Source organism: Arthrobacter sp. TJ-254 (assembly GCF_058269175.1).
Genome location: NZ_JBZCNF010000005.1, coordinates 338071 through 423693 on the forward strand (window position 1 = coordinate 338071; position 85623 = coordinate 423693).

Here is an 85623-nt window from a genome sequence, read left to right on the forward strand (position 1 = left end):
GCCGGGCCGGCCATCGACCTACACCTGGAGAAGCATGGCCAAGGACATCGAGAAGAAGAAGCTCGGCAAGAAGCTGCCCGCCACCGTCATTGGTGTCGATATCGGCGGAACCGGCATCAAGGGCGGCATCGTTGACCTGGTGAAGGGGGAGATCGTCGGCGAGCGGTACCGCATTCCGACCCCCCAGCCCGCAACTCCCGAGGCGGTTGCGGCGGTGGTGGCGGAGATCGTCGCCGAGCTCTCCTCACGTCCCGAAGGGCCCGGCCCCGAGGTGCCGGTGGGCGTGACCTTCCCGGCCATCATCCAGCACGGCGTCGCCCGCTCCGCGGCCAACGTCGACAAGAGCTGGGTCGACACCGATGTCGATGCCCTGTTCACCCGGGTCCTTGGCCGCAACGTGCATGTCATCAACGACGCCGACGCCGCCGGCCTCGCCGAGGTCCGCTACGGCGCCGGAAAGGGCGTTGCCGGCACCGTCTTGGTGATCACCCTGGGCACGGGGATCGGCTCGGCCTTCATCTTCGACGGACAGCTGGTTCCCAACGCTGAACTGGGCCACCTCGAGATTGACGGGTTCGACGCCGAATCGAAGGCGTCAGCCGTGGCCCGGGAGCGCGACGGCATCGGCTGGGACGAGTACGCGGTGCGCCTGCAGCGGTACTTCTCCCACGTCGAGTTCCTCTTCTCCCCCGAACTGTTCATCGTCGGCGGCGGAATCTCCAAGCGCAGCTCCGAGTACCTTCCGGCGCTGAAGCTGCGCACCCCCATCATTCCGGCTCAGCTGAAGAACCAGGCCGGGATCATCGGCGGTGCGCTCCAGGCGGCGCTGCTGCTGGCTCCGGCGACCACCAAGAAGTAGGAGTGGAACCGGTGGTGGCGTCGGCTTCCCCTCCGCAGCCACCACCGGGGTTGATGGGCCGCCTCAGTGGGCGGTCAGCGGCCGTTGCGCCCCACTGGGCACCGCCGCCGTTTCCTGCTGCTGCTCGCGCAGGGTGCTGATCGCCTCTTCGAAGTCCTCAAGCGACTCGAAGCCCTGGTAGACGCTGGCGAAGCGCAGGTAGGCGATCTGGTCGAGCTTGCGAAGCGGTCCGAGGATCGCCAGGCCCACCTCGTGGGCGTCGATTTCGGCAACGCCGCTTGCCCGGACGGATTCTTCGACTTCCTGGGCAAGCAGGGCGAGGTCGTCTTCGGTAACCGGACGGCCCTGGCAGGCCTTGCGCACCCCGTTGATCACCTTGCCGCGGCTGAAGGGCTCACCTGCCCCGGAGCGCTTGATGACGCTGAGGCTTGTCGTTTCGACGGTGCTGAACCGGCGCCCGCATCCCGGACACTGGCGGCGGCGGCGGATCGCCGAGCCGTCGTCGGCCAGGCGGCTGTCCACAACCCGCGAATCGGCGTTGCGGCAATAGGGGCAGTGCATAATATGCTCCAATCTCCGCTCTTGGCCCGCAGGTTCCGGCGAGCCGCTGTGCGGACCGGATACAGCAAGTTTAGAAGCAGATATGGGTAAACTACAAGCGTGTTACTACCACATCTAGTAGCTGCGGCCCGGGAAGCGGGCCCTGACCGCGTCGCCGTGGGCGGGCAGGTCTTCGGCGGCGGAGAGCGCAACGATTGAGGCGCTGACCTCCTCCAGGGCCGTCCTGTCGTAGTCCACGAGCTGGAGCGACTTGAGGAAAGTGGTGGTGTTGAGGCCGGAGGCGAACGCCGCGGTTCCCCCGGTGGGCAGGACGTGGTTCGAGCCGGCGCAGTAGTCACCGAGGCTCACGGGGCTGTAACTGCCGAGGAAGACGGCCCCCGCGTTGCGGATCCGGGCCGCCGCAGCGGCAGGATCGGCGGTGTGGATCTCCAGGTGTTCGGCGGCATAGGCGTTGCAGACGTCGATTCCGGCGTCGACGGTGTCAACGAGGATCACCCCGGACTGGGGTCCGCCGAGCGCGGTCCGCACCCGGTCCGCGTGCTTCGTGGCCGCCGCCTGCACGCCGAGCTCCCGGCGCACCGCAGCGGCGAGCTCCGGGTCGTCGGTGATCAGCACCGATGCGGCCTGGGGGTCGTGCTCGGCCTGGCTCACCAGGTCTGCCGCAACCAGCACCGGATCGGCGGAGGAGTCGGCGAGGATCGCGATCTCGGTGGTTCCCGCTTCGGAGTCGATGCCGACCACGCCGCGGACGAGGCGCTTGGCCGTTGCCACGAAGACGTTGCCCGGTCCGGTGATCATCTGCACCGGCTCGATGGCTTCCTGGCCCGAAGCTCCCCCGATGCCGTACGCGAACGCCGCAACCGCCTGCGCACCGCCGATGGCGTAGACCTCCTCGATGCCGAGCATTGCCGCAGCGGCCAGGATCACCGGATGCGGCAGGCCTCCCCACTCCTTCTGGGGCGGAGAGGCGAGGGCGATCGACGGCACGCCGGCGGCCTGGGCGGGGACGACGTTCATGACCACCGACGACGGATACACGGCGAGCCCCCCGGGCACGTAGAGCCCAACACGGTCCACCGGCACCCAGCGGGAGGTCAGGGTCGCCCCCGGGGCGATGCCGACAGTGACATCGGCGGGGACCTGGGCCGCGGCGAACACGCGCGCCCTGGCGATCGCCTCGTAGAGGGCATCGCGCACCGAAGGGTCGAGGGAGGCCAGCGCGTCACGGAGGGCCGCCTGCGGAACGCGCGGGTGATCCTGCTCGACGCCGTCGAACCTCTGGGCGAGTTCGCGCAGCGCCGGCAGGCCCCGGGTGCGGACGTCATCAAGGATCCGGCTCACGGCCGCCTCGGAGGAGTGTTCGCTGGCTGCGGCGCGCGGCAGAATCCTGCGAAGCTCACCTGCGCTCAGCGGCCTGCCCCGGAGGTCGAGGGTCCGGAAGGCATCAAAGGCGGGGGCGGTTGAGGATTCCACCTTTGAAGTCTACCGGCGCCCGCCGGCACGCCCGAAAGCCGGGCTCCCCCGCTGCGGGCTAGCTGCGGCTGCTGCGCCCCACAAGGCTGAAGAGCACGGCGAAGAAGACGATGCCGGCGACGGTGGCCGGCCAGATGGCGGCCACTCCGGGCGAGCGCAGCAGGAACGAGGATCCGGGCAGCGCGCTGTTGCCGTGCGGGCCGGCCAGGACGGCGAGGGACTGCCCCGTGAACACCGCGGCGGCCGAGCCGAGGACCGACCCTCCCACCGCGGCGGCGATGCGCGCGGCAACTCCGGGCAGCTCAAGGCGGGCGGCGAGGAGCATTCCCACAACCACACCGGCCGCGGCTTCGAGGCCTGCGAGGGTGAGGTCGCGCAGCAGCCATGAGTCGGGGCTCAGCGGATCGCCGAAGAGGAACCCGCCCGGAGCGCCGAGCCACCACACCACGCCGAGGAGCACGCCCAGCACCACGGCCGACCCGGCCCACCAGAGCAGCGTCGCGGGCGGCACGGCGGTCCGGTCCTCGGCAAGCGCATACACTGCGGGCGGATAGGTGCCGGAACGGGAAGCGGGCTGACGGGCGGGGCGCATGACTTCTACATTAACAAAGAGCGGAGCCTCCGCCTGACCCGCCTAGGGTGGACAGGGTGCGCCCGGCAGCGGGCGCAGCCATATTGAATCGGGTCGCAACAAGCGGAGGACCAACGTGAACGATCAGACCGCTCTTGAAAACCCTGCGCAGTACGGGCAGGCGTTCCGCCAGGTGTTTCGGCGCCACGCGGCGGGGGTTGCCGTCGTGACCGCCTCGTATAACGGAATGCCGTTCGGCTTCACCGCGACCTCGCTCGCGTCGCTGTCGGCGGACCCGCCGCGCTTCACCTTCAACATGGCACGCACGTCGTCGTCGTGGCCGGCGGTGGCGAACACGAACTTCGTGGGTGTCCACATGCTGGCCCAGGACCACGAGGGGCTGGCCGAGCGGTTCGCCCGCACGTCCGACCGGTTCAGCGGGGACCACTGGAGCCCGGGCCCGGAGGGGGTCCCGCTGCTGCATGGGGTGTCGGGCTGGCTTGTGGGCCGGATCTCGCTGCGGCTGTCCTTCGAGAACAACGCGGTGGTTGTGGCAGAGGTCGTTGCCGGCGCGGTCGGCGTCGACGGCGTTCCCCTCCTGTACTCGGGCGGGAGCTACGCCACCCCCGCAGCCACCGAGTACACCATCTGAAGCAGCCTCAGGCGTCGAGGCAGGCCGGCCCGAGCAGCACCTTGAGGTCACCGAACAGTGACGGTGTCGGGTTCACCCGCAGGTCGACGCCGAGCTTCATCACCTCGATCTTCCGTGAGCCGTTGAGCCGGATCAGCACCTCGCTGGTCCCGGGGTGGGTCCGCAGGACCTCGCCCAGGGCGGTGACCGCGGCTTCGGTGGCCTTGTGCTGGGCCATTGAGATCACGACCGGGCCGGAGTGGCCCTCGCTGAGGTCGGGCACCGTGAGTTCCTGCGCGTTGAGCATCACCGCGCCGTCGTCCCTGCGCTGGAGGCGTCCGCGCACGACGACGATGAGGTCCTCCGCGAGCACCGCCGAGATCGGCCCGTACACCTGGCCGAAGAACATGACCTCCATCGAGCCGGCGAGGTCCTCAACCTCCGCCCGGGCGTAGGCGTTGCCGCTGTTCTTGGCGATCCGGCGCTGCAGGGAGGTGATCATTCCCGCGATTGTTACGATCGCGCCGTCGGCCGGCCCCTCGTCGCTGAGGATCGAGGGGATGGAGGAGTCGGCGTGCTGGCTGAGGATCCCCTCGAGGCCCTGCAGCGGGTGGTCCGACACGTAGAGGCCGAGCATGTCGCGCTCGAAGGAGAGCTTGTCCTTCTTGTCCCACTCGGGCAGGTCGGGCACCTCGACGGACAGGCTGCTGCCGGCGCCGGGGTCGTCGAAGGCGCTGAACAGGTCGAACTGGTTGGCCGCTTCGTTGCGCTTGAGCACGATGACCGAGTCGACGGCCTCCTCGTGGATCATCGCAAGCGCCCGGCGGGGGTGCTTGAGGGAGTCGAAGGCACCGGCCTTGATGAGCGATTCGATGGTGCGCTTGTTGCAGACGACGGCGGGGACCTTCTGCAGGAAGTCGCTGAAGGAGGTGAAGGCGCCCTTCTCGGTGCGGGCGGCGACCATCGCGCCGACCACGTTCGCGCCGACGTTGCGGATGGCGCCCATGCCGAAGCGGATGTCGGTGCCGACGGGGGTGAAGTTGACGCTCGACTCGTTGACGTCCGGGGGCAGGACGGTGATGCCCATCCTGCGGCACTCGTTGAGGTAGATCGCCAGCTTGTCCTTGTCGTCGCCGACGCTGGTGAGCAGGGCCGCCATGTACTCGGCCGGGTGGTGGGCCTTGAGGTAGGCGGTCCAGTAGGAGATCAGCCCGTAGGCGGCGGTGTGGGCCTTGTTGAACGCATAGTCGGAGAAGGACTCAAGGACGGTCCACAGCTTGTCCATTGCGGCCTGGGAGTAGCCGTTCTCCTTCATGCCCGCGAAGAAGTCGGCCTGCTGCTTGTCCAGCTCGGACTTCTTCTTCTTGCCCATGGCGCGCCGGAGCATGTCCGCCTGGCCGAGGGTGAAGTTCGCCAGCTTCTGGGCCGCGGACATCACCTGCTCCTGGTAGACGATCAGGCCGTAGGTGCCGCCGAGGATCTCTTCGAGCGGGCCTTCGAGCTCGGGGTGGATCGGCTCGATCTCCTGCAGCCCGTTCTTGCGCAGCGCGTAGTTGGTGTGCGAGTTAACGCCCATGGGGCCGGGGCGGTAGAGCGCGAGCACCGCGGAGATGTCTTCGAAGTTGTCGGGGCGCATGAGCTTGAGCAGGGAGCGCATCGGCCCGCCGTCGAGCTGGAACACCCCAAGGGTGTCACCGCGCGCCAGCAGCTCGTAGGACGCCTTGTCGTCGAGCTCGAGGTCCTCGAGCACCAGGTCGATGTCCTTGTTCGCCTTGATGTTCTCAACGGCGTCGGTGATGATCGTGAGGTTTCTCAGCCCCAGGAAGTCCATCTTGATCAGTCCGAGCCCCTCGCAGGTGGGGTAGTCGAACTGGGTGATGATCTGGCCGTCCTGGTCACGGCGCATGATCGGGATGATGTCGATCAGCGGGTCCGAGGACATGATGACGCCGGCGGCGTGGACGCCCCACTGGCGCTTCAGGCCTTCAAGGCCCAGCGCCGTCTCGAACACCTTTGACGAATCGGGGTCGGCCTTGAGCAGCTCGCGCAGCTCCTCCGCCTCCGAGTAGCGCTTGGCGTTCTTGTTGTGCACATCGGCAAGGGCAAGGCCCTTGCCCATGACGTCCGGCGGCATGGCCTTGGTCAGGCGCTCCCCGGTCGAGAACGGGTAGCCCATCACGCGGGAGGAGTCCTTCAGGGCCTGCTTGGCCTTGATCGTCCCGTAGGTCACGATCATTGCGACACGCTCGTCGCCGTACTTCTCGGTGACGTAGCGGATCACCTCGGAGCGGCGACGATCATCGAAGTCGACGTCGAAGTCGGGCATGGAGACGCGCTCGGGGTTGAGGAATCGCTCGAAGATCAGCCCGTGCTTGAGCGGGTCGAGGTCGGTGATGCGCATGGCGTACGCCACCATTGAACCGGCGCCGGAGCCGCGGCCGGGGCCCACCCGGATGCCGTTGTTCTTGGCCCAGTTGATGAAGTCGGCAACGACAAGGAAGTAGCCGGGGAATCCCATCTGGGTGATGACGCCCACCTCGAACTCGGCCTGCTTGCGCACGTCGTCCGGGATGCCCGCCGGGTACCTGTACGCGAGGCCCGTCTCGACCTCCTTGACGAACCAGGACTGCTCGTTTTCCCCCTCGGGCACGGGGAACCGGGGCATGTAGTTGGCCTTGGTGTTGAATTCGACGTCGCAGCGCTCGGCGATGAGCAGCGTGTTGTCGCAGGCCTCGGGGTAGTCGCGGAAGATGGCCCGCATCTCGGCGGGCGACTTGAGGTAGAACTCGTCGGCGTCGAACTTGAACCGCTTGGGATCGGCGAGCGTGGAGCCGGACTGGACGCACAGGAGCGCAGCGTGCGCCTTGGAATCCTCCGCGTGGGTGTAGTGGAGGTCGTTCGTTGCGACAAGCGGCAGGCCCAGTTCGCGGGCGAGCTTGATGAGGTCGGCCTGGACGTTGCGCTCGATGTCGAGCCCGTGGTCCATCAGCTCGCAGAAGTAGTTCTCGGCGCCGAAGATGTCGCGGAAGTCCGAGGCGGCCTGCATGGCCTCCCGGTACAGGCCGAGGCGCAGCTTCGTCTGGACCTCACCCGAGGGGCAGCCCGTGCTGGCGATGAGGCCCTTGCCGTAGGTCTGCAGCAGGTCGCGGTCCATGCGGGGCTTGTAGAGGTAGCCCTCGAGGGAGGCCAGCGACGACATCCGGAACAGGTTGTGCATTCCCTCGGTCGACTCCGACCACAGGGTCATGTGCGTGTAGGCACCGGCGCCGGAGACGTCGTCGCGCCCTCCCCCGCCCCACTGCACGCGGGTGCGGTCGGTGCGGGCGGTGCCCGGGGTGAGGTACGCCTCGACGCCGATGATGGGCTTGATGCCGGCGCTGCGCGCCTTGCTCCAGAAGTCGAACGCCCCGAACACGAAACCGTGGTCGGTGGTGGCCAGCGCGCTCATGCCGAGCTCTTCGGTGTGGCTGAAAAGGTCGGTCAGCCTCGCCGCTCCGTCGAGCATCGAGTACTCGGTGTGATTGTGAAGGTGGACGAAGGACGGATCTGCTGCAGCTGTTGAACCCACCGTTCCATTCTAGGCCAGCCGGGTTCCCCGGAGCCCCACGGCCGTCCCTGGCGTGTTAGTCGCGGCCGCCGGAAAGCGCCCCGAGCGCATAGGCGAGGTCGAGCGGATAAGGGCTCTCACACACCACGGGCTCCCCGGTGCGCGGGTGCTCGAAGCTGAGCCGGTGGGCGTGCAGCCACTGCCGGGTCAGCCCGAGTTCCGCGGCGAGGCGCGGGTCGGCGCCGTAGGTGAGATCGCCCACGCAGGGGTGGCGCAGGGCGGAGAAGTGGACGCGGATCTGGTGGGTCCTGCCGGTTTCGAGGTGGACCTCGACAAGGCTCGCCCGGCCGAACGCCTCAAGCACCTGGTAGTGGGTGATCGAGGGACGCCCGTCCTCCAGAACGGCGAAGCGCCAGTCGTGCGCCGGGTGCCGTCCGATGGGGGCGTCGATCGTGCCTTCGAGCGGGTCGGGCAGGCCCTGCACGACGGCGTGGTAGACCTTGCCCACAGTGCGCTCCTTGAAGGCGCGCTTCAGGGCGGTGTAGGCGGGTTCGGTCTTCGCGACGACCATTGCGCCGGAGGTGCCGACGTCGAGCCGGTGGACGATGCCCGCGCGCTCCGGTGCGCCGGAGGTTGAGATCCGGAAGCCTGCAGCGGCCAGTGCGCCGACGACGGTGGGGCCCACCCAGCCCGGAGAGGGATGGGCGGCAACACCTACGGGCTTGTCGACGACAACGAAGTCGTCGTCGTCAAGGAGGATGCCCATGCCTTCGACCGCTTCCGGAATCACCCGCAGCGGGTCGGTCGGGTCGGGGACGACGACGGAGAGTTCGGCGCCGGCGCTCACGCGGTCGGCCTTGGCCAGGGTTTCACCGCTGCGGCTCACCCTCCCGTCGGCGGCCCAAGCGGCGGCCACGGACCGGGACACGCCGGCGAGCCGGGCAAGCGCGGCGTCGGTGCGGGAACCGGCGAGATCGTCGGGGACGGTGAACACTGCCGGCTTGCCCTGTTTGGCGTCAGCGCTCATCCGGGCCCTCCGTTGTGCCCGTCCCGGGGCCGGTGGCTGTGCCCGTCGCGGTGCCGTCGGCCGCTTCGGCCTGGTCGTTGCTGCGCCGGCCGTCCATGCCGATGCCGCGGAGGGTCAGCAGGCAGATCAGGATTACGCCGCTGACGACGGCGGAGTCGGCGATGTTGAAGATGGCGAAGTTGGGCAGGGCGATGAAGTCGACAACGTGACCCTGCCCGAAGGACGGTTCGCGGAAGATCCTGTCGGTCAGGTTGCCCAGCGCTCCCCCGAGGACAAGGCCGAGCGCGACGGCCCAGCCCCAGGAGGCGACCTTGCGGATCTGCGAGATGATCGCGGCCGAGACAAGCACCATGACGATCGTGAACAGCCAGGTGACGTTGGTGCCGATGGAGAACGCGGCGCCGGGGTTGCGGATGAAGTGCCAGTTGAGCAGCGGCGGCAGCACCTCCGTCACCTGACCCTCGGTCATCGATGCGACAACCCATGCCTTGGTCAGCTGGTCGAAGATGTATGCGGTGAGGGTGCACAGGCACAGCAGGACCGCGTAGCGGGCCCTGAGCCGCTTGCTGTGCGTGGCTGCGCTGCGGTCTGACCGCTTCTGCCCCGCCTGGGTTCCGTCTGCCGGGATGTGCTCGCTCATAGTGCTTTCGTGCCTGGTGCATATGCTTCCGCACGGCGGCGGCATGTACGCGGTGGATGTTGATTTATCGTTTCCAACGTTACGGCAAAGGCCGGCCGCCGGGTTCCCCCGTCGGCCGGCCTTCATCCGGTACCGTTTCCGCTCCGCCGTCGGGGAACCCCGCCGGCGGGCCAGTCAGATCCGCTTAGGCGTCGGCGGTTTCGGAAGCCACCGAACCGCGCGAATCGAGGTCGCGCAGCTGGCCCTCGATGTAGGCCTTAAGGCGTGAGCGGTAGTCCCGCTCGAAGCTGCGGAGCTGCTCAACCTTGCGCTCGAGCACTGTCTTCTGCTGCTCCAGGGCGCCGAGGACCTTGCGGCTCTTGTTCTGGGCGTCGTTGACGAGGCTGCTTGCCTCGATCTGCGCTTCGGCAATGATCTTGTCGCGCTGCTCCACGCCCGCGTTGACGTATTCGTCGTGAAGGCGCTGCGCCATGGCGAGGACACCCGCTGCGGATTCCGCGGATCCGGCGCCGGCCGGTGCCGGGGAGACGACAGTTGCAGGCACTGAAGCGGCGTCGTCGGCCTTGGCCTCGACCTTGACGGGCTCGGGCTTCTCTTCTTCCCGGACCTCTTCGGTCTTGGTGCTGGCCGCGACAGGGGCGGGAACCGCAGTGTTCTGCGACATGCCCGAGGGTGCCTCGGCGAGCTTGCGGCGCAGTTCCTCGTTTTCCTGGTTCAGACGGCGCAGTTCGACGACGATCTCGTCGAGGAAATCATCTACCTCGTCCTGGTCGTAGCCTTCACGAAACTTAGTGGGCTGAAACCTTTTGTTGACAACATCTTCTGGCGTCAGGGCCATCTGGTCACCTCATAGTGGATAAAGGACTGGCCTGCCGTGAGGCAGCCAAGCCTGCGGTACCGAATTGGGAAATGAACCACGTGATTCACATCAATATGTGATTCAGCGTATATCTTTTAGGACTCGAAGACTAAACGGTGTCGGGCTACGGTGTTGCGAGGCCCTGGGAGACCGCCATGAGGATCACGACGGCGATGAACAAAACGAGGAAGGCCAGGTCAAGCGACACCCCGCCGATGCGCAGCGGCGGGATGAACCGGCGCAGGGCACGAATGGGCGGGTCGGTGACGGCGTAGACGCCGGTGGCCGCAACGAGGGCGAGCTTCCGCGGGCGCCACTCCCTGGCGAAAATCTGGACGGCGTCGTACACAATCCTGATGATCAATGCCACCTGAAACAGCATTAACACCAGGTAAATCAAGGCAAATACCAAACTCACGTTCCAGTCCTTAGGGCCTTATATCGATGCGGCAGGCTCGGACGGGCAGACAGTGTCAGCTTTGGTTGAAGAAACTTGTCTGCGCCTCGCTGGCCTTCTGGTCTTCGCCCAGGACTTCAATATACGACGGCGACAGCAGGAACACCTTATTGGTGACCCTTTCGATGCTGCCGTGGAGCCCGAACACGAGGCCGGCGGAGAAATCAACGAGGCGCTTGGCGTCGGACTCCCCCATGTCGGTGACGTTCATGATCACCGGGATGCCGTCGCGGAAGCTCTCACCGATCACCTTGGCGTCGTTGTACGAGCGGGGGTGGACCGTGGTGATCTGGCGCAGGACTGCGGCGTCCTCTCGTGGAGACTGTACCCGCTTGATCGGGGTGACCGGGGCGCGGTATTCCTCGCTGGGTACGCTCTTGGCGGCCGGTGCGGGATCGGGGCGGCGCTCGTCACGGTCATAATCCACTGAGTAATCCTCGTTCCTGTTCAAGCTTTTCGGCTCTGGCTCGTAGTGCTCGTCACCATCGGCGAGCCCAAGGTAAATCATTGTCTTGCGCAGTGCGCCAGCCATGGTAACTCCTGTCATTGAGAGAGTGGACAACTGTGGTCAGACCTGGAGCCGAAACCCGCCTCCGCGGCGCGGGTCGCACTACCGTTCCAGCTGAGACGCTACCGCAACGCCGGACGTGGACCGAGTACATCAGAACCAATCCGCAGGTGTGTCGCGCCGGCCGCAACGGCCGCCTCGAGGTCGCCGCTCATCCCCGCGGAAACCGCCGCAGCCGAGGGGTGGGCTGCACGTACCCGTTCCGAAATGAGCGCGAGCCGGGCGAAGGCCTCGTGCGGGTCCCCGCAGAGGGGAGCCACGGCCATCACCCCTTTCAGTTCAAGGCCCTCGGCGGCGTCGACGGCCGCGGCCAGGCCCGGGACGTCCGCGGGTGCCGCGCCGCCCCTGCCGGAGGTTCCAGCCGCCGGGGAATCGAGGTCCACCTGGAGGAAACAGCCAAGCGGCGCTCGGGGAGGCTCCCCGGCGCCGGCCCGCCGGGCCGCGTCGGCTGCCACAGCGTTGGCCAGCGCCGTAATGAGCTGTTCCCTGTCCACCGAGTGGACCGCCGCGGCGTAACGGATGACCGACTTGGCCTTGTTCTTCTGGAGCTGGCCGATGAAATGCCAATTGAGGGGAAGGTCGGCGGTTTCAGCTGCCTTTGCCGCCGCCTCCTGGTCGCGGTTCTCCCCGACGTCCCGGATCCCGAGCTCATAGAGGGCACGGACGTCGGAAGCCGGGAAGAACTTGGTGACAACGATCAGCTCGGGCTGCGTCCGCCGTCCGGCGGCGGCGCACGCCTCCGTGATCCGCCTGCGCACCGCTGCAAGGCGCTCGGCGAGGACGGCGGCCCGGGCGCCCGGGTCGGCTGCGGGATCGGCACCGCTCACGAGCGCCACACCAGCCCTGCGATGCGGCCGGCGCCGGGCTCGCGCCGGTGCGAGTAGAGCTTGGCGTTCTCGAAGGTGCAGCCTGCGGCGGTCGGGATCGGGCTCTCCACGACGACGCCCTCCGCCTGCAGCTGCGCCCGCACCGCGGCGGGAAGGTCGAGGCCCGCGGTTCCCCTCCGGGTCGTGGAGCGTGCCGCCGGCACAAGGGCCGAAACTTCGTCGGCCATGTCCTGGGGCACCTCATAGCAGGCTCCGCAGACGGCGGGGCCGATCCACGCCGCGAGGTCCCCGGCCCCGCGGGCACGGAGGCGTCCCACGGCGTTGGCGACAATCCCGAGCTGGACGCCCTTTCGTCCGGCATGGACGACGGCGGTAGCCCGCCCGTCCGGATCGGCAAGGACCACCGGCACGCAGTCGGCGACGAGCACGGCAAGGGGTTCTGTTCCGTCCGGGCTCACCAGGGCGTCCGCTTCAGGAGGCCCACCGGCACGGCCGGGTCCGGCGGAGCCGCCGGTTTCGGCAACGATATTCGAATGGATCTGGCTCATGAACCTCAGGCCGCCCTCGGGCACGCCGATGAAGCGCTCAAGCCGCTCGCGGCTGGCCGCGGCACTCGCCCGGTCGCCCACGGAGAGTGAGAGGTTTCCCGCCCCGACATCAGTGAAGGCGACGTGCAGCCCGGGCCGCACGTCGCCGCGCCACAAGAACATTCTTCGCGCCGGCGGTTCCGCTACTTCAGGAAGTCCGGCACATCGAGGTCGTCCGAGCGCCCGCTTGAGAGATCGGGCTCGACCACCGCGGGGAGGTCGACGTCGAATCCGGCGTCGGCGGGCACAGCGTTCGACTGCTGGTAGCGCTGCTGCGACCAGGTGCCGAGCCCGGCGGAGGCCGGCGCCGACTGTACCGGGCGTCCGGAGTCGCTTCCGACAGTCGGCGCCGCGGCGGGCTTGACCGCGGGAACCGCCGGCTGGCTTGTTGCATCGACCTGATCGAAGCCGGCGGCGATGACCGTGACCCGCGCCTCGTCGCCGAGGGCGTCGTCGATCACCGCACCGAAGATGATGTTCGCTTCGGGGTGTGCCACTTCCTGGACCAGGCGCGCGGCTTCGTTGATCTCGAAGAGGCCGAGGTCAGATCCGCCCTGGATGGAGAGCAGAACGCCGTGGGCGCCGTCGATCGAGGCTTCAAGCAGCGGCGAGGCAATGGCGAGTTCGGCGGCCTTGACGGCGCGGTCTTCGCCGCGTGCCGAACCGATGCCCATGAGGGCCGAGCCCGCACCCTGCATGACGGACTTGACGTCGGCGAAGTCGAGGTTGATCAGGCCGGGGGTGGTGATCAGGTCGGTGATGCCCTGGACACCCGAGAGCAGCACCTGGTCGGCCGAGCGGAACGCGTCGAGCATCGACACGTTGCGGTCGCTGATCGACAGCAGCCGGTCGTTGGGGATCACGATGAGGGTGTCGACTTCGTCACGCAGCGTATCGATGCCGGATTCGGCCTGGTTGGACCTGCGGCGGCCTTCGAAGGTGAACGGCCTGGTGACGACGCCGATGGTCAGCGCGCCGAGGGACCGCGCGATGCGGGCAACGACGGGCGCGCCGCCGGTGCCGGTGCCGCCGCCCTCGCCTGCGGTCACGAAGACCATGTCAGCGCCGCGCAGCACCTCTTCGATCTCCTCGGAGTGGTCCTCTGCGGCCCGGCGGCCGACCTCCGGATCGGCGCCGGCGCCAAGACCGCGGGTAAGTTCCCGGCCGACGTCGAGCTTCACATCGGCGTCGCTCATCAGCAGCGCCTGCGCGTCGGTGTTGATAGCGATGAACTCCACGCCGCGGAGTCCCACCTCGATCATCCGGTTGATGGCGTTTACGCCGCCCCCGCCGATGCCGACGACCTTGATGACGGCCAAGTAATTCTGCGGTGCTGCCACGTCCTGTGTCCCTTGTTCGAATCTGTGCACTGTCTTGGGTCCATCCGGCCGAAACCGGTGTCAACCTTCACCCGGCAAACGTTAACCCTCTGGTTGAGAGTTAATGTTATGTCAAGTAACTCCTACTTGAGACGCTATGGGCACCGGAAGCCAACTGCAATGACCGGTGCCGCGTGTCGCCTTGTTTCTTTCGTTAAAGCCTTATTGGTGCTTCGCCGTGCCCCGCTCACCGCGTGACCGGACGGTCCGGCGCGCTCACGTCGAACTCCTTGACCGGCGGGGTGGTGGCCGGCGCCCGGAGCAGCGCCTCGAGCACCCGGGCCTTCGCGGCATTGCTGTCCGCGCTCCCCCAGAAAATCTTCTGGTTCCCGGTCAGCGAGAGCCTGACCGAGTCGACGCTCTTGGCGGAGGCGTGGTTGAGCCGTGCAAGGATGCTGGGCGGCAGGTCCCCCAGAACCGCCGTGATCGATGAGAAGACCTCGGAGTTGACCGCTTCGGACCCGCCGTCGATGAGGGGAAGCTTGACGGTCTTGCGGTCCTTGACCTTCTTCAGCGCGCGCCCTTCGGAGTCGATGAGCACAAACCCCTTGCCGTTCTGCAGGACCGCCACGGGCACCCGCTCCTTGACTGTCACAACAAGCGTCGACGGCGGCTCGGCTGCAACCGATACGTCCTCCACGGCCGTCTGCCCGGAGAGGAGTTGCCGCGCGTCGTCGTCGGAGATCGAGGTCAGGGACTGGCCATGCAGGGGCTCCAGCGCGCCGGTGACGGTAGCGGTGGACACGAGTGAGTTCCCCTGGACCCTCAGTTCCTTCAGCGCCAGGGCCGGCGAGAAGACGAGGTAGGCAAGGAGCCCGCCGACAAGCAGCAGCAGGCCCGCTGCCGTCAGCAGGAAAATCCGGCGCCTGCGCCTGCGCGGCGGCTCGGGGAACTCGAGGACCGTTGCGGATGCGGTGTCGTGGGCCGGGCCCGCCAGCAGGGTGACCTTCTCCGAGGTGGCCCGGATGCCCGGGACCGGACCGCCCCCGTGCCCGCCGGGAGTCTTAGCTGTCACGGCCGTCCCGTTCCTCCCCGGCGCGGGCCGAAAGCAGGTTGACCAGGTCGGTGGCGAGCGCGGTGACGTCGCCGGCACCAACGGTCAGGATGATGTCACCGGGCCGGGCACGCCCGGCCACCGAGCGCACGGCGGCCTCCCGGTCCTCGACGTAGCCGCCGGGACGGTTCAGCCGGTCAGTGATCAGCGCGCTCGTCACGCCCGGAACCGGATCTTCGCGGGCGGCGTAGATCGGCAGGACGGTCGCCGAGTCGGCGAGGTCGAGCGCCGCGGCAAAGCCCTCAGCGAACTCGCGGGTGCGGGAGAAGAGGTGGGGCTGGAAAAGCACGTGGACCGCGTTCCCGCCTGCGACAGTCCGGGCAGCGGTCAGCGCCGCGTGGACTTCGGTGGGATGGTGCGCGTAGTCATCGAAGACCCTCACGCCGTCTCCGGTTCCCCGGGTCTCGAAGCGGCGCGCCGCACCGGAGAATGAGGCAAGCCCTTCGGCGGCAACGGCGGGGTCGACGCCGAGTTCGAGGCCGACGGCGAATGCCGCAGCGGCGTTGAGGATGTTGTACCGGCCCGGAACACTGAGCTGCAGTTCCTGCTGGGCGTCAAGCCCGTCGACGGCGAAGGACAGGACGCTGTTCGAGGTGCTGCCCACGGCGCGGGTTGAGCCGATGTGGATGTCGGCTGTTTCCGAATACCCGTAGGTGCGCACCCGCCGGCCTTCGCCGGCGGCGGCAACGAGCGCGGCGGCGCCCGGGTCGTCGGCGCAGGCGACGAGGACGCCGTCGTCGGGAAGGAGCCCGGCGAACTGCTCGAAGACGGCGGTGACCGCCGCGGCCGTCCCGTAGTGGTCGAGGTGGTCGGCTTCGACGTTGGTGACGACCGCGATCTGCGGGCTGTAGTTCAGGAACGAGCCGTCCGACTCGTCGGCCTCGGCAACGAACACGTCTCCTCCGGACCAGCGGGCGTTCACGCCGAGGGCTGCGACATCCCCGCCGATGGCGAAGGACGGGTCGCGCCCGGCAGCCGAGAGCATCACGGTGATCATCGCGGTCGTGGTGGTCTTGCCGTGGGTGCCCGCCACAGCGATGACGGTCTGGCCGGCCATCGCCGCCGCAAGCGCCTCGGACCGGTGCGAGATCGTCAGTGAACGCCGGCGTGCCTCGAGGAGCTCCGGGTTCTCGGGACGGATTGCCGAGGAGATCACCACCGTGCCGGCACCCTCGACATTGCTGGCGCTGTGCCCCACGGAGACGGTGGCTCCGAGCGCGGCCAGGGCGCGGAGCGCCTTGGAGTCGGCGGCGTCGGAACCGGACACGGGGATGCCCTGGCCGAGAAGGATCCGCGCCACGGCCGACATTCCCGCCCCGCCGAGTCCGATGAAGTGCACCCGTCCGGCGCCACCCGCCGAGGGTGCCCCAGTGCCGCCCGGTGCTTCGTTCTGTGCCGTCATGCTGTGCGTCCCGCCGCCTCGATCACCAGTGCCGCCATGCGCTGATCCGCATCGCGCACGCCCTGCTGCGCCGCGGCGCGGCCCATTGCCTCAAGGGCCTCGGGGGCGAGCAGCAGGCGCGGCACCTCGGTGCTGAGCCATTGCCCGTTCAGCGCCGTGTCGTCGACGAGCAGCGCTCCCCCGGCCGCCACGAGGCCTTCGGCGTTGAGCCGCTGCTCGCCGTTGCCGTGGGGCAGGGGCACCAGGATTGACGGAAGGCCAACGGCGCTGACCTCGCAGACGGTGGCCGCGCCCGCGCGTGCGAGCAGCAGGTCGGCCGCCGCGTAGACGTTTTCCATACCGTCAACGAATTCCACCTGGTGGTATCCGGGAACACTCAGGCTCGCGCCGTCGTCGTCCTTGACGGACTTCCCGCGCCCGGTGATGTGGAGGATCTGGACGCCGGCGGCGCAGAGGCCGGGGGCGGCGTCGGCGGTCGCACGGTTGATGCTTGCCGCGCCGGAGGATCCGCCGGTGACGATGAGCGTGGGGCGCTCCGGGTGAAGTCCCAGGGCGCGCCGGGCCGCCTCGCGCGCCGCAGCCCGGTCGAGGCCGGAGATCTCCCGCCGCATCGGCATGCCGACCCACTGGGCCTTGCGCAGGGGGGTTCCCTGGAAGGCGACGGCCACGGTGTGGGCGATCCGCGCGCCGAGTCTGTTGGCCAGCCCGGGGCGGGCGTTTGCCTCGTGGATCACGACGGGCACCCGGCGCAGCCACGCTGCGAGGTAGAGCGGCGTCGAGACGTAGCCGCCAACGCCGACCACGACGTCGGGCCGTGCCGATGCAAGGATCCCGAGGGCCTGGCGGACGGCCCGCAGGAGCCTGTAGGGCAGCTTGATGGCGTCGGTTGAGGGCCGGCGGGGCATGGGGACCCTGTCGATTGTCGCAAGTTTGTACCCGGCCGCCGGGACGAGGCGGGTCTCCATTCCCGCTTCGGTGCCCACCGCGAGGATGGTTGCGGAGGGGTCCCGCTCGGTGATGGCGTTGGCGATGGCCAGCAGCGGACTGATGTGTCCGGCCGTGCCTCCGCCGGCCAGGACGGCGGAAAGCGGTGAGGGCGATTTCATGGAGCTGCTGGGTCTCTTTCGGGCTTGTCGGGGATCATTGGCGTTTTGCGGGCGAAGGACAGGAGGACGCCGATGGCCCCGAGGGTGAACGTCAGCGCCGAACCTCCGTAGGAGATGAACGGCAGCGGAACCCCGATGACGGGGAGCAGTCCGGTGACCATGCCGATGTTCACGAACGCCTGCCCGATGATCCAGACAAGGATCGAGCCCATCAGGATGCGTACGAAGGGATCGCTGTAGCGCATCGCGACCTGGATGGTTGCCACGGCGAGGATGCCGAACAGTGCGACGACGACGCCGGCCCCGATGAGGCCGAACTCCTCGCCGATGATCGCGAAGATGAAGTCGTTGTGCGCTTCGGGGATCCAGTTCCATTTCTGGCGGCTCTGGCCGATCCCGACGCCGAACAGGCCGCCGGAGGCCATCGCGAACAGGCCGTTGTCGGACTGGAGGCACAGGTCGGCGCCGTCGTTGCAGTTCAGCCGCAGCCAGGCGCTGATGCGCCCGCCGCGGTTGGAGCTGGTGAAGACCATCAGGACGGCGACAAGGGTTCCGACAACACCGGCGAGCGTGAACATCTTCAGCGGCGCCCCGGCGAAGAACAGGGCCGCGGCCATCACCATCATCAGGATCATGCCGGTGCCGAGGTCGCCTCCAAGGAGCACGAGCAGGATGGGAAGGCCGCCCAGCGGCACCACCGGAATGAGCGCGTGCTTCCAGTTCCGGATCAGGCCCTTCTTGCGCTCGAGGACTGTGGCGAACCACAGCGCCAGTGCGAGCTTCGCCGGCTCCGAGGGCTGGAACGACTGGTTGCCGATCATGATCCAGTTCTGGTTGCCGTTGATGTTCACGCCGATCACCAGCACGAGCACCAGGAGCACGACAGCAGTGGCAAGTCCCGGCCAGGCAAGCATCTTGTAGACGCGGGGGCCAAGCCTTGAAAGGAGGAACATCAGGACCAGCCCGCCGGCGGCCCAGACCGACTGCTTGAGGAAGAGGTCGAATTCCTCCTTGCCCTCGGAGATCGCCTCGACTGAAGAGGCGGAGAGCACCATGAGCAGGCCGATGGCGGTCAGGGCAAGCGCGGAACCGAGAATCAGGTAGTAGGTGGCACCGGTTGGCATGCGCCCGGTGCCCTCGAGGAACTTCCAGCCGCGCCGGGCCGTGCCGAGCAGTCCGTGGTGCTCCGGTTCGCGGCGGTCGGCTCCGTTTGTGCCGCCGGCCGGCGCCGGGACTGCTTCACCGTCGAGGACGGCCTGCCCGCCGGCCGGCGATGGCCTTCCGCCGCCGGCTGCCCGCGGCCGGGCCGGCTTCCGCCCGGTGGGGCGGGTTGGCGTTGTCGCCATCTAGAACTCCTTCGCGGTCTTCGCCTGCCCCTCCACGACCGCGCGGACTGCCTCGATGAAGGAGTCACCCCGGTGGGCGTATGAGGAAAACTGATCCATTGAGGCGGCCGCCGGTGCCATGAGGACGGTGTCTCCGTCGCTGGCCAGCCGCGCCGCTTCGGCGACGGCACGTGCCATGACGGCGTCACCGCTGGGATCGGCGGAGCCGCCTGCTGGCTGCCCTGTTCCAGTGTGACCGGTGGCCGGAAGGATCACCGGCACATTGGGAGCGTGTCGGCGCAGCGCGTCGGCGAGGGGCGCTGTGTCCTCGCCGAGGAGCACCACCGCCTTCAGCCGGCCGGCGTGCCCGCGCACGAGTTCGTCGTAGCTGACGCCCTTTGACAGCCCTCCGGCAATCCAGATGACTGACTTGAAGGCGGACAGCGAGGCGGCAGCGGCGTGCGGGTTCGTTGCCTTGGAGTCGTTGACCCAGAGGACGCCGCCGCGCGAGGTGACGGCCTGGATGCGGTGCGCGCCGGGCTGGTAGGTGCGGATCCCCTCGCGGACGGCCGACGCGGGAATCCCGGCGGCACGCACGAGGGCCGCGGCCGCCAGGGCGTTCGCCACGAGGTGGCGGGGAACGACGTCGCCCAGTTCGCGCACCGATGCGAGCTCGGCTGCCGAGTCCTTGCGCTGCTCGATGAACGCGCGGTCGACAAGGAGGTCCTCGACGACGCCCATCATGCTCACCGCGGGTGTTCCGGTGGTGAATCCGATGGCCCTGCACCCTTCGACGACGTCGGCTTCTTCGACCATCCGCTCCGTCTCGGGCTGCTCGGCGTTATAGACGCAGGCGATCTTCGTTCCCTCGTACACCTTGGCCTTCGCCGCTGCATACGCCTCGTAGCTGCCGTGCCAGTCGACGTGGTCTTCGGCGATGTTGAGGCACACGCTTGCCAGGGGTGAGAGCGATTCGGTCCAGTGCAGCTGGAAGCTGGAGAGCTCCACCGCGAGGAAGTCGAAGCCCTGCGGGTCGCGGATCACGTCGAGGATCGGGGTGCCGACGTTCCCGGCGGCCACTGCACGCTTGCCCGCCGCAAGCAGCATCGATTCGGTCAGGCCGACGGTTGTTGTCTTGCCGTTGGTGCCGGTGATCGTCAGCCATTCCGCGGTGGGGCGGCCCTCACGGATCCGCACCCGCCAGGCCAGTTCGACGTCGCCCCAGATGGGGATGTCCGCCGCGGCGGCGGCCGCCAGCAGCGGCTGGGCGGGGCTCCAGCCCGGGGAGGCGATGATCAGTTCCGGCCGGGCTCCGCCGATGTGGGGCACCTCGGCCGCGGCTGCTTCGCCGAGCAGCACATCGCGGACGCCCACGATCCGCAGCGTGTCGGCCTTCGCGCGGTTCGCTTCGGAGTCGGAGGCGTCGACGACGACGACGTCGGCGCCGAGCTCCACGAGGGTGTCGGCCGCGGAGAAGCCGGTGGAGCCAAGGCCCGCAACGGCGACGCGCAGCCCGCTCCAGTCGGCGTCCCAGGTGGTGAGGGTGTCGAGCCGGGACGGTGCCCGGTGCATGCCGGCCATCAGCCCACCACCCATTCCGCGTAGAAGATTCCAAGGGCCACGGCCACGAAGAGCCCGCCGAGGATCCAGAAGCGCACCACGACCGTGACCTCCGCCCAACCTGTGAGTTCGAAGTGGTGCTGCAGCGGGGCCATCTTGAAGACCCGCTTGCCGCCGGTCGCCTTGAAGTACCCCACCTGGATGATGACCGAGAGGGTGATCAGCACGAACAGGCCCGCCATGATGACCAGCAGCAGCTGGGTCCGGGAGAGGATGGCGAACCCGGCGATGGCGCCGCCGATGGCCAGGGAGCCGGTGTCGCCCATGAAGATCTTCGCCGGGGAGGTGTTCCACCAGAGGAACCCGACCAGGGCCCCGCACATGGCCCCCGCAATCAGGGCGAGGTCCAGGGGATCCCGGACCTCGTAGCAGACGTTCCCGGGCACCGCGAGCGACCCGCAGCTCTGGTTCGACTGCCAGATGCCCATGAGCATGTAGGCGGCGAAGATGAGAATCGACGCACCGGCGGCAAGGCCGTCGAGCCCGTCGGTGAGGTTCACCCCGTTGGTTGCGGCGGTGATGATCAGGTTCGACCACAGGACAAAGAGGATCGCGCCGACGAGAGTGCCCGCGAAGGCGAAGTCGAGGGAGGTGTCGCGGATGAACGAAATGGCTGTCGACGCCGGCGTGCGCCCCTGGCTGTTCGGGAACTGCAGGGCGAGCACGGCGAAGAGGATGCCGACAAGGGACTGCCCGGTGATCTTGGCGGCGGCGCTCAGGCCGAGGCTGCGCTGCTTGGAGATCTTGATGTAGTCGTCGAAGAACCCAACAAGGCCCATTCCCGCCATCAGGAGCAGCAGGAGAAGACCCGAGACGGTCGGCCCGCCGGTGCCGTCGAGCATCCCCATGATCAGGTGGGTCAGGAAGTAGGAGAGCAGGACCGAGCCCACGATGACCGCGCCGCCCATGGTGGGGGTGCCGCGCTTGGTGTGGTGCGCCGTGGGACCGTCGTCGCGGATGAACTGGCCGTAGCCCTTGTGCACGAGGAACTTAATGAAGACCGGAGTGCCCACCAGCGCGAAAAACAGCGCGGAGGCAGAACCGATCAGGAGAGCGATCACAGCTGCGGGCCCCTTCGGAGAGTTGAATCGCCCTGGCTGGGTGCCGCAGGCTGAGCTTGGTCCGCTGGCTGCGGGGGCGTTCCGCCCGGTGACGGGTGGGCGTCAGGGAGCAATGCTATCCGATCCCCCAGGTGGCGCAGCCCCGCCCCGTTCGAGGACTTGAACAGCACGATGTCCCCCGGAGCGAGCTCCGCCCGCAGGATGCGCTCGGCAGCCTCGGCGTCGGGCACGTGCACGACTTCGTCGCCCCACGAGCCCTCGAGCACGGCGCCGTTGTAGAGGGCGCGGGTGTTGTCGCCGACCACGATCAGTTTGGAGATGTTCAGCCGGACGACGACGCGGCCCAGGCGGTCGTGCTCGTCGATCGAGGACTCCCCCAGTTCGAGCATTTCGCCGAGCACCGCCCAGGTCCTGCGGTGTCCAGCCCCCAGCTCGGCGAGGGTCCGCAGCGCTGCGCGCATGGACTCCGGGTTCGCGTTGTAGGCATCGTTGATGACGGTGACCCCGTCGGGGCGCTCGGTGCGTTCCATGCGCCACCGGCTCTGGGCCTTCTGGCTGCGCAGGGCCTCGGCGATGCGCTCCCCCGGAACCCCGACCGCCCAGCCCACCGCGGCGGCGGCGAGCAGGTTCGTGATGTGGTGGAGCCCGATCAGCGGCGAGAGAACCGGATGCTGGCTGCCGTCGGGCAGTTCGAGGGTGAACTCAGGGTGTCCCTCCGCCGTTGTGGTGCCGTTGCGTGCCGCGAGGGCGGCCCCGTCCGATGCGGAAAAGTCAGTGGAGGAGGTGAAGTAGAGCTTCCGTGCGCCGGTGCGGGCGCGCATCGCAAGCACCCGTTCGTCGTCGGCGTTGATGACCGCCGTGCCCTCGGGGGCGAGGGCTTCGAGCAGTTCGCCCTTGGCTTTGGCGATGTTTTCGACGCCGCCGAATTCGCCGGCGTGGGCCGATCCGACGCCGAGCACCACCCCGATGTCCGGTCTTACCATGTCCGCCAGGTAGCGGATGTGGCCCGGTTTTGTGGCGCCCATTTCGATGACGAGGTAGCGGGTTCCGTAGCCGGCCTTGAAGACGGTGAGCGGAACACCCACTTCGCCGTTGTAGGAGCCGGTGGGCGCGACGGTTGGTCCAAACGGACCGAGCAGTCCGGCGAGCAGGTCCTTGGTTGTTGTCTTTCCGGCCGACCCGGTGATCCCGATGACCGTCAGCGGGGCGTTGGCGCGCAGGCGCCGCACGGCCTCCGCGGCGAGCAGGCCCATGGCCAGCACGGCGTCGGGGACGATGACGGCCGGGAAGTCCTTCCCGGGACCGCCGGAGCCGGAGTCATCGACGGGGCGTTCGGTGAGGGCGAGGACGGCCCCGTTGGCGAAGGCCTGGCCGACGAAGAGGTGCCCGTCCGAGACCTCGCCGGGCTTGGCGATGAACAGACCCCCTGGAACCGACTCCCGGGAATCCGTGGCGGCCGAGGTGACGGTCAGGTCCGGAGTGTCCCGGGCACCGCTCGAAAGCTGGCCACCCGTTATTGCCGCGATTTCGGCTGCGCTGAATTCAATCATGACGGTCTAGGACTCTATCGCGGCAACGCCGGGCACAGAGAATCCGTGCCTTGTCAAAGCGGCGGCGAGCTCCACGCGGTCATCCAGGGCAAGGTTGACCCCCTTGACCTCCTGCCATACCTCATGGCCGCGCCCGGCCACGAGCACGGTGTCCTGGGGCGCGGCGATGGCGACGGCGTTGTCGATCGCTTCGGCGCGGGGATGGACCTCGAGGATCTCGCTTTTCAGGTTCTCGGCACGCACGGCGGCCAGGGCGCCATCCAGGACGCCGCGGCGGATCACAGCCTCGTCCTCGTCGTGCGGATCGTCATCGGTGACAATGACGACGTCGGCGAGCCGGGCGGCCACGGCCCCCATGATCGGGCGCTTTGTCTCATCGCGCTGGCCCGTCGCCCCGAACACCACGATCACCCGCGAGCCCGGCTCCGGGCGGCGGACCGCCTGCAGGGTGCGGATAAGGGCATCGGGGTTGTGGGCGAAATCGACGATCGAGGTCGGGCGCTCGCTGATCAGCTGCATCCTGCCGGGCACGCTGACGGTGAACGGATTCGAGGCGTCGGCTGCGCGCTGCACGGCTTCGACGGAAACTCCCGAAGCCAGGACCATCACCGCGGCAAGCGCGGCATTGGACACGTTGAAGGTTCCCGGAAGTCCAGTGGAAAGGAAAAGCTCCTGCCCGTTCGGCCCGGACAGCGCGAACCGGTGGCCGAGGCCTTCGGCCTGCACGCGGCTGACCTGCCAGTCGGCGGCAGGCTGCCCGCCGGCTGCCTCCGTTTCGGTGCTCAGGGTCAGGACGCGCCCGGTCGCGGCGGCCGCCATGCGCTGGCCCCACGCGTCGTCGACGGTGACGACACTGGTGCCGGTCCGGTCGCCGGAGAACAGCCCTGCCTTGACCGCGAAGTAGGAGTCCATGTCGCCGTGAAGGTCGAGATGGTCCTGGGTGAGGTTGGTGAATCCCGCGACGTCGAAACGGACCCCGTCCACCCTGCCGAACTCAAGTGCGTGGGAGGAGACCTCCATTGCGGCGGCGGATAGCCCCCGTTCGCGCATCAGGGCGAGCAGGGAGTGGACCTGCGGGGATTCGGGGGTGGTCAGCGTGCTGGGAATCGCCTCGGCGCCGGCGAGGATCTCGATGGTGCCAATCAGCCCGGTCGAGCGGTCGAGGGCGCGCAGGAGGGAGTTGATGAAGTAGGTGGTCGTGGTCTTGCCGTTAGTGCCGGTCACCCCGAACAGCACGGGCCGCTCCGACTGCACCGGCTGGCTGTCGAAGACGGCCGCCGACAGCGGGCCGACGAGGCGCCGGGCCGAGTGCGCCTGGAACACCGGAACGTTGACGGCGGCCCGCGCCCCTTCCAGCCGGGCCGCACCCTCGGCGTCGGTCAGCACCGCGACCGCACCGCGGGCAACGGCCTGCGCTGCGAAGTCGGCTCCGTGGCGCTGGGCGCCGGGGACGGCGATGTAGAGGTCACCGGGCAGCACCGTGCGCGAGTCGACGGCAACCCCGGTGAGGGCGATGCCGGCCTCCGCCGCGGTTGCCGCGGGGGCCCCGTCGAGGGTGATGTCCTGCAGGTCCGCGCCGAGGCAGAGGATGGCATCGCGGAGGGAGACCGGCGCAACGCGCGTGGGCCTCATCTCAAGGCCGGCGGCGCTTGAGGCCATGTTGATTGACACTTCGGTTTTCTCCCGGATTCAGTACTCAACCGGGTAAGTTTCTGGCTTACCTGTAGAGGGTGGAACGTTGTTGGAGTTCAGGACCTGCTTCATGACTTTCTGGAACGACTCCCCCGGAATCAGGTAGTAGAGGTCCCCCTTCGGACGCTGCAGCGTCACGACCACAACGTATTCGGGATCCTCGATCGGCGCGATTCCGGCGTAGGACAGAGTGTATCCGTCGTAGCCGCCGTTCGCGCCGGGCGCCTCGGCCGTGCCGGTCTTCGATCCGACGCGGTACTGCTCGAGGGCGCCGGACTTGCCGGAGCCCTCCACGGCGGTCGTCTCAAGCAATTTCTGGAGCTTCTTGGCCGTCGGCTCGGAGACCACCTTGGTGGCCTTGCCGGCCGGAACCTTGTGCTCGGTGCCGTCGGGGTCGATGAACGCGTCGATAAGCCGCGGCTGCAGGCGCACCCCGTTGTTGGCGACGGTCTGGTAGACCATCGCCGTGTGGAGGGCGGTCTGGGCCAGGCCCTGCCCGAAGAGCACCGTGTACTGCTGCCGCTCGTCCCAGGTTTCGGGTTTGGCGAGGATGCCCGGTGACTCCCCGCTGATCCCGGTCCCCGGCACTTCGCCGATTCCGAACTTCCGGAGCCAGTCATAGCGCTCCTGCTTGGTGAGCTTTTCACCGATCTTCACGGTTCCGGTGTTCATGGACCGGGCAAAGATTCCCGCGGCCGTCCGGTGTTCGGTTCCGTGGTCGAAGGCGTCCTTGAAGGTCTGATTGTCAATCGTGTACAGCGGAGGTATCTCGAACCGCGATGTGGGCTCGATCAGCCCCTGCTCGAGCGCCGCGGCCATGGTGATGAGCTTGGTCGTCGAACCGGGCTCGAAGGAGGCCGTGACCGACAGCGGGCTGCGGAACTTCGGCGCCGTCTGGCCGGGGTTGTTCGGGTCCGGTGTCGTCGACTCGGCCAGGGCCCGGATGTTGCCGGTCTTGGCTTCGACGACAACGATGTTCCCCCACTCGGCGTTGTATTCCTTCACCTGGGAGGCGATCGTCTGCTGGGCGAACCACTGCAGGTCCTGGTCGATCGTCAGGCGCACCGACTGGCCGTCGACCGCGGGAACGTCCTCGTTTGTCGCGTAGGGGATGCGGATTCCGTCGCCGCCGATTTCATAGGTCTTGCTGCCGGCGGTTCCGGTCAGCTCGTCCATGAGGGACAGCTCGAGGCCTTCGCGTGCCACGCCGTCGGGCCCGACATAGCCGATGATCGACCCTGCCACCGGGCCTGCCGGGTAGGTGCGGACGCTTGTCGCGTCGGCGTAGACGCCCGGGAGGCCCACCGCGAGGGCCCGGTTCTTCACATCGGGCGTGACGGTGCGCGCCACATAGTTGAAACTCTTGTCGCCGAGGATCGAGGATTTCAGCGTCTCGGCGTCGATGCCGAGCACCGCGGAGAGCTCCTGGAAACCCTTGTCGACCGGGATGTCGAACTCCCGCTCCCCCAGCTCCTCGTTGTAGCGGTCGAAGGTCTCCCCGCCGCTCAGGCGCTGGTCCACGACGATGTCGAACCGCTCGACACTGCGGGCGAAGTACTTGCCGTTCGTGTCGAGGATCGAGCCGCGCACCGGCTGGACCGGGATGGTCGTGAGCCGTTTGGAGAGCCCGGCCTGGGCCAGCCCGTCGAGGTCGAGGGCCTGCAGCTGGAACAGGCGCACTCCGAGGACCATCAGGAGCACCAGGACGAAGGCGAGGCCTACGCGCAGGCGCCGGGATCCGAGGGCGACTCTTCTGGCATCCTGGCTTCCGGCGGTGGGGTGGGACACTGGAGTTCCTTGTCAGTCAGATCGAACGGTATGTAGCGGAAGGCAGCCAGACTGCCCCGGCCTACCGGTTCGTCTGAATCTGCTGCGGACCCGGGATGGTTCCGCCCGCAAGGCCCTGCACCGGCTTGTCGGCCGCCCCGCGTGCGGCGGCCTCCTGTGCCTTGCGCGCTGCTGCACCGGAATCCGGTGCGGCAGCCGCCGGACGGTCGCGCGGCTCGGTTGCCTCGGCGGGTTCCGCTGCGGCGGCCGCCGGAGCATCAGCCGCAGCCTCGGCCGGTGCCTCCGGGGCGGGTGCGGCGGGCGGCGCCGGCTGGAGGGCCTGCACGTCTTCCGCCGTGACTACCTCTGGAGCCGCGATCAGAGCCAGCGGCTTGCTTCCCTCCTTCGCAGCTTCGGGGCTCCCCGTGACCTTCAAAGAATCTACGTCAATCGTTCCGAAAGTCGGGGACGCCACCATGCCGAGTTTCGTCGCCTCGGCAGCGAGGTTCTGCGGGGCGGCGACGTCCTCGAGCCGCTGAACCAGTGCTTCGTTTTCCTGGGTCAGGGCGACCTGCTTGCCGCGCAGCTGGACAAGTTCGTACTGTGCGCTTGAGACGGAGATGTTCAGGATCAGGACCGTCACCAGCGCGGCGACCAGGACGACGAAGCTGAAGACAACGAAGGGAACCCGGCGCCGGGCCGCCCTTGCGGGTACGACCGAGAGCGGAGTGCGGGTCCGCTCACCGGGGCTGCGTTGCGGCTGGGCACGCCTGACGGGGGAAATACTGAGGGCACTGCTGCCGGAGGTCGCGTCGAAGGACAGAGTATCCGCGCTCAGTGCCTGGCTCATTGTGCTTTCCTGTTCGTTGGGATTGCCTGGATTTTTTCGACTGCCCGCAGCTTGGCGGAGGCCGCCCGGGGGTTTTCCTGGATTTCCTGCTCCGTTGGCGCCTCGGTGCCTTTGGTCAGGGATCGCAGGTAAGGCTTGTGTTCCTCGAGCTCCACTGGGAACCCGAGCGGCGCCGAGGACTTGGTGCCGCGCGCAAATGCGGCCTTGACGATCTTGTCCTCGAGCGAGTGGTAGGACAGCGCAACGATCCGCCCTCCGACGGCCAAGGCGTTGATGGCGGCCGGCACGGCGCGCGTGAGGACGGTCAGCTCCTCATTCACTTCGATGCGCAGCGCCTGGAAGGTGCGTTTGGCCGGGTGTCCGCCGGTGCGTGCCGCACCCGCCGGGACGACCCCGCGGATGACCTCGACGAGCTCGCCGGTTGTGGTGATTGGGGAGCTGCGGCGCGCTTCGACGATCGCCGAGGAGATGCGGCCGGCGAACTTCTCCTCACCCCAGGCACGGATGATCCGCACCAGGTCTTCCTCGGAGTAGGTGTTGACCACGTGCGCCGCGGTCACCCCGCGGCTGGTGTCCATGCGCATGTCAAGGGGCGCGTCGTAGGAGTAGGCAAATCCCCGCTCGCGTTCATCGAGCTGCAGGGAGGATACGCCGAGGTCGAAGAGGACGCCGTCGACCGCATCAACGCCGAGATCGTCGAGCACGTCCTCGATTTCGTCGTACACGGCGTGCACGAGGTCGAGGCGTTCGTCGAAGGGCTGGAGCCGTGCACCGGCGAGGCGCAGCGCCTGCGGATCGCGGTCGATGCCGACAAGGTGGAGGGACGGGAAGGCTTCGAGCATCGTTTCGGAATGTCCGCCCATTCCCAGGGTGGCGTCGATGACAACGGGACGGCGGCCGGCGCCCTGGGCGGAGAGGACTGCTGGGGCAAGGAGTGCAACAGAGCGTTCACGCAGGACCGGGACGTGCCGTTCGCCGGTCGGGCGCTCATCACTCATGCACGGTCTCCTTCCTGCGTGGGTCTGCCTACCCGCCACCGAACGAGGGGGTATTCGTGCTGGTTTCCGGTTCTGTTGAGCTGACGCTGGAGGAGATCCTGAAATCAGATCCCCATCCGGCCGTCCGTACCACCGCCTGGCTCCGGGGAAGTGGAGCCAGGTGGATCAGCGCGTCCGGCGGCTGGAGATCTCATCTCAGGAGTTCTTGGCGCCGTTTCTCTGTTGTTCTGTTTCTTTGTTGTTCTGTTTCTTGTTTGTGCTGTGGCACCCCTGGGCTGATGCCGGTGTTCACCGGCACCTCCTAGAAGATGCCGGGCAGCGCGTCTTCGTCCGTTTCGGAGAAGGCGGTTTCCTTCTCCTCCAGGTAGCTGTTCCAGGCACCCGCATCCCAGATCTCGGCGCGGCTTCCCGCCCCGATCACTGCGAGTTCCCGGTCGAGCCCGGCATACGAGCGCAGAGCCGGCGGGATGGTGATCCGCCCCTGCTTATCCGGCACCTCATCCGACGCACCGGAAAGGAAAACCCTGATGTAGTCCCGTGCCTGCCGGGAGGAAATCGGGGCCGTCCTCATTTGCTCGTGGACCTTCTCGAATTCACTGGCACTAAAAACGTAAATGCACCGTTCCTGCCCCCTGGTCAGCACCAGTCCGGCGGAAAGTTCCTCGCGGAACTTGGCCGGAAGGATCAACCTGCCCTTTTCATCCAAACGGGGAGTGTGAGTTCCGAGGAACATCCCCCACCGCCTGTTCTGAATTGGGCGAAGGCCGGTTCGTTACCGATTCGCTCTTATGCGCTCCACTTTACTCCACAACCCCCCACAGTCAATCCACCACGCCCGGAGCGCGCTCCACTTCGGCCGTGTCGCCCTCTCCGGCGGAGACCAGGGGCGGTCGCGGACCCCGCCGCCGGGCTGCAGCCGGCGGAAGGCGGAACGCGTGAAGTGGTGGTTGGAGAGCTGCCGGGACGGGTCCACCCCGTGAAAACCGCGTTAAATGGCGAAAGACCCGCAGTTGCGGGTCTTTCGCGAATAATTTTAGGCCGGGATGGCCGAGGCGGGACTGGCCGCCCTAGGGCTGGTCGCGCTTGCGTTCGTCCCACTTGTCTTCGAGGCTGCTCATGAAGCCGCTCTTGCCTGCGGAAGCCGGTTTGGCCGGAGCGCCGGCCGCAGTTCCTTTTTCTGAAGTTTTGGCTTTGGTGGTCGCGAAATATACTCCGGCGCCCATTATCAGGAACCCCGCAACACCAAGAGCAATGATTTGATATCCGATTCCGGCAAGAAGCACTAATATTCCGGCAATTGTAACGAGCGACCCAATGACCAGCCTGCGCGTGGACATTGATCGGCGGGTACTTGATGCCATCGAATGAGCGAACTTGGGATCGTCGGCGTGTAACTGCTGTTCGAGCTGATCAAGCAACCTCTGCTCGTGTTCCGAGAGAGCCATGACCGCCTCCTTGAAATGGGTACCAACGTTCCTTCACCCAACAAACGAGCCCGGCGCCCTGGTGGTTCCCGTTACCCACCATCCGCCGCGCCACGCCCATCCCTCCGGACACTCCGCCTTGCACCGTCCCCGGGCACGGGGATCAGGGCGGTCGTCAAGGCAGGTGCACCGTCGCGCTTGAGTGACCTATATAAAGAGTAGTTCTCCGCGCAGCAACTTGAAAGTCACAATACGGGCTTCTCCGGTGTGCGGTTAGGCACACCCTTCCGCCGGTCCGGGGGCTGAAGCAGCCCGGCGGGCCGAACGCTTGCCGCGCCGAATTTCCGGTTGACCTCATCGAGGGCCGCCTCGGCGGTCCGCCAGTTATCGTCCTGGCGGTCGATCGTCAACTGGTGCGCGCCGGAGCCTTCCGTGAGGTGCTCGGCCCGAAGCCCGATCAGGCGGACAGCCATGGGGCGGTTGCCGAGGGCGACGAGCAGCGATGTTGCGGCACCGTAGAGTGCGTGGGCGTTGTCAACCGGCTGCTCAAGCTTCTTGGAGCGGGTGATCGTCGAGAAGTCGGCGTACCTCACCTTCAGGGCTATCCCTCCGGCCGAGGCCCCCGAGGCGCGCAGCCGCACGGCGGTGCGGTGTGCAAGGCGCAGCAGTTCGGTCTGCAGTACGGCGGTGTCGGAAATGTCCTCGGCGAAGGTCTCCTCAGCACCGATGCTCTTCTCCCTGCGCGACACAACAACCTTCCGCGGGTCCCTCCCCCAGGCGAGGTCATGGACATGCTGGCCCGTGCTGCCGAGAAGGCGCCGCAGGGCCGAGACGGGGGTGTGCGCAAGGTCCTCGACCGTCCGGATCCCCAGCCGGCCGAGCGTCTCCTGGGTTGTGGCACCGACGCCCCACAGGGCGGAGACGGGAAGGGAGTGGAGGAAGGCGACGGTCTCGGATTCAGGGATCAGCAGCAGTCCATCGGGCTTGGCCCGGGTTGAGGCGATCTTCGCAACGAACTTGGTTGTCGCAGCCCCCACGCTGGCCGTGATTCCGAGTGAGCGGTGAATCTCTTCACGCACCTGCTCCCCGATCACCCGGGGCCCGCCTAGCCGGCGCAGCGATCCCGAGACATCGAGGAACGCTTCGTCGACACTCAACTGCTCGACTTCGGGCGTAACCTGCCGGAAGATCTCCATGACACCCGCCGAGACCTCGGCGTAGCGCCGATGGTGCGGCTCGACCACGACGGCGGCCGGGCACCGCCGCATCGCGACGGCCATGGGCATCGCGGACCTCACCCCGAACCTGCGAGCCTCATAGGAGGCCGACAGCACAACCGAACGCCCGGATGGCGAGCCGACGATCACCGGCTTTCCGCGGAGCTCGGGGCGGCTCAACAGCTCGACTGATACATAGAAGGCATCCATGTCGATATGCAGGATGGCGCTTTCGCCGCCTGGGGCGCGCTGGCTCTCAGGTTCGGACAACACCTGATCATCGTACCCACGCCCACCGACGGCGTCGTCGGCATCCGGCTCTGCTGGGCAACAGGTGCGATTAGAGTTGGGTTCGATAACGCTTGCCTAGTCCGACGGGGAGATTCATGCAGTCCGCCATCCGCACCGCCGACCAGGAGGACGGCATGATGAAGCAGATCCGCGACGAGCAGTCGGGCTTCCTTTCCGTCATGTCGGAGGAGACAGCGGCCTTCCTTGGCGAACAGGAGGCGACCCTCTCGGAAATCTCCGTCGAGTCCCTCGCCCTGCTCGACGCAATCCGGCAGCTGACACGCGGCGGGAAGCGGATCCGCGCCCTGCTCTGTTACTGGGGGTGGCGCGCGGCGGGCGGCGCGGAGGGTTCACGGTCGGTGGCGAAGGCGGGCACGGCCCTTGAGTTCTTCCAGGCCGCGGCATTGATGCACGACGACATCATTGACCGCTCCGAGACAAGGCGCGGCGCTCCGAGCGTGCACCGGCGGTTCAGCCAGCTGCACGTCGATGCCGAGTGGCACCTCGACCCCGACCGCTTCGGGGTGTCGTCGGCGATCCTCGCCGGAGACCTGTGCCTGGCGTTCAGCGAAGAGGTATTCACCACCGCCTGTGACGAGCTGCGTGCCCCGGCGGCGCGCTTCATCTTTAACCGGATGCGCACGGAGGTCATGGCCGGCCAGTACCTTGACCTCCTTGAGGAGGCGGTGGGGCCGGACCAGCACCCGGACGCCGCGGCGCAGCGGGCGCTGAACATCCTGCGCTACAAGTCCGCGAAGTACTCGATCGAACGCCCGGTGATGCTTGGCGGAGCCCTTGCGGGAGCGGCAACCGGCCTGCTTGAGGGGTTTTCCGCCTTCGCGCTCCCACTCGGTGAGGCGTTTCAGCTGCGCGACGACGTCCTTGGGGTCTTCGGCGACCCGGCCGTCACCGGAAAGCCTGCCGGGGACGACCTCCGGGAGGGCAAGCGCACCTACCTGATCGCCCGCACCCTGGCGCGCACCACCGCCAAGGAGCAGAGCACGATCAACGCGCTGCTGGGCAGCAACGACCTCGACGACGCCGGCGTCGCCCAACTGCGTTCGCTGATCAGCGCCAGCGGCGCTCTGGCCACCACGGAACAGCTCATCCAGGAACGGACGTCGGAGGCGTTCGCCGCCCTCGACCGGCTCGAGATCGACAGCGTGCCGGCCGGCGCGCTCCGCTCCCTCGGCGAAGCCGCGGTCAGCCGCACCTTCTAGGCAGCCGCCGGCGGGAGGGCCCGGTGCTGCCACCTCCGGCCTGCTACCAGGCTGCTGCCTGCGCGCGCCTGCGGATCTCGGTCTTGCGGCCCTCGCGGAGGGCATCGATCGGCCGGCCCGGGAGCGAATCATCGGGGGTGAACAGCCACCGGATGATCTCGTGGTCCTTGAACCCTGCGTCGCCGAGCACCACCAAGGTTCCCTTGAGGCTGTCCAGTACCGCGCCGTCCATGAAGAAATCGGCGGGAATGCTGCGGATGTTGCGTTCGGTGATGCGCACCGAAACCAGTGCGCGTTCGTCGAGGAGCCCGTGGACCTTGGTGATCGGGACACCAAGCAGGTCCGCGACCTCGGGAAGGTTCATCCAGGCTGGCACGAGTGTTTCTAGTTCAGTCACCCTCTAAGGGTGCCACGCGGCGGTGGTGCTCTCCACATCGCTTCCGCGCCGGCCGCGGTGCGGCCCGACACGCTGGCTCCAACCTACCGGCGGATGCACGTCTGTTGTGCTAGGCGAAAATCGTGTACATTCACATAAGTCACACGAGTAACAGTAACAACATGTGACCCACTGCACTACCTTCGCACCCTTGCAGTGCCGGGTTCAGGAGAAGTACTCCCGCCACTGACCAGACGTGCGGTTGCCCAACCGCCAAAAGATGAGGAAATGCCAATGACTGCCCAGCCCCCGTCTGCACTACCGAGCGCAGCTTCGAAGCCCTCTTCGCTGCGCCCAACTCCCCGGCGGCGGAACCTGGCCGTTTCGACCGCAGCAATCCCCGCGGTCATCCTCTCGTCGGTGGCCCTGGCCCAACCGGCAGCAGCGGTGCAGACCGTTGCCGCACCCTCGGTCCGCCAGCACCTCCCCTCGGTGAAGCTTCCCGCTCCGGCCGCCCTGGTTCCGGCCTCGGAAGTCGCCGCCCAGGTCCCCGCAGTGAGGATTCCGGCCGTAACGGCGTCGACCAGCCATACGGTGAAGCCGGGCGACACAATCAGTGCGATCGCACGCAAGCACGGTGTCGACATGCACGCGGTCCTGAAGCTCAACGGCATGAACGTCTCGACAGTCATCTACCCGGGCCAGAAGATCAAGATCCGCGGCGTTGCCGCCGCAGCGCCTTCCACGCCGTCCGCCCCCGCGGCCCCGCGTTCCTCCGCCTCGGCGTCCTACACCGTGAAGCCCGGGGACACGCTCGGAGCCATCGCCGCCCGCCATGGCGTCAGCCTGAGCAGCCTCCTTGCAGCCAACGGCCTGTCGATGAACTCGATCATCTACCCGGGACAGAAGATCACCCTCGGTGGCCCCGCCGCGGCACCGGCCAAGCCAACCGCGCCCTCGGCACCGGCCGCACCAACGCCCGCCCCGGCCGCCGGCGGAACCTACGTCATCAAGCCCGGAGACACCCTCGGTGCAATTGCCGCGTCCCACAAGGTCAGCCTCAGCGCACTGCTCCAGGCCAATGGACTGTCCATGACCACCGTCATCTACCCGGGAAAGAAGATCACCATCCCGGGCCGGACGGGTACGACGCCCGCGGCACCGGCACCCACGGACCTCGTTCCCTCGACCTTCCTCGGGGTCACCTACCCGCAGGCGGTCGTTGCCGACGCGAACCGGAACAAGCAGATCCTCAACTCGCTGCCTGCTCCGACCCCCGCGGAAATGAAGGTCATCGTCGCGAACACCGCCCGCTCCATGGGCGTTGACCCAAGCCTCGCACTCGCGTTCTCCTACCAGGAGTCCGGCTTCAACCAGCGCGCAGTCTCCCCCGCCAATGCCATCGGCGCCATGCAGGTCATTCCGATGTCCGGGGAGTGGGCGAGCGAACTCGTCGGCCGCAAGCTGAACCTGCTCAACCCGCAGGACAACGCGACGGCCGGCGTTGCGATCATCCGCGCACTGCTGCGGACCAGCCCGTCGGTGGACATCGCCATCGCCTCGTACTACCAGGGGCAGTATTCGGTGAAGACCCACGGAATGTTCGCCGACACCAAGAACTACGTCGCGGCGATCAAGGCGCATCAGAAGAACTTCCGGTAAACCGGCTTAGAGCAGACGGCGGGCGGAGGGCAGGGTTCACAGGAATCCTGCCCTCCGCCCGCCGTGCGTTTAGGATCGATAGGTGCAGGAACCAAGAAACGACTCCCTGATCGGCGCCCTCATCGACGGGCGTTACCTCGTCGAGTCGCGCGTCGCCAGGGGCGGCATGTCCACCGTCTACCTTGCCCTGGACCGCCGGCTCGAGCGCAGGGTGGCGCTGAAGGTGCTCTACCCCCACCTCGCCGAAGACAAGAGCTTCCTCGAACGCTTCGAGCAGGAGGCGAAGTCCGCCGCCCGGCTCTCCCACCCGAACGTGGTGGGCGTCCTTGACCAGGGCGTCGAGGACTCCGGCGGACACACGACGGCCTACCTCGTCATGGAATACGTTCCCGGGAAGACCCTGCGCGACCTGCTCACCGAGCACGGCCGGCTGTCGCCCCGCCAGGCCCTGGCCCTCATGGACCCGGTGGTCGAGGGGCTTGCCGCGGCGCATGAGGCCGGGCTCGCCCACCGCGACATCAAGCCCGAGAACGTGCTCCTCGCCAGCAGCGGGTCCATCAAGATCGCCGACTTCGGCCTTGCCCGGGCGGTCTCCGCGAGCACCGGCACAGCCACCCTCGTGGGAACAGCGGCTTACATCTCCCCCGAACTCGTGACCGGCGCCGGGGCCGACGCCCGAAGCGACATCTACTCCGCCGGCATCGTGCTCTTCGAACTGCTCACCGGGCGGCAGCCGTTTTCCGGCGACACTCCCCTCCAGGTCGCCTTCCGGCACGCGTACGAGCGGGTGCCCGCCCCCTCGACCGCCCTGCCGGGCCTGGCCGTTGACGTCGATGAACTGGTGCTGTGGTGCACCGCGCCCGATCCCGAGGAACGACCGGTCGACGGCACCGCCCTCCTCGGAGAACTCCGGCACATCCGCACGACCCTCAGCGATGAAGAGCTCGACTACGGCCCGCCCGCCGGCACTGAGCAAGCCGGCACTGAGCACGCCGGCGGTCGGCCCGGAGGCGCAACCGAGGTCCTGGGACGCCGCACGGCCGAGTCCTTTCCCGCCGGGACCTATCCCACCGAGGCGTTCTCCACCGAGGGGCTTCCGGATGGGAGGTTCTCCCCCGCATCCGATGACACAACGGTGATCGGCGGCGCAGATCAGCACACCCGGGTCTTCGACGCCCCGCCGCTGCAGGATTCCGTGCCTGCCCCGGCACATGCCGGTGCGCAGGGGTGGGAGGACGACGGACCGGCCCGCCCGGTCACCGCCCGTCCGCAGCGCAGGCGCAGCAACCGGTCCCTGCAGCGCCAGCAGGCCCGCGCAGCGCAGCGTCCGCTGAGGACACTGCGCGGCCCGCACGCCGGATACCGCCAGGCCATGGTGGTGGTGCTGCTGATCCTGCTGGCCGTGCTTGCAGCCGCCGCGGGGTGGTTGCTGGGAACCGGCGCCGCGCCCCTGCCCGCAGCTGCACCGCACGCCGCAACGGCGCCCGACGGCCCCGAATCTGCGGAAGCCCGGTGGTCTGAGCGGTAACGGAATCCGTTAGCGCTTCGAGAGGGCTCCGGCGACGAGGAAGGCCATCTCGAGGGACTGCATGTGGTTGAGGCGGGGGTCGCAGACCGACTCATAGCGCTCGATGAAGGACTCCTGGTCAACCGGGTCGGCGCCGCCGAGGCACTCGGCCACGTCGTCGCCGGTCATCTCGACGTGGAGTCCGCCGGGGAAGGTCCCAAGCGAGTTGTGGACTTCGAAGAAACCGCGGACTTCGTCCATGACGTCGTCGAAGTTCCGGGTCTTGTACCCGTTGGGCGAGGTCACGGTGTTGCCGTGCATGGGGTCGGTGACCCAGAGGACCTGGGCGCCGGAGCCGGTGACCTTCTCAACGAGCTGCGGCAGCTTCTCCCGGATGTTGTGGGCACCCATCCGGGTGATGAAGGTCAGGCGGCCGGGCTCGCGGTTCGGGTCGAGCTTGTCGATGAGGGCGAGCGCGTCGTCACCCGAGGTGTTCGGGCCGAGCTTCACTCCGATGGGGTTGCGGACCCGGGACAGGAAGTCCACGTGGGCGCCGTCGATGTCGCGGGTGCGCTCCCCGATCCAGAGGAAGTGCGCCGAGGTGTCGTACGGCAGGTTCGTCCGGGAGTCGGTGCGGGTGAGCGCCCGCTCGTAATCGAGCAGCAGCGCCTCGTGGCTTGCGAAAAATTCAACCCGCTTCAACGCCTCGAAGTCGGCTCCGCAGGCGTCCATGAAGCGGACCGCCCTGTCGATTTCGCGGGCGAGCGACTCGTAGCGGGAGTGCGCCGGGTTGGCAGTGAAGCCCTTGTTCCAGTGATGGACAAGGCGCAGGTCGGCGAACCCGCCCTGGGTGAAGGCGCGGATCAGGTTCAGGGTCGAGGCCGAGGTGTGGTAGGCCTTCACCATCCGGGAGGCATCGTGGCCGCGGGTTTCAGGCGTGAAGTCGTAGCCGTTGACCATGTCGCCGCGGTAGGCCGGCAGCGTGACGCCGTCGCGGGTCTCGTCGTTCGATGAACGCGGCTTGGCGAACTGCCCGGCCATCCTGCCCATCTTGATGACCGGAAGGGACGCACCGTAGGTGAGCACCACGGCCATCTGGAGGATGGTCTTCACCCGGGCGCTGATCCGGTCGGCAGTGGCGCCCTCGAACGTCTCGGCGCAGTCGCCTCCCTGCAGCAGGAACGCCTTGCCCTGGGCTGCGGCGGCAAGCCGCTCCCGGAGGACGTCGACTTCGCCGGCAAAAACCAGCGGCGGCAGGGACGCCAGTTCCTTCATCGAGGACGCGTGGACCGCCGCGTCCTGCCATGACGGCTGCTGCGAAATGGCAAGGGTGCGCCAGTGGTCAAGCCCGCCGGCCACTGTCGGCAGGGGCGGCGCGGCGGCGAGGACGGCGGATGCTGTTGATTCACTCACCCGTTAAGCCTACTGGGTTGTACCCAATCCGCGGATTCGCCTTCGTCACACGGCAGGCGGCACCTTAACAGGGCAGTCCAGGGAGTGTCCGCCGGTTGAACCCCGCTCAGGAGGCCGTGTTCCCGCGTTCCTGTTCCGGCGCCTTGGGGGCCCCGCCGATCTCGGTGACGGTGCCGGGGACCGGGCCGGGCACGGCGTCGTGGGGGGTGATCCGCACCGCTGCGCGCCGGGTGTCGGCCCCGGGCCGCGGCTTCCGCTGTGCAGCCTTCTGGGCGGCGAGCTTTTCCTTGACGGTGCTGGCGTACGCGTCGACGTATTCCTGCCCGGACAGGCGCATCAGTTCATACATGATTTCGTCGGTCACGGAGCGCTGGACGAACCGGTCGTCGGCAAGGCCCTCGTAGCGGCTGAAGTCGAGCGGCTCGCCAATGATGATTCCCACGCGCCGGATGTTGGGGATGCGCCGGCCGATGGGCTGGACCTTGTCGGTACCGATCATGGCCACGGGGATCACCGGCACGCGGGTAGCGAGGACGAGCTTCGCGACCCCGGTCTTGCCGCGGTAGAGGCGCCCGTCGGGGCTGCGGGTTCCTTCGGGGTAGATCCCGAGCAGCCCTCCCCCGTTGAGGATCTCCATTCCGGCCGTGAGCGAGGACGACGACGCGGCCCCGCCGGAGCGGTCCATGGGCAGCTGGTTGGAGAGGCGGAAGAACATGGCCGTCAGCCTGCCCTTGAGGCCCTTCCCGTTGAAGTACTCCGACTTCGCGAGGAAGACGACGGGCCGCGGCACGGCGACAGGGAGGAAGATCGAATCCGAGAAGGAAAGATGGTTGCTCACAAGCACTGCGGGTCCGTCGGCGGGTATGTTGTCGAGACCCTTCACCCAAGGCCGGAAGAGCAGCCTCAGGATCGGACCGACGATGATCCGCTTCATGACCCAATAAAACACGCTGCCAGCCTCCCTGCATGGACCGTGCGGCCTTCGGCAACCTTGTCCCCGGCTCGCTATTTCCCTTTGAGACACTACTCTAAGGATCCGCTCCGCTGGTACGGTGCGCGACCCGGTGCGAGCATAGACAAATGACTATTCCCTCGGGTGCTGCGTTCTCCTCTCCCGGCCGGGGACCGGCCGCTCGGACGGGAGTGCTGCTCAGCCACGGCTTCACCGGTTCCCCCGCGAGCGTGCGCGGCTGGGCCGACCATCTGGCCGCCGAGGGCTTTTCGGTGAGGCTGCCGCTGTTGCCCGGGCACGGCACGAGCTGGCAGGAACTGGCCCGGGTGCCGTGGCGCGCCTGGTACGAGGCGTATGAGATCGCCTACGACGAGCTGAGTGAATCGACCGACCGGATCGTCGCCGCGGGCCTGTCGATGGGGGGCGCACTTGCCCTGCGGCTCGCATCCCTGCGTTCGGTGTCCGGCGTGGTCGTCGTCAACCCCGGACTGACCTTCGCCGACCCGAGGGCGCGGTACGCGGGAGTGTTGAAGTATGTGCTCCGATCCGTGCCCCCGATCGGCAACAGCATCAAGCTCGAGGGCCAGGACGAGGGTGCCTACGCCCGGACCCCGGTTGCGGCGGTGCACCAGCTCCGCGGGCTGTTCAAGGACACCGTGGCACGGCTGCCGCAGGTGAACGCGCCAACGCTCGTCTTCCGGTCCGGCAACGATCCGGTGGTTCCGGAGACGAGCATCTCGGTGCTGCAGCAGCGGCTGGGCAGCCGCGACCTTGAAATTGTCCGGTTGACGAACAGCTACCATGTGGCCACGATGGATCATGATGCACCACTGATTTTCGACCGCTCGGCGGAATTCATCCGGCACGTGACAGCAGGTACAAGCGTATGAGCCCCCGAGGGCAGGAACCCAACGAATCCACCGACGACGCCGTCTGGCAGGACATCGTTTCCCGGCTTCAGAACACTCCCGGCGACGATCCCGGAGAGCAGGAGGCGGAGGACCAGCCCACCGACCGCGAGCGCGTCGAAGCGATCTTCCGCAACCAGCATCTGCGGCCCTCCGGCCCCCGGGACTATGAAGAGCCCGAGGTGGTCGACGCCGAGCAGGAGGACGACGGGTACATTCCGCCGGAACCGCCCCCGCTGGGCACCGGTGATCCGCTGCTCGTCCTGTCCTGGCTCGGCGCCGCCGGCGGGCCCGTCCTGCTTGTGCTCTTCGCAATGTTCTGGCGCGACGCCCCTGTCGCGGCCACCCTCGGCGTGCTTGCCATGTTCCTTGCCGGAGCGGGTTTCCTGCTCTTCCGCCTCCCCCGCCACCGCGATTTCAACGACGACGGCGCCGAAATCTAGACCAGCCCCGCGGCTGCTGTTCCACGGTGCGCTCCCGCGCCGGCTTCATGCGGCGCTGCGGAAGGTGTAGCGGGAGAGATCGGCCGCGCCGATCAGCCCGGCGTTGGGCCCGAGCCCGGCGGCCCGGATCCCCGCCGCCGGCCGGAACCCCCGCCCGGTCAGGTTCCGGCCGAATGCCCGCCGGGCAGGCTCGAGAAGCAGGTCCCCCGCGGCGCTGAGCCCGCCGCCGACGACGAATGTTCCCGGGTCAAGCGCGGCGGCCAGGTTGGCCAGGCCAATGCCGAGCCACTGCCCGGCGTCGTCGACAAGCTCGCGGGAAGCCGGGTCCCCCTCCATGGCGAGGCGGGTGACAAGGGCGCCGGTGATCCGGTTCGGGTCGCCGTCCGCCGCCTCGAGCAGTGTCTGGGCCACGGGCGAATTGGCGGCCGCCAGTTCCCGCGCATCGCGCCCAAGGGCGTTCCCCGAGGCGTACTGCTCCCAGCAGCCCCGGTTGCCGCATTCACAGCGGTGGCCGTTGGGTACCAGGATCTGGTGACCGAACTCGCCGGCCACCCCGTGCCTGCCCCGCTCCACCCTCCCGTCGAGGATCATCGCACCGCCGATGCCGGTCCCCAGTGTCACGCACACCAGCCTCGGTTCACCGCGGCCGGCGCCGAAGCGCCATTCGGCCCAGCCTGCGGCGTCGGCGTCGTTGACCACGGTTACCCGGCGCCGGAGCAGTGCCTCGAGGTTGCGCCGCAGGGGTTCGTTACGCCAGGCGAGGTGGGGGCTGAACAGGACCGTCGAATTGCTCAGGTCCATCCAGCCGGCCGCTCCGATGCCCACCGAGCGGATGCGGTAGTCCCTCGATAGCTCGCGGACGAGGTCGGCGATGACCGCCTCGACGTCGCCGGCGTTGCCGCTCGGGGTGGAGCGGCGGGCTTCGGCGAGCAGGCGGCCGGAGACATCGACGACGCCGGCGGCGACCTTGGTGCCTCCGACGTCGATCCCGACGGCGAGCCCGCGGCGGGCCGGATTGGGCAGGCCCGCACGGGCCGAGCGGGGAAGCAGCGGCGACCGGTTCGGCCATCCCGCGGCGCGGGGTTTGGGCCGCCGGGGGAAACCACCATCCGGGTCCTGCTGTCGCGCCATCGAATATCCCTCCACCACGCCGCCGGACAGCCCGCCGGTGCTTTTCACACCGTTATCAATTCGTACATTACTGGACGGTAACGAAACGTCGGAAACCTATAGGCTATGGAAATGCCCTAAGGCATCGGCGATATCAAAGGAGCTATTGTGCGCGAAATAAGCGTTCCCGTCCTCGTTGAGGCACCCAGCGACAGCAACACGACCAGGCTCGTGCTGAAGCAGGCGGACAAGCCGTCCAATCCGGCACTGTTCTCGGTCCAGGGCACGTCGGGGGAATGGCGGGACATCCGGGCCACGGAATTCCGCGATCAGGTCGAGGCTGTAGCAAAGGGGCTCATCGCTTCGGGCGTGAACGCCGGAGACCGGATCGCCATCATGGCGCGGACGCGGTATGAGTGGGCCCTTGTCGATTTCGCCGTCTGGTTCGCCGGTGCCGTTTCCGTTCCCGTATACGAAACCTCCTCCCCCGCCCAGGTGGCGTGGATCCTCAGCGACTCCGGCGCGGTTGGCGCGTTCGTCGAGTCGGCCCGCCACGAGAACGTCGTGCGCGAGGCCGCCGCCTCGGATCCCGCGATCTCCCTGCAGCATGTCTGGCAGTTCGACGGCAACGGAATCGAAACGCTGCGTACGGCCGGTGCATCTGTCGACCCGCAGGTCCTCGCGGAGCGGAGGTCGATCGCCGGGCTCGACGACCTGGCAACGATCATCTACACCTCGGGAACCACGGGACGGCCGAAGGGCTGCGAACTGACGCACGGGAACTTCGTTGAACTTTCGGAGAACGCCGCGGCTGCACTTCCGGAGGTTGCGCACGAGGGTGCGCGGACGATCATGTTCCTGCCGATGGCCCACGTGTTTGCGCGTTTCATTTCAGTGCTGTGCGTCGCGTCGGGTGCGACGGTTGCCCACACGGCGGACGTGAAGAACCTCCTCCCCGACCTCCAGAGCTACCGGCCCAGCTTCATCCTCGCGGTTCCGCGGGTGTTCGAGAAGGTCTACAACAATTCGATGCTCAAGGCGGAGGACGGCGGCAAGGGGAAGATCTTCCATGCCGGCGCCGACATCGCCATCGCCTGGTCGAAGGCGGACCAGGCCGGCAAGGTGCCGCTGCTGCTCCAGCTCAAGCACTCACTGTTCGACCGCCTCCTCTACGGGAAGATCAGGGCGGCCATGGGCGGGCAGGTCCAGCACGCAGTCTCGGGCGGCGCACCGCTCGGGGACAGGCTGGGCCACTTCTTCCACGGCATCGGACTCATGGTCCTTGAAGGTTACGGGCTGACCGAGACAACGGCCCCGATCTCCGTGAATACCCCGCAGAAGATCAAGATCGGCACGGTGGGCGCGCCGTTGCCCGGCAATGCGGTGAAGATCGCCGACGACGGGGAAATCCTGGCCAAGGGCGTGTGCGTCCTCAAGGGCTATTTCAACCGGCCGGACCTCACGTCCGAAGCCTTCCAGGACGGCTGGTTCCGCACCGGGGACATCGGTGAGCTCGACAACGACGGGTTCCTGCGGATCACCGGCAGGAAGAAGGAAATCATCGTCACGGCCAGCGGCAAGAACGTGGTTCCGGCGATGCTTGAGGACACGATCCGGGCGAACGCGCTTGTCTCCCAGTGCGTTGTCCTCGGGGATCAGCGCCCGTTCATCTCCGCGCTGATCACCCTTGACGAGGAGGCGCTGCCGGGGTGGCTCGAGCGCCACCAGCTGCCTGCGACCACCACGGTCGAGGAGGCCGCGGAACACCCGGCTGTCCTTGCCGAGATCCAGCAGCTCGTCGACGACGCGAACCTCACCGTCTCGCAGGCCGAAGCGATCAAGGTCTTCCGGATCGTCCCGAGGGACTTCACCGAGTCCAGCGGACACCTCACGCCTTCGCTGAAGATCAAGCGCACCCAGGTGCTCAAGGATTACTCGGACGTCGTTGAGGACATCTACGCGTCCCCCCGGGTCTAAGGACACCCTCCAGGGTCTCCGGCGATCAGCCGGCACGGCGGCCGCTCCCTTCAGGGGGCGGCCGCGTCGCTGCGCGGCCGGGGCTTCGGGGGTGAGTTAGGGCTTCCCGGTCTTGAGGGAGAGCAGCGCGTTCTCCACGACTTCGGTCAGGGCCGGGTGGATCCAGTACTGGCCGCGGGCCATTGCGTGGGCCGGAATCCCGAAGGACATGGCCTGGACCAGCGGCTGAATGAGCACTGACGCCTCGTGTCCGAGCAGGTGCGCGCCGAGGATTTTCCCTGAGTCCTTTTCGGCGATCAGCTTCACCAGGCCCGTTGTGTCTTCCATTGCCCACCCGTAGGCGGTTGAGCTGTACGGCTGGACTGCTGTGGTGATCTCGGCACCGGTGTCCGCGGCATGCCGGAGCGCTTCCTCCTCCGTCAGGCCAACGGTGGCGATCTGGGGGCGGGTGAAGACGGCCGCCGGCACATACCGGTGATCGCCGCTGCGCAGGTCCTCCGGGTGCAGCAGGTTGTGGGCAACGGTCCGGGCGTCAGCGTTTGCAACATGTTTGAGCTGGTGCCTGCTGCTGACGTCCCCCAGCGCCCAGAGTCCGTCGACCGGGTGTCCGTTCCGCAGGACCCGCTGGTTTCCGTCAACACTGATCCGGCCGTCCTCGTGCTGATCGAGGCCCGCGTCCGCGGCGCCGAGCAGGTCCCCATTGGGGATCCGCCCGGTTGCGACAAGGACGAGGTCGACATCGACGGCGGAGGGACTCCCCTGCTGGTCGAGCACCGCCCGGACCGAGCCGTCCGGATTCTGTTCGAGCGAGGTCACCTCGGCGTTCGGGCGCACGTCCCACTGCCGCCGGGCCTCTTCGGTGAAGGCGTTGGAGACGGTTGCATCGAGGTTCCTGAGGAATTTTCCGGAGCGGAGGGCGACGGTGACGTGGGTTCCGAGCGAGCCGAAGATGTTGGCGAATTCGGCTGCGATGTATCCTCCGCCGATGATGAGCAGGCGCCGGGGCTGCGCGTCGATCCGCATGATCGTGTCGGAGGTATGGACCTGAGGGAGCCCGATTCCGGGCAGGTCCGGGGTCCTCGGCCGTGAACCTGCGGCAAGTACCACCTGGTCGGCCGTGATCACCCGTCCCGACGCCGTCTCGAGGGCGAGCTGGCCCGTGAGCCGGGCCGCCTCGGCGTAGAAGGCGACCCCGTGGGAGTCGGTGCGCTTGTCCCTGGCTTCCGTCGAGACGGAGTCGGTGCGGGAAAAGATGCGGTCGCGGATGTCGCGCCAGCGCACGCCCTCCAGCGTCAGATCGACACCGAGGCGGGCGGCTTCGGCTGTGCCTGCGGCGAGCTGCGCCGGGTAGACGAGCATCTTCGTGGGAATGCAGCCCACGTTCAGGCAGGTTCCCCCGAACGTTCCACCATCGATCAGCGCGACTTTCCTGCCCCGCCAGGCGGAGGTGATGATGGTGTTGCCCGAACCGGAGCCGACGACGGCAAGATCGTAGTGAGTCACGCGGAGCAGCCCATCATCGGCTACTCGTGGAGCTCGTCGACGACGAGGGCGGCAAGTTCGAGGACAGCGTCGCGGGTGGCCGGCTGCAGCCGTCCGAGGTCGATGCGCGACCCCTCGGCGAGGTGCCGGTCGTAGGGGATGCGCACGACGGTGCGCACGCGGGACAGGAAATGCTCTTCGATTTCGGCGACATTGACCTGGGTGCCGTTCCCTGAGGAAAGGTTGATGACGACCACGGCTTTCTCAACGAGGTCGTGACGTCCGTGCGCTTCGAGCCAGGAAAGCGTCTCGGAGGCGAGCCGTGCCTCGTCGACGCTGCCTCCGGAGACGAGGACAACGGTGTCGGCCTTTTCGAGGGTGCCCTTCATGACGGAGTGGACCATTCCCGTGCCCGAATCGGTCAGGACGATCGAGTAGTACCGGCCCAGGATGTCGGTGACGGCACGGTAGTCGGCGTCGTCGAAGGCCTGGGCGACGGCCGGGTCGGTGTCCGAGGCGAGGACGTGAAGGCGCGAGCCGTCGCGGGTGACGTAGTTGGCGAGCTGCGCGAAGGAGTCGACCATGAAGCGGTTCTGGACGAGGTGCCGCGCCGTGAAGTCGGCTCGTCCCGGAGACCGGTCCGAGAGCGTCCCCCGGTCGGGGTTGGCGTCCATGGCGATGATGCGGTCTTCGCGGATGTCGGCAAGGGCCATTCCCAGCAGGGTCGTCACTGTTGTCTTGCCCACGCCGCCCTTGCGTGAGAGCACGGGAACGTAGCGGGTATGTCCGCCGAGGCGGACTCCGATGCGGTGCTCGGTTGCCCTGCGGATCCGCACCGCGTCGGAGTCGCCGAGGTTGACGTAACCCAGGGTTGCCTTGTAGATCCATCGCCGCCAGCCATTGGCCGGCGGCCGTTCGGCACCCACGAGGAGCCGGTCGGCGGTAAGCGCCGAGGCCGGCTCGGGACCGTCTTCCTTGTCCCTCCGGCTGCTGCGGATCTCGCCGGCGGATGAGTCAGGTGCCGCATCGGGCTCAGGCTGCGCGGGCGCCGATGGGACGTGCGGGAGGGAGCCGCTGGGTGTCCAGCCCAGTCCGTCGCCCGCGTCAGGGGCGGGAAGCGGGTCGGAGGCCGCGGCGCCGATTTCGGGGAAAACAGTCGGGGGCAGGGGTGCCTCGATGACGGGAACGGGCCCGACCGGCAGGGCGGCGCTTCCGCTGCCCAGATGGACCGCTGCGGGGTCGGTCCCGGCGGCAACGACGACGGGAGCCTGTCCCAGCCGCGGTCCTGCCGCAGGCTTCACGGCGGCGGGTTCGGACTGCTGCTCCGCTGTATCGGGCCGTGGCTCGTCGACGGCGGGGGGCTCGGCGGCCGCCGCAGCCTCGGCATCCGTTGGGGTGGGTGTTGAGATGGGTGCGGCCTGCTCCCCGGCGGCGGCCGTCTCGGCCTGCTCGGCGGCCTCGGGCTGATTGACGGGGGCTGCGGGTTCCTTCGTGGAGTCCGAAGCTGATTCTTCGACGGCTTGCGGCTGGCGTCCTCCCTTGGGGCGGGGTTTGGCGGCGCCGGAACGGGGCGTAGCTGAGACCATGATTCCTTCCAATCGAAGTGCCTACCGGCCGCGCCTGAAGGCGCGGACCGTCATCGAAGAACTCTAACCCACGGTGGAAGGGCGCCGACGGCGTCAAGGGCGTCCGGCGGTTGGAATGCCGGGCCCCCTGAGGACGCCGTCGCCGCCGGTCAGGCGACCGTTATGACAAGGAGCAGGTCTCCGCCCTCGACCTGCTGGGCCGTGTCCGAGGTGACGCGTTCCACAGTGCCGCCAACGCTGGTTGTGATGTTCGCTTCCATTTTCATTGCTTCGATAGTCGCAACGGTGTCGCCGGCCGCAACCACGGCCCCCTCCTTGACCGTCACCGTCACGGCTCCGGCGAAAGGCGCGGCAACGTGGCCGGGCTTTGACGGGTCTGCCTTCTCCGCCGTCTTGACCTCGCTGCGGACGCTCCGGTCGCGGACGGACACGGGACGCATCTGCCCGTTGAGGGTGCACATCACCGTCCGCATACCCTTTTCGTCGGCATCCGAGACTGCTTCGAGGGTGGCGATCAGCCGGACGCCCTTTTCGAGCTCAATGACGTGCTCACCGCCCTGCTGCAGTCCGTACAGGTAGTCGGCAGTGCTCAGCACCGAGACATCCCCGTAGGTTTCCCGGGTGCGCGTGAAATCCGCGGCGGGTCCGGCGAACAGGAGGCGGTTAAGGGTTGCGCGGCGTTGCCGCGATTCACCTGCCAGGCTCTCCTCATCGGTGGGATCAAGGTCAACGATCCGTGGTTTCATCACCCGGCCCTGCAGCGCCTTGGTCCGGAACGGCTCGGGCCAGCCCCCGGGCGGGTCCCCGAGCTCGCCGTTGAGGAACCCGATGACGGAGTCGGGGATGTCGTAGTTCTGGGGGTTTTCCCGGAAGTCCGCCGGATCGGCATTCGAGCCGACAAGCTGAAGCGCTAGGTCCCCGACCACCTTCGACGACGGAGTCACCTTCACCAGCCGGCCGAGGATCCTGTCGGCGGCCGTGTACATGTCTTCAATGGCCTCGAAACGCTCACCAAGCCCCAGGGCGATTGCCTGTTGTTTCAGGTTGGACAGCTGCCCGCCGGGGATTTCATGCCGGTAGACCCTGCCCGTCGGCCCGGGAAGCCCTGACTCGAAGGGCGAGTAGGTCCGTCGAACCGCTTCCCAGTACGGCTCAAGCGAGCTGACCGCGTCGAGGTCGATCCCTGTGTCCCGGGGGGTGTGGGCGAGCGCGGCAACAAGGGCCGAGGCGGAGGGCTGGCTGGTGGTGCCCGCCAGCGGGGCGCTCGCGACGTCCACGGCGTCCACGCCGACGTCGATCGCGGCAAGGAGCGTCGCCAGCTGGCCGCCGGCCGTGTCGTGCGTGTGGAGGTGGACCGGCAAGTCGAAGCGCTCCCGAAGGGCCGCCACAAGCCGCGCCGCGGCGGCAGGACGCAGCAGCCCCGCCATGTCCTTGATGGCGAGGATGTGCGCCCCGGCGTCGACCATCCGCTGCGCCAGCCCGAGGTAGTACTCAAGCGTGTAGAGCGTCTCCTTGGGATCGAGCATGTCGGCGGTGTAGCACAGGGCGACCTCGGCCACCGCTGTTCCGGTGGCCCGCACGGCCCGGATCGCCGGCTCCATCTGGGAGACGTCATTGAGCGCATCGAAGATACGGAAGATGTCGATGCCCGAGGCTGCGGCCTCCTTGACGAAGGCCTCGGTTACCGCCTCTGGGTAGGGCGTGTACCCGACGGTGTTGCGCCCGCGCAGCAGCATCTGCAGACAGATGTTGGGGATCTCGCGGCGCAGGGTGTCGAGCCTGTCCCACGGGTCTTCACCGAGGAAGCGCAGGCCGACGTCGTAGGTCGCCCCGCCCCAGGCTTCAACCGACAGCAACTGCGGGGTCAGCCTCGACACGGAGGCACCTGCCGCCGCAAGGTCCCGGGTCCGCACCCGGGTCGCGAGCAGGGACTGGTGGGCGTCACGGAAGGTCGTGTCGGTGACGGCAACCGCCTGCTGTTCGCGCAGGCGGGCGGCGAAACCTTCCGGGCCGAGCTCCTGCAGGAGCTGGCGGGATCCTGGCTGCGCCTTGCCGTCTTCCCCCTCCGGGACCCGCGGAAGCTTCTCCATGGGATCGAGGTGGGCCGGCCGCTCGCCATGGGGCTTGTTCACGGTGACGTCCGCCAGCCAGGTCAGCAGCTTGGTGCCGCGGTCCGCCGGCACGCGCGCGGTGAGCAGTTCGGGGCGTTCGTCGATGAAGGAGGTGGCGACATTCCCGGCGATGAAGTCGGGGTCGTCGAGGACAGCCTGAAGGAAGGAGATATTCGTTGACACGCCGCGCACACGGAACTCGGCAAGGGCCCGCCGGGCGCGGGTGACTGCCGTCGGGTAGTCCCGGCCCCGGCAGGTCAGTTTGACGAGCATTGAGTCGAAGTGGGGGCTGATCTCGGCGCCTGCGTACACCGTTCCGCCGTCGAGCCTGACCCCGGCACCACCTGCCGAACGGTAAGCAGTGATCCTGCCGACGTCCGGGCGGAAGCCGTTCGCCGGGTCCTCGGTGGTGATCCGGCTCTGCAGCGCGGCGCCGCGCAGCTGCACGGTGTCCTGGCTGAGCCCGAGATCGGCAAGGGTCTCCCCCGAGGCGATGCGCAGCTGGGACTGCACGAGGTCCACATCGGTGACCTCTTCGGTGACCGTGTGCTCCACCTGGATGCGGGGATTCATCTCGATGAACACGTGCTGGCCGGCGCGCTCCCCGACCGTGTCCACGAGGAATTCGACGGTTCCGGCGTTCACGTACTTCAGCGCCTTCGCGAACGCCACGGCGTCGCGGTACAGCGCCTGGCGGATCGAATCGTCAAGGTTGGGCGCGGGGGCTATTTCGATGACCTTCTGGTGGCGGCGCTGCAGGGAGCAGTCACGCTCGAAGAGGTGCATGACGTTGCCCTCGGCGTCAGCCAGGATCTGCACTTCGATGTGCCGGGGGCGAAGGACCGCCTGCTCGAGGAACATCGTTGGGTCCCCGAAGGCCGACTCAGCCTCGCGCATCGCCGCCTCAAGCGCCCCCGGGAGGGCTTCACGGGTGTCAACCCGGCGCATTCCCCGGCCGCCGCCGCCGGCGACCGCCTTCGCGAAGACGGGGAAGCCGATCTCGTCCGCCGCCGCGATCAGCTCGTCGAGGTCCGCGCTCGGTCTGGAGGACTTCAGGACCGGGATGCCTGCTTCGCGGGCTGCGTCAAGTGCCTTGACCTTGTTTCCTGCAAGCTCGAGCACGTCGGCAGGCGGGCCGACGAAGGTGATTCCCGCCTCGGATGCCGCCCGCGCGAGGTCCGGGTTCTCGGAGAGGAACCCGTATCCGGGGTAGATGGCGTCGCATCCGGATTCCTTCGCGACGCGCACCACCTCGGCGACGTCGAGGTACGCGCGGACCGGGTGGCCCTGCTCCCCGATCAGGTAGGCCTCGTCGGCTTTCTGCCGGTGAATTGAATTCCGGTCTTCATAGGGGAAAACGGCGACCGTCTTTGCCCCCGCCTCGTGTCCGGCCCGAAAGGCCCGAATGGCAATCTCTCCGCGGTTTGCTACCAGAATCTTCGAGAACATGGCTCTCCTGCGTCCTTTGCGGGCCGAATTGCTGAAGGTGATCTGCCGACATGTTGCTCATAGCGGCTTTGCATTGCGGTGCGTCACTTTAAGCATGAGCCTACAGTTCAGCTGCGGCCAGCGATCAAATATTGTCCGCATTATGGCTGCGGCCCGCCACGCGGCCTGCCAGCGTCGAATCAGTGCGGGCGGACCATACAATGAGGGGGCGCATCTTCGCGCCCGCCGGAAACCGCAACGTGTTAGGTAAGGGTTCAACAACGTGCAAGTAGTGAGTATCAGTAGCCTCAAAGGCGGCGTGGGCAAGACGTCGGTGACCCTGGGGCTCGCGTCTGCGGCACTCTCGGCTGGCATTCCCACCCTCGTGATCGACCTCGATCCCCACGCAGATGCGACAACCGGCCTGGGCGTCCGTGCGGGCGACCAGCTCGACATCGGCAGGCTGCTCAAGAACGCGCGGCGCGGCGACCTCAAGGCCAACACCGTCCCAAGTGGGTGGGTCGACACAGCGGTGCGGCAGTTTCCGCCGCCGTCCGGAACCGCCCCGGTCCTCGATGTGGCGATGGGTTCGGCCTACTCCGGCATCTACGATCGGCCCGACCTGGGCCGACGGGACCTGCGTCGGCTGTCGACCCTGCTGTCGAGGGTGAGCGGTTACGGTCTGGTGCTGATCGACTGCCCGCCCTCCCTCAACGGACTGACCCGCATGGCGTGGACCGCGAGCAACCGTGTGCTGCTCGTCGCCGAGCCCGGCCTCTTCTCCGTCGCGGGAACGGAACGCACGATGCGTGCAATCGAACTCTTCAAGGCCGAATTCGCCCCCCACCTGCAGACAGCGGGAATCGTCGCGAACCGCGTGCGATCGACCTCGAACGAACACACGTTTCGGCTGGCCGAGATGAAGCAGATGTTCGATGAACTGCTGCTGAGCCCGACCATCTCGGAACAGGCGAACTGGCAGCAGATCCAGGGCGCAGCACACGCGGTGCACCACTGGCCCGGCGAGTCGGCCCGGCAGGCGTCGGAGTATTTCGACGAACTGCTGCGGACCCTCGTTGACTCCGGGCGGCTGCGCAGCCGCGTCGCCCGGCGCTAGGCCAGCGGCCACCCTCCCGGCGTCGATCCGACAGCGCGCACCGGTCCGCGCCGGCCCTGACGCAACGGGAAACTAAAAAACCCAGCCGGGCTGCCCTGCGGACCCGCCGGGAGCGGGACGCCGAGGGCTCGGCTGGGAAGGTACTGGAGTGGAAGTGCCGGTCCTGCCTGCCTACGCAGACTGCCCGGCCGCTGGGGTCAGCTGATGCGCCGCGCTGTGCGGCGCTTGCTCAGTTCGTCGTCGGGAAAGTCCTGGTCGGAGGCGTGTTCGCTGGGGAGGGCCGCGAGGCTTCCCTCGACCTCACGCCAGACCCTGCCGACGGCAATGCCGAAGACGCCCTGGCCGCCCTGAACAAGGTCGATGACCTCGTCGGCAGAGGTGCATTCATAGACGCTGGCACCGTCGCTCATCAGGGTGATCTGGGCGAGGTCCTCAACACCGCGTTCCCGGAGGTGCTCGACGGCCGAGCGGATCTGCTGAAGAGAGACACCCGTGTCGAGGAGCCGTTTGACGACCTTGAGCACCAGAATGTCGCGGAAGCCGTAAAGGCGCTGTGTACCCGAGCCGGAAGCGCCGCGGACGGCGGGTTCAACAAGGCCCGTGCGGGCCCAGTAATCAAGCTGCCGATAGGTGATTCCTGCGGCCTTGCAGGCGGTCGGTCCCCGGTATCCGGCGTCTTCGTCAAGGACGGGGAGGTCTTCGGTAAAGAGCAGGCCCTGTGCGCTGGCAGGTAGGCCAGTGCCGCCCGCTGCCGGGCTTTTCAGCTTACCGGCGTCACCCTTCGGACTCACGCGTGCCTCCTCGTTGGGTTCCCGGGGAATGTAGCCTCCGGAGGCCGGTTCTCAGGGCTCGATTCCTAGTCTGCCCCGAGTTCCACTCCGTTGCAATGGGAACTGTATTCTTCGACGTTAGATCGCTGGGGACACAAGGTCAAAGATGCTGCCGTTCAAAGATTGGCGTGTCGAAAGCTCAGGGCTCAAAGTCTTCCGGTTCAACGTCGGCGAGGAACTCCCGGAACTGCTTCAATTCTTTTTCTGCAGTTTCCTGCTGGTCTCCGGTTTCGTCTTCGGGCTCGGCGTCGGCGATTTCCACGCCGGCGGCATCGAGGACGGCGTCGGCGCAATAAATGCTGCAGGGAACCCGCAGAGCCACAGCGAGGGCGTCGGAGGCCCGCGAGCTGACGGTCATGCCGTCATCGAACACCAGTTCGGCATGGTAGACGGTATCGATGACCGAGACGATCCGCACCTCGGTGATCGTGCGGCCAAGGGCTGCGACGACGTTCACGAGGAGGTCGTGGGTCATGGGCCGAGGCGGAACGATCCCCTGCTGGACGAACGCGATCGCGCTCGCTTCCGGTGCTCCGATCCAAATCGGCAGGTGGCGTTCACCGGTCATTTCCTTCAAAAGGACAAGGGGCTGGTTGGAGGGAAGTTCGATTCTTACCCCGACAACTTCGACTTCAATCATGAGCCCGCCTAACTGTCCATTCTGGCGATCTGACTGTACACCAGGGCGCTGTGCAGATTGAGGCAAAGTTCGCTGATCTCACGCGCCGTTTCTGCGGCGCGCGCCTTGGAGGCGACGTCGCGGCGGGAAGCCACCGGAGCCACGACCCGTTCGACGAGGCCCAGTTCGCGGTCAGCCGCCGCACGGAAGGGGCGCAGGTGCCGGGGTTCGATGCCGTGGCTTTCGAGCTGCACGCACGCCTTCGTGATCTTCAGGGCGTGCTCGTCGAAGCGACCGTCGACCGGGCCGATCAGCCCGAAACTGACGAGGTCATCGACGAGGCGGCGGGGCGCTTTCGCCTCGGCTGCGAGGGTTTCGGCAGTGAGGCGCCGGGAGTGGGAGCTCAGTTCCCGTGCCAGTTGGTCCGAGACCATCCGTGGGGAAAGGCTCATGCCGCCCGGCAGGGATTCGGGGCGTTCCCCGCGGTCGATTGCGTCGACGTAGTCCTTGATGACCTTCAGGGGCAGGTACTGGTCCCGCTGCAGCGCGAGGACAAACCGGAGGCGCTCAACATCGTGTGCTGCGTACTTCCGGTACCCGGCCCGGGTCCTCTGGGGCGTGATGAGCCCCTTCTCCTCAAGGAAACGGATCTTTGAGGCGGTGACCTGCGGGAAGTCCTCGGCAAGTTCCCGCAGGACCTCGCCGATGTTCAATACTCCGGCGTTGGCATGGGCCGGAGCAATGCCGACGTTCCGCCGGCCGGGCTGGGGTGTTGGCATGAAAGCGGACTAGGCCTGTGCCGCGGGCCGCGACGGTGCCTGGCCGGAGGCATTGCTCCGGGCGGCGTAGAACGTCAGGCGGAACTTGCCGATCTGCACTTCGTTGCCGCTGCGCAGCAGCACGCTGTCCACCCTGTCGTTGTTGACATAGGTTCCATTGAGGCTGCGCGTGTCGACAACCATGAAGCCGTTTTCGGTGCGGCGGAACTCTGCGTGCTGGCGGGAGACGGTGACGTCGTCGAGGAAGATGTCAGCGTTGGGATGACGCCCCGCCTTTGTTACATCTTCGTCGAGCAGGAAGCGTGCGCCGGCGTTGGGGCCGGAGTGGGCAACGAGCAGCGCGGAACCGGCAGGAAGCGCGGCAACCGAGGCCTGCTCTTCCTTCGTCAGATTGCGGTCGACTTCGGTGAACGCGACCTGCGGGGGCAGGCCGATCGTCGTTGTCTCCGGAGATTGCATATGCTGCTCTCCTCCATTCACGGCTGAATTGTCGTCACCAACCATTGGTGTTCCCTCCCAAAATCGGCGGCCAACCGGACGGTGCCGGTTGGCCGTTAGAAGATTGCCAGAGCCGGTATGTCTAGCCTACCTGCTGTGTGTATTCAGTCGAACTCAAGAGCGATTCGACAACGGAGGGGCTTTCCACGCGGATCTCGAGGAGCCAACCTTCCCCGTACGGGTCGGAGTTGATGAGCGCCGGATCGTCGTCAAGGGCCTCGTTGCGCGCAACGACCTCGCCGGTGACGGGGGCATAGATGTCGCTGACGCTCTTTGTCGATTCGACCTCGCCGACAACATCGGCGCCGGTCACCGCCTGGCCGACATCGGGCATCTGAACGTACACGACATCCCCCAGTGCGTCCTGGGCGAAGTCTGTGATCCCGACCCGAACGACTCCGGCGGCGTTGGGTTCGGTGACCCACTCGTGTTCGGCGGTGTAGTAGAGGCCTTCGGGGACGTTGCTCATGATTGCCTTTCGTCTGACGTCACGCTTGGGGGAATATGGGGCAGCGCTGCCCGTCCGGATATTGATCGAGTATAGGCATAAATCCGGGCCGGTGATCGACCGCCGGGCGTTGCACGGCTTCGCATACACCGCCTGCGGGGCCGCGTAAAGAAACCCGGCCGCACCAACTTAATTGCCGCCCCAAATTCTTTCCGCCTTCGGTTATTTAGCTGCTCGGGGAGGGCTCCGATAACCGGGTCAACCGGAAAATTCAAGGCATTCCGGTGCACCCGACCTGCGCAAATTGCAACCACCAGTACAGCACCGGGGTTTCTGACGGGCGCGAGGCACCGGCCGGGAGGCCGACACTGGTGTCGCCGCAGCCTGCGGCGTTCGACCGAAGGAGCTAATGATGGCGTCAGAGAATTCCCTTCCCTCCACGGCCCGGCGCCTTTGGCAGCGCTTCCAGCAGGATCCCCGCACTGTCGAGGACCGCGGGCCGGCCGACGACACTGAAGCCGAACCTGCGGGCGAATCGGGCTTCTCCCTTGCCGGAGCCACGGACTGGCTCAACTCGCCGCCGCTCACCGGCGCGGGCCTGCGCGGGCAGGTGGTATTGGTCAACTTCTGGACCTACACGTGCATCAACTGGCTCCGGACCCTTCCCTATGTGCGTGCCTGGGAGGACTCCTACCGCACCGATGGACTGGTCGTGGTCGGCGTCCACTCCCCCGAGTTCTCCTTCGAGCACGACCTCGACAACGTGCGCCGTGCCGTGCGCGGTCTTGGGGTTTCCTATCCCGTTGCGGTCGACAACCATTTCGCCGTGTGGCGGTCCTTCGACAACCACTACTGGCCCGCCGTATACCTGGTGGATGCCGCCGGCCGCCTGCGCCACACCAATTTCGGCGAGGGCGGTTATGAGGAGACCGAGAAGGTGCTGCGGCAGCTGCTCGCCGAGGCGGGATCGGTCGACCTGCGCGCGCGCACGGTGCCGGTCGAGGCGCGCGGCATCGAGGTGCCGGCCGACTGGGACACGCTTCGATCGGCGGAGACCTACCTCGGCTATGGCCGGACTGCCGGGTTCGCCTCCCCCGGAGGCCTTCTGGCAGACCAGCCGCACCTTTACGCCGAGCCTCAACGGCTGCGCCGCGGCCAATGGGCCGTCTCGGGCACCTGGACGGCCGGCCGCGAGGCGACAACCCTTCAGAAGGCGGGGGGCCGCCTGTCCTGCCGCTTCCACAGCCGTGACCTCCACCTCGTCGCGGCTCCGGGTCCCGGAGGGCAGGGGCCGGCAGTGCGCTTCCGTGTGCTGCTCGACGGGCAGGAACCCGGCGGGGACCACGGCATCGACACCGACGCCGCAGGACACGGGGTGGTCACCGAACCCGGCCTGCACCAGCTCCTGCGGCGCCGCGGTCACGTTGCCGAGAGCACCGCAGAGATTGAATTCCTTGACCCCGGCGTCGGACTTTACTGCTTTACGTTCGGCTAAACCGTCGAAGCGTCAATCCCGCCGGGCAAGAACCGGGCCCGCGGTGATCGGCCCGCCGCGCCGTTTACGCCGAGGCGCTGGGCGCGGTGGAGGGAAGGGCAACCTGCAGACCTTTCCGCGAGGCGACCCCGAGCTTCCGGAATACCTTCCGCAGGTGCCATTCGACGGTCCGCGGGCTGATGAACAGCTGCGCAGCGATCTCTGGGTTGCTTCGCCCCTCGGCGGCCAGACGTGCGATCAGCGCTTCCTGGGCGGTGAGCTCGCTCGCGGCGTCGAGGGTGCGGGCACGCACAGTCTCGCCCGTCGCGATGAGCTCCCGCCGGGCGCGCTCCGCGAAACTGTCCATTCCCGCGTCGAGGAAGAACTCGTGCGCGGACCGCAGGGATTCCCGGGCCGCCAGCCGCCTCCCCTGCCTGCGCAGCCATTCTCCATAGAGCAACCGGGCACGCGCGAGCGCAACGGGGACGCCGGTACGCCCGAGGCGGGCGACCGCCTCGCGGTAGAGAGCATCGGCTGCCTCGCCATCGGTCAGCAGCGCCCGGGACGCGGCCTCGACGCCCAGTGCCCATTCGGTCCCGCAGGCGCGTGCTATCCCGCCCAGCCTCTCCAGTGCCGCGAGCCCGCGTTCGGGCTGCTGCGCACGGACTGCGGCTTCGATCAGCTCCGGATAGACCCAGGTGGACAGTCCGAGCGCGTGGGGATGGTCCGCCGCCCGTTCGGCCGCCTCGAGCGCCTCCTCGTATCGTCCACGCCCGTTCAGGAAGACGGCGCAGGTCCATTCGGTACCCATCAGCCACAGTCCTTCGCCGCCCTCCCGGTGGCCCGGATCGATCAGCGCGAGCATCTCGGCCTCCTCGCCCCGCCAGGCAGCGAGCAGGAGTCGGATGTGCGGGCTGAGGTCACTGTCCGCCGCCGTGCTCACGGCGTCGGCTTCGGCGGCGAGGGCCAAGGCCTCGCCATAACGCCCGGCGAAGAGCTCCAGGCTGCACCGTTCGGCGAGCGCGAAGTGCAGGACGGACAGTGCGCCGGTGCGGCGGGCGAGGGCCACCTGCCGCCGGGTCAGGTGGTCCCATCCTGCGTCGTCGCCAACGGCGCGTGCCACCCGCGCGGCGAGCCAAAGCCACCGAAGCGAGGCATCATCGTCGGGGCTTTCATTCCGGAACGCCTCAACCGCCGAAAGCACTGGCGCCGTGCCGGCGCTGTGCCCCTGGCTGAGGAGCCGTGCAAGCCCGGTCAGGAGCAGGTCGCAGGCGGGTGGCAATGTCCGCCCGGTCCTCCCCCAGTCGGCTGTCAGAACGGCTTGTGCCACCTCGTCGATGCTGCCCGCCGTTGCGAGGCGTCCCGTGAACAGCGCCGCGGTGAAGGCGTCGAGGTAGGTTTCCTTGGCCAGGGCCGTGTCGAGGGGCTCCAGCCGCTTGGCCGCGGAGAGCAGCATTGACGGCGCGTCCCGACCGCGCGTTGCGGCGAACTCTATCTGCGCAGCCAGCAGTTGCGCCCGCGCCACGTCGACCTCGCCCAGGGGTCCTGCCTGGGCGATGGCGAGCAGCGCTTGTGCCGCCCGTGCCGCTCCCGCCTGCAGCTCCGCGTGTGCCGCGGCAAGGGCGCGCACCGCGCGCAGGCCGGCACCGGGGGTGAGTTGTGTGGCACGGGCGAGGAAGGCCGCGCCCGCCGCCCAGCCGCCGCGCGCCCGCGCCCGGCCCGCCGCGGCTGCAAGCTGCGCGGCGACGTCCTCATCAACCCCCGCGGTGGCATCGGCGAGGTGCCATGCGCGGCGGTCGGGGTCGAATGCTGCATCGGTGGCCGCCGCCAGCACCGAATGCACCCGCCGCCGGTCTCCGCCGGCGGCAGCGCGGTAGACAGCGGACCGCATCAAGGGGTGACGGAACCGGACCTGTGCCCCCAGTTCGATCAGCCCTGCCTCCTGCGCCGGGACCGCGTCGCCCGCCATGAGGCCGAGCTCCGCCGCGGCACGCCACAGGAGAGGCACATCACCCGTGGGTTCGGCGGCAGCGGTGAGCAGCAGCAGCCGCGTGCTTTTCGGAAGGGAATTGAGCCGTTTCATGACCCCCTGCTCGATGCGTCCGGGCGGTCCGGACGTCGTCGCCGGTCCGAATCCGAAGGAGAGCTCGGCCGGGCTCAGACCGCGTGCCAGCTCAAGCAGCGTCAAGGGGTTCCCGCGGACCTCGGAAATGATCCGGTCGCGTACCCGGCCGTCGAGCGGACCCATCACCACCGACGCCAGCAGCGCCATCGCCTCCGGGTCAGCGAGTCCGCGGACCGCGAGGTCGGGCAGCCCGTCGAGCGCCTCGGCCGCGGGCTCCGGCTCGTCGGCTGAACGCACGCCGAAGACCAGCGCGAGCGACTCCGCGCCGAGGCGGCGTGCGACGAAGGCCAGCGTCTGGGCCGAGAGCGGATCAAGCAACTGCGCGTCGTCGATAACGCAGATCAGGGGTCCACCTCCGGCAGCATGGCCAAGCAGGCTCATCACGGCCAGCCCGACGAGGAACCGATCCGGCGGTTCACCACTCCGCGATCCGAAGGCGGTGCTGAGTGCAAGGCGCTGAGGTTCCGGCAGAAGCCCGATATCGTCAAGGCAGGGCGCGCACAGTTGGTGAAGGCCCGCATAGGGCAGCTCCGTCTCCGACGCGACGCCGGATGCACGCGCCACGGCGCACCCGTGGGCCTGTTGGAGGAGATAGTGGAGGAGGGCGCTCTTGCCGACGCCGGCCTCCCCGCGGAGCACCAGCGCCCTGCTGTGGCCCGCGCGGACGTCAGCCAGCAGCCCATCCAGCACAGCGCATTCGCTTCGCCGGCCCCGCAGCTGCGGGCCCGGTTCGTGTCTCGAAATCGTTACCGCCTCCCCCGGGCTTCCGCCTCGAGGGATACCGCCCGCGCGCATCCAGAGCTTCCTGACCGACGATCCTGTGCTGGTTCGATCTACGGTATCCCCGGGGGCGCGCACTGGGGTAGTAACGCCAGGGAGTGTGAAGGGAGCAAAAGCACACCGGCACCGCCGACCGAACCCAACACCGGCCCAGGCTGGGCGGTCCCGGGGCGAAGGATTGACCGCGGGTCCGTGCCGCCCGCCGCCGGCGTTTCGAGCGGCGGACGCCGGCGGATTCCGGACCCGTCCCGGAAACCAAGAAAGCCCGCCATCCCAGGCCTTCAAGGCCTGAAATGGCGGGCTTTCGCTGGTCGGGATGACAGGATTTGAACCTGCGACCCCTTGACCCCCAGTCAAGTGCGCTACCAAGCTGCGCCACATCCCGATCGGTTCAACCAAGCGGTCAAACCACCTCAATTACTGTACAGCATTTTCCGGGGTCATCCGGACAACGCTCAGCGTTTGCGGCCGCGTTTTTCCCTCACCCGCATGCTCACTTCGATTGGGGTGCCTTCGAAGCCGAATGTTTCTCGCAGCCGGCGCGTGATGAAGCGCCGGTATCCCGGATCGAGGAAGCCGGTCGTGAACAGCACGAACTTCGGCGGCCGGCTTGAGGCCTGCGTGCCGAAGAGGATGCGGGGCTGCTTGCCTCCCCGCACCGGATGCGGGTGCGCGGCTACGAGCTCGCCGAGGAACGCATTGAGCCGGCCGGTGGGGATGCGCCGGTCCCAGGACTCCAGAGCGGTGTCCAGGGCGGGCACAAGGCGGTCCTTGTGCCATCCGGTAAGAGCCGAGATGTTCACACGCGGCGCCCAGTCGACGTGCGCGAGGTCCTGTTCGATCTCGCGCTCCAGGTAACGCCGGCGTTCGTCGTCGAGCAGGTCCCACTTGTTGAAGGCGAGGACCAGCGCGCGTCCCGATTCGATCGCCATGTTGAGGACCCGCACGTCCTGCTCGCTGAGCACCTCGTCAACGGCCAGCAGCACGACTGCGACTTCGGCCTTCTCCAAGGCGGACTGGGTGCGGAGCGATGCATAGAAGTCGGCACCCTGCTGCATGTGCACCCGGCGGCGGATGCCGGCGGTGTCGACGAAGCGCCAGGTGCGGCCGCCCAGCTCGAGCATCTCGTCGACAGGGTCGCGGGTGGTTCCGGCAAGCGGGTCGACAACAACGCGGTCGGTTCCGGCCAGCTTGTTGAGCAGGGAAGATTTTCCGACGTTCGGGCGGCCAATCAGGGCAACCCGGCGCGGACCTCCGGAGCGCTCGATGCCGCCGTGTTCGGAGAATTCGGGAAGAACCTCGAGGACACGGTCGAGCATGTCGCCCGTCCCCCGGCCGTGCAGCGCCGAGACCGGCCAGGGCTGGCCGAAGCCGAGTCCCCACAGGAAGGAGGCGTCCGCCTCGTTCTGGATATCGTCGACCTTGTTGGCCACGAGGATGACCGGCTTCTTCTTGCGCCGGAGCATCTTCACCACTGCCTCGTCGGTGGCCGTCGCACCAACGGTGGCGTCGACCACGAGCAGGACGGCGTCGGCCATGTCGACGGCGATCTCGGCCTGGTCCGCGACGCGGGCGTGGATGCCCTTGGCATCGTATTCCCATCCGCCGGTATCGACGAGCGTGAAATTACGCCCGTTCCACTGCGCGGGATAGGACACCCGGTCGCGGGTGACCCCGGGGGTGTCTTCGACAACGGCCTCGCGGCGGCCCAGGATCCGGTTCACCAGCGTGGATTTGCCCACGTTGGGCCGCCCGACGATGGCAAGGACCGGATTCAGCCGCTGCTCGGCGTCGTCTTCGAAGTCCTCGTCCTGCCGGGCGAGCAGGGCCGCGTCTTCCTCGTCGAGCTCGTACTCGGCAAGTCCGGCGCGCAGGGACGCGGCACGGACCTCCGCTTCGGCATCGTCAAGGGCGTCAAGGCGCTCGGCGACGTGGTCCTCACCCGTGGGTTCGAATTCGGCGTCTGGCCCGCTGGTGTCCTGCGGCGAGAGGTTCTCGCTCATGATTGCATTCCTTTGTTGTTCTTCACTGCTAATGGGCGACGGAGTGGACGACATCGAGAACCGCTGCGACCGTCTGGTCGAAGTCGAGCTCTGATGAGTCAACGGTAACCACGCCGTCGGCGGCCTGTTTGAAGTTCACGACCGTTGAATCCTTGGCGTCGCGGACCAGCACCTGCTGGTGGAGCTGCGCCTGGGTCTGGGTGCCGCCGAGCTGGTCCCCGCGCCGGCGGAGCCGGGCGGCTTCGCTTGCGGTCAGCAGGATCCGCACCTCGGCGTCAGGGGCGACGACGGTGGTGATGTCGCGGCCCTCGGCAACGATGCGGTGGCCAGCGCCGGCGATGATCGCGCGCTGACGGCGGATAAGTTCGGCGCGGGCGCCCAGTGTTGTCGCGACGGCGCTGACCGCCGCCGAGACCCGGGGTTCGCGGATGGCGGCCGTGACGTCGACGCCGCCGACCGTGACGAACTCCCGGTCGGGGTTGGTGCTGATGTACAGCTCCAGTGCCCGGGCGGCGTGTTCGACGGCGGCCGCGTCTTCGAGGTCGGTGCCGGCTTCGAGGCAGGCGAGGGTCACCGCCCGGTACATGGCGCCGGTGTCGAGGTAGGCTGCGCGGAGCCGCCGTGCCGCTTCCCTGCTGACGCTCGACTTGCCCGAACCGGACGGCCCGTCAATGGCGACGACGAGGGACTTTCCGAGCCGGAAATGCCGATGGAAATTGGGATCGCTCATTGCACAACCTTCCAGCCCCGCGAGGCAAGGGACGCCGCCAGTTCGTGCCGGCGTCCGGGAATCACCGATACCTCGGCCATGCCGACCTGCCGTCCGGGGGAATGTTCGAGCCGCAGGTCCTCGACGTTGATGCCGATGTCGCCGATCTCCGTGAGCAGGCGCGCGATCTGGCCGGGAACGTCGTCGACAAGCACCGTGAGCTTGGCGAACGACCCGGGCGGGGTGCCGTGCTTGCCAGGGATCCGCGCCTGGCCGGCGTTGCCTTCGGCCATCAGCTGTGCCATGTCGAGGCGGGCACCGTCGGCCACCGGATTCTCGAGCGTTCCGATCAGGCGGTTGAGGTCCTCGCGCACGCCGTAAAGGATCCGGACGAGGCGGTCGGCGTTGGCTGAAAGGATCTGGACCCACAGGCCGGGATCGCTTGCTGCGATCCGTGTGACGTCGCGCAGCCCGTTTCCCGCGAGGGACAGCGACCTTGAAGGGGTTTCCTGGAGCCTGCTCGCCACGAGTGAGGAAAGCACCTGGGGCAGGTGCGAGATGAGCGCAACGGTTTCGTCGTGCTCCTCAGCGGACATCCGGGCAGGAACGGCGCCTAGGTCGACGGCGAGGGCCTCGGCGCACCGCACCGCCTCCGGGGAACTCGACTCCGCCGGGCAGAGCACCCAGGGCATGCCGGTGAAAAGGTCGGCGCTTGCCGCGACCGGTCCCGACTTTTCCCGCCCGGCCATGGGGTGGGTACCGACATACCGGGACAGCTGGGCGGCATCTGCCACCAACGCCGTCACCTCGCTGAGCACGGCGGACTTCACGCTCGCGATGTCGATGACAACAGCCCGGGGGTAGTCCGCCAGGGCCTTGGCGGCGAGGGACCCCGCAACATCAGGCGGCGCTGCCACAACGACGAGTTCCGGGGAAAATTCCCCTGCCGCCTCGGCGGCGCCAAGCGGCCGGCCCGCGCCGATGTCCTGGGCCACCGCCTGCGTGGAGGGTGAGATGTCAGAGAGCACGACGTCGATGCCGCGCACGCGCAGCCCGAGCCCGATGCTGGCGCCCAGCAGGCCGGAGCCAATCACGAGCACCGGACCGACGAGGTGGGTTCCGGTGTCCCTTGCAGATTCGGTCATTCCCTAAAGACCCACCGCCGCGAGCAGATGTCCCACTTCCTGGCGTCCGAGCACGCGGATGCTGCCCTGGCGCTGGTCATTGAGACGGATCGGGCCGATCTGGGTGCGCACGAGGCGCTCCACAGGGTGGCCCACCGCATCGAAAAGCCTGCGGACAACGCGGTTGCGTCCGGAGTGGAGCACCACCTCGACCAGCAGGTGGCCCGGGGTCGAATCGACGAGCTTGAAGGAGTCGACGCTGGCAATGCCATCTTCGAGTTCGATTCCGGCCTTCATCTGGGCGCCGATTCCCGGCGCCATGGGTCCGCGGACCTGGACATAGTAAGTCTTGGGCACTTCGTAGGACGGGTGGGTGAGCCGGTTCGTCAGCTCGCCGTCGTTGGTCAGCAGCAGCAGGCCCTCGGTCTCGGCGTCGAGCCGGCCGACGTGGAACAGCCGCTCCCCCTTGTTCTTGTTCTTCAGGTAGTCGCCGATGCTGGGACGCCCCTCGGGATCCTCCATGGTGGAGACGACGCCGCGCGGCTTGTTGAACACGTAGTACTTCAGCGTGTCATTGAGCTGCAGCCGCATTCCGTCGACATGGATCGACACTGCTTCGGGATCAACCCTGAGTCCGAGTTCCGTGACGACCTCGCCGTCGACCTCCACCCGGCCGGCGAGGATCATTTCCTCGCAGACGCGGCGGGAGGCCACGCCGGCTGAGGCCATGACCTTCTGCAGGCGTATCCCCTCGGGGTTGTGCATATCCACGTCGGCCTGGGTACGGGCGGGCCGCTGTGTCTTCGGCCGGCGCACCGGGCCGAGATCGCTGCCGAACCGTTCCCTGCCGAATGCCTTGGGACCGGCGGGCCGCTGCCGGGCAGGCCTGCCCGCACCGGTTTTTCCGGCGCCCGTTCTGCCTGCGGCACCCTTCGGGGCACCGCTTCGGCCGGCACCTGTTCCGAATGCGCCCGATGAAGCGCCGCGGGGACGCCCGGCGGCCGGTCGGCCGTAGCCCTGCTGGCTCGACTCCGGACGGCGCTCACCGGAACGCTCACCCGTGGGACGGCCCGAACGCTCACCCGTGGGACGGCCGTCTCCGGCACCGAACCGGCGCTCACCGGAACGCTCACCCGTTGGGCGGCCCGAACGCTCGCCCGTGGGGCGGCCTTCTCCGGCACCGAACCGGCGCTCACCCGTTGGGCGGCCGGAACGCTCGCCCGTGGGGCGGCCTTCTCCGGCACCGAACCGACGCTCACCGGAACGCTCGCCCGTGGGGCGGCCTTCTCCGGCACCGAACCGACGCTCACCGGAACGCTCACCCGTTGGGCGGCCCGAACGCTCGCCGGAGGGACGGCCCTGGCCGGCGTCTCCGAAGGAGCGCTGCGGCCGGTCGTCGCGCTGCGGGCGGCCGGCGGCGTTGTCGGAACGGTTCAATCCGCTGCGCCCTCCGCTGGCGGGGCGTCCGCCGGCGGCCCTGCCGCCTCGGCCCGCGCTGCTGGCGGGCCTACCGCTCGACTTGCCACCACGGCGAGGGTCGTTCCGATTGGAGCCGGATCCTGGCGCCTGTGTCATTCAATGTCCTTTTGGTAAACGTGCTCAGTACGTTGTGTCTTCATAGTCCCCAAGGTTTTCAAGGCCGGGCAGGTGGGGCGAAAGCCGCGGCAGCTCGGCGACGCTGCCAAGTCCCAATCTTTCCAGAAAATAGGGGGTCGTCCCATACAGGACCGCCCCGGTTTCCGGATCCGTTTCCACCTCGGCCACCAGCTCGCGTTGAACCAGCGTGCGGACCACTGAATCGACATTCACCCCGCGGATTGCGGACACCCTGGAACGGGATACGGGCTGGCGGTACGCAATCACCGCCAGTGTTTCAAGTGCGGCCGAGGAAAGCCGGGCCGTCTGGCCTTCCAGAACAAATTCTGCGACAACCGGAGCGAACCAGTTTCGGGAGAAAATACGCCATCCGCCGGCAACATTGCGTAGTTCAAAACCTCGGGGTTGCCGATCGTCGATGCTCTGCGGGCCTTGACCAGTATAGCCGTCGTACTCGCGCTGGAGTTCCACCAGCAGCCGGTGCACCGTTTCCGGCGGCACCGAGAGCACTGCGGCGAGCTCGTTTTCAGCAACGGGCTTTTCGACCACCATCAGGATCGCCTCGAGGGCGCCGCGGAGCCCGCCAGGCAGGTCGGCGGCCTGGTAGCCCTCCCCGTCCTGCGGAGTGTCGGGCCCGCCCGGGTCTGGAGAGGCGTGCGGGGTGGGGTCAGTCATCCGGGCCTCCTGCCCCTGTCATGCTGAATTCCGCGTCTGCGTCGGCTGCCGCGAAGGGCAGGTCCTCGGCCGGCGCAGCGGCACCGGTGTCCCCTGCATCAGAGTCGAGGCCGTCGTAGTCAGCGCGGATGTTCTCCGCCGACCACCGGGTGTCGCCCGCGGACCAGCGCACCCGGAGTTCGCCGAGCGGCGCCGCCTGCTCGAACGAGATCACCGCGTCACGGAACATCTCGAGCAGGGCAAGGAACCGCACCACGACAACGAGGGTCGAGGATGCGTCGTCAGTGAGTTCGCGGAAGGACAGCGAGACGGACTCCCGCAGCCGGGCTTCGATGAGGGCGGCCTGCTCCTTCACGCTCACGGCCGTACCGTGAAGGTGTCCGATCCCCACCCCCGTTGTGGCAGGCTCGCGGGGCTGGAGGGCTTTCGCCGCGATGGCCGTGAATTCGGCAACGGAGGTGCGCCAGATGAGTTCCGGGAGCATCGCGGCGAACTGGGGTTCCAGCGGGGCGGAGCGGGGGTACCGTTGTGCCTCTTCCTCGAGGCGGGCGCCGAGCTGGTGCGAGATCTCCTTGAATGCCTTGTATTGGAGCAGCCGGGCGAACAGCAGGTCCCGGGCTTCGAGAAGGGCGACGTCTTCAGCGTCCTCCACGTCGCCCGACGGCAGCAGGCGGGCGGCCTTGAGGTCAAGGAGGGTCGCTGCGACGACGAGGAACTCGCTCGCCTCATCGAGCGCCCACCGGCCCCGCTCCGCCTGGAGTCGGCGGATGTGCGAGATGAATTCGTCGGTGACTTCGGCGAGGGCGATTTCCGTGATGTCCAGTTCCCGCTTGGAGATCAGTCCAAGAAGGAGGTCGAAAGGTCCCGAGAAATTGGCCAGGTGCAGCTCAAAGACCGCCTTCGCGGGAGGCACCGCCGGTCCCGCCGCGTCGAGGACCTGCGGGCCGGGCACCGCCGGGAATGAAGGAGACATTCCGTCAGCTGCGCGATCCATGCTTCGGCATCCTTAGGGCGCGCCGCCCCTGGCGATCAGTTCCTTGGCCAGGCGGCGGTAGGCATCGGCCCCCGCATGGTTGCCTGCGTAGGTGGTGATCGGCTCGGCCGCGACCGTCGCGTCGGCGAACTTGATGGTGCGCTTGATGACCGTTTCGAACACCTTCTCGCCGAACGCCTCGACGAGCCGGGCGATCACCTCGCGGCTGTGCAGGGTGCGGGCGTCGTACATCGTGGCGAGCACGCCGTCCACCTGCAGCCGCGGGTTGAGCCGGTCCTGGACCTTCTCGATGGTTTCGACGAGGAGCGCCACGGCGCGCAGGGCGAAGAACTCGCAGATCAGCGGAATGATTACGCCGTGCGCGGCGGTGAGGGCGTTGACCGTGAGCAGCCCGAGGGAGGGCTGGCAGTCGATGAGGATCACGTCATAGTCGTCGGAAACCTTGCGCAGGGCACGGTCGAGAACCTGCTCGCGGGCCACCTCGTTGACCAGTTGGACTTCCGCGGCGGAGAGGTCGATATTGGCGGGCAGCAGGTCCACGTTGTCGAAGGCCGTGGTGTGGATGGCTTCCCGGATATCGACCTTGCGGTCCATGAGCACGTTGTAGACGGTGACATCAAGCTCGTGGGGGTTGGTGCCGAGCCCTGCGGAGAGCGCGCCCTGCGGATCGAAGTCAACGAGCAGCACCCGCCGGCCCGCCTCGGCGAGGGCCGCACCAAGATTGATTGTGGACGTGGTCTTACCCACCCCGCCCTTTTGGTTGACCATCGCAATGATTCGGGCCGGGCCGTGGGAGCCGAGTACGGGAGGCTCGGGGAACTCCGTCACAGGCCGCCCGGTTGGCCCAATTTCAGCTTCGGCTGCGTTCTGCAGAGTTGTGGAACCCTGTTCGCTACTCACGTATCTCTCCACGCTTCCGTTTGTATCTTTGAAGGTTGTTCGATGCTCTTCCCCGTCTCAACGTTACAGTGGGGCCCGGCATGGTCCATGGAGGCAGGCTGGGCACATGCCGCGAGCCTTGACGTTCAACCTGAGGTCGAACCCTGCTCCCGGGTGTGGATCCCGGCAGAGGATCCGGTTGCTGCAGCCACCCGCGCACGGCAAAGGGCCCACCCCCGAACGGGGCGGGCCCTCACGTTTGGCCGGACTTTTGACCGGATGGTTGGCCCGAACTACCGCCCGACGCGCACGGCGGGATCGCCCTCGGTGGCCTGCGCCGTCACGGCTTCGACGCCGTCTTCGACGTCGTCGTCCTCGAAGTGGCCGTGGCCGGCGTTCATTGTCGCCTCATCGAACGGCAGGTGCTTGTCGAGCACCTCGTCGACCCGGGCCCGGTCGATTTCGCGCGTCCAGGTGCCGATCAGCACTGTTGCAACGGCGTTGCCGGTGAAGTTGGTCAGCGCCCGCGCCTCCGACATGAACCGGTCGATGCCCACGATCAGTCCAACGCCCTCGACAAGGTCGGGCCGGTGGGACTGGAGGCCGCCGGCCAGCGTGGCAAGGCCCGCTCCGGTGACGCCTGCAGCACCCTTGGAGGCGATGATCATGAAGACCAGCAGAGAGATCTGCTCGCCGATTGCAAGGGGCTTGCCGAGGGCCTCGGCGACAAACAGCGCCGCCATGGTGAGGTAGATCGCCGTGCCGTCCAGGTTGAAGGAGTAGCCGGTCGGGACGGTGACGCCGACCACCGGCTTGGAGATGCCAAGGTGTTCCATCTTGGCGATGAGGCGGGGAAGGGCTGCCTCCGATGACGAGGTGGAGAAGATCAGCAGGTACTCCCGTCCGAGGTACCTCATGAGCTTGAAGATGTTGACGCCCGTGGCGAGCTTCAGCAGGCCGCCGAGAATGACGACGATGAACAGGATGCAGGTGATGTAGAAGGCAATCATCAGGGTGAACATGCTGATGATCGCCTGGACGCCGGTCTCGCCGACCACAGCCGCGATGGCGCCAAAGGCACCGATCGGGGCAAGCCACATGATCATGATCAGGATGCGGAACACGAGCGCCTGGATGTGTCCGATGCCGCGCAGCACCGGCTTGCCGGCACGGCCCATCTTCTGCAGCGCGAACCCGACCAGCAGTGCCACGAAGAGGGTCTGCAGGATGCTTTCACCGGTCAGTGATGCAAGGAGCGTGGGGGGAATGATGCCCAGAAGGAAGCCGACGGTTCCCTCCGACTCCTCGCCTCCGGCCGGCGGTTCGTAGGTGCTGTTGGAAATGTCGAGGCCCTCACCGGGGTCGATCAGGTTGCCCACCACAAGGCCGATGGCAAGGGCGAAGGTTGACATCAGCAGGAAGTAGCCGAGGGCGAGGCCTCCGACCTTGCCGACGGTGGCGGCCTTGGCGATCGAACCGATGCCGAGCACGATCGTGCAGAAAATGATGGGGGCGATCATCATCTTGATCAGGGCAATGAAGCCCGTGCCAAGGGGTTTGAGGCTCTGTGCGAACTCGGGTGCCGCGAGGCCGAGGATCGCGCCAAGGATCACCGCGGCGATCACCGCGATGTAGAGGAAATGGGTCTTGTCGACCGTCTTGCGGGGTGCTGCCTGCTCGTCGCTTGATCGGGGTGGCGCCATAGCCATGATCTGCTCCTGGGTCGGGTCCGGCACAGGGGGCACCCGGTGGTCCCTCAACATCGATGGGACCGAAAGCCGGGCGGCCGGGCGGCCGGGCGTGCAATTCTGACTGCTCCATCGTCAGCCCGGTCGTGACCGGCGTCACCATTCCGGTCATAATGGTCGTGGCAGCGAAGCTAGACTGGACGGATGCCCGAAAGGACCCTGGTCACTGCGTGAAACGATGGAGTCTCGCCCGGCAGTTCTTCGTAGGCCAACTGGTCTTCGTCCTTGCGCTGACCGCCTGCCTGTCCCTGATCCTTTACGTTGACGCGGAACGGAACACCTACGAGGCCTCGGGGCAGCGGATGCTCGCCGTTGCCACGACCCTCGCAAACGATCCCGCCGTGCTCGAAGCCGTAACGGAGGCAGACCCCGAGCGAACCCTCCAGCCGTACGCCGCCTCGGTAATGGACGAACTGCGCATTGACTTCATCACGATCATGGGGCGGGACCGCACCCGTTACACGCACCGCAACCCGGAGCAGATCGGCAAGGCCTACATCGGATCGGTGAACGAGGCACTGGCCGGGCGCACGCACATCGAAACATTCACCGGAACCCTCGGTCCGTCGGTACGGGCGATCGCACCGGTCCAGGACGCCAGCGGTGCGGTGGTCGCCATGGTCGCCGCGGGCATGACGGTGGACAGGGTCGCGGTGGCGCGGAACGCCCAGCTGCCCCTTGTGTTCCTCATCGCCCTCGGATCGCTGGTGTTCGGAACCCTCGCCTCCTGGGGCCTGAGCCGGCGGCTTCGCAAGGCCACCCTTGGCCTTGGGACCGAGGCGCTGTCGAGGATGTTCGTCTTCTACGACTCCGTGCTCCACTCGGTGCGCGAGGGGCTCCTGCTGACCGACCCGGGCGGTCACCTCGTGCTCTACAACGACGAGGCCGCCCGCCTGCTCCACCTTCCGCACCGGGCTCCTTCGCAGCCGGTGCGGGCGGCCGACCTCGCCCTCTCCGCATCGCTGCGCGAACTGCTCGGAAGCGGGCGCCAGGCAATCGACGAAGTGCACGTGACCGAAAGCAGGGTACTTGTCGTGAACCAGGAACCGGCGCTTCCTCCCCGCAGCGGGAACGCTCAAGCCGCGCGCTCCCTCGGCACCGTCACCACGCTACGGGACCACACAGACATCGAAGCGCTGACGGGTGAACTCCAGACGATGCGCACCCTCACCGACGCCCTGCGGGCGCAGACCCATGAGCACGCCAACCGGCTTCACACAATCGTGTCCCTCATCGAACTGGATCGGCGCGCCGAGGCACTCGAGTTCGCGACGCGGGACCTGCAACAGTCCCAGCAGCTCACCGACAAGGTGGTGGGAGCGGTGGACGAGCCTTTCCTTGCCGCGCTCCTGGTCGGCAAGGCCGCCCAGGCGAACGAGCGCGGCATCGAACTGGACATCGCGGTGGAGGACGGCGTGGATTTCACCGGTGTCGATCCAGGAGACCTCATCACCATCATCGGCAATCTCCTCGACAATGCCCTTGATGCCGCGGCGGCCTCGGAGCGGCGCAGGGTGTCACTCGCGCTCGAAGGCACGGCCGGCGGCAATCCCGGGGCGCGCATCGTGGTCCGTGACAGCGGCCGGGGAGTCTCCGAGACCGACCGGAGCCGGATCTTCGAACTGGGCTTCAGCACCAAGGATCCGGGTGTGAACGGGCGGGGAATCGGGCTGGCCCTGGTGCGCCAGGCGGTGCTGCGCCGACACGGAACACTCGACGTCGTCAACGACGGCGGGGCGCGCTTCGACGTCTTCCTGCCCGCCTCGGGCCGCGTTGACGCTGCCGAACCGAAGGAGGCGCTGCCGTGATGCCCGCCATCCGCGTGCTCGTTGTTGAAGACGACCCCATCGCCGCCGACGCCCACGCCGAATACATCCGGCGGCTTGAGGGGTTTGACCTTGCTGGCGTTGCGCGGTCCGGGGCGGAGGCAATGGCCCTCCTCTCCCCCGGTGCCGCGGGCGCCCGGACAGGGACCGGGCCGGACGCGGCCCTGCGCGAAGGGATCGACCTGATCCTGCTCGACATGAACCTCCCCGACGCCCATGGCCTGGATCTGCTGCGGCGGGTGCGCGGGTTGGGTCTTCCCACCGACGTGATCGCAATAACCGCGGTGCGCGACCTGCAGGTCGTGAAATCGGCAATCTCCTCGGGGATCGTCCAATACCTCATCAAGCCGTTCACCTTCTCGGCGTTCAGCGACAAGCTCACGGCCTACCGCGGCTTCCGGCAGAACCTCACCGACCAGGCCGCATCCACCACGCAGGCGGAGGTCGACTCGGCCTATGCGGCCCTGCGCCCGCCGCAGTCCCCCAACCTTCCCAAGGGTCTTTCGGAAGGGACCCTGCAGGCGGTGAGTGCCCTGCTGAAGTCACTCCAGGCGCCCATTTCTTCAACCGAGGTCGCCGAACGCCTCGCGCTGTCCCGGGTGACGGCGCGGCGCTACCTGGAGTTCCTCGCGGAACACCGGTCGGTCGAGCGCACGCCGCGGTACGGGACCCGCGGGCGGCCCGAGCACGAGTACAGTTGGGCACGCTGAACCGAAGTCTGTATACACGTAGGCCAACCGTTCGCCCATGGATGGGGCTAGACTGACGATATGGGCCCTCAATGTATACACGCGGGTCGAAGTGGAGCTCCACTACCGGACGATCGGGAGGCGCGGCATGCGGGCAAGCGACAGGGCTTACGCATCGCTGCGCCAGGACATCCTCGAGGGCCGCCTGACTCCAGGAACAGTCCTCGCCGAGGTGGACCAGGCCGAGCGCCTTGGCATCTCGCGCACCCCCCTGCGCGAAGCGTTGGCGCGGCTGACGGCCGAGGGGCTTACCGCCCCGCACCAGGGCCGCGGCGTCGTTGTCACCGGTGTTCCGGTGGAACGGCTCACCGAGCTGTTCGATGTACGGCTCCCCCTCGAATGCGCTGCCGCCCGGCTCGCCGCCCAGCGCGGGGATCCTTCGGTCTTCGCGGCTCTCGCTGACAGCTTCGACAGCGCCGATTCACTGATCGACGCCGGAGGCGACGCCCAGCGCGCCTACTACGAGCTGGTGGCCCGGCTTGACGCGGCGGTCGACGACGCCGTGGGCAATGACTACCTGCTCGCCGCGCAGCGCCAGCTTCGAACACACCTCGTCCGTGTCCGTCGCCTTGCCCGCGACAACGCCGCCCGGCTCCGCGCCTCGGCAGCCGAACACGCACAGATTGCCCGGGCGGTAAGCCTGGGGAACGCCGACCTCGCCTCCGCGGCAACCGCCGTGCACCTCCACAACAGCCTCCACCACATGCTGGCCACAACGGCCCACAGCACAACCGAACCCCGAGAGGAACTCCGCAATGGTTGAGTACCACAAAGTCCGAGTCCATCGCAGCGAGGAAAACCTGCCGGCGCGCGAGCAGCTCGCGTGGCGTATCGCCGAGGTGGCAACCGATCCGGTCGAGGTGGAGCCGGAAGTCTCGGAAATGATCGTCAACCGCATCATCGACAATGCCTCGGTCGCGCTCGCATCCCTCCTCCGGGCTCCAGTCGTCGCCGCCCGCGCCCAGGCCGGAAGCCACCCGGCATCCCGCAACGGCAACGGCGCTGCGGTGTTCGGCATCGACGCGCCAGCCTCCCCGGAATGGGCCGCCTGGGCCAATGGGGTGGCCGTGCGTGAACTCGACTATCACGACACGTTCCTGGCCGCCGACTACTCCCACCCCGGCGACAACATCCCGCCGCTCCTCGCCGTCGCCCAGCACACCGGCGCCTCCGGGCACGACCTCCTGCGCGCGATCGCCACCGGGTACGAAATCCAGGTCGACCTCGTCAAGGCCATCAGCCTTCACCGGCACAAGATCGACCACGTTGCCCATCTTGGACCTTCCGCGGCGGCGGGGCTCGGCACCCTGCTGCACCTTGACGCCGAAACGATCTTCCACGCCGTCGGGCAGGCCCTGCACACCACCACCGCCACCCGGCAGTCGCGCAAGGGCGAGATCTCGACCTGGAAAGCCTACGCGCCGGCCTTCGCTGGCAAGATGGCGATCGAGGCGGTGGACCGGGCAATGCGCGGGCAGACTTCACCGGCCCCGATCTACGAAGGTGAAGACGGCGTCATAGCGTGGCTCCTCGACGGGCCGGAAGCCCGCTACGAGATTCCCCTGCCGGCCGCTGGAGAGCCCAAACGGGCCATCCTCGATACCTACACCAAGGAACACTCGGCGGAGTACCAGGCCCAGGCCCTGATCGACCTCGCCCGCCGGCTGCACCACTCCCACCCCGAAACCACGGATCCCCGGAGCGTCAGCAGGATCCTGATCTCCACCTCGCACCACACCCACAACGTGATCGGATCGGGCGCGAACGACCCGCAGAAGTATGATCCCCGCGCCTCGCGCGAAACCCTCGACCACTCGATCCCCTACATTTTCGCCGTCGCGCTGCAGGACGGCTCCTGGCACCACGAGGCTTCCTACGCTCCGCAGCGCGCCTCCCGCCCCGACACCGTCGACCTGTGGCGGAAGGTCGAGACGACGGAAGACCCCGAATGGACCCGGCGCTACCACTCGCTCGACATCCGCGAGAAGGCTTTCGGGGGCCGGGTCGACATCACGCTCGCCGACGGCCGGGTGGTCAGCGACGAGATCGCCGTGGCCGACGCCCACCCGCTCGGTGCCCGGCCCTTCGGCCGAGAGCAGTACGTGGCGAAGCTGCGCACCCTTGCGGCAGGGGTGGTCGAGGACTCCGAGCTCGACCGGTTCCTCGGTGCCGTCCAGCGGCTTGAGGAGCTTCCCGCCGGCTCCCTTGGCGACCTGAACCTCCGCGCCCGCGGCGGCCTGATCGAGGGCGTTCCGGCTCCCCTGGGTCTCTTCTAGGAAAGGCAGATCCATGCTCTACGCAACAACGACTCCGGCCGAGAAGCGCGAAGCGTTCCGCGAGGCCCTGGCCTCGGGAAGGCTCCTGCAGCTGCCGGGCGCCTTTAACCCGCTTTCGGCACGCCTCATCGAAGACAAGGGGTTCGACGGCGTGTACATCTCCGGTGCGGTGCTCGCCAACGACCTCGGGCTTCCCGACATCGGGCTGACCACCCTGACCGAGGTGGCGCAGCGGGCGGGCCAGATCGCGCGCATGACGGACCTCCCCGCGATCGTCGACGCCGACACCGGCTTCGGCGAGCCGATGAACGTGGCACGCACCGTCCAGGAGCTTGAGAACGCAGGCCTGGCCGGATGCCACATCGAGGATCAGTTCAACCCGAAGCGCTGCGGCCACCTCGACGGCAAGAACGTCGTCGACCTCGACACCGCGGCGAAACGGATCCGCGCCGCCGCCGACGCCCGGCGCGACCCGAACTTCCTCATCATGGCGCGCACCGATATCCGCGGGACCGACTCGCTCGAAGCCGCCAAGGAACGCGCGCAGGCGCTTGTGGAGGCGGGCGCCGACGCCATCTTCCCCGAAGCGATGCGCGACCTCGCCGAGTTCCGTGCCATCCGGGACGCCGTCGACGTGCCGATCCTCGCCAACATGACCGAGTTCGGCAAGAGCGAGCTGTTCACCACGACGCAGCTCGAGGACGCCGGGGTGAACATCGTTATCTACCCTGTCACCCTGCTGCGCAGCGCCATGGGCGCCGCCGAGCGTACCCTTGACTCAATCCGGGCCCACGGCACCCAGCAGCACGCCGTGCCCGAGATGCAGACCCGTGCCCGCCTTTATGAACTGGTGGACTACGAGGGGTACAACCGCTTTGATTCATCTGTGTTCAATTTCCACGTGCCCGACGGCCGATAGCCGCAGGTTCCGCCGCTCTGTCCTCCACGAAGGAGTCCGCATTGACAGAAGTACAGATTTCCAAGGGCCTTGCAGGAGTAACGGTCGACTACACCGCCGTCTCCAAGGTCAATCCCGAATCCAATTCGCTCCTGTACCGGGGGTATCCGGTTCAGGAGCTGGCGGCGAAGTGCTCCTTCGAGGAGGTCGCCTACCTCCTGTGGCACGGTGAGCTGCCGGACGCCGCCCAGCTGTCGCAGTTCACGGCCGTCGAACGCGGCAGCCGCGCGCTGAGCGACACCGTTCGGGCCGTGATCGACCTCCTGCCGGTCACCGCGCATCCAATGGACGTGGGCCGGACGGCGGTCTCCGCCATCGGCGCCGGGCATCCCCGTGCCGCCGACAACTCGCGGGAGGCGAACCTCGAGAAGGCGGCGGATCTCTTTGCCGCCTTCCCCGCCGTCGTCGCCTACGACCAGCGCCGCAGGCGTGGCCAGGAGCTGGTCGAGCCCCGGGAGGATCTCGGATACGCGGCGAACTTCCTGTGGATGACCTTCGGCGAGGAAGCCCCTCCCGAGGTCGTCAGCGCATTCAACGTTTCGATGGTGCTGTACGCCGAGCACTCTTTCAACGCCTCCACGTTCGCCGCGCGGGTCATCACCTCCACCCTCTCGGACCTCCACTCGGCTGTCACGGGCGCGATCGGCGCCCTCAAGGGTCCCCTGCACGGCGGAGCGAACGAGGCCGTGATGCACACGTTCGAGGAGATCGGCATCCGCGAGGACGAATCCGAGGCGGACGCCGCGGCCCGCGCCAAGGCGTGGATGGAGGACGCGCTCGCCCAGAAGAAGAAGGTGATGGGCTTCGGCCACCGCGTGTACAAGAACGGCGATTCGCGGGTTCCCACGATGAAGGCCGCGCTCGATTCAATGATCGCCTACTACGGCCGCGATGAGATTCTCGGGCTCTACTCCGGGCTTGAAAAGGCAATGCAGGAGGCCAAGAACATCAAGCCGAACCTCGACTACCCGGCCGGGCCCACTTACCACCTCATGGGGTTCGACACCGAGATGTTCACGCCCCTTTTCATCGCCGCCCGGATCACGGGGTGGACGGCGCACATCATGGAGCAGCTCGAATCGAATTCGCTGATCCGGCCGCTGAGCGCCTACAACGGACCCGAGGAACGCCACGTGCCCTGAGGCCGCGTTTCCGGCGCAAGCGCCGGCTCGACAACCGCCGCGGCCACGCCCTCACTGCCGCCATCGAGCGTGATGGCGGCAGTGAACGGGGACCTCGCCAGCACCCGGGGAAGCCAGTGGGCGGCGTCGTCCCACATCCCTGTCCAGGGCAGGGCGTCTTCGGGGAACCACTCCGGGTCCACCTCGTCGCTTGGTGCGGCCGCGCCGGAGAAGGTATCGGCCGTGAAGACGGTTGCGCGCATGTTCCACTCCGGGTTCGAGGGGAAGTCCCAGCTGACCTCGCCCAGCAGGGTGAGGCTGCTCTCCTCCACGAGGATCCCCGATTCCTCCATCACTTCCCGGGCCGCTGCCTGGGCCGGGCTCTCGCCGGGCTCGAGCTTGCCGCCGAGGGCGACGATCCGCCCCGTGCCGAAGCCGCGCTTCTTGAGCCCGAGGAGCACTTCGGCCCGCCCCGAGGAGGTCCGGAACAGGAAGCACAGGGCCACCGGGCGGAAGAACCGGGCGGGGGCAGCGGGCGTGCGCCCGTCAGCCAAGGGCGCGGGGATGGGCCGCGGCATAGACTTCGCGCAGCGTATCGGCTGTCACGAGCGTGTAGACCTGGGTTGTTGTCACCGACGCATGGCCGAGCAGTTCCTGAACAACGCGCACGTCGGCTCCGCCCTCAAGGAGATGGGTGGCGAAGGAGTGCCTCAGCGTGTGGGGCGAGACGTCGCGGGTGACCGACGCCCGCTCGGCGGCGGTCTTCAGGATCGTCCAAGCGCTCTGCCGGCTCAGCCGTCCGCCGCGCCGGTTGAGGAACAGCGCGGGGTTGCCGCGGCCGTTTCCCGCAAGCGACGGCCTTCCCCGCACCAGGTAGGAGTCGACAGCCTTGGCGGCGTAGGAGCCCAGCGGGACGAGGCGCTCCTTCGAGCCCTTTCCGAAAAGGCGTACGACGGCGGGCCCGCTGAGCGCCTCGTCGACGGACACGTCGTCGACGTCGAGCCCGACGGCCTCGCTGATGCGGGCGCCGGTGGAGTAGAGGAACTCGAGCAGGGCCCGGTCGCGCTGTCCGGCCGGCGTCGAGGTGTCGACAGCTTCGAGGATGCGCACAACCTCGTCGACGGAGATGGCCTTGGGCAGGCGCTGCCCGGCCAGCGGAGGATGGACGTCGCGGGCCGGGTCAGCCGCGCTCATCCCCTCCAGGGCCCAGAAACGGTGGAGCCCGCGGACGGCGACGATGGTCCGGGCGGCCGAGCGCGGGCTCAGCGGAGCCCTCCCATCGGCCCCCGTTGAGACGGCCTGGGCAAAAGCCGTTACGTCCGAACGGGCGATCCGCCCGACCTCAACGACACCACGTGCGATCAGGAAGCGGTGGTACCGGAGGAGGTCCCGGCGGTAGGCGGCGAGCGTGTTTGCTGAAAGGCCCCGCTCCACCGCGATGTGCTGCAGGTACTCGCTGATCATCCGGCCGGGCGCTGTGGCCAGCAGCTCATCCCCCGCGGTCTTCTCCGCTGATGCCGGCACGCTCAGTCCCGCAGGACGGCGCCGCCGGGCCAGGTGCCGTGCTGGCTCGGGTGTTCGGGCCAGGGCGCGGAGGGCGGGCGGAGCCGCGCATAGCCGTCCGCCCGTGCGGCGTGGGCGGCGAGAACGGCCGCAGCGGCCGACGGGCTGTGCACCCGGCCTTCAAGCACCGCTGCCACGGCGTCGTCGAGGTTGACCCACAGCAGCTCGATCTCGGCTTCCTCGTGCAGGCGGGTGTGAAGTTCGGCTTCGGGGACCTCGCCGATGTCGCGGGCAAGGTAGATCCTCAGCGCCTCGCTTGAGGATCCCGGAGAGAGGAACAGATCGATGAGTACGTTCCAGCGCGCCGCGGTGAGGTCCGCCTCCTCGGCGAGCTCACGGGCTGCCGCGGCCAAGAAATCCTCCCCCGGCTCATCGAGCAGGCCGGCGGGGATCTCCCACAGGAGCATCCGCGCAGGGTGGCGGTACTGCCGGATGAACAGGACCTGGTCGTGTTCGTTCATTGCCAGCACGGCGACGGCGCCCGGGTGGTCGATGTACTCGCGCGTGATCTGGTCGGCGTCGGCGCTCAGGCTGAACGTGTCGCTGACGACGTCCCAGATGTACCCGGGATAGACCACTCGTGAGCTGTGGAGCCTGCGCGGGCTCTTTTCATCGGCGAAGCCGTTTTCCCCGGGCGCCTCGGCCATGACTAGGCCTTGGCTCCGCGGCGGTCGAGCGCCGCCTTCACCAGGCCGGCGAACAGCGGGTGCGGGCGGGTGGGACGCGAGCTCAGCTCCGGGTGCGCCTGCGTCGAAACGTAGTACGGGTGGACGTCGCGGGGAAGTTCGGCGAACTCCACGAGCCGTCCGTCCGGGGAGGTACCTGAGAACACCAGGCCGGCCTCGGCGATCTGGTCGCGGTATTCGTTGTTCACCTCGTAGCGGTGGCGGTGGCGCTCGTTGACGGTCGTCTTGCCGTAGGTGGCAGCGACAACCGAGTCCTCGTCGAGGCGCGCCTCCCACAGGCCGAGGCGCATGGTGCCGCCCATGTCGCCCTCGCCTGCGACGATCTCAAGCTGCTCGGCCATTGTGGCGATGACCGGGTACTTGGTGTCCGGCTCGAACTCGCTTGACGACGCGTTCTCCAAGCCCACCACGTTCCGGGCGTATTCGATCACCATGCACTGGAGGCCCAGGCAGAGGCCCAGGGTGGGAATCTTGTTTTCGCGGGCGAAGAGCAGCGCGCCGAGTTTCCCTTCGAGGCCGCGGATGCCGAAGCCTCCGGGCACGCAGATCGCGTCGACGCCGGCGAGGGCTTTCGCGGCGCCCTCCGGGGTGTCGCACTCGTCGGAGGGCACCCAGCGGATGTTGACCTTTGCCTTATTGGCGAACCCGCCTGCGCGGAGCGCCTCGGTGACCGAGAGGTAGGCGTCGGGCAGGTCGATGTACTTGCCGACCAGCGCCACTTCCACGTGGTGCTTGGGGTTGTGGACGGCGTCGAGGAGCTTGTTCCACTTGGTCCAGTTGACGTCCTTGAACTTCAGGTCGAGCGACTGCACGATGTACGCATCGAGGCCCTGATGGTGCAGCGTCTTGGGGATGTCGTAGATGCTCGGAGCATCGGCGGCGTTCACGACGGCGTCGATGTCGACGTCGCACATGCGTCCGATCTTTTCGCGCATGGCCAGCGGCACTTCCCGGTCGGACCGGATGACAATCGCGTCGGGCTGGATGCCGATCGAGCGCAGCATTGCCACGGAGTGCTGGGTCGGTTTGGTCTTGAGTTCCTGGGACGGGCCGATGTACGGCACGAGCGACACGTGGAGGAAGAAGACGTTGTTGCGACCGATGTCCTGGCGCACCTGCCGTGCGGATTCGAGGAAGGGCTGGGACTCGATGTCGCCAACGGTTCCACCGATTTCGGTGATGATCACATCCGGAACCCGCTTCGAGGCGACGGGCTCCGCGGGAAGACGCATGCGGCGCTTGATCTCGTCGGTGATGTGCGGGATGACCTGGACGGTGTCGCCGAGGTACTCGCCGCGGCGCTCCTTGGCGATGACGCTTGAATAGACCTGCCCGGTCGTCACGTTCGCCGAGCCGTCGAGATTCTCGTCGAGGAAGCGCTCGTAGTGTCCGATGTCGAGGTCGGTTTCGGCGCCGTCCTCGGTAACGAAGACCTCGCCGTGCTGGAAAGGATTCATTGTGCCGGGATCGACATTGAGGTAGGGATCAAGCTTCTGCATGGTGACCGAGAGTCCCCGCGCCCTGAGCAGGTGACCGAGGCTTGAAGCCGTCAGTCCCTTGCCGAGGGAGGAGGCCACGCCACCAGTCACGAAGATGTGCTTGGTCGTCTTTGCGGACTTAAGGAACCGGGAATTTGTTTGCTGCACCACGGAGTTCGAGCCTATCACTTGGTAGCGGTCCGCGCCGCATCCGCGAGCAGCTCTTCAGCATGCGCCCGGGCGGACGCGGAGTCCTCCTGCCCAGCGAGCATGCGGGCGAGCTCGCGGACACGTTCGGCTTCTGGTAGCACAAGGACGTCGCTCGCGGTGAAGCCGCTCGCGTCGTCCCCTTCAATGGTCCCCGTAACGTTCTTCTGGACGCGTATATGACGCGCCGCGAAGGCGGCGACCTGGGGCAGGTGGGTCACGACGATGACCTGGACGTGCTCGGCGAGCATGGCAAGGCGCCGGCCGATTTCCACGGCCGCCTTCCCGCCCACTCCCGCATCGACCTCGTCGAAGATGAAGGTGGGAACCGGATCGACGGCGGCAAGCACCACCTCGATGGCGAGCATGACGCGGGAGAGTTCGCCGCCCGAGGCTCCCTTGCCGAGCGGCCGCGGGGCGGAACCGGGGTGGGGCTGGAGGAGGAACGTGATGTCATCGCCCCCATGCGCGCTCAGTGACTCAGAAGGGGTCACGTCGATCCGCAGGCGCGCATCGGGCATGGCCAGGGCGCTGAGCTCGTCGCTGACCCGCCCGGCGAGCTCCTGTGCCGCTTCGCGGCGCAGTTCGGAAACCGTTGCCGCCGCGGCATGGACTGCTTCGTCGAGCTGCTGGATTTCCGTTTCGAGTTCGTCGAGGCGGGTTGAATCGCCCGCCAGTTCGTCGAGGCGGCGGGCGCTCTCCTCGCGCCAGGCGAGCACCTCGTCGATGCTCGGGGCGTATTTGCGCACGAGGACCGCGAGTTCGGCGCGGCGCGACTCGACCTCGGCCAGCCGGCCGGGGCCTTCCCCCTCCAGGGCTGCGCCGTAACCGGCGAGTTCGGCCGAGATGTCGGCGAGCAGGTAGCCGACTTCGGCGAGCCGTTCCGCCAGGGTTTCAAGGGCAGGATCGTGCTCGGCGACCGCTTCCAACTGGCGCTTGGCTTCGTCAACGAGGGAGACAGCGTCGGCTGCGGCGCCGAAATCCTCCGAAACGATCGCAGCGTGCGCCTGAAGCGCTGCGGTGCGCAGCTCTTCGACGTTCCCGAGCCGCATCGAGTCGGCCTTGAGTGCGGCGTCCTCCCCCGGCTGCGGGTCGACCTCGTCGATTTCCGTGAGGGCCGCCTCGAGCGTTTCGGCTTCCCTCACCCGTTCCCGGGCCTCGCTCTGCAGGCGGCTGCGTTCGGCGACGGCGTCACGCCAAGCCCTAAAGGTGCGTTCGTAGGCGCTCAGTTCCGCTGCAAGCTTCGCGCCGCCGAACTTGTCGAGCGCTCCGCGCTGGGCGGCGGCGCTCCGAAGGCGCAGCTGGTCCGACTGCCCATGGACCACAACGAGGTTCTCTCCCAGTTCGGCAAGCACGCCGACCGGAGCGGCCCTGCCGCCCACGTAGGCGCGGCTGCGGCCCTCGCTCGTGACGGTGCGGGCGAGGATGAGTTCGGCGGCGCCGTCGTACTCCTCAAGGTCGGCGCCGGCCTCGGCCGCCCGCACCGCTGCGGGACTGGACGGGGCAAGCCGGACGCGTGCCTCCGCGGAGGCGGATTTCGCTCCGAGGCGCACCGCCCCGGCGTCGGACCTCGCCCCGAGGAGAAGGCCGAGGGCGGTGATGACCATTGTTTTTCCGGCGCCCGTCTCACCCGTGACGACGGTCAGGCCGGGCCCGAGGGTCAGTGTCGCCTCGGTGATGACGCCGAGGTCCCGGATCCGCATCTCCTCGATCATCGTGCAACACCGCCGGGATGGGTGACCGGTCCGCGCCAGCCCGTGATGGGCAGCTCGAACTTGCGTACAAGCCGTTCCGAGAAAGGCGTCTGGTGGGTGCGGGCCAGCCGCACCGGCCGGTCGGAGCGCTGCACCTCCACCCTCGATCCCGGCGGAAGGTCAACGCTGCGCCGCCCGTCGCACCACAGGACACCCCATGCGTCGGTGCGTGTCAGCACCTCGACGGCGAGCACCGACGTCGGCGCAACAACGAGCGGCTTGGCGAACAGGGCATGCGCACTGATCGGTGCCATGAGCAGGGCTTCGACTTCGGGCCAGACTACCGGTCCGCCGGCGGAGAAGGCGTACGCGGTGGAGCCGGTGGGCGTCGCAAGGACCACGCCGTCACAACCGAAGGAGCTCACGGGCCGCCCGTCGACCTCCATCACCACCTCGATCATGCGTTCGCGGTTGGCTTTCTCGATGGCAGCCTCGTTCAGCGCCCATCCGGTGGCGACAAGGGAGTCCCCGGCCCACACGGCGACTTCGATGGTCATCCGCTCCTCGACGGTGTAATCCCTCTCGGCCACCCACCGCACCGCCTCGTCGAGATCGGCCCTTTCGCTTTCGGCGAGGAAACCTACATGCCCGAGGTTCACGCCCAGCAGCGGCACTTCGGCCTCACGCACAAGCTCGGCTCCGCGCAGGATGGTTCCATCCCCGCCCAGGACCATGACGAGCTCGACCTGGTTGAGGAAGACATCGCGTTCGAGGATCTCGGTGGGTGCGGTGAGCTCCCCGTATTCGGCGCGGATATCGGCCAGCTCCTCGGGGCGCATCACCGGGGTCAGTCCCAGTGCATGCAGCCGGGTGCAGGCCTGCTGGGCGGCCGCCATTGCGTCGTGCCGGCCGGTATGCGCCAGCACCAGGATTCGTCTAGTCATTCAACTCCGTCATATTCGTATGGCCGGATCTCCGGCAAACACGGCGCTCGATTCAAGCACGGAGCCCGCCAGGTGATTCGAGTCCTCTTCGATCCTAGGCACCAACGGCGTCTCGGGCACCCTTATCCACACGAAGTACTCAAGATTTCCGTCCTGGCCCGGCAGTTGGCTCAGGGCGAGCCCGCGGACCTCGAGCCCGAAGGCGAAGGCCGCAGCGACAACACCATGAACGCCCCGACGCCGGTGTGCCGCCGATTTCACAACGCCCTGGCCGTTGAGCCCGGCGCGGCCCACCTCGAACTGGGGCTTGATCATCAGCACCATGTCGCCACCGGGGAGTGTCGCCTTGGCGAGCGGCAGCATCACCAGCCGCAGGGAGATGAAGGACAGGTCCGCCACGGTCAGGTCAACGCGCCCGCCGATGTCCCCGGCGTTAAGGTAGCGGACGTTGACACCCTCGAAGACCTGCACGCGGGGATCGTTCCGAAGCGACTCGACGAGCTGGCCGTGCCCGACGTCGACGGCGGCAACCTCACGGGCACCTGCGCGCAGCAGGACGTCGGTGAAACCTCCGGTTGAAGCCCCGGCGTCGAGGCAGCGCCTCTCGGCGACGACCACCGAGGGGAAGGCGGCAAGTGCGCCGTCGAGCTTGCTGCCCGCCCTGCTCACGAAGTTCTTTCCGTCGCCAACAACGGCCAGGTCCTGGTCCTCGGTGACGGACACCGAGGCCTTTGTGACAGTTTCGCCGTCGCGCAGCACCGAACCGGCAGCGATCAACTGGGCAGCGTGCGACCTCGACCGCGCCAGTCCCCTGGCCACAAGCTCCTGGTCAACCCTTGCCATGGCGGTTCATGCCTTGTCCAGCTCAGCCAGGAGCGCATCGTGGATCGCCGAGTACAACCCCGGATGCTCCTCCACGGGGGCGGCCGGGATCCCCGCAAGCCCTCCCAGCGCCCCATCGACCGCAGGATCACCGGACCCAGGCTCCGCACTGGGCCAGCGCGCCGCGTCCGGCGCCTGCGCCCCCTGGTCTGCGTGCTCTTCGTTCACTACCGTCGGCCTCCTGCGGCACAAGTTGTGGTTCCTCGAACATATCCCGGGCCGGGCCTAGGCGGTGAACCGGACCTCGGGATGCAGTGGGGTTTCGGTGTCGGGATGGGCGGCCCACCACGCCGCACAGGCCGCGCGCCAGGCATCGAGGCTTTCCTCTGCTCCCCTGACTACGACTGCGCCTGCCTCCACCCACGCGGAAGCCGACCCGCTTGAGTGAACGCCGGCCTCGGCGGTCAACGCTGGGTACTGCTCGTACATCGCCCTGAGATGAGGCAGGAGGTAGACGGGCCGCTCGGTCGACGCGGCGGCAAGGGCCGTCCGCACGGTATCGACTCCGGTGAGCACCAGGGCCGTGTCCATGCCTGCCCGGTTACCGCCAAGGATGTCCGTATCGAGCCGGTCCCCCACCACCAGCGGGGCGGAAGCTTCGACGTGCCGCGCCGCGGTGAGAAAGAGCTGCGCCTCGGGTTTACCTGCGACCTCCGGCTTCCGTCCGGTCGCCGCGGCCACCGCCGCCACGAGGGTGCCATTGCCGGGGGCAATCCCGCGGGCCTGCGGAATCGACAGATCGGTGTTCGTGGCAACCCACACCGCACCGGCGGTCACCGCGTATGCTGCCTCCGCCAGGTCCTTCCAGCCCAGGTCCGGGGAGAAGCCCTGGATGACTGCGTCCGGCTGGTCATCGGCCGAGGCGACAGGAACGAGCCCCACGCCGCGCACCGCGTCGGCGAGTGTGCTACTGCCGGTCACAAGGACCTTGGCTCCGTGGGGAACGAGTCCGGCGAGCAGTTCAGCCCCCGCCAGGGCCGAACCGAAAACCTGAGCGGGGGTCGCCGGAGCGCCGAGGCTGCGCAGGTGCTCGGCGACGTCGTCCGCGGACCGGGAGGCGTTGTTGGTGATGTAGGCAAGCTGCACCCCGGCATCTTCGAGCCCCTCGAGTGCCTCAACGGCACCCTCGATGGCGTGGGCGCCCGCATAAACAACGCCGTCGAGATCCGCGAGGACCGCGTCGTAGGCGTCGATCAGCCGATCACCCACCGACAGTGTCCTCGGCGGCGGCCTTCGCGGGGTCCTCGCCGGCGACCTTTACGGGGTCTCCAGCAGGTGCCGGCGTAGCGTCCGGGTCAGAGTCCGGCTGGGAGTCTGTGGGAGCCGCTGCGGATGCGTCGGTTGGCGCGTCAGCGGGGTCAGCGGGGTCAGCACCCGCGGATTCTGCCTCACCGGAGGTCTCCGCGGGCGTCAGCGCTTCGGCATGTGCCGCAGCTGATTTTGCGGATGGGTCTGGTTCTGCGGCCGCTGCGGCGCCGCTGCCCCCAGCCGGATTGGCGGGGGAACCGCTCTCCGGCGCGCCTGCCCGGCCCAAGACCTCGGCGACGCTGGGGACGGGGGCCGTGGGCTCCTCGTCATCACCGAGGAGGTCGAGGATGTCAGGTTCGGCTGAGTCATCGAGCCCCAAGGCACTTTCGGCGACCCGGGCCTGCTTCCGCCACCGCTCCGACTCACCCGTGCGGCCGGCTGAATCGAGCGCATCGGCGTAGGCGCGGAAGAGCCGCGGGCTGAAGGAGAACGCACGGTGGATGTCCAGCTGCGGGATCTCCAGTGCTGCCACGGCTGCATCGAATTGGCCAAGATCCGACCTGGCACCCGACAGGACCATGGCCAGTTCTGCCTTGCCTGCTGCATCGAGGCTCTGGGCCTCCTCTGAGCGGCCAAGGTCGAGGGCCCGGTCCGGGCGCCCGAGCCCACGTTCACAGTCCGCCATCACGGGCAGGTGAACGTTGGAGCCGCTGATCCGGCGGAAGGTTCGGAACTCCCGCAGTGCCTCTCCGTAATGGCCCGCGGCATACGCGGTAAGACCAACTGCCTCACGGACAGCTGCAAGCCGGCCGCCGCGCCTGCTTGCCGCGAGGGCGTGCTGGAATGCGAGCTCGGGATCGTCGTCGATCAACCGCCCGGCCATGACGAGGTGGCGGGCAACCCAAAGCGCGCTGCGCTCTTCAAGGTTACGGATCTGGGCGCGCGTGACGCGATCGAGCTCGTCGCCCTTCACATCCTCGTCAATTTCGGGGGACCGCTCGCGGTCGGGGCGGTTGGCGCTGCGCAGGTCGCGGGCATTGTGAGTCCGCGGCGATGCGGTGTGCTCGGCACCTGTGCCGTCACCGGAGCCGTATCCCGACCTCCGGTTCGTATCGGGGCGGCGCTCCGCGGGCCTGCCTGACCGGCGGTCCTCGCCGCCGCGGCGGTCATCGGACCGGCCGCCAGCTGCTGCGCCCCCGCGGCCGGCTCCGGCCGAGTAGGGACGATCTCCAGCACGCCCGGCAGCGGATCCGCCACGTGAGGCAGCACCCCTCAGTTGGGCGCCCCGGAAGTCGCCGCCGCTGCGACGGTCCCCCTCTCGGGGACCAGCACCACGCCGTTCGTCGGACCGTTCCCAGGATGGGCCGGTTCCACTGCGGTCCCCGGAGCGCGCGTCGCGGGAACCATCAGTGCCGAAGCGGGACCCGGATCCGCGATTCCCGCGGTCGGCTGCGCCTCCAGCAGCACTGTCGCGATTCCGCCCGGCGAAGCGGTTTACCGACCCCGCGGCCGATCCCGATGAGCTGCCCCGCAGCGGCTTGCCGCCGCGGATATCTCCGCGTTCCCCGCGGTCACCGCCATGTTCCTGGGATTCGCGGGCGGGGTCGCCCTCCGCAGCAGCCGGCCGGGAAGCTGCACCCTTGGAACCCCACGAGTGGCGCTGGCCTGCCTGGCGCTTGACGCCCCCGCTGGAATCCGAGACTCCCCCGTCAGCGGACGTATCGTCCTGGCTGCCCTCATGCTTGCGATCCTGTGCGGCCATGTTGGCGGGTTCCTCTCGTTTCCAACAACCGCGTGCCGCGGGTGCTGTCCTCTATTGTTCTATGGAAGATCCGTTTCACCGCAATCACCTGTCGGCCGCTGGGTGCTGGGTCCGCCGGTGCCGGTGGGTGGGTGGTGGGTGGTTAAGCAGGTGAAGCCCTGACGTTTCCGTCAGGGCTTCACTTGTAATGGTTGTCCGGCGGTGTCCTACTCTCCCACACTCTCTCGGGTGCAGTACCATCGGCGCTGTGGGTCTTAGCTTCCGGGTTCGGAATGGGACCGGGCGTTTCCCCCACGCTATGACCGCCGTAACC

Annotated in this window: 73 protein-coding genes, 1 tRNA gene and 1 rRNA gene; 16 read left to right on the top strand and 59 right to left on the bottom strand. The window is 67.8% G+C overall.

All coding sequences use genetic code 11. The features are described from left to right. Window positions 1-34: 34 nt before the first annotated feature. A complete protein-coding gene (ppgK, locus tag AC4D14_RS15915) occupies window positions 35-859 on the top strand; it encodes a polyphosphate--glucose phosphotransferase (protein ID WP_490903622.1) in 825 nt (274 codons plus the stop codon). A 63-nt stretch (window positions 860-922) separates the two neighbouring features. On the opposite strand, the gene nrdR is transcribed toward ppgK, so the two are convergent. The 3 genes from nrdR to AC4D14_RS15930 form a co-directional block, all read right to left on the bottom strand. Beyond that, window positions 923-1420, bottom strand: a complete 498-nt coding sequence (gene nrdR / locus AC4D14_RS15920) for a transcriptional regulator NrdR (RefSeq protein ID WP_490903623.1) — start codon at window positions 1418-1420, stop codon at window positions 923-925. Window positions 1421-1534: 114 nt separating this feature from the next. Beyond that, window positions 1535-2893 carry a histidinol dehydrogenase gene (gene hisD, locus AC4D14_RS15925; protein ID WP_490903624.1) on the bottom strand — a complete coding sequence of 453 codons (1359 nt, stop codon included), beginning with the start codon at window positions 2891-2893 and terminating at the stop codon, window positions 1535-1537. 58 nt (window positions 2894-2951) lie between these two features. Continuing rightward, on the bottom strand, window positions 2952-3485 hold the full coding sequence (locus AC4D14_RS15930; protein ID WP_490903625.1) for a hypothetical protein: 534 nt from the start codon (window positions 3483-3485) through the stop codon (window positions 2952-2954). 115 nt (window positions 3486-3600) lie between these two features. Here AC4D14_RS15930 and AC4D14_RS15935 point away from each other — a divergent pair, with 115 nt between their 5' ends. Then, the gene (locus AC4D14_RS15935; RefSeq protein ID WP_490903626.1) at window positions 3601-4116 is read left to right on the top strand and encodes a flavin reductase family protein; all 516 of its coding nucleotides are present in this window, start codon (window positions 3601-3603) and stop codon (window positions 4114-4116) included. Window positions 4117-4123: 7 nt separating this feature from the next. Here AC4D14_RS15935 and dnaE read toward each other — a convergent pair whose 3' ends face one another. The 23 genes from dnaE to dinB form a co-directional block, all read right to left on the bottom strand. Continuing rightward, window positions 4124-7663: a DNA polymerase III subunit alpha gene (gene dnaE, locus AC4D14_RS15940; protein ID WP_490903627.1), complete on the bottom strand. Its 3540-nt coding sequence runs from the start codon at window positions 7661-7663 to the stop codon at window positions 4124-4126. Window positions 7664-7718: 55 nt separating this feature from the next. Next, on the bottom strand, window positions 7719-8669 hold the full coding sequence (locus AC4D14_RS15945; protein ID WP_490903628.1) for an RluA family pseudouridine synthase: 951 nt from the start codon (window positions 8667-8669) through the stop codon (window positions 7719-7721). Next, window positions 8659-9309, bottom strand: a complete 651-nt coding sequence (gene lspA, locus AC4D14_RS15950; protein WP_490903629.1) for a signal peptidase II — start codon at window positions 9307-9309, stop codon at window positions 8659-8661. The genes AC4D14_RS15945 and lspA overlap by 11 nt, the downstream gene beginning before the upstream one ends. Window positions 9310-9493: 184 nt before the next feature. Then, window positions 9494-10147: a DivIVA domain-containing protein gene (locus AC4D14_RS15955; RefSeq protein ID WP_490903630.1), complete on the bottom strand. Its 654-nt coding sequence runs from the start codon at window positions 10145-10147 to the stop codon at window positions 9494-9496. Window positions 10148-10292: 145 nt separating this feature from the next. Further along, complete coding sequence (locus AC4D14_RS15960; RefSeq protein ID WP_490903631.1) at window positions 10293-10586, bottom strand: YggT family protein; 294 nt, start codon at window positions 10584-10586, stop codon at window positions 10293-10295. Window positions 10587-10641: 55 nt separating this feature from the next. Continuing rightward, entirely contained in the window at window positions 10642-11157 is a 516-nt protein-coding gene (locus tag AC4D14_RS15965; RefSeq protein WP_490903632.1) for a cell division protein SepF, read from the bottom strand. A gap of 98 nt (window positions 11158-11255) precedes the next feature. Next, window positions 11256-12020 carry a YggS family pyridoxal phosphate-dependent enzyme gene (locus tag AC4D14_RS15970; protein ID WP_490903633.1) on the bottom strand — a complete coding sequence of 255 codons (765 nt, stop codon included), beginning with the start codon at window positions 12018-12020 and terminating at the stop codon, window positions 11256-11258. Further along, window positions 12017-12730 (bottom strand): purine nucleoside phosphorylase YfiH/LACC1 family protein, encoded by a 714-nt coding sequence (locus AC4D14_RS15975; RefSeq protein WP_490903634.1) that lies wholly within the window; start codon window positions 12728-12730, stop codon window positions 12017-12019. The genes AC4D14_RS15970 and AC4D14_RS15975 overlap by 4 nt, the downstream gene beginning before the upstream one ends. A gap of 20 nt (window positions 12731-12750) precedes the next feature. Next, complete coding sequence (gene ftsZ, locus AC4D14_RS15980; RefSeq protein WP_490903635.1) at window positions 12751-13947, bottom strand: cell division protein FtsZ; 1197 nt, start codon at window positions 13945-13947, stop codon at window positions 12751-12753. A gap of 226 nt (window positions 13948-14173) precedes the next feature. After that, entirely contained in the window at window positions 14174-15001 is an 828-nt protein-coding gene (locus AC4D14_RS15985) for a cell division protein FtsQ/DivIB (protein ID WP_490903636.1), read from the bottom strand. Next, window positions 14991-16442, bottom strand: a complete 1452-nt coding sequence (gene murC, locus AC4D14_RS15990; RefSeq protein ID WP_490903637.1) for a UDP-N-acetylmuramate--L-alanine ligase — start codon at window positions 16440-16442, stop codon at window positions 14991-14993. Before murC ends, AC4D14_RS15985 begins: the two co-directional genes overlap by 11 nt. Continuing rightward, window positions 16439-17548: an undecaprenyldiphospho-muramoylpentapeptide beta-N-acetylglucosaminyltransferase gene (gene murG / locus AC4D14_RS15995; protein ID WP_490903638.1), complete on the bottom strand. Its 1110-nt coding sequence runs from the start codon at window positions 17546-17548 to the stop codon at window positions 16439-16441. The genes murC and murG overlap by 4 nt, the downstream gene beginning before the upstream one ends. Continuing rightward, window positions 17545-18894 (bottom strand): putative lipid II flippase FtsW, encoded by a 1350-nt coding sequence (ftsW, locus tag AC4D14_RS16000; RefSeq protein WP_490903639.1) that lies wholly within the window; start codon window positions 18892-18894, stop codon window positions 17545-17547. Before ftsW ends, murG begins: the two co-directional genes overlap by 4 nt. Continuing rightward, window positions 18895-20454 carry a UDP-N-acetylmuramoyl-L-alanine--D-glutamate ligase gene (gene murD / locus AC4D14_RS16005; protein WP_490903640.1) on the bottom strand — a complete coding sequence of 520 codons (1560 nt, stop codon included), beginning with the start codon at window positions 20452-20454 and terminating at the stop codon, window positions 18895-18897. Further along, the gene (gene mraY / locus AC4D14_RS16010; protein WP_490903641.1) at window positions 20454-21554 is read right to left on the bottom strand and encodes a phospho-N-acetylmuramoyl-pentapeptide-transferase; all 1101 of its coding nucleotides are present in this window, start codon (window positions 21552-21554) and stop codon (window positions 20454-20456) included. Before mraY ends, murD begins: the two co-directional genes overlap by 1 nt. Next, window positions 21551-23104, bottom strand: coding sequence for a UDP-N-acetylmuramoyl-tripeptide--D-alanyl-D-alanine ligase (locus tag AC4D14_RS16015; protein ID WP_490903642.1), 1554 nt, complete (start codon window positions 23102-23104; stop codon window positions 21551-21553). Before AC4D14_RS16015 ends, mraY begins: the two co-directional genes overlap by 4 nt. Before the next feature lie 6 nt (window positions 23105-23110). Next, window positions 23111-24736 carry a UDP-N-acetylmuramoyl-L-alanyl-D-glutamate--2,6-diaminopimelate ligase gene (locus AC4D14_RS16020; protein WP_490903704.1) on the bottom strand — a complete coding sequence of 542 codons (1626 nt, stop codon included), beginning with the start codon at window positions 24734-24736 and terminating at the stop codon, window positions 23111-23113. Window positions 24737-24793: 57 nt separating this feature from the next. Continuing rightward, a complete protein-coding gene (locus AC4D14_RS16025; RefSeq protein ID WP_490903643.1) occupies window positions 24794-26584 on the bottom strand; it encodes a peptidoglycan D,D-transpeptidase FtsI family protein in 1791 nt (596 codons plus the stop codon). Between the two features lie 61 nt (window positions 26585-26645). Next, window positions 26646-27413 carry a cell division protein FtsL gene (gene ftsL / locus AC4D14_RS16030; RefSeq protein ID WP_490903644.1) on the bottom strand — a complete coding sequence of 256 codons (768 nt, stop codon included), beginning with the start codon at window positions 27411-27413 and terminating at the stop codon, window positions 26646-26648. Further along, on the bottom strand, window positions 27410-28411 hold the full coding sequence (rsmH, locus tag AC4D14_RS16035) for a 16S rRNA (cytosine(1402)-N(4))-methyltransferase RsmH (RefSeq protein WP_490903645.1): 1002 nt from the start codon (window positions 28409-28411) through the stop codon (window positions 27410-27412). Before rsmH ends, ftsL begins: the two co-directional genes overlap by 4 nt. A 301-nt stretch (window positions 28412-28712) precedes the next feature. Further along, complete coding sequence (gene mraZ, locus AC4D14_RS16040; RefSeq protein WP_490903646.1) at window positions 28713-29144, bottom strand: division/cell wall cluster transcriptional repressor MraZ; 432 nt, start codon at window positions 29142-29144, stop codon at window positions 28713-28715. 334 nt (window positions 29145-29478) lie between these two features. Further along, window positions 29479-29856 (bottom strand): SCO2097 family morphological protein, encoded by a 378-nt coding sequence (locus AC4D14_RS16045; protein WP_490903647.1) that lies wholly within the window; start codon window positions 29854-29856, stop codon window positions 29479-29481. A 224-nt stretch (window positions 29857-30080) separates the two neighbouring features. Next, a complete protein-coding gene (gene dinB, locus AC4D14_RS16050) occupies window positions 30081-31322 on the bottom strand; it encodes a DNA polymerase IV (RefSeq protein WP_490903705.1) in 1242 nt (413 codons plus the stop codon). Between the two features lie 116 nt (window positions 31323-31438). Here dinB and AC4D14_RS16055 point away from each other — a divergent pair, with 116 nt between their 5' ends. Then, window positions 31439-32563 carry a polyprenyl synthetase family protein gene (locus AC4D14_RS16055; protein ID WP_490903648.1) on the top strand — a complete coding sequence of 375 codons (1125 nt, stop codon included), beginning with the start codon at window positions 31439-31441 and terminating at the stop codon, window positions 32561-32563. 43 nt (window positions 32564-32606) lie between these two features. Here AC4D14_RS16055 and AC4D14_RS16060 read toward each other — a convergent pair whose 3' ends face one another. Continuing rightward, window positions 32607-32927, bottom strand: coding sequence for an Rv2175c family DNA-binding protein (locus tag AC4D14_RS16060; protein WP_490903706.1), 321 nt, complete (start codon window positions 32925-32927; stop codon window positions 32607-32609). 306 nt (window positions 32928-33233) lie between these two features. Between AC4D14_RS16060 and AC4D14_RS16065 the strand changes: the two genes are divergently transcribed. Continuing rightward, window positions 33234-34601, top strand: coding sequence for a LysM peptidoglycan-binding domain-containing protein (locus AC4D14_RS16065; protein WP_490903649.1), 1368 nt, complete (start codon window positions 33234-33236; stop codon window positions 34599-34601). A gap of 82 nt (window positions 34602-34683) precedes the next feature. After that, the gene (locus AC4D14_RS16070; protein ID WP_490903650.1) at window positions 34684-36129 is read left to right on the top strand and encodes a protein kinase domain-containing protein; all 1446 of its coding nucleotides are present in this window, start codon (window positions 34684-34686) and stop codon (window positions 36127-36129) included. A gap of 9 nt (window positions 36130-36138) precedes the next feature. On the opposite strand, the gene AC4D14_RS16075 is transcribed toward AC4D14_RS16070, so the two are convergent. Together AC4D14_RS16075 and AC4D14_RS16080 are read right to left on the bottom strand one after the other, a co-directional pair. Beyond that, window positions 36139-37476: a class II 3-deoxy-7-phosphoheptulonate synthase gene (locus tag AC4D14_RS16075; protein ID WP_490903707.1), complete on the bottom strand. Its 1338-nt coding sequence runs from the start codon at window positions 37474-37476 to the stop codon at window positions 36139-36141. A 151-nt stretch (window positions 37477-37627) separates the two neighbouring features. Continuing rightward, window positions 37628-38470, bottom strand: coding sequence for a lysophospholipid acyltransferase family protein (locus tag AC4D14_RS16080; protein ID WP_490903651.1), 843 nt, complete (start codon window positions 38468-38470; stop codon window positions 37628-37630). A gap of 131 nt (window positions 38471-38601) precedes the next feature. On the opposite strand from AC4D14_RS16080, the gene AC4D14_RS16085 reads away from it, so the two are divergent. Further along, window positions 38602-39363, top strand: coding sequence for an alpha/beta hydrolase (locus AC4D14_RS16085; RefSeq protein WP_490903652.1), 762 nt, complete (start codon window positions 38602-38604; stop codon window positions 39361-39363). After that, entirely contained in the window at window positions 39360-39824 is a 465-nt protein-coding gene (locus AC4D14_RS16090) for a hypothetical protein (RefSeq protein WP_490903653.1), read from the top strand. Before AC4D14_RS16085 ends, AC4D14_RS16090 begins: the two co-directional genes overlap by 4 nt. A 45-nt stretch (window positions 39825-39869) precedes the next feature. Here the strand turns inward: AC4D14_RS16090 and AC4D14_RS16095 are convergent, their stop codons facing one another. Next, window positions 39870-40955, bottom strand: coding sequence for an ROK family protein (locus AC4D14_RS16095; RefSeq protein ID WP_490903654.1), 1086 nt, complete (start codon window positions 40953-40955; stop codon window positions 39870-39872). A 147-nt stretch (window positions 40956-41102) separates the two neighbouring features. Here AC4D14_RS16095 and AC4D14_RS16100 point away from each other — a divergent pair, with 147 nt between their 5' ends. Further along, window positions 41103-42911, top strand: coding sequence for an AMP-dependent synthetase/ligase (locus AC4D14_RS16100; protein WP_490903655.1), 1809 nt, complete (start codon window positions 41103-41105; stop codon window positions 42909-42911). Window positions 42912-43007: 96 nt separating this feature from the next. Here AC4D14_RS16100 and AC4D14_RS16105 read toward each other — a convergent pair whose 3' ends face one another. The 3 genes from AC4D14_RS16105 to AC4D14_RS16115 all read right to left on the bottom strand — a co-directional run bounded on the left by AC4D14_RS16105 (window position 43008) and on the right by AC4D14_RS16115 (window position 49539). Beyond that, window positions 43008-44414, bottom strand: a complete 1407-nt coding sequence (locus AC4D14_RS16105; protein WP_490903656.1) for a mycothione reductase — start codon at window positions 44412-44414, stop codon at window positions 43008-43010. Between the two features lie 20 nt (window positions 44415-44434). Beyond that, entirely contained in the window at window positions 44435-45979 is a 1545-nt protein-coding gene (locus AC4D14_RS16110; protein WP_490903657.1) for a MinD/ParA family ATP-binding protein, read from the bottom strand. A 149-nt stretch (window positions 45980-46128) separates the two neighbouring features. After that, the gene (locus tag AC4D14_RS16115) at window positions 46129-49539 is read right to left on the bottom strand and encodes a pyruvate carboxylase (RefSeq protein WP_490903658.1); all 3411 of its coding nucleotides are present in this window, start codon (window positions 49537-49539) and stop codon (window positions 46129-46131) included. Window positions 49540-49801: 262 nt separating this feature from the next. On the opposite strand from AC4D14_RS16115, the gene AC4D14_RS16120 reads away from it, so the two are divergent. Next, window positions 49802-50635, top strand: coding sequence for a ParA family protein (locus AC4D14_RS16120; RefSeq protein ID WP_490903659.1), 834 nt, complete (start codon window positions 49802-49804; stop codon window positions 50633-50635). Between the two features lie 197 nt (window positions 50636-50832). Here AC4D14_RS16120 and AC4D14_RS16125 read toward each other — a convergent pair whose 3' ends face one another. The 5 genes from AC4D14_RS16125 to gcvH form a co-directional block, all read right to left on the bottom strand. Further along, on the bottom strand, window positions 50833-51426 hold the full coding sequence (locus AC4D14_RS16125; protein ID WP_490903660.1) for a MerR family transcriptional regulator: 594 nt from the start codon (window positions 51424-51426) through the stop codon (window positions 50833-50835). Between the two features lie 178 nt (window positions 51427-51604). Next, complete coding sequence (locus AC4D14_RS16130) at window positions 51605-52105, bottom strand: bifunctional nuclease family protein (protein ID WP_490903661.1); 501 nt, start codon at window positions 52103-52105, stop codon at window positions 51605-51607. Window positions 52106-52113: 8 nt separating this feature from the next. Beyond that, window positions 52114-52863, bottom strand: coding sequence for a transcriptional regulator FtsR (gene ftsR, locus AC4D14_RS16135; RefSeq protein ID WP_490903662.1), 750 nt, complete (start codon window positions 52861-52863; stop codon window positions 52114-52116). A 9-nt stretch (window positions 52864-52872) separates the two neighbouring features. Beyond that, on the bottom strand, window positions 52873-53367 hold the full coding sequence (locus AC4D14_RS16140) for an FHA domain-containing protein (protein WP_490903663.1): 495 nt from the start codon (window positions 53365-53367) through the stop codon (window positions 52873-52875). Window positions 53368-53443: 76 nt separating this feature from the next. Then, window positions 53444-53830, bottom strand: coding sequence for a glycine cleavage system protein GcvH (gene gcvH / locus AC4D14_RS16145; protein ID WP_490903664.1), 387 nt, complete (start codon window positions 53828-53830; stop codon window positions 53444-53446). A 391-nt stretch (window positions 53831-54221) separates the two neighbouring features. Between gcvH and AC4D14_RS16150 the strand changes: the two genes are divergently transcribed. Then, window positions 54222-55304 carry a thioredoxin gene (locus tag AC4D14_RS16150; RefSeq protein WP_490903665.1) on the top strand — a complete coding sequence of 361 codons (1083 nt, stop codon included), beginning with the start codon at window positions 54222-54224 and terminating at the stop codon, window positions 55302-55304. Window positions 55305-55368: 64 nt separating this feature from the next. On the opposite strand, the gene AC4D14_RS16155 is transcribed toward AC4D14_RS16150, so the two are convergent. From AC4D14_RS16155 to AC4D14_RS16200, 10 genes are all read right to left on the bottom strand, one after another. Further along, window positions 55369-58203 carry a helix-turn-helix transcriptional regulator gene (locus AC4D14_RS16155; protein ID WP_490903666.1) on the bottom strand — a complete coding sequence of 945 codons (2835 nt, stop codon included), beginning with the start codon at window positions 58201-58203 and terminating at the stop codon, window positions 55369-55371. A gap of 293 nt (window positions 58204-58496) precedes the next feature. Next, window positions 58497-58573: transfer RNA gene (locus tag AC4D14_RS16160), tRNA-Pro, on the bottom strand. A 70-nt stretch (window positions 58574-58643) separates the two neighbouring features. Then, window positions 58644-60191: a ribosome biogenesis GTPase Der gene (gene der / locus AC4D14_RS16165; protein WP_490903667.1), complete on the bottom strand. Its 1548-nt coding sequence runs from the start codon at window positions 60189-60191 to the stop codon at window positions 58644-58646. Between the two features lie 28 nt (window positions 60192-60219). After that, window positions 60220-60921, bottom strand: a complete 702-nt coding sequence (cmk, locus tag AC4D14_RS16170) for a (d)CMP kinase (protein WP_490903668.1) — start codon at window positions 60919-60921, stop codon at window positions 60220-60222. Further along, window positions 60918-62045: a prephenate dehydrogenase gene (locus tag AC4D14_RS16175; protein ID WP_490903669.1), complete on the bottom strand. Its 1128-nt coding sequence runs from the start codon at window positions 62043-62045 to the stop codon at window positions 60918-60920. The genes cmk and AC4D14_RS16175 overlap by 4 nt, the downstream gene beginning before the upstream one ends. A gap of 3 nt (window positions 62046-62048) precedes the next feature. Continuing rightward, window positions 62049-63461, bottom strand: coding sequence for a pseudouridine synthase (locus tag AC4D14_RS16180; protein ID WP_490903670.1), 1413 nt, complete (start codon window positions 63459-63461; stop codon window positions 62049-62051). 162 nt (window positions 63462-63623) lie between these two features. Then, window positions 63624-64295, bottom strand: coding sequence for an SMC-Scp complex subunit ScpB (gene scpB / locus AC4D14_RS16185; protein WP_490903671.1), 672 nt, complete (start codon window positions 64293-64295; stop codon window positions 63624-63626). Continuing rightward, window positions 64288-65289 carry a segregation and condensation protein A gene (locus tag AC4D14_RS16190; RefSeq protein ID WP_490903672.1) on the bottom strand — a complete coding sequence of 334 codons (1002 nt, stop codon included), beginning with the start codon at window positions 65287-65289 and terminating at the stop codon, window positions 64288-64290. Before AC4D14_RS16190 ends, scpB begins: the two co-directional genes overlap by 8 nt. Window positions 65290-65301: 12 nt before the next feature. Continuing rightward, complete coding sequence (locus AC4D14_RS16195; RefSeq protein ID WP_490903673.1) at window positions 65302-66189, bottom strand: ParA family protein; 888 nt, start codon at window positions 66187-66189, stop codon at window positions 65302-65304. Between the two features lie 272 nt (window positions 66190-66461). Continuing rightward, window positions 66462-67871, bottom strand: a complete 1410-nt coding sequence (locus AC4D14_RS16200; protein ID WP_490903708.1) for a cation:dicarboxylate symporter family transporter — start codon at window positions 67869-67871, stop codon at window positions 66462-66464. A 215-nt stretch (window positions 67872-68086) separates the two neighbouring features. On the opposite strand from AC4D14_RS16200, the gene AC4D14_RS16205 reads away from it, so the two are divergent. The 6 genes from AC4D14_RS16205 to AC4D14_RS16230 all read left to right on the top strand — a co-directional run bounded on the left by AC4D14_RS16205 (window position 68087) and on the right by AC4D14_RS16230 (window position 74867). Then, window positions 68087-69724, top strand: coding sequence for a sensor histidine kinase (locus tag AC4D14_RS16205; protein ID WP_490903674.1), 1638 nt, complete (start codon window positions 68087-68089; stop codon window positions 69722-69724). Next, a complete protein-coding gene (locus AC4D14_RS16210) occupies window positions 69724-70452 on the top strand; it encodes a response regulator (RefSeq protein ID WP_490903709.1) in 729 nt (242 codons plus the stop codon). Before AC4D14_RS16205 ends, AC4D14_RS16210 begins: the two co-directional genes overlap by 1 nt. 127 nt (window positions 70453-70579) lie before the next feature. After that, on the top strand, window positions 70580-71254 hold the full coding sequence (locus tag AC4D14_RS16215) for a GntR family transcriptional regulator (protein WP_490903710.1): 675 nt from the start codon (window positions 70580-70582) through the stop codon (window positions 71252-71254). Next, a complete protein-coding gene (locus AC4D14_RS16220; RefSeq protein WP_490903675.1) occupies window positions 71247-72767 on the top strand; it encodes an MmgE/PrpD family protein in 1521 nt (506 codons plus the stop codon). The genes AC4D14_RS16215 and AC4D14_RS16220 overlap by 8 nt, the downstream gene beginning before the upstream one ends. 13 nt (window positions 72768-72780) lie before the next feature. Further along, the gene (gene prpB / locus AC4D14_RS16225; RefSeq protein WP_490903676.1) at window positions 72781-73686 is read left to right on the top strand and encodes a methylisocitrate lyase; all 906 of its coding nucleotides are present in this window, start codon (window positions 72781-72783) and stop codon (window positions 73684-73686) included. 41 nt (window positions 73687-73727) lie between these two features. Further along, the gene (locus AC4D14_RS16230) at window positions 73728-74867 is read left to right on the top strand and encodes a bifunctional 2-methylcitrate synthase/citrate synthase (protein WP_490903677.1); all 1140 of its coding nucleotides are present in this window, start codon (window positions 73728-73730) and stop codon (window positions 74865-74867) included. Here AC4D14_RS16230 and AC4D14_RS16235 read toward each other — a convergent pair. The 11 genes from AC4D14_RS16235 to rrf form a co-directional block, all read right to left on the bottom strand. Then, window positions 74834-75424, bottom strand: coding sequence for an 8-oxo-dGTP diphosphatase (locus tag AC4D14_RS16235; RefSeq protein WP_490903678.1), 591 nt, complete (start codon window positions 75422-75424; stop codon window positions 74834-74836). The genes AC4D14_RS16230 and AC4D14_RS16235 overlap by 34 nt on opposite strands. Next, window positions 75393-76310: a site-specific tyrosine recombinase XerD gene (xerD, locus tag AC4D14_RS16240; RefSeq protein ID WP_490903711.1), complete on the bottom strand. Its 918-nt coding sequence runs from the start codon at window positions 76308-76310 to the stop codon at window positions 75393-75395. Before xerD ends, AC4D14_RS16235 begins: the two co-directional genes overlap by 32 nt. Window positions 76311-76372: 62 nt before the next feature. Next, on the bottom strand, window positions 76373-77056 hold the full coding sequence (locus tag AC4D14_RS16245) for an NUDIX domain-containing protein (RefSeq protein ID WP_490903679.1): 684 nt from the start codon (window positions 77054-77056) through the stop codon (window positions 76373-76375). Between the two features lie 2 nt (window positions 77057-77058). Further along, window positions 77059-78762, bottom strand: a complete 1704-nt coding sequence (gene pyrG, locus AC4D14_RS16250; protein WP_490903680.1) for a CTP synthase — start codon at window positions 78760-78762, stop codon at window positions 77059-77061. Continuing rightward, the gene (gene recN / locus AC4D14_RS16255) at window positions 78759-80495 is read right to left on the bottom strand and encodes a DNA repair protein RecN (protein WP_490903681.1); all 1737 of its coding nucleotides are present in this window, start codon (window positions 80493-80495) and stop codon (window positions 78759-78761) included. Before recN ends, pyrG begins: the two co-directional genes overlap by 4 nt. Further along, entirely contained in the window at window positions 80492-81418 is a 927-nt protein-coding gene (locus tag AC4D14_RS16260; protein ID WP_490903682.1) for an NAD kinase, read from the bottom strand. The genes recN and AC4D14_RS16260 overlap by 4 nt, the downstream gene beginning before the upstream one ends. A 9-nt stretch (window positions 81419-81427) precedes the next feature. Then, on the bottom strand, window positions 81428-82261 hold the full coding sequence (locus AC4D14_RS16265; protein ID WP_490903683.1) for a TlyA family RNA methyltransferase: 834 nt from the start codon (window positions 82259-82261) through the stop codon (window positions 81428-81430). Window positions 82262-82267: 6 nt separating this feature from the next. Further along, window positions 82268-82468, bottom strand: coding sequence for a hypothetical protein (locus AC4D14_RS16270; RefSeq protein ID WP_490903684.1), 201 nt, complete (start codon window positions 82466-82468; stop codon window positions 82268-82270). A 57-nt stretch (window positions 82469-82525) separates the two neighbouring features. Continuing rightward, entirely contained in the window at window positions 82526-83509 is a 984-nt protein-coding gene (locus tag AC4D14_RS16275) for an HAD-IIA family hydrolase (RefSeq protein WP_490903685.1), read from the bottom strand. Continuing rightward, complete coding sequence (locus AC4D14_RS16280) at window positions 83502-85310, bottom strand: hypothetical protein (protein ID WP_490903686.1); 1809 nt, start codon at window positions 85308-85310, stop codon at window positions 83502-83504. The genes AC4D14_RS16275 and AC4D14_RS16280 overlap by 8 nt, the downstream gene beginning before the upstream one ends. Window positions 85311-85503: 193 nt before the next feature. Further along, a 5S ribosomal RNA gene (gene rrf / locus AC4D14_RS16285) occupies window positions 85504-85620 on the bottom strand. Between the last annotated feature and the right edge of the window lie 3 nt (window positions 85621-85623).

Coding starts and splice junctions, on each gene's coding strand:
- ppgK (WP_490903622.1), top strand. CDS start 35: ATGGCCAAGGACATCGAGAAGAAGAAGCTCGGCAAGAAGCTGCCCGCC.
- nrdR (WP_490903623.1), bottom strand. CDS start 1,420: ATGCACTGCCCCTATTGCCGCAACGCCGATTCGCGGGTTGTGGACAGC.
- AC4D14_RS15930 (WP_490903625.1), bottom strand. CDS start 3,485: ATGCGCCCCGCCCGTCAGCCCGCTTCCCGTTCCGGCACCTATCCGCCC.
- AC4D14_RS15945 (WP_490903628.1), bottom strand. CDS start 8,669: ATGAGCGCTGACGCCAAACAGGGCAAGCCGGCAGTGTTCACCGTCCCC.
- lspA (WP_490903629.1), bottom strand. CDS start 9,309: ATGAGCGAGCACATCCCGGCAGACGGAACCCAGGCGGGGCAGAAGCGG.
- AC4D14_RS15955 (WP_490903630.1), bottom strand. CDS start 10,147: ATGGCCCTGACGCCAGAAGATGTTGTCAACAAAAGGTTTCAGCCCACT.
- AC4D14_RS15965 (WP_490903632.1), bottom strand. CDS start 11,157: ATGGCTGGCGCACTGCGCAAGACAATGATTTACCTTGGGCTCGCCGAT.
- AC4D14_RS15975 (WP_490903634.1), bottom strand. CDS start 12,730: ATGTTCTTGTGGCGCGGCGACGTGCGGCCCGGGCTGCACGTCGCCTTC.
- murC (WP_490903637.1), bottom strand. CDS start 16,442: ATGACGGCACAGAACGAAGCACCGGGCGGCACTGGGGCACCCTCGGCG.
- murG (WP_490903638.1), bottom strand. CDS start 17,548: ATGAAATCGCCCTCACCGCTTTCCGCCGTCCTGGCCGGCGGAGGCACG.
- ftsW (WP_490903639.1), bottom strand. CDS start 18,894: ATGGCGACAACGCCAACCCGCCCCACCGGGCGGAAGCCGGCCCGGCCG.
- murD (WP_490903640.1), bottom strand. CDS start 20,454: ATGGCCGGCATGCACCGGGCACCGTCCCGGCTCGACACCCTCACCACC.
- AC4D14_RS16015 (WP_490903642.1), bottom strand. CDS start 23,104: ATGATTGAATTCAGCGCAGCCGAAATCGCGGCAATAACGGGTGGCCAG.
- AC4D14_RS16020 (WP_490903704.1), bottom strand. CDS start 24,736: ATGAGGCCCACGCGCGTTGCGCCGGTCTCCCTCCGCGATGCCATCCTC.
- ftsL (WP_490903644.1), bottom strand. CDS start 27,413: ATGAGCCAGGCACTGAGCGCGGATACTCTGTCCTTCGACGCGACCTCC.
- rsmH (WP_490903645.1), bottom strand. CDS start 28,411: ATGAGTGATGAGCGCCCGACCGGCGAACGGCACGTCCCGGTCCTGCGT.
- mraZ (WP_490903646.1), bottom strand. CDS start 29,144: ATGTTCCTCGGAACTCACACTCCCCGTTTGGATGAAAAGGGCAGGTTG.
- AC4D14_RS16045 (WP_490903647.1), bottom strand. CDS start 29,856: ATGGCTCTCTCGGAACACGAGCAGAGGTTGCTTGATCAGCTCGAACAG.
- AC4D14_RS16055 (WP_490903648.1), top strand. CDS start 31,439: ATGCAGTCCGCCATCCGCACCGCCGACCAGGAGGACGGCATGATGAAG.
- AC4D14_RS16060 (WP_490903706.1), bottom strand. CDS start 32,927: ATGAACCTTCCCGAGGTCGCGGACCTGCTTGGTGTCCCGATCACCAAG.
- AC4D14_RS16065 (WP_490903649.1), top strand. CDS start 33,234: ATGACTGCCCAGCCCCCGTCTGCACTACCGAGCGCAGCTTCGAAGCCC.
- AC4D14_RS16085 (WP_490903652.1), top strand. CDS start 38,602: ATGACTATTCCCTCGGGTGCTGCGTTCTCCTCTCCCGGCCGGGGACCG.
- AC4D14_RS16090 (WP_490903653.1), top strand. CDS start 39,360: ATGAGCCCCCGAGGGCAGGAACCCAACGAATCCACCGACGACGCCGTC.
- AC4D14_RS16095 (WP_490903654.1), bottom strand. CDS start 40,955: ATGGCGCGACAGCAGGACCCGGATGGTGGTTTCCCCCGGCGGCCCAAA.
- AC4D14_RS16110 (WP_490903657.1), bottom strand. CDS start 45,979: ATGGTCTCAGCTACGCCCCGTTCCGGCGCCGCCAAACCCCGCCCCAAG.
- AC4D14_RS16115 (WP_490903658.1), bottom strand. CDS start 49,539: ATGTTCTCGAAGATTCTGGTAGCAAACCGCGGAGAGATTGCCATTCGG.
- AC4D14_RS16130 (WP_490903661.1), bottom strand. CDS start 52,105: ATGATTGAAGTCGAAGTTGTCGGGGTAAGAATCGAACTTCCCTCCAAC.
- ftsR (WP_490903662.1), bottom strand. CDS start 52,863: ATGCCAACACCCCAGCCCGGCCGGCGGAACGTCGGCATTGCTCCGGCC.
- AC4D14_RS16140 (WP_490903663.1), bottom strand. CDS start 53,367: ATGGTTGGTGACGACAATTCAGCCGTGAATGGAGGAGAGCAGCATATG.
- gcvH (WP_490903664.1), bottom strand. CDS start 53,830: ATGAGCAACGTCCCCGAAGGCCTCTACTACACCGCCGAACACGAGTGG.
- AC4D14_RS16150 (WP_490903665.1), top strand. CDS start 54,222: ATGGCGTCAGAGAATTCCCTTCCCTCCACGGCCCGGCGCCTTTGGCAG.
- AC4D14_RS16155 (WP_490903666.1), bottom strand. CDS start 58,203: ATGCGCGCGGGCGGTATCCCTCGAGGCGGAAGCCCGGGGGAGGCGGTA.
- der (WP_490903667.1), bottom strand. CDS start 60,191: ATGAGCGAGAACCTCTCGCCGCAGGACACCAGCGGGCCAGACGCCGAA.
- cmk (WP_490903668.1), bottom strand. CDS start 60,921: ATGAGCGATCCCAATTTCCATCGGCATTTCCGGCTCGGAAAGTCCCTC.
- AC4D14_RS16175 (WP_490903669.1), bottom strand. CDS start 62,045: ATGACCGAATCTGCAAGGGACACCGGAACCCACCTCGTCGGTCCGGTG.
- scpB (WP_490903671.1), bottom strand. CDS start 64,295: ATGACTGACCCCACCCCGCACGCCTCTCCAGACCCGGGCGGGCCCGAC.
- AC4D14_RS16190 (WP_490903672.1), bottom strand. CDS start 65,289: ATGGATCGCGCAGCTGACGGAATGTCTCCTTCATTCCCGGCGGTGCCC.
- AC4D14_RS16200 (WP_490903708.1), bottom strand. CDS start 67,871: ATGGCGCCACCCCGATCAAGCGACGAGCAGGCAGCACCCCGCAAGACG.
- AC4D14_RS16210 (WP_490903709.1), top strand. CDS start 69,724: ATGCCCGCCATCCGCGTGCTCGTTGTTGAAGACGACCCCATCGCCGCC.
- AC4D14_RS16215 (WP_490903710.1), top strand. CDS start 70,580: ATGCGGGCAAGCGACAGGGCTTACGCATCGCTGCGCCAGGACATCCTC.
- AC4D14_RS16220 (WP_490903675.1), top strand. CDS start 71,247: ATGGTTGAGTACCACAAAGTCCGAGTCCATCGCAGCGAGGAAAACCTG.
- prpB (WP_490903676.1), top strand. CDS start 72,781: ATGCTCTACGCAACAACGACTCCGGCCGAGAAGCGCGAAGCGTTCCGC.
- AC4D14_RS16235 (WP_490903678.1), bottom strand. CDS start 75,424: ATGCCGCGGCCCATCCCCGCGCCCTTGGCTGACGGGCGCACGCCCGCT.
- xerD (WP_490903711.1), bottom strand. CDS start 76,310: ATGATCAGCGAGTACCTGCAGCACATCGCGGTGGAGCGGGGCCTTTCA.
- AC4D14_RS16245 (WP_490903679.1), bottom strand. CDS start 77,056: ATGGCCGAGGCGCCCGGGGAAAACGGCTTCGCCGATGAAAAGAGCCCG.
- recN (WP_490903681.1), bottom strand. CDS start 80,495: ATGATCGAGGAGATGCGGATCCGGGACCTCGGCGTCATCACCGAGGCG.
- AC4D14_RS16260 (WP_490903682.1), bottom strand. CDS start 81,418: ATGACTAGACGAATCCTGGTGCTGGCGCATACCGGCCGGCACGACGCA.
- AC4D14_RS16265 (WP_490903683.1), bottom strand. CDS start 82,261: ATGGCAAGGGTTGACCAGGAGCTTGTGGCCAGGGGACTGGCGCGGTCG.
- AC4D14_RS16280 (WP_490903686.1), bottom strand. CDS start 85,310: ATGGCCGCACAGGATCGCAAGCATGAGGGCAGCCAGGACGATACGTCC.